The organism is Pseudomonas sp. NFR09 (assembly GCF_900111535.1).
GTDB classification, from domain to species: domain Bacteria; phylum Pseudomonadota; class Gammaproteobacteria; order Pseudomonadales; family Pseudomonadaceae; genus Aquipseudomonas; species Aquipseudomonas extremorientalis.
On the sequence record NZ_FOIH01000016.1, the window covers coordinates 56770 to 172112 of the forward strand.

Below are 115343 nucleotides of genomic sequence, written 5' to 3' on the forward strand. Positions count from 1 at the left end.
CGCGGGGGTCTTCTGCTCGTTACTGGCGGCGGGCCTGGTTTCGCTCACAGGGGCTGCCGCCAGCGCTGTGCCGACGTTGCACAGGCTTAACAGGCCAATTACCAGAACAGCGCGAAAAATACAGGTCATATCGCCTACAGCATTAACGGCAGAGGGCCATATGCTCGCTTGTTGTGCGCGGCATGACAAGCACGGTGATCAGCGCGCTATAGGATTTGTCCCCTTTCCGAGCGTCACAGTCCTGCTGCCGTTTCCTGGCATAACTGGCTGGCCAGCATCCCCAACGTCATCAGCGCCCGCTCTGCCTCGCGGTTCCACGGGGTGCCGCAGTTAAGGCGAATACAGTGATTGAACTGCTCCGTGTTACTGAAGATCAGCCCCGGCGCAATACTGATGCCCTGTTGCAGTGCGCGCACGTGCAGTTCCTGGGTATTGACCCTTCCAGGCAAACTGACCCACAGGATGAAGCCGCCCGTCGGACGGGTCATCTGAGTGCCTTCCGGGAAATACTGCTGCACGGCCAGTTGAAAGGCGCTGAGGTTCTTGCGGTACTCCTGGCGGATGTAACGCAGATGCCGGTCGTAGCCGCCATTTTCCAGGTAAGCCGCAACGCCCATCTGTGTGACACTGCACGCGGAGTGGGTGCTGAACATCTGCAGGCGCTGGATCTCCTGCTGGTACTTGCCGGCGATCATCCAGCCAATGCGCACACCGGGGGACAGCGTCTTGGAAAAGCTCGAACAATAGATGACCCGATCCAGGCGGTCATAGGCTTTCAGCGCCTTGGTGCGGCCCAGTTCGAACATCAGCTCGCCGTAGATATCGTCCTCGACAATCTGGATGTCGAAGTCCGAGGCCAGGCGCAGTAACTGTTTCTGTCGTTCCTCGGGCATCGTGCCGCCCAGCGGGTTGCTCAGGCGCGTGGTCAGCACCAGGGCCTTGATCGACCATTGGTTGGCCGCCAGCTGCAGGGCCTCCAGGCTCATGCCGGTGGACGGGTCGCTGGGAATCTCGATGACCTTGAGGCCCAACAGATCGGCCAGTTGCAGCAAACCGTAATAGGTCGGCGATTCAGCGGCTATCAGGTCGCCTGGCCGCGTCAGCACCCGCAGGGACATCTGCAACGCGTCGACACAACCGTGGGTGATCACCACTTCGGACGGGTCCACCACCACGCCCGCATCGCGCATGCGGATCGCCACTTGGCGGCGCAGCGGTTCGAAACCGGGGCTGAACATGTAGCTGAACGCCCGTGGGCTCTGGAAGCGCGTGACCTTGGCCAGTTGCTGGTGCAGCGCGCGTACAGGCAGGTAGTCCACGCTCGGCACCGCGGCGCCCAACGGAAACACTCCCTCGCGACGCGACTCGCCCAATACCTGTTGAATGATGCTGCTGCGGGTGACCAACCCAGGGCGCTCGACCCGTGCAATATCCGGCGTCGGCGCCGTGAGTGCTGGCGTCTGGTGCACGTAATAACCGGACTGTGGCCGCGCCCGGATCAGCCCCTGGTCTTCCAGGTTGGCATAGGCCTGCAACACCGTCGCGTGGCTGACATTCAACTGCGAACTCATCTTGCGCACCGAAGGCACGCGCTCGCCCGGTTGATAGACACCGCGCCGGATATCTTCAGCCAGTTGCTGGGCGATACGTTGGTAAAGCAACAGATTGGTCATGACGCAGCACTCGATTTCACGGGTATTTTATTTTTGTGTGAAACATACCGGCACAGTTTAGAAGTGTACGGGGACAGTTGCCACAATAGTCGAGCGCGCGTTGGAGTGACAGTAAAAACTGTGAGGGTGCACACCAAAAAATGTGGGAGGGGGCTTGCCCCCGATGACGGTGGGTCAGCGACAGATTTGCTGACTGATGCACCGCTATCGGGGGCAAGCCCCCTCCCACATTCAGAGCTGCTCCAGGCTACTACCGGGCAGCGCCCAGTTGGCCTTTTTCGTCAGAGAAGACGATTTCAACGCGACGGTTCTGCGCCCTGCCCCGCTCGGAGGCATTGGCCTCCACCGGGTACTGGTCGCCATACCCTTGCACCTGGATGCGTTTTTCGTCGATGCCCAGGTCGACCAGCACATCAGCCACCGACTGCGCGCGGTCGCGGGACAGTTTGAGGTTTTCCTGCTCGCCGCCGGTGTTATCGGCGTAGCCCTCGATACGCACCACACGCTTGGGGTTCAGTTGCAAGAACTGCACGATCTTGAGCACTGTACGGTTGGCCGAGTTCTTCAGCTCGGCATCACCGGTGTCGAACAGCACATCGCCCAGGGTCATTACCAGGCCACGATCGGTCTGGGTGGTGGTCAGGCTGGCGATCTGTTCTTCAAGCCATTTGCCCTGCTGCTGCACGCTGCTCAGCTTGCTTTCGCGCAAGGCCAGTTGCAGGCGCTGGCGCTCCAGTTCGAGCTTGGCGCCGCGCTCCTGGTTGAGCGCCTGTTCGGTGTGTTCGCGGGCAATGGCGCTATAGCGCTGGCTCAAATAGGCGTAATGCACCACGTCGGCACCGCTGCCCCAGTAGCTGGACAAGCGGTCGGCACGGGCCAGGGACTCACCGGCGCGGATCACGTCCTTGGGTGCAAAGCGCAACACATTGGCGTCTTCCTTGACCTTCTGGAAATCATTCCCGGCCTGTTGCAGGGCCTGTTCGCTGTCGGGATGGCTGGCACAACCGCCCAATACAGCAGTGCCCAACAGCAGCGCACAGCTCAAACCACGGATCATCGGGCTCATTGGGCGTCCCCCAACTGCAGTTGCTTGCGCAGGCGAGTGATGCGGGTGTTGAGCACGTTCAACTGCTCCTGGCTCTTGCGGGTCAACACTTTGGCTTCTGCCAGCCGCGCGTCCAACTCGGCTTGCTCAAAGCGCATGCGTGCATTTTTGTAGGACTGGTCAGCCATGCTCGACTTGGCCCGGGCGAATTTCTCTTCGGCCAGTTTCAGTTCGGGCGATTCATCAGGGTTGGCGCCAACGGCGCTGGCTTGCTCCAGGGCTTGCTGGGTGAGGCGAATTTGTTCATTCGGCGCAGGATCAGCTGCACATCCCGCCAGAGCGACAACGGCGAGGGCCGCGAAAAGAGGTCGAAGAGTCACTGAAAATCCCTACTTTATTGGGGTGCCGACGGGTTGTTGCAATTGCGCTTTCCAACGTTCCAGATTGCGCTGCAACGCGGCTTCCGTCACACCAGACTCGGGCAATTCTGTCATCTTTTTGGCGAGCTGTCCGCGCAACCACGGATCGTTGCAGGCCGAGTTGTGGGAAATCGCCAGGTACAGGCCCGGCTGATCGACGGGCACGTCACGGGCGATCAGGTCGTTGCTCATGCCCAGGGTCTGCGCCATCGCCATGCCGGAATAGCGTCCCGCGAGGACATAGTCGACCTCTCCCAGCAGCAGCTTCTGGAACGCCGGTGTCAGGGACGGCAGGCGTTGCAGGCTCAATTGCTGGCCGGCGAAGGTCTCGAAGGCGGCACTCAAGCGCGCACGTTCCGACACCGCGCCTTTGTGCCCGTGCAGGTCGGCCGCCGTGGTGTAGACCAGCGCTGAATCCTTGCGCGTCCACACCAGGTAGTCGAGCTGCACCAGGGCCGGGTGGATGTAGTCGAGGGTTTCCAGCTCGCCCAGGTTCAGCGGCGCATCGGCGAGGATATCCATGCGCCCGCTGCGCACCTCATCCAGGGCCTGCGGGCGTTTGCCGCCATAGAGCAGGTCGATTTTCAACCCGAGGTCCTTGCCCACCTGTTGCAGCACGTCGGCGGTGGCGCCGATCAGGTGCGTGGGGTCTTGCGGGTCACGCCAGAGCAGGGGCGGCGCGTCCGGGCTGCCGGTGATCACCAGGCGGTCGCATTTGCCGGCGGCCAGCGCCAGGCTCGGCAGCAGTGTGAGGCCCAGCAGTACAGCCCAGGGGCGCAATTCCATGGCGTGTGTCTCCAGCAAGTCAAAAAAAAGCCCGGTCACTAGGACCGGGCTCTTTATAAGTGAAGCGACTGGATTAGACCAGCTTCTCCAACTCAGGGACGGCTTCGAACAAGTCCGCCACCAGGCCGTAATCAGCCACCTGGAAGATCGGTGCTTCTTCGTCCTTGTTGATCGCAACGATCACTTTGGAGTCCTTCATACCGGCCAAGTGCTGGATCGCGCCAGAGATACCGACGGCGATGTACAGCTGTGGCGCAACGATCTTGCCGGTCTGGCCGACCTGCATGTCGTTGGGTACGAAACCTGCGTCGACGGCCGCGCGGGAAGCGCCGACCGCAGCGCCCAGCTTGTCGGCCAGGGCGTACAGGTGCTTGAAGTTGTCACCGTTCTGCATGCCACGGCCGCCGGAAACGACGATCTTGGCAGCGGTCAGCTCAGGACGGTCCGACTTGGCCAGCTCTTCGCCTACAAAGCTGGAGGTGCCAGCGTCGTGGGCAGCGGCGACGGCTTCAACGGCAGCCGAACCACCTTCAGCGGCAACCGGGTCGAAACCGGTGGCACGCACGGTGATGACTTTGACCGAAGCGTTGGACTGTACGGTAGCGATAGCGTTACCGGCATAGATCGGGCGCTTGAAGGTGTCGGCGCTTTCGACCGAGATGATCTCGGAGATCTGGTCAACGTCCAGCTGCGCGGCAACGCGTGGCAGGATGTTTTTGCCGTTGGAGGTGGCGGCAGCCAGGATGTGGCTGTAGCCAGCGCCAAGCTCTGCAACCAGGGGCGCAACGTTTTCCGGCAGTTGGTGAGCGTAGGCCGCGTTGTCGGCGACCAGTACTTTGCTCACGCCAGCGACTTTCGCAGCGGCTTCAGCCACCGCGCCAGCGCCCTGGCCCGCAACCAATACGTGGATATCACCACCGATTTTCGCAGCGGCAGCCACGGTGTTCAGGGTGGCCGGGGCCAGCACTTTGTTGTCGTGTTCTGCGATTACCAAGATAGTCATGGTTAGATTACCTTCGCTTCGTTTTTCAGTTTCTCGACCAGTTCAGCCACCGACTTGACCTTGATGCCCGCGCTGCGTGCAGCCGGTGCTTCAACTTTGACGGTCTTGTTGGTGGAAGCGGTGGAAACGCCCAAAGCTTCCGGAGTCAGCGACTCAAGCGGCTTCTTCTTGGCTTTCATGATGTTTGGCAGGGACGCGTAGCGCGGCTCGTTCAAACGCAGGTCGGTGGTGACGATGGCCGGCAGTTTCAAAGAAACGGTCTGCGCGCCGCCGTCGATTTCACGGGTGACAGCCACGCTGTCGCCGCTCACTTCGACTTTGGAGGCGAAGGTGCCCTGGCCGTAACCGGTCAGCGCAGCCAGCATCTGGCCAGTCTGGTTGTTGTCGCTGTCGATGGCCTGTTTGCCGAGGATAACCAGCTGAGGCTGTTCCTTGTCGACAACGGCTTTGAGCAGCTTGGCCACGGCGAGGGAGGTCAGCTCTTCAGCGGACTCGACCAGGATGGCTCGGTCGGCGCCCAGTGCCAGGGCGGTACGCAGCTGCTCTTGAGCAGTGGCAGGACCGATGGAAACCACGACGATTTCAGTCGCCACGCCTTTCTCTTTCAGGCGTACGGCTTCTTCCACGGCGATTTCGCAGAACGGGTTCATCGACATCTTGACGTTAGCGAGGTCGACGCCGGAATTGTCCGCCTTGACGCGAACTTTCACGTTGTAATCGACAACGCGTTTGACAGCTACAAGAACCTTCATGGATTCCTCGTTACTCTCCGGTGAAAAGAAAGTCGCCTAGGCGAACCTGGCGGTTGATGCTCATCGGCACACAAGGGCACCTCCAAAAACGCAGGCGGCGACCTTGCTCACGGGAAATGATGACCGTTCGTCAGGGGTGACTGAGAGGTCATTCTTTATCGCAGCGTGTAAACTGCGCGCCAATGGTTGGGCACGCGTCACCTGTCTTGCTTTTGGACGTGCTCTTGAAACCTGCTGTCTGCCTACGGTAAGCGCAAAACCGACCGTATATTGACCGGAACGCCTATTCTGGTCAATACGGCAAAATAGCCAGTCATAAGCCGCACCACTGTGATTTATCTAGCCTGCGGGCAATTCAAACAAACGTTTGTATTGGACGCTGCCAGTGGTGTAGATATAATGCGCCACCTAGAGAGAAAGGTGGGTCTTGCCGTTGCAGCAAGACAACACCGAACCTCCACCATTAGAAAAAAAAGCCTGTTGAGCCTTGAGTAGGAGATAGCCTGTGGAACGCGAATACATGGAATTCGACGTGGTCATCGTCGGCGCTGGCCCGGCGGGACTGTCTGCCGCCTGCCGCCTGAAGCAGAAGGCCGCCGAAGCCGGTAAGGAAATCAGCGTCTGCGTGGTCGAGAAAGGCTCCGAAGTCGGCGCGCATATCCTCTCCGGTGCCGTGTTCGAACCCCGCGCCCTGAACGAACTGTTCCCGGACTGGAAAGCACTCGGTGCGCCGCTCAACACTCCGGTGGTGCGCGATGACATCTATGTACTGCGCAGCCCCGAAGCCTCCACCAAGGTCCCTGACTTCTTTGTGCCCAAGACCATGCACAACGAAGGCAACTACATCATTTCCCTGGGCAACCTGTGCCGCTGGCTGGCCCAGCAGGCCGAGAACCTGGGCGTGGAAGTCTACCCAGGCTTCGCCGCCCAGGAAGCGCTGTTCGACGAAAACGGCGTGGTGCGCGGCATCATCACCGGTGACCTCGGCGTCGACCGCGAGGGCAACCCAAAGGAAGGCGTCTACACCCCAGGCATGGAGCTGCGTGGCAAGTACACGCTGTTCGCCGAAGGTTGCCGTGGCCACATCGGCAAGCAACTGATCCAGCGCTTCAACCTGGACAGCGACGCCGACGCCCAGCACTACGGCATCGGCCTCAAGGAAATCTGGGAAATCGACCCGGCCAGGCACCAGCCTGGCCTGGTGGTGCACACCGCCGGCTGGCCGCTGGACATCATGAGCGCCGAGAACACCGGCGGCTCGTTCCTCTATCACCTGGAAAACAACCAGGTGGTGGTCGGCCTGATCGTCGACCTGTCCTACAGCAACACCTTCCTGTCGCCGTTCGATGAGTTCCAGCGCCTCAAGCACCATCCGGTGCTGGCCCAGTACCTCGAAGGCGGCAAGCGCATCAGCTACGGCGCCCGTGCCATCTGCAAAGGCGGCCTGAACTCGCTGCCGAAGATGGTCTTCAAGGGCGGCGCGCTGATCGGTTGCGACCTCGGCACTCTGAACTTCGCCAAGATCAAGGGCAGCCACACCGCGATGAAGTCCGGCATGCTTGCCGCCGACGCCGTGGCCGACCGCCTGTTTGCCGAATCCGAAGGCGGTGATGAACTGACCGCTTACGTCGACAGCTTCAAGTCCAGCTGGCTCTACGAAGAACTGTTCGCCAGCCGCAACTTCGGCCCGGCGATGCACAAGTTCGGCCCGATCATCGGTGCCGGTTTCAACTGGTTCGACCAGAACATCCTGGGCGGCAAGATGCCGTTCACCCTGCACGACACCAAGCCGGACTACGCCTGCCTCAAGCTGGCCAAGGACAGCAAGAAGATCGACTACCCGAAACCCGACGGCAAGCTGAGCTTCGACAAGCTGAGCTCGGTGTTCATCTCCGGTACCAACCATGAAGAAGAACAGCCGTGCCACTTGAAGTTGAAAGACGCGAGCATCCCGATCGGCACCAACCTGCCGCTCTACGATGAACCGGCGCAGCGCTACTGCCCGGCCGGCGTGTATGAAGTGATCACCCAGGAAGACGGCGAGAAGCGCTTCCAGATCAACGCCCAGAACTGCGTGCACTGCAAGACCTGTGACATCAAGGACCCTTCGCAGAACATCACCTGGGTTACGCCGGAAGGCGCGGGTGGGCCGACTTACCCGAATATGTAAGCTCGCAGCTCGAACAAAAAGGCTCCCAAATGGGAGCCTTTTTTATGCTGCGCGCTCTTCGCCGGGATTACGCAGGAAATAGCGTTTATATTCCCGACTGAACTGCGACGTACTCTGATACCCCACGCTATGCGCCGCCTGCGCCACGCCCATGCCGTCCACCAGCAGCAACTGCTGGGCCTTGAGCAGACGCAAACGCTTCAGGTACTGCACCGGCGACAACAACGTGCAGCGCTTGAAGTGCTCATGAAAGGTCGACGCACTCATGTGCGCATACCCCGCCAGCGTCTCGATATTCAGCGGCTCGGCGTAATGGGCATGCAGGTGATTCAACGACGTGGCGATGCGCGAAAACTGCCCCTGCTGTTCCACCAGCGCCCGCAATACATCCGCTTGCGGACCTCGTAAAGCGGTGAACAACACTTCCCGGACCCGCGCCGGCCCCATGATCCGGCTTTCCAGCGGATCGTGCAGACACTCCAATAGCCGTTCGACGGCACCGCGCATCGCATCATCGAGCATCACCGAACTCATCGACTCCAGCGTCTGCGCCGTGGGCGGCGGCCCGGCCTGAATGCCCATGGCCATCACCAATTCGCCCAAGACCACGCGGTCAATGCCCACCGTGACGCCATACAACGGCGCATCGGAGCCCATGGCAAACGTCTCGCACTCGAACGGCACCGGCATGGCCTGGATCAGGTAATGCCCGGCGCCATACTCCAGCGTGCGCGGCCCCAGGTAGGCGACTTTGCTGCCTTGGGCCACGAACATCAGGCTTGGCTCATAGATCTGCGGCCCGCGTGCCACGTCACAACTGGCGCGCAGCACTTGCACACCGGGCAGGTGGGTCGGGGAGAAACCGTCGCAGGGCGTAAGCCCCTCAATCAAGGCAACCAAGGTGGCGTTGGCATCGAGATGGCGGGTCAACAACATGGCAAAAAACTTCGCGAATAAGGGATGAGAACATCATCGCAGGTCTGGCGGCCAATGGATCCAAACCAGGGGCACTCCCGGACGAATAGGCATGAGACTCGGAGCATTTGCCATGTTCGCTCCCAGGGTCGGCGCGCAGAATGCGCCACCTCTACAGTCCAGGCTTTTGCGAGGTTTCCCCATGTATACCGCCATCGGTTATGCCGCCCAGTCGGCCACCACTCCCCTCGCCCCCATGTCCTTCCAGCGCCGCAGCCCGCGCGCCGATGACGTGGCCATCGAGATCCTCTACTGCGGCGTCTGCCACTCCGACATCCACCAGGCTCGCAACGAATGGGGCATCGCCGTATACCCGCTGATGCCGGGCCACGAGATTGTCGGCAAGGTCACTGCCGTTGGTGCCAATGTCACCGCGCACCAAGTCGGCGACCTGGTCGGCGTCGGCTGCATGGTCGACTCGTGCCGTCACTGCGACGCCTGCAAATCGGACCTTGAGCAATACTGCCTCGAAGGCCCGACCATGACCTACGCCACCCCGGACCGCGTAGACGGCAGCAACACCATGGGCGGTTACTCGGACAGCATCGTGGTCAGCGAACACTTCGTGGTGAAGATCCCGGCCAAGCTCGACCTGGCCAGCGCGGCACCGATCCTGTGCGCCGGCATCACCACTTACTCGCCGCTCAAGCACTACGGCGTAAAGGCCGGCGATAAGGTCGGCGTGCTGGGCATGGGTGGCCTGGGCCATATGGGCATCAAGTTCGCCAAGGCGATGGGTGCGGAAGTGACATTGTTCACCCGCTCGGCGAGCAAGGCTGAGGAAGGTCGTCGCCAGGGGGCCGACCATGTGATCGTGTCCACCGATACCGAGCAGATGAACGCCGCCGCCGGCAGTTTCGACTTCCTGCTGGACACCATCCCGGTGCAGCACGACCTGAACCCTTACCTCGACGTGCTGCGCTTTGACGGCGTGCATATCCTGGTGGGTCTGATCGAACCGGTCGACCCGCCCGTCAACGCCGCCAAGCTGGTGCTGGGCCGTAAAGTGCTGGCCGGTTCCTTGATCGGTGGCATTGCCGAAACCCAGGAAGTCCTGGATTTCTGCGCCGAGCACAACATCACCTGCGACATCGAAATGCTCGACATCCGACATATCAACGAAGCCTACAGCCGCATGATCGCCGGCGATGTGAAGTACCGTTTTGTCATCGACATGGCGACCTTGAAGGCCTGATCAGGCCTTAGCGCCCAACTCCGCCGACAGCCGGGCTGCGACCTGTTTGACCACGGGGATCAGCTCGGCCATTTTCTCCAGCGGCATGTAGGGCACGGTACTGGCGATGCTGATGCCGGCGACGATGCGCCGGCTGGCATCGCGCACCGGTGCCGCTACGCAGCGGATCGACGGTTCGTTGTCTTCCAGGTCGAACGCATACCCACCCACCACGTATTCACGCATGCGCTGCTCGAACTGCGCCCAGGATTGTTCCGGGTGCTGCGGCCATTGCAGGCTTTTCCCACCCGCCGGCAGGCTGACGTCGTACAGGCGCTGCCACTCCTCCACCGTGTCATCCAGCAGCAATGCCTTGCCGATCCCGGTCCGCGCCAGCGGCATGCGGTGGCCGACCCGCGAGCGCATTTCCGGGCCATTGCGGCCGGGGTTCTTGTGCAGGTAGAGCACATCGTCGTATTCACGGATGGCCAGGTGGATGGTGTCACCGGTCAGCGCCGACAGCTCATCCAGATACGGAATGGCCAGGGTCACCAGTGGCAGCTCTTCGCGCGCCTGGAACCCCAGTTCGATCAACTTCGGCCCCAACAGGTAACCCACTTGCGGCACCACGCGCAGGTAACGCTCCTCCACCAGGCAACTGGCCAGGCGGTGAGTGGTGCTGCGAGTGGTGCCGATGCGCTTGGCGATCTCTTTCAGATCCCGCGCACCCGCCGCCACGGCCTGCACCACGCCCAGGCCGCGCAACAGGGTCTGGGTGCCAGTGGGGGCGGTATCTTTGACGGGGATGTGGGCGTTTTCCTGCATATCGGGCCTATTAGTGTGAAAGCGGGGGCATTATGGCAAATACCGACCCTCAATACAGTGGCGATCCTAATGTGGGAGGGGGCTTGCCTCCGATGGCGGCACATCAGAAAAACAGGTATCCACTGACCCACCGCTATCGGGGGCAAGCCCCCTCCCACATTCGAATCTTCATAGGGCTCGGGATCAACGCTGTTTCATGCGGTCGATGATGACCGCCAGCAACAGGATCGAACCACGGATGACGTACTGGTAGAAGGTGTCGATGTTCTTCAGGTTCATCGCATTCTCGATGATCGCCAAAATCAACACCCCGGCAATCACATGGCGGATCATGCCGATGCCGCCACTCAATGACACCCCGCCCAATACACACGCCGAGATCACGGTCAGCTCGAACCCTTGCCCAATCATCGGCTGGCCCGAGGTCATGCGCGAGGCGAGGATCACCCCGGCCAGGGCGCCGATCAACCCGTGCACGGCAAAGATGATGATCTTGGTGCGATCGACGTTCACCCCGGCCAGCAATGCCGCTTCCTGGTTACCACCGATGGCCATGGTGTTGCGCCCGTAGGTGGTGTAGTTGAGCAGCCAGCCGAAGAACACAAAGCACAGCACGGTGATGATGATCGGCACCGGCACGCCCATCAGCTGGCCGTTGCCGAACACGAAGAAGCCCTCATCCATCACCCCCACCGCTTTGCCGTTGGAGAAGATGTAGGCCAGGCCGCGCACGATCTGCATGGTCGCCAACGTCGCGATCAATGCATTAATGCGCAGCTTGGCGATGACGATGCCGTTGATCAGTCCCACCACCAGGCCCATGGCCAACGCTGCCGCGACACCGAGCACCACGCTGTCAGTGTCGCGGATCACGATGCCCGCGACCACGCCGGCACACGCAATCACCGAGCCCACCGACAAGTCGAAATGCCCGGAGGCCAGGCAGAACAACATGGTGCACGCGGCAATGCCTACGGTGGAAATCGCCAGGCCCAGCCCACGCATGTTCAGCGGTGAAAGGAAGTTGTCGATAAACAACGCGCTGAGCACAAAGATGCTCAACGCGGCGAGCAGCATCACCCAGTCATCGAGGAATTTGCGCTGGTTGAAACCCGGCCAGAAGCCCTTTGCAGTTTTTACCTCGGACATCATTCACCTCGAATTCTTCAAGCCCGCGAACGCGGGAGAGCCAGTTGCAACAGCCGTGCTTCATCCGCCTGGTCGCGGGTGAGTTCGCCGGTCAGGGCGCCTTCGCTCATCACCAGGATACGGTCGGAAATCCCCATCACTTCCATCAGGTCGCTGGACACCACAATCACCGCAATGCCGCTGGCCGCCAGGTTATGGATAATCTGGTAGATCTCCGACTTGGCGCCGATATCGATGCCTCGCGTTGGCTCATCCAGCAGCAGCACTTTCATCGGCATCGACAGCCATCGGCCGAGAATGGCCTTCTGCTGATTGCCACCGGACAGGTACATGATTTTCTGTTCGGCGTTCGGCGTCTTGACCTTCATGCTTTTGATTTGCCGGTCGGCGTTGGCCTTTTCCCAACCGTCGCGCAGCAGCCAGCCGAACGCAGAATGGGCGCCACGCGCACTGATATTGATGTTCTCGGCGACGCTGGATAGCGGAATGATGCCTTCCTTCTTGCGGTCCTCCGGGCACAGCAGCACCCCGGCGGCGATGGCATCGCGGGGTGAATGCAGCTGCAGTGGTTGCCCACAGAGTTCCAGGCGTCCTGCGGTGCTGCGGGTCAAACCACTCAGCAGCCGAAACAGCTCAGTGCGCCCTGCCCCGACCAGGCCGAACAGGCCGAGAATCTCGCCCTTGTGTACCTGAAGGCTGACCGGCTCACGCAGGCCCGGGCCAAGCAAGCCCTCGACCTTCAGCGCCACCTCGCCCTGTTCACGCGGGCGGTAGTCGTAAATGTCCTGGATATCGCGACCCACCATGCACGTCACCAATTGATCGTGGGTCAGCGTGCTCATGTCATCGAAAGTACGCACGTAGCGACCGTCCTTGAACACCGTGACGGCGTTGCAGATGCGGAACACTTCTTCCATGCGGTGGGACACGTAGAGCACCACTTTGCCTTCGTCACGCAGGCGCGTGATGATCGCCATCAGGCGGTCGATCTCCCGCGCCGACAGGCTGCTGGTGGGTTCGTCAAAGGCAATCACATGGGCGCCACGGGACAGCGCCTTGGCGATTTCCACCAGTTGGCGTTGCCCAAGGGAAAGCCGGCCGAGCTTCTCATCCGGATCGATTTCATCCGCCAGCCCCTTGAGGCAGGCCAACGCTTGCTTGCGCAACCGGCTGCGGTTGACCACCCCGAAGCGCGTCGGCAAATGCCCAAGGAACAGGTTCTCGGCCACCGTCATTTCCGGCACCAGGTGCAGCTCCTGGTGGATCACCGCCACGCCGCTGGCAATGCTGTCGGCGGCGTTTCGGAAGGCCATGGTCTGCGCGCCGATCTGCAGTGAGCCGCTGCTGGGCAGGTAGGCGCCGCCAAGGATTTTCAGCAGCGTCGACTTGCCCGCACCGTTCTCGCCCATCAACGCATGCACCTCGCGCGGCCGCGCTTCAAAGCTGATCTGCGCCAGGGCTTTCACACCGGGAAACTCCTTGCCGATGCCGTTGAAACGCAAGGCCGCGCCGGTCATTTCCACAGCCCGATCTTGGTCAGCTCTGCCTGGAAGTTGGCGCGGGTGATCAGCGTCACTTCGTCCATCGCCGTGTATTTCGCAGGCTCCTTGCCGGTGGTGACCCACTCGTACATCGCCAGCGCGGTGTTGTAACCCTCGATATGCGGGCTGGGCAGCATGGAGCCGAAGAAACCGCTTTCAGCCTTTTTCAACTCGCCGATGGCGTCGGTGCCATTGATGCCGATGCCGATCACGTTGGCCGCCTTGAAGCCGGCGCTTTCGGTGGCGCGTACGCCGCCCAGCACGGTGTTGTCGTTCATGCCGCCGATGATCAGGTTTTTCGCGCCTGCAGGCAGTTTGACCAAGGCCGAGTTGGTCGCGTCCATGCTGCCGGGAACGTCGAGGGTCTTGAGTGCGGCGGTCAGGATATGGTCTTTGGATAGGCCGGCGTCTTCCAGGGATTTGATCGAACCATCGGTGCGCTTCTTGCCGGTGTCGAGTTCGTTATAGGTGTTGATCACCGCGTAGGTGTCCTTCCAATCCCAGCCGCGTTTTTTCGCCTCCTCCGCCATCGCGGTGCCCTGCTTCTGGCCCACTTCAAAGGCCGCCATGCCCAGGTACGGCACGTCTTCCATGAAGTTGCCCTTGGCGTCGACAAAGCGGTCATCCACAGCCATGACTTTCAAGCCATTGACCTTGGCCTTGGCCACGATGGCCGGGCCGAGGGACACGTCCGGCGGACAGATCACAAAGCCCTTGGCACCGTTGGCGGCCAGGCTGTCGATGGCCGATAGGGTCTTCTCGCCATCGGGCACGGCGATCTTGATCACGGTAAAGCCGTGTTCTTTGCCGGCTTTTTCGGCGAAGGCCCATTCGGTCTGGAACCAGGGTTCTTCGGCCTGCTTGACCAGGAAGCCGATCTTCACTTCTTCGGCCGATGCAAAGCCACTGAAGGCAAGGGCGAGCGCGAGGGTGCCTAGAGTCTTCTTGAACATGAACCACCTCTTTCTTGTTATTGGAAAACGCGTTAGTCGTGGTACATCACAGACCGCCCGCCATCGATCATCAGGCAGGTGGCGTTGATAAAAGGCGCCTCGTCGGTCGCCAGAAACAGCGCAGTCATCGCCACCTCGATCGGCTGGCCGATGCGCTTGGGCGGGTGCAGGTCGAACGCACGCTGGCGCTCGGCGTGGGGGTCGGGGAAACCGTTCCAGTAGTCGACATTGAGTTGGGTTTCGATGTAGCCCGGCGCGATGGCATTCACACGGATGCCTTTGGGCGCGTATTCGATGCCGAGGGCGCGGGTCAGGCCAAGCAGGCCATGCTTGGCCACGGGATAGGGGAAGCAGCCGGGGATGATGTGGCTGGAATGGGTGGAGGCAATGTTGATGATGCTGCCGATGCCCTGCTCGATCATGTGCGGCAGCACCGTGCGGCAGCCGTACCAGGCGCCGTCGAGGTCGATGGCGAAGCAGCGGCGCCAGTCTTCATCGGTCATCTCCAGCGGGTCGCGGAACACATTGACCCCGGCGCAATTGACCAGCACATCCACCCGGCCGAAGCGCTCGATGGCCACATTGACCAGTGCCTGCCATTGCTCCCTGGACGTGATATCGACGGGTTGCGCGTAGATCTCGGCGCCACGTTCACGCCAGTGGGTCGCGACGTTCTCGACCTTTTCACCCTGGATATCGGCGATGACCAGCTTCGCCTGCTGCGCCTGGAAACACGCGACGATCGCCTCGCCAATGCCCTGGGCGGCACCGGTGATGATCACCACTTTGCCTTTGAGCCGCTCGCCGTAGATGGGCTCGGGCACGGCGGGGAGTGACAACGGTTGTGCCTGCATCGCTTCACCTGTTTTATTTTTGGTAGTGAGTGCTGATGCAGCCGACTATAAACCCATCTTTTGAAACATCTCAATATATAAATTTGCATCCCATATAGTGAGCAAAGCACAAAAAAATGTGGGAGTAGGCAAGCCCCTCCCACATTTTGATTTTCAGCTAGCCCAAGGCGAAATCACGCAGCGCATCGCCTTCCATTCGGTAACGCACCCACTCTTCCTGCGGCTGGGCGCCGATGGATTTATAGAAGGCAATCGCCGGTTCGTTCCAGTCCAGCACGCTCCACTCGAAGCGACCGCAACCGTTGTCGAACGCGATCTTCGCCAGGTGGCGCAAGAGCTTCTTGCCTGCGCCGCCACCGCGTTGCTCCGGGTTGATGTACAGGTCTTCCAGGTACAGGCAGTTGCTGCCCAGCCATGTGGAATAGCTGAAAAAGAACACCGCAAAACCAATCGGCAAGCCATCGCGCAAACAGATCAGGCCATGGGCGGTCGCCCCTTCGCTGAACAGGCTGCGCTCGATGTCCACCACACTGGCGATCACTTCATGCCGGGCCTTCTCATACTCGGCAAGCTCGGTGATGAAAGTCAGGATCTGCGCAGCATCGCTGGGCACGGCGGGGCGAATCTCGATGGTCATGGGTGAGCCTTGGCAATTTCAAAGCACACATACTAAGGCGCTTTCGTGACGAGTTGCAGCGCATTTTCGTGGTCACTGGCACACAAAATCTTACAGGTGACACAAGACCGTTCGTCGCCATCAAGGCACGAACGCAGAACACCGGCGGACCAATAGAGGGTAAGGACATTCATCATATGGAGACACCCTCATGAAGCATTCCAAGTTTGCTGCCCTCGCCCTGGCTGGCCTGTTGTCTTCGGTTTCGCTGAGCGGTTTTGCAGCCACCTCCTCTACCGGCCCGACCAATCCGGACGCCACCACCGAGTCCCAGAAATCCATGGGCACCGGCCTGGACACCAATGGCGGCGCAGTCATTGACAATACCAATGCCGCCGACCCGCACACCCAGGGTCATGACACTCAACGCCAGGCGCCAGCCGCCGTCGGCAACGGCAAAATGGGTCCATCGGTCAATGAACCCAAGATCAATAAGGGCGATGACTCGAACCTGCCCGGCGCTCCGAAACAACCTGCGCCCTGATCCAACCAACGCCTGACGAACACCCGATCATTTCCCAGTGAAGAGGTACGCATGAACGTCGACAAAGACCTTGAAAAAGAAGTCCTGACCCGCCTGCTGCACGCTCACCCTCAAGGGCTGGGCAAGGAGGTGTTGGATAACTACCGCGGAGAAAAAGTCGTCGCCAGTGCGTTGGCATTCCTGCAGGATCGCGGCCTGATCAAGGATGGGCATGTGACCACAGACGCCGCCGGTGAATATGCGTTGAACCTGCCGATCAAGCTGACGGCGTCGGGTGTGGATGAGGCGCGCAAGCTGGAGTCTGAAACGAGCCAGTAGCCTCAAATGTGGAGGGGGCTTGCCCCCTCCACATTTTTTGCCCCCCCTATTCCCGGAGCAAGGCGTCGACTTCTGCGCTGCCAGGCGATGTAGCCGGCCCCCAGCGTGTCACGGCCAGCGCTGCTGCTGCGTTCGCCCGGCGCGCTGCCTGGGCAGGTGCCAGGCCATCGGCCAACCCTGCAATAAACACCCCGGCGTGGGCATCACCTGCGCCATTGCTGTCCACCGCCGTCACCTTGAACCCCGGCACATGCTCCGGCTGGCCATTGCGGCTCACCCAGCAGCCATTCGGCCCATCCCGCACCACCAGTAAGGCGTCGCCGGGCAGATGACGATTCAGGTCGACCAGCGCCTCTGCAACCGTTTCCGCCCCGGTAAATGCCAGTGCTTCAGGGCCGTTACTGGTCCAGATATCGATACGCGGCAACAGCGCCACCATCAGCGCCGAATCCGGTGCCTTCACCAACGGCCCCGGGTCGAACACCACCTGGATATCACGAGGCAGGGCCAGTAACCAGTCGAGCAGAGCCTGAGCCTTGCCTTCCAGCAACAGGCTGTAGCCACTCACATACACATAATCGTCCGCCTGTGGAACCACCCGCGCCAAGTCGTCGGCGCTCAACTCGCCTTCAGCACCGATATGGGAAATGAACGTGCGCTCGGTGGTGGCCTCGGTCAGCGATACACACAAACCGGTATCTTTATCCGTGCTGGCCGCTTGGGCGATCTCGACACCTTCCGCCTGCATCGCCGCACGCGCCAGCTCGCCGAAACGCCCGTTGCCGTGACGGCCCAGGTAGACCACCGCCAACCCATTGCGCCGCGCAGCCGCCATCACATTGAAGCCACCGCCGGCTTCGAAACTGGCCGATTGCGCCAGCACGTCGCCGCCGGTTGCGGGCAAGGTATCGAGGGCCATGACCAGGTCGACGATGACCTGGCCGGTGTGCAGCAATCTAGACATTAGGGCTCTCGACTAAAGCCGGGCGACGGTCAGCCGCACCGCCCAGCACCGCATAAATCCCGCCGGCCACCAGGAAGGTGACGATCCAGCCCAGGCCGTTGTGGCCCAGCCAGGAGTCGGACAAAGGCCCGGCGAACCAGATGTTCTCGGCGGTGGTGCCGATGGTGGTGAAGCTGAAGCCCAGCACGATCGCCACGGCCCAGGCACCGAAGGCACGCCACTCCACACCGCCGCGATACCAGTAGGCGCTGCTTGGGCTCACGTCCAGCAGGTCCTTGGCGCTGTAGTAGTGACGGTGGATCAGGTCGACCACAAAGATGCCGACCCATGCCGTGATCGGCACCGCCAGCAAAGAGATGAACGTGATGAACGGGCCGTAGAAACTGTCGGCGATCAGCATGAAGTAGATGGAGCCGGCGAAGATCGCCACGATGTCGACGATCACCGCATGCACGCGCTTGACCTTCAAACCGAGGGTCAGCGTGGTGAGGCCCGCCGAGTACACCGACAGGTTGTTGGACAGCAGCAACCCACCGAACGCGGTGATCAGGTATGGCACGGCCATCCAGGTCGGCAGCATGTCGCGGATCGCGACGATCGGGTCGGTGGCCGAAGCCAGGTCGTTGTTGCCCACCGACAACAGGCCGCCGAGGGTGATCAACAGCACCAGCGGAATGCCCGCACCGAATGCTGCCGACGCCACCAGGCGCACCGCCTTGACGCTGCGGTGCTGGTAGCGCGACATGTCCGCGCCGGCGTTGGCCCAGCCGATACCCGTGCCGGCGGCCATGGTGCCGATGCCGATGATCATCGCGCTCAACGGTGCCGGGGTAGCGTTGAACACCGCGCTCCAGTCGATCGTGGCGCAGAGAAAGCCGCCGACCAGGATGTTCAACGCGCCGAACACGTAGGTGGCCCACTTCTGGATCACCAGCAAGGTGGCGTGGCCCAGCCCGGATACCGACAAGGTCAGCAGCACGAAGATGGCGATAAAGACCAGGGTGAGCACCGGTGCGCTTTTGGCTTCGACCGGCGAGCCGAACAGGATCGAGCACAACGACAGCAGCACAAAGGCCGCCGTGGTGGTGTTGACGGTTTCCCAGCCCAGGCGCGACATCAGCGACACCAGGGTCGGGCCGATATTGCCGCGCACACCGAAGATGGCGCGGGACAGCGTCAGGCTGGGCGCACGGCCGCGACGGCCGGCAATGGAGATGATGCCGACCACCGCAAAGGAGCCGGCGGCGCCGAGGATCGCCACGATGATGGCCTGCCAGATCGCCAGGCCGCGAAACGCGACCAGCGTGGCGCCGAGCGGCAAGCCGAGGATGCTGATATTGGCCGCGAACCACACCCAGAACAGTTGCAGCGGGTGGCCGTTGCACTCGCCTTCCGGGACCGGTTCGATGCCGCGTGTTTCCAATTGCCCGGCGCTTTGACCGGAAGATGTACTGCTCATGAGGGGGTGCTCCAGGTGCCTGTATTGTTGTGGTTGTGGCAGGTATACAAAGCGAATCTTCCGGTCGTCCTGACTCAGCGCATTTTCAACAGCTCTTGAACCAGCGATTGCAGATCCAGGCCATTGACCTGCTTGACCTGTTCGATCATCGCCTCGGGCCAGCACTGCATGCCCAGGCACGCACCGAGCATGGCGCCGAGAATCGCCGCGATGGTGTCAGTGTCGCCGCCAAGGCTGGCCGCCAGGCACAACGCCTCGAAGGCATTCATTTCGCCCACCGCCACTTGCTGGGCCAGGGCGAACGACACCACCACCGACTCCTGGGACGCGACGGAGGTGCCGATCAATTCGTACAACAGGTCGGCGAACAGGGCCTTGTCACCGCTGCCGACGCTCAAGGTCCGCGCCCAGCTGATGCGCGTGGAAATCCGCCCACCAGCGATCCAGTGACCATGGCCTTCGGCCTGCTGGGCAACCTGGGTGCCGATGTTCAACGCTTCGCCCAGGTCCACGCCGTTGATGCCGGCCGACACCACCGCCGCCACCGCCGCCGCGCTGGAAATACCCAGGGTGGTGTTGTGGGTGACCTGGCAGGCCTGGATCACCGCCTGGATAAACTGCGCCGGGTCGCTGACATCGGCGGCAATCCCCACTGGCGTGATGCGCATCGCGGCGCCGTTGGTGGTGCCGTAGCGGCCGGATTCTTCCGGGGTGTGGCCGGCGAGGATCATGTCGATCGCACGCTTGGTGGAGGGGCCGAGCAAATCCTGCGAGCCCTTGGCACGCATCACCGCTTCCCAGTCGATCAGGCGCTCGGCAAGCACAGTGGGTTCGATCTTGCCTCGGCCTTCCACCAGCAACTCGCCCACCAGGATGGCCTGTTCGGTGTCATCGGTGATGGAGCCGGCGGGCATGTTCGGTGCGATGGGCTGGTCGGCATCGGCGTTTTCCAGGCCGGTGATGGCACCGAAACGCGCACGCACCTGTTCGCGGCTCAAGGACTGGGTCGGCATGCCCAGGGCATCGCCCAAGGCCAGGCCGTAGAACGCGCCGAGGGCGCGATTGAGCGGGGTCATTTCGAGTTTCCAAATTGCAGGTGCAGGCGAAAGTGCAGAGGGTCGAGCAAGCTTTCGACATACTCCATGAAACGTTCGCGACGGTCGTAGGTGGTACGCGAAGCCTTGAGGAACACCGTGCCGGCTGGGCGGCCAAGCAACTCGGCATCTTCATCGCTGAGGGGCTCGGCACCGATCCATTGGTCCCCTTCGGCGCCGACATATCCGTAGGCGGCCAGGGTGATGGTCAGGGAATTATCGATCAGGCCTACTCTTGGCAGGCCCTCCAGGCCTCCGGAAGCGGGCATCAGCGAGCGTTCCAGGGACACGGCAGTGCCATCGGTAGTGCGACGGCGGCGGTCGAGGGCAATAAATTGGTCGCTGCCGAAACGGCTGAGCAGGTCCGGGCGGGTCACCGCTTCCAGGCGCAGGATATCGGTGTTGACCTTCGCACCGGTGTCCGCCAGGGCCTGGGCCCAGCCACTGCGCTGGTCGAGCACCATGCCGTCAAAGGTCACGATGGAGCCGACGCCGCTCTGGGTCGCGATGTAGTTGCGCCGCTTGAGTTCGGCCAGGGCCTCGCGCAGGGTGCCGCGGCTGACCGCGAACTCCTCGGCCAATTGGTGCTCGCCCGGCAGCAGGAAACCGTCGGCCATCACCCCACCCTCGATACGGCGGATGAGCTCGTCGACGACGCGTTTTTTCTTATCAAATCGAACATGTCTAATCATGTACAAATTGATAACGCAAAGCGCCCATGTGCAGCAAGCGAATTATTTCAGGGAGATGATAAAACCGGCTTCAGGGCTCCAGGCCAATAGGGAAAAACTCCCCTGCGCTCCAGACGCCCAGCCAGTTCTGACCGTTGATCGGACGGCTCACTGCCAACTCCACCAACTGGTAGAACGCATTGCGGTGCACCAGGGCTTCGAGGTTGCTGCGCACTCGCAGATAGGGTGCAGGCTCCTGGGTCACAGGATCGATCACCACCCGCAGCGGGTGTTCGAGGCCGGCTTCGACCTGGTCATCGACGTTGGTGGTGAAGCGAAGCACCTGGCTTTCGCCCTGCCCTTCGACTTCCAGGGTAATGGCGACAAACGGTGCATCATCGACGGTGATGCCGACTTTTTCCACGGGGGTAATCAGAAAGTAATCATCGCCATCACGACGGATGATGTTGGAGAACAGCTTGACCATCGGCTTGCGCCCGATCGGCGTACCTTGATAGAACCAGGTGCCATCACGGGCTATGCGCATGTCGATCTGGCCGCAGAAGTCCGGGTTCCACAGGTGCACCGGGGCCGGCCCCTTGCCCTTGGGCAACTGGGCCAACAGGTCGTTGGCCTTGGCGGAATCGGTCATGGGGTTCTCCTGGGTCTTATGGATTGCTCATCCCCAACAGGCCGCGGGCGTACTGCGCCAGGGGGCGGGCAATCAGATCTTCTGGCTTGTTGTCGTGAAACGTCAGTAAACCGCCACGACTGCGTATACGTGCAGTATCAATCAAATACTGGGTGCTGGTCTCGATCAACATGATCTGGATGACGCCGCTGTCCAGGCCGACGCGGTCGAGGGCTTCCTGGTCGGCCCATTCATCCGCGTTGCCGATGCGGTCATCCGCCTTAGCGAAACGGCAGTACAGCAGGTAGTGAGCCCCCGCCGCACGGGCTTCGGCCATGGCCTGCTCCAGGCCTTCAGGCTGACGGGCGCGGCGCACCATGGGGAAGTACTCGACAAAGCCATTGAAGGCTTCTTCGGCCACCACGTTCGGCCGCGGGTAGGCACTGCCCGGCGGCACAAAGGCGCCCTGGGCGATAAAGACAAAGGAGTCCGGCTGTATGCGTACCGAGGCGGTACGGCGGGTATCGCTGTGGTCCAGCAAACCGGCGTCGCTCATCTGATAGCGGGTGCCTTCGGCCATATCGCTGACGGTCATGCAGCCACTCAGCGTCAACGACGCCAGCAACAAAACCACACTACGCATCCTAATCCTCCAGAAGCCGGTGACGGAAAACCGGCGAATGGGCGTGTGATGCAGGTTTTGCGCCATTTGGCAGCAACCTATAACAAATGTGGGAGGAGCTTGCCCCTTCCCACAGTTGGTTGTGTGCTGGCTTGGCGGGTTGGTTAGCCGCCGATGATTTTCATGATGGTGGCGCCGCCAGAAAAAGCCACCTCCTGCTTGTCACCCAACGCCTTCATCAACAGCCCCTGCAAGGCCGGGAGTGCTTGATGGCGCGGCTTGTCCAGCAGGTCGCCGACGTAGTGACGGTTACTCGACGACAGGCAGCCATGCAACCAACCCGTGGACGACAAGCGCAACCGTGAGCAGGTGCGGCAGAACGGTACGCTTTCGTTGGCGATCACACCAAAGAAGCCTTTACCGGGGATTTCGTAGCGTACGGCAGTGGCATCCACAGGCGCATTGGCTTGCAGGTATTCATGCTGCTCACCGATCAAACCCAGCAGTTGTTGCAGGCTGACAAACTGCTGCAGGAACGCGTTGGAGTCCTTGGCCAGGTGGCCCATGCGCATCAACTCGATAAAGCGCAGCTCGTAGCCACGCTCCAGGCAATAGTCGAGCAGCGGCATGACCTGGTCGAGGTTCTGGCCGCGTAACGGCACCATATTGACCTTGATCTTGATGCCGGCAGCGCGGGCCTGGTCCATGCCGTCGAGCACAGTGGCCAGGTCGCCACCACGGGCAATGCTGCGGAAGGCATCTGCGTCGAGTGTATCGAGGGACACGTTGATGCGCTTGATCCCGGCTTCCACCAGCAACGGCAGCTTGCGCGCCAGCAATTGGCCGTTGGTCGTCAGGCTGATATCGCTGAGCCCCATCCCCCCCACGGCGCCCATGAACGCTTCCAGCTTGGGGCTGACCAGCGGCTCGCCGCCGGTGATGCGCAGGCGGTCGATGCCCGCCGCTTCGATCAGGTATTCCACACCACGGGCCATGGCCTCGGCGGAGAGTTCGTCCTGGGCAGCCACCAGCCGCTTGCCGTTAGGCACGCAGTAGGTACACGCGTAATTGCAGGCTGAGGTCAGGCTGATCCGCAAATTGCGAAAACGCCTGCCTTGACGATCAACGATCATGGATCACTCCGGCAGAGGATGATTCGGGCGCGCTAAAAGCTGACTGATAAATCAGCTTTTAGCAAGAGTCCATGCCTGAGTATATTCCTGGGGTACTACGCGTGGCAGCAAATCATTACGTGGCAGGCGTTTCTGCCGGTGGCTGCTCACTGCTGTGCTTGCGCTTGTTGCCCATGCGCACACCGATATCCATCAAAAACTGGAAGAAACCTTCCTGGTCTTCCAGTACGTTGCTCCAGAACGGCGAGTGGTACAGCGCCACGGCACCGTGGACCAAGGCCCAGGCGGCGCAGTAGTGGAAATACGGCGGCACATCTTCGAGCTTGCCTTCGCTGATGCGCCCCTTGATCAGCAGAGTCAGGCGCTCGAAGTTCGAGGCGCGGATCTTGTGCAGTTCCTCGACCATCTCCGGCACCTGGTGGCCCTTGACCACCTTCTCTTCCAGCCGGTCGAACAGGCGATAGCGCTGCGGGTCACGCATGCGGAACTCGAAGTAGGCACGGGACAGGGCTTCCTTGTCCTTGTCGACATCGGCCGAGTGCAGCAACTCGTTCAAGTCGCGCTCATAGTCGAGCATCAGGCGCAGGTAGATCTCGGCCTTGGACTTGAAGTGCTTGTAGATCGTGCCTTTGCCGATACCCACGGCATCCGCGATCATCTCGACGGTGACGCTGTCTTCACCTTGTTCAAGGAACAGCTTGAGTGCGGTGTCGAGAATTTCCTGCTCACGGCGGCGAAACTCACGGACCTTACGGGGTTCTTTGTGCATGAGGAAGAGGTCTGCAAAGGTCGGATTAGGGAGGGTTGCGCAGGGCCACGGATACGTGGCGATACGATTTACCCGGTGCGAGGGATTATCCCGACTGAACGGTCGTTGGGCAATGTCTATGTGAACCCGGAATGCACTTTACTTTCAGCACGCCAACGTTTTCATAGATATCAGTCAGAAATAATACGCAACAACTGCACCCGTGCACCGGCCTGATGAGAACTCAAGCGAAGCGCGCGTATTCCAAATCTGTTTAAAAAACGATCAGCCGCGACTGGACTGAATCGGATACTGATCAATACTTGAACTGTCGGCGTGACATCTCCCCCAAGTGAAGCGCCGACCTGGGTACCAACGGACCGCGTACCCTTGTTTTACTCCTAATGGTCTTAACCCGGATTCCCCCCCCAGAACCCGGGTTTTTTTTGCCTGCGATTTGGCCCTCGCGTTAAGAAGCGACGTGGGCCAGTGGGAAAAGGCGCTTGAAGTTTTCGGTAGTCTGCTCGGCAAAACGCTCGTAGGACTCACCGCGCAGCATCGCCAGGTAATCCGCCACGTCGCGCACATACTCCGGCAGGTTCGGCTTGCCGCGATGGGGGATGGGAGCCAGGTACGGGGAATCGGTTTCCACCAGCAGGCGGTCGGCGGGCACCTGGCGTGCGACATCACGCAGGGCGTCGGCGTTGCGGAAGGTGACGATACCCGACAGCGAAATATAGAACCCCAGGTCCAGCGCCGCCTTGGCCATGTCCCAGTCTTCGGTAAAGCAATGCAACACGCCAGCCTGGGGCAATGCCGCTTCGCGCAGCAGGGTCAGGGTGTCGGCACGGGCGCCACGGGTGTGGACGATCACCGGTTTGCCGGTCTGCCGGGCGGCTTGCAGGTGCAGGCGGAACGAAGCCTGCTGCAACTCGGCGGCTTCGGGTTCGTAGTGGTAATCCAGGCCGGTTTCGCCAATGGCCACCACGCGCGGGTGATTGAGTTCACCCAGCAGCCAGTCGAGTGCCGGGGCTTCACCGGGCTTGAGGTCCAGCGGGTGGATGCCCACCGAGCAATCCACATCGGCATAACGCTCGGCCAGGGATTTGACGTCCGCTGCATTCTCCGCGCTGACGCCGATGCACAGGAAGTGCCCTACCCCACGCTGGCGTGCGGCGTCGAGGGCAGCGTCAAGGGAACCGCCGTGCTGGGCCAGGTCGAGGCGGTCAAGGTGGCAGTGGGAATCTACAATCATAGGAATCTACAACTTCAGTCACGAAAAGTGTCTGGCCGACGATACACCCGCCGGCCACGGAAATTAACGGCGTCCGAGCAAACCGACCCATTGCACCAGCAACGCTTCAAGCAGCAGCACGCGGTTGAGGTTGGCCTTGCCGAGCACCTTCTGGCGCTGGGCGAGGATCCAGTCCTGGATCGCCAGCACCTTGTCCTGGGCACTTTTCTGCGCCAGGTACTGCACCACCTTGCGCATATCCGGCAGGCCCAGACCGTTTTCATCCTGGGTCAGCTGGTAGCGCAGGATCAGGCTTGACCAGTCGCAGAACCAGTCGAACAGCAACAGCAGGGGGATGTCCTTCCAGGCGTTTTCTGCCAGCTGGGTGGCGGACACTTCCTGCTTGATCAGTTTCTTGACCCCCTCCACCACCAGCGCCCGTTGTTCACGCACGCCCTGGACCTGCAGCTTCACCGCCGCCAACGGCGAACCGGCGGCCAGGGTCAGCAACTCGACCCGTTCGTCCTGGGAGCACTCCGGCAACGCCTGTGCCAGCCACGCAAGACTCATGGCCTCGCTTGGCAGCGGGCACGCCTGCTGCACGCAGCGGCTGCGGATGGTCGGCAGCAAACGGCTGGACTGGTGACTCACCAGCAACAACACCGTATCGCCGGACGGCTCCTCCAGGCTTTTGAGCAAGGCGTTGGCAGCATTGATGTTCATCGCCTCCACCGGCTCGATCAGCACCACCTTGCGTCCGCCCATCTGTGCGGTCTGCACCACGAAGCTGACCAGGTCGCGCACCTGGTCGACCTTGATTGCCTTGTCGGCTTCCTCGGGCTCCAGCAGGTAGTTATCCGGGTGGCTGCCAGCCTTGAGCAGCAGGCAGGATTTGCACTCGCCGCAGGCCTCAAGATTGATCGGGCGCTGGCACAGCAGGCTTGCCATCAGGCGCTCGGCCAACGCTCGCTTGCCGATCCCCACCGGCCCATGCAACAGGTAGGCGTGGGCGTGCTGGGCACGGCCGGCCAGTTGTTGCCACAGGCTGTCCTGCCACGGGTAGGCTTCAGCCACGGGCGCGCTCCAGCAGTTCGGGTAGCAGCGCGTCGATGGCCTGCTGCACCTGCGCCAGCGGCTGGGCTGCATCCAGCAGGGAGTACCGCGCGGGCTCCGCCTTGGCAAGTGTGAGGAATGCACTGCGTACCGCGTTGAAGAACCCATCGCCTTCCAGCTCGAAGCGGTCCAGGCGGCCACGGGCGCTGGCACGGGCCATGCCGACTTCCACCGGCAGATCGAACAGCAAGGTCAGGTCAGGGCGCAAGTCGCCTTGGACAAAGGTTTCCAGAGTGGTGATACGCTCCACGGACAAGCCCCGACCGCCGCCCTGGTAGGCGTAGGTGGAATCGGTGAAACGGTCACAAATCACCACGGCACCACGGGCAAGGGCCGGACGGATCACCTCGGCCAGGTGCTGGGCACGGGCGGCGAACACCAGCAGCAGCTCGGTGTCCGGGTTCATCTGCTCGTCACCCGGCGCCAGCAGCACATCGCGGATACGCTCGGCCAGCGGCGTGCCACCGGGCTCACGGGTCAACACCACCTCGATGCCTTCGCTGCGCAAGCGCTCGGCCAGGTAATCGCGGTTGGTGCTTTTGCCGGCGCCTTCGGGGCCTTCCAGGGTAATAAACAAGCCAGTCACAGGCAGTCCTTAGTCAGAATTATTGCGGGCTTTGCGGCGCGGTAGCGTCCGGAGCAGGGTCAGCCGGCTTTTCTACCGGCGCCTCGGCAGGCACATCCGCCGGTGGAGTTGCGTCTTCGGCAGGCTTCACTACCGGCGCCGGGCTGGAGCGGTAATCGGCGCGTCGCTTGAGTTGGAACTCACGCACGGCGGCATTATGCGCATCCAGGTTATCCGAGAAAATGTGGCTGCCATCGCCACGGGCAACGAAATACAGGCTGCTGCCCGGCACCGGGTTCAGCGCGGCATGGATCGCCTCGCGGCCGACCATGGCAATGGGCGTCGGCGGCAGGCCGGCGACCATGTAGGTGTTGTAGGGATTGGCTTCCTTGAGGTGCGCGCGGGTCAACTTGCCGTTGTAGCGTTCACCCAGGCCGTAGATCACCGTCGGGTCGGTCTGCAGCAGCATGCCGACCTTCAGGCGCCGCACAAATACCCCGGCAATCTGCCCACGCTCTTCAGGCACGCCCGTCTCTTTCTCCACCAGGGAGGCCATGATCAGCGCTTGGTAAGGGTCTGTGTAAGGCGCGTCGGCAGCGCGCTTGCTCCATTCCTGGGCGAGTACGTCGTCCAGGCGGTTGTAGGCTTTCTTCAGGAATTCGACGTCGGTCATGCCACGCACGAAACGGTAGGTATCGGGGAAGAACCGCCCTTCTGGAAACACGCCAGGGTGACCGAGCTTGTCCATGACGTCGCTGTCGCTCAGGCCCGAGAGGGTCTGCACGATCTTTTCATGCTTGGCCAGGGCCGAGCGTACCTGGCGGAAGTTCCAACCTTCGACCAGCGTCAGGCTGTATTGCACCACTTCGCCACGCTGCCACAATCCGATCAAGCCTTGCGCCGTCATGCCGGGCGTCATGCGGTATTCGCCGCTGTGCAATGGCTGGCCGTCCAGGTTGAAGCGCCAGTACAAACGCAACCAGAAGGCACCGTCCAGTACGCCGTCAGCTTCCAGGCGATTGAAGGTGCCGGTGGGGGTCGCCCCTGCCGGTACGTCGAGCAATTGCTCCTGGGTCAGCTTCAAGGGCTGCTTCAGGGCAGCGTCGTATTTCCAGGCGCCATAACCCAACAGCAAAGCCGCCGAGAACAGACCGATCAGCAGCAGTACAACCAGTTTTCGTATCAACTCAAATTTCCAATAGCGCGCGAACAATGCCCTGCAGTTTACGGGTGAGCGGGCCAACCGACCAGCTCATCGCAGCGCACTCGCGCACCGGCCAAATGCCATAAACGCTGTTACACACGAAGACTTCGTCGGCTTGCTGCAACTGCTCGACACTGATGTCGGCCACGGCCACCGGGATGCCCAGGGTCTGTGCCTGGGCCAGAATCTCGGCGCGCATCACCCCGGCCACGCCGCAACGTGTCAGATCAGCGGTTAGTAACAAGCCGTTGCACACCAGGAACAGGTTGCTGAACACGCCTTCGATCACACGACCGGACACATCCAGCATCAAGCCTTCAGCGTGCTTGGTGTCCTGCCACTCGGCGCGGGCGATCACCTGTTCCAGACGGTTGAGGTGCTTGAGACCAGCCAGCAACGGCTGTTCGGCCAAGCGCGTGGCACAGGGAAACAGGCGGATGCCATCGGTTCCATGAGCACTGGGATAAGTAGCAGGCGGGCTGCCCTGCAAGATACGGCGCACCGGTGCGCCAGGGTGGATGCCATAACCGCGCAGGCTGTCGCCACGGGTCAGGATCAATTTGAGGACACCCTCGCCAAGGGCGGTGGCGTAGGCCAGCACTTCGCTGCGGATCACCATCGGATCCGCAACCAAGGCGAGGCGCCTGCAACCCTCGTCGAGGCGTTGCAGGTGACGGTCGAGCAGCACCGGCTGTCCGGCCTTGACGGCGATGGTCTCGAACAGCCCATCGCCATACGCCAGGCCGCGATCTTTCAGGGGCACGCTGTCCGCTGGCTGACCGTCGACCCAGCTGTGCATCACTCGGCGAACCGGCGGAACACCAGGGAACCGTTGGTACCGCCAAACCCGAACGAGTTGGAGATCGCCACGTCGATCGGCATCGGCTGCGCTTCGTGAGGCACGAAGTTCAGGTCGCAGCCTTCGTCAGGCTCATCCAGGTTGATGGTCGGCGGCGCGACCTGATCCTTGATGGCCATCACACTGAAGATCGCCTCGACCGCGCCCGCCGCACCCAAGAGGTGACCGGTCATGGACTTGGTGGAGCTGACCGCCAGCTTATAGGCGTGCTCACCGAACACCGACTTGATGGCCTCGGCTTCCGCCAGGTCGCCCGTAGGAGTCGAAGTCCCGTGGGCGTTGATGTACTGCACCTGGTCCGCATTCACCTTGGCATCGCGCAGGGCGTTGGTGATGCAACGCGCGGCACCGGCACCGTCGGACGGTGGCGAGGTCATGTGGTAGGCGTCACCGCTCATGCCAAAGCCAATCAGCTCGGCGTAGATGGTGGCACCACGCGCCTTGGCGTGTTCCAACTCTTCCAGCACCAGGGCGCCGGCACCGTCGGACAGCACGAAGCCATCACGGCCTTTGTCCCATGGACGGCTGGCGCGGGTCGGCTCGTCGTTGCGCGTCGACAGCGCACGGGACGCGCCGAAGCCGCCCATGCCGAGGCCGCAGGCCGCCATTTCGGCGCCACCGGCGATCATCACGTCGGCTTCGTCATAGGCGATATTGCGCGCCGCCATGCCAATGCAGTGCGTGCCGGTGGTGCACGCCGTGGCGATGGCGTAGTTAGGTCCCTGTGCGCCCAGGTGGATGGACAGGAAACCGGAAATCATATTGATGATCGAGCCCGGGACGAAGAACGGCGAAATTCGACGAGGGCCGGAATCGTGCAACGTGCGGCTGGTTTCTTCGATATTGGTCAAACCGCCAATACCCGAACCCATGGCCACGCCGATGCGGTCACGGTTGGCGTCGGTGACTTCCAGACCGGCATTACGCACAGCCTGAAAACCGGCTGCCAGGCCGTATTGAATGAACAGGTCGAGTTTGCGGGATTCCTTGACCGAGAGATATTCCTCGACATTGAAACCCTTTACCGAGCCGCCAAAACGGGTGGAATAGGCAGAAAGGTCCGTGTGTTCGATCAGACCAATACCACTGCGGCCAGCCAGAATGCCCTGCCAACTGCTTGGCACATCCGTGCCCAGTGGCGACAACATACCCATACCGGTGACTACGACGCGTCTACGCGACACAGCACTCTCCTTTTTCTAATGACGACACTTTTGCTTCAGCGCGTACTTTTCATCAGGGCTAAAGAAAAAACCGCACGCCGTTACAGCAGTGCGGTTTTTCCCTGACAGCAAGCGACGACTACAAACTATTACGCCTGGTGGCTAGTAACGTAGTCGATAGCAGCTTGAACAGTAGTGATTTTTTCAGCTTCTTCGTCCGGGATTTCGGTCTCGAATTCCTCTTCCAGAGCCATCACCAGCTCAACGGTGTCAAGGGAATCGGCACCCAGGTCTTCTACGAAGGAAGCAGTGTTGACCACTTCTTCTTCTTTAACGCCCAGTTGCTCGGCGACGATTTTCTTGACGCGCTCTTCGATGGTGCTCATACCTTGTTTAACTCCTAATGGACAAATTCAGGCAGCTGGCCAGTGGGTAAGTGTATAGAAAGCCTTTTCAGCTTTTCAACTGAAAGCTTCATCCTGTACCCGGTCGGCCACCTGCCTATAAATTAAGTTGCAGCTTTATAACGGATTTTAGACAGCTCGTATGACATATTTTTGAAGCGATCCGTCACAATTTAACTCATGTACATCCCGCCGTTCACCGGGATTGTAGCCCCAGTCACGTATGCCGCACCGTCGGATGCCAGGAAAGTGACCACATTCGCGATCTCTTGAGCCTGGCCCAGACGGCCCAGCGGAATCTGCGTCAGCAACGCTTCACGCTGTGCTTCCGGCAGTTCGCGGGTCATATCGGTGTCGATGAACCCTGGAGCCACCGAGTTGACCGTAATCGACCGCGAGCCGACTTCACGCGCCAATGCACGGCTGAAACCTTCCAGACCGGCCTTGGCGGCTGCGTAGTTTACTTGGCCTGCGTTGCCCATGGCACCCACTACGGAGCCAATATTGATAATTCGGCCCCAACGCGCCTTGGTCATACCGCGCAAAACGCCCTTGGACAGGCGAAACAGACTGTTCAAGTTGGTGTCGACCACGTCGTACCACTCGTCGTCTTTCATGCGCATCATCAGGTTATCGCGGGTGATACCGGCGTTATTCACCAGAATCGCCGGCGCGCCGAACTGTGCGGTGATCTCGGCCAAAACGGCAGCCACGGATTCATCGCTGGTCACGTTCAGTTCCAGGCCGGTGCCTTGCACGCCGTTTTCCTTCAGGGTCGCGGCGATACGCTCGGCGCCCGAGGCGGAAGTAGCGGTGCCGATCACAACAGCGCCCTGACGGCCCAGCTCCAGGGCGATCGCCTGGCCAATGCCACGGCTTGCGCCGGTGACCAGTGCAACTTTACCTTGCAGACTCATGCAGGCTTCTCCTAAGTTCAGGGATTCAGGCCAGTGCCGCGCGAGCGGCAGCAAAGGCGTCAGGGGTATTGAGGTTGGCAGTCGACACGCCGTCGGCGCAGCGCTTGTTCAGGCCGGCCAGGACTTTACCCGGTCCACACTCAACCAGTTCAGTCGCACCATTGGCGGCCAGGGTCTGGACCGATTCAACCCAGCGTACCGGCTTGTAGAGCTGCTCCAGCAGATCGCGCTTGAGGGTTTCGAGGTCGGCAGCCACGGCGGCGCTGACGTTCTGCACCAGCGGGATCTGCGGCGCCTGCCAGTTGATGGCGGCGATGGACTCGGCAAAACGCTCGGCCGCCGGGCGCATCAGCTCGCAGTGCGACGGCACGCTCACCGGCAACGGCAACGCACGCTTGGCGCCACGGGCCTTGCAGCCTTCGATGGCACGCTCAACGGCAGCCTTGGCACCGGCGATCACCACCTGGCCCGGGGAATTGAAATTCACTGCACTGACGACTTCGCCCTGGGCCGCTTCGGCGCAGGCTTCGATCACCACGGCGTCGTCCAGGCCCAGGATCGCGGCCATGCCGCCCTGCCCGGCCGGAACGGCTTCTTGCATCAGCTGGCCACGACGCTCGACCAGCTTGACCGCCTCACCCAGGGTCATGCTGCCCGCTGCCACCAGGGCGCTGTATTCGCCCAGGCTGTGGCCGGCGACGAATGCAGGGCGTGCGCCGCCTTCTGCCAGCCACAGGCGCCACAGGGCGATCGAGGCGGTCAGGATGGCCGGCTGGGTTTTATCGGTTTGATTGAGTTGCTCTTCCGGCCCCTGCTGGGTCAGTGCCCACAGGTCGTAACCCAGGGCGTCGGAAGCTTCCTTGAAGGTGTCCAGGATCAGCGGGTATTGCGCGCCCAGCTCGGCCAACATGCCGAGGGACTGCGAACCCTGCCCTGGAAAGACGAATGCGAGGGATGTAGACATGTAACAAGCCCCTAATGATCTGGTCGTCAAAAATGCGCACTCCTACAGTGGGAGCGCACGAAACTGACAGATTGGATGGTCAATTGAACTGGCCGGTCACATTTAAGCACTCCCGGGCCGATTCGCCTAAGGCAACAGGTCCTCAAGACGGCCGTGCAAGCGTTGCGGCAGGTTTTCCTGGATCTCGATCACTGCCCGAGCGATCGCACTTTGAAAACCCTCGACACCGGCCGAGCCGTGGCTTTTCACCACAATGCCCTGCAACCCCAGAAAACTCGCGCCATTATGCCGCGCCGGAGCCAGGTCAGCCTGCAGGCGGCGCATCAACGGCAGCGCCAGGGCGCCGACAACGCGCGATGCCAGGCTCCGTTTGAACAGCGCCTCGATACGCGTGGCGATCATGGTCGCCAGGCCTTCGCTGGATTTGAGCAGGATATTGCCGACAAACCCGTCACACACCACCACGTCCGCTTCGCCACGGTACAAGCCGTCACCTTCGACAAACCCGACGTAATTCAAACCCCGCGCGGCCTGCAGCAACGTGGCGGCCAGCTTGACCTGCTGGTTGCCCTTGATGTCTTCGGTGCCGATATTCAGCAAGGCAACGCGCGGGCGGGCCACGCCAAGCGCCTCGGCGGCCACCGAGCCCATCACGGCGAACTGGAGCAGATGCTCGGCGCTGCAATCGACGTTTGCGCCCAGATCCAGCAACTGGCAATAGCCTTTTTGCGTCGGAATCGCCGCCACCATAGCCGGTCGATCAATGCCGGGCAGGGTCTTGAGCACAAACCGCGACAACGCCATCAGCGCCCCGGTATTACCGGCGCTGACACAGGCTTGCACCTTGCCATCACGCAGCAGTTCCAGGGCCACCCGCATTGAAGAGTCAGGCTTGCCACGCAGAGCTGCCGCAGGCTTTTCATCCATGGTGATGGTTTCGCTGGCTGGCGTAATCGTCAGGCGCGCGCGATCCACCGCCGGATGGCTGGCAATCAGTTCTTCAAGTAAGGAGGGTTGGCCGACGAGGGCCAGGTGCAGCGAGGGTGTTGCAGACAGGCTGGCAATGCAGGCCTGAACAATGCTGCGGGGACCGAAGTCCCCGCCCATTGCGTCTATCGCGATGACTAGAGCAGACAAGTGATTACTCGTCAGCGCCCTTGTCGATCACTTTACGGCCACGGTATACGCCTTCTGGCGATACGTGGTGACGCAGGTGAACTTCACCGGTGGTCTTTTCCACGGACAGGGTGCTAGCCTCGAGAGCGTCGTGCGAACGGCGCATGTCACGGGCGGAGCGGGATTTTTTGTTCTGCTGAACAGCCATAATTGATTAACTCCTAAACGTTTGGGTCACGCTTTAACTGCGCCAATACACTGAACGGGTTGGACCGCGTTACCTCGTCCTCGCTCGGTTCGGGCTCGTCATCGAGGCCCGCCGGCTGCTGGCATTCTTCCGGATGATGAGCAGGCACAATGGGCAAGGCGAGCAGAAGCTCCTCCTCGATCAGTGCATGCAGATCCAAAGGATCTTCGCCCAGTTCCAGCACGTCATAACCTTTCGGCAACGACTGGGTATTCGCACCCTCCTTCACCACAGCATAACTGCACTCGCTGTGGATCGGCAGGGTGACCAGCTCAAGACAACGCTGGCAAACCATTTTGACTTCGGTGTCGATAAAACTGTGGATTACCACAGATTTACGTTCATCTCGTTCAAAAACGAATTTGGCCTGCACCGTACCGACAGTGTCGGAAAGCGGGTCGCAGAGTCTCTCCAAATCGGCCAGCAGCAACTCACCTTGAAGGGAAGTGCCACGATCAGCCAATTTGCGCGGGTCAACGTGAGGTGGAATCGGGTCATTCAACATAGGCGCAGCATTATAGGGATGCACCCAGCCATGTCAAAGGAAATTCAGCCCTGTGCGTCAGCCGGTCGCCCCGCTAGAATCCGCTGCCGACCTGAGGAGACGCCCATGCTGCCTTTATTACTCGCATCCAGCTCGGTGTATCGCCGGGAATTGCTGAGCCGCCTGCACCTGCCGTTTATCTGCAGCTCACCGGATATCGATGAAAGTCACCACGAAAATGAATCCGCCGAGGAACTGGTCAAGCGCCTGGCCGAACAGAAAGCCCGCGCCCTTGCCGCCAGCCATCCGGGGTATTTGATTATCGGCTCCGACCAGGCGGCCGCACTCGATGGCCGGATCATCGGCAAGCCGCACACCTTCGAGAATGCCCGCGAGCAACTGCTGGCCGCCAGCGGCAAGCGCGTCAGCTTCCTCACTGGGCTGGCACTACTCAACAGCAAGACGGGGCACTGCCAGGTCGACTGCGTGCCTTTTACCGTACATATGCGCGAACTCGATGCAGAGCGCATCGAGCGCTATTTGCGAGTCGAGCAGCCGTATGACTGTGCGGGAAGCTTCAAGGCCGAGGAGTTGGGCGTGAGCCTGTTCCAAAGTACCGAAGGGTCGGACGCCACCAGCCTCATCGGCCTTCCCCTCATTCGCCTGGTGGATATGCTGCTGGCCGAAGGCGTGCAAATCCCCTGAGAACACCACAAGCAAATGTGGGAGGCGGCTTGCCCCCGATAGCAGAGGATCAGCCAACTAACCCGCAGTTGACCCACCGCAATCGGGGGCGAGCCCCCTCCCACATTTTGATCTATATGTAGCCTGGGGCTCAGCGCAGGCTTGGGCCTTGGAAGCCCATGTAAAAGGCCAGCTTCTCCGCCACACTGGCACCGAGCCGCTTGGAGAAACGATCAAACGGCGATTCCTCAACCGTAAAATCCACCAACTCCTTCTCGCCAATCACATCCCGCGCCACCGAACTGGCACTGCCCAGGCCGTCGATCAAGCCCAGCGGCAACGCCTGCTCGCCGGACCACACCAGGCCGGAGAACAGCTCCGGATGGTCTTTGTCCTTCAGACGATCACCACGCCCCTGTTTCACGCTCGCGATGAATTGGCGATGGGTGGTATCGAGCACACCCTGCCAGAACTGGGTCTCATCGGCCTTTTGCGGCTGGAAGGGATCGAGGAAAGATTTGTGTTCACCCGAAGTGTACGTGCGACGCTCCACCCCGAGCTTCTCCATGGTGCCGACGAAACCATAACCGGCCGCCGTCACGCCAATGGAACCCACCAGACTGGCCTTGTCGGCGTAGATCTGGTCAGCGGCACTGGCAATGTAATAGGCACCCGAGGCGCCCAGGTCGGAAATCACCGCATACAGCTTGGTATCCGGGTGCAGACCACGCAGACGACGGATCTCGTCATACACATAACCCGATTGCACCGGGCTGCCGCCCGGGCTGTTGATACGCAGGATCACACCTTTGACCTTAGGGTCTTCGAACGCGGCGCGCAGGCTGCTGACAATGTTGTCGGCACTGGCGGACTCCTTGTCGGCAATCACTCCGCGCACTTCGATCAGGGCAGTGTAATTGGCACCCCGGGTTGCGCTTTTTTCCATGTCCACCAGTGGACTGAACAGCGCCAGCATGCCGATGAGCCAGACAAAGGTCAGCAGCTTGAAGAAAATCCCCCAACGCCGCGCGCGACGCTGCTCCTGAACGCTGGCCAGAAGGGTTTTCTCCAGCAGCTTCCAGCTTTTGTCATCACTGCTTTCAGCCTTTTCGGGCGCTTTCCACTCATCACTCATGACATCAACCCCAGCAAAGACTTATTGGGCCCGGCTGAGCCAGGCCTGCAATTCGGAAAAATGATCAATCGTCAGACGCGGCTCATATTGCTGCAACGCCTCGGCAGCCTGGGCGCCATAGCTGACCGCCACACTGTCCATGCCCGCATTGCGCGCCATCATCAGGTCGAAGGAGGCATCGCCCACCATCAAGGCCTGGCGTGGCGACACGCCGCAATGGGCCAGGATCTGCTCCAGCATCAGAGGATGAGGCTTGCTGGCAGTTTCATCGGCGGCGCGGGTGATATCGAAATAATCTTCCCAATCGTGGGCTTTGAGCACCCGATCCAGGCCACGTCGTGCCTTGCCAGTGGCGACTGCCAGGTGATAGCCCTGGGCACGGAATGCCTCCAGGGCCTGCGCCACACCGTCGAACAGCGGCGAAGGGGTGGCCTCCAATGCGATGTAGTGATCGGCGTAATGCTCGCGAAACGCGACCAGTTCGGCGTCGCTGATCTCGGGGTACAAGGTGCGAATCGCCTCAGGCAAGCCGAGGCCGATAATGCCCTTGACCGCCAGATCACTGCACAGCGCATACCCCGAGCGGGTCGACGCAGCGTGCATCGACTCGACAATCCGGCCAATGGAGTCGGCCAGGGTGCCATCCCAATCGAATATCAGCAGTTTGTAGTCAAGGCGCGACACTCAAGCGCTCCACGGTCTTGGCCCACATCTCATCGACCGGTGCCTGCAGCTTCAACTCGCCACCATCTGGCAGCGGCACGGTGAGCATGTAGGCGTGCAGGAACAGGCGCTTGCCGCCCAGATCGCGGATTTCCCTGGAGAAATCTTCGTCGCCGTACTTGGTATCGCCCGCGATGCAGTGACCCGCGTGCAGGGTGTGCACACGAATCTGATGGGTGCGCCCGGTGACCGGCTTGGCCTCGACCATCGTGGCGAAGTCGCCGAAACGGCGCAGCACCTTGAACAGGGTCAGGGCTTCTTTGCCCTCCTCATCCACTTCGACCATGCGCTCGCCGGAGCGCAGGTTGCTCTTCTGCAACGGCGCACGGACGCTCTTGATGGAACTGGCCCAGTTGCCGCGCACCAGCGCCATGTAGCGCTTGTCCACGCCATCGCCGCGCAAGGCGGTGTGCAGGTGGCGCAACATGCTGCGTTTCTTGGCGATCATCAGCAGGCCGGACGTGTCGCGGTCCAGGCGGTGGACCAGTTCCAGCTCCTTGGCATCCGGGCGCAACTGACGAAAGGCTTCGATCACACCGAAATTCAGGCCGCTGCCACCATGCACCGCAATGCCGCAGGGCTTGTTGATCACAATCAGCTTGCTGTCTTCGAAGACAATCGAGGCTTCCAGGCGCTGCAACAAGCCCTGGGCCAACGGTACAGGCTCGTCACGCTCAGGCACGCGCACCGGTGGCACGCGTACGATATCGCCCGCCTGCAACTTGTACTCGGGCTTGATCCGGCCCTTGTTCACCCGCACTTCACCTTTACGCAAGATGCGGTAAATCAAGGTCTTGGGCACGCCTTTGAGCCTGGCCAGGAGAAAATTGTCGATGCGTTGGCCGGCATATTCCGGCGAGACCTCGAGCAGCTGGACGCTGGGGGTCTGGGGGGCGGTAGTCGTCATGGCGGCGATGATAACAATTTTTTATGGAATTGAAGCACTTAATCATTGCTGCTATAGTCGCGAACGCCGCCAAAAGCGGCCTGGACAGAGGACATGCGGCAAACTGCCGGCCCTGACCATCGCAATTCATCAGGACGCGAGGCCGTCCTACGGGGCTTTCGCCACCCTGGAAGGTTCAAGATTGTAACAAGCGCAGGTGACATGAGGCCTGAAGCGAGTGCAGAAAGCAGAGTGAATACTCGCGTTCTGCGCCGATATTTACGGCCAGTTCACAAAGTGCAGTCAGTCTTGGACCAGACCACGGCGAATGCTTCGGAAACAACGCCTGTTAAGAGCTGAGTGAGAGCGCAACCGCCCACACCTAGTCTTGTTTAGCCATGAGCGTGGACTCCCCATTGGAGAACACGGTAAATGCCAACCCGCTGCGGATTCTGCGCGCGGCAGCACCCGAATTATCAGGGATACGTGTAGGGTGGAGATGCACAACCGTCGGACCGTGTAGCACTAGGCTTATATTTAGACGCTTCATCTCGTCCACAGTCGCCGGTTGATTCCTCCTCCTGACCTTAGCTTTTGTTGAAGTGGTGCCTTTGTCACCACCGCTAACAAGCAGGACGCGTCCGTCGCGGTACCGGCCCAATTGGCCTGTTATTGCTGGACACTGGAGTGGCCAACCACTCTTGACGCACCTGACACCGACCGTGAGAAGTCGTGTGTGCCGAACGCCGTTTCCGGCAGCCCGGAAACCGACGGTACAACATGAAAAGAATGCTGATTAACGCAACTCAACCCGAAGAGTTGCGTGTTGCACTGGTAGATGGCCAACGCCTCTACGACCTGGACATCGAATCCGGTGCACGCGAGCAAAAGAAGGCCAACATCTATAAAGGCCGTATTACTCGCATCGAACCAAGCCTCGAGGCTGCCTTTGTCGATTTCGGCTCCGAGCGCCACGGCTTCCTGCCCCTCAAAGAAATCTCCCGCGAATACTTCAAGAAAGCCCCCGAAGGCCGCGTGAACATCAAGGACGTCCTGAGCGAAGGCCAGGAAGTCATCGTCCAGGTCGAAAAAGAAGAACGTGGCAACAAGGGCGCCGCCCTGACCACCTTCATCAGCCTGGCTGGCCGTTACCTGGTCCTGATGCCGAACAACCCGCGCGCCGGCGGCATTTCCCGTCGCATCGAAGGCGAAGAGCGCAACGAGCTGCGTGAAGCGCTGAACGGCCTGATCGCACCGGCCGACATGGGCCTGATCGTGCGCACTGCCGGCCTGGGCCGCAGCAGCGAAGAAATGCAGTGGGACCTCGACTACCTGCTGCAACTCTGGACCGCCATCAAGGAAGCCTCCCTGGATCGTTCCGCGCCGTTCCTGATCTACCAGGAAAGCAACGTGATCATCCGCGCCATCCGCGATTACCTGCGCCAGGACATCGGCGAAGTGCTGATCGACAGCGTTGAAGCCCAGGACGAAGCCCTGACCTTCATCCGCCAGGTGATGCCGCAGTACGCCAGCAAGATCAAGCTGTACGAAGACAGCGTTCCGCTGTTCAACCGTTTCCAGATCGAAAGCCAGATCGAAACCGCCTTCCAGCGCGTGGTCGAACTGCCTTCCGGTGGCTCCATCGTGATCGACCCGACCGAAGCCCTGGTGTCCATCGACATCAACTCGGCGCGTGCGACCAAAGGCAGCGACATCGAAGAAACCGCCCTGCAGACCAACCTGGAAGCGGCTGAAGAAATCGCCCGCCAGCTGCGCCTGCGTGACATCGGCGGCCTGATCGTGATCGACTTCATCGACATGACCCCAGCCAAGAACCAGCGCGCCGTGGAAGAGAAAGTCCGCGAATGCCTGGAAGCTGACCGTGCCCGCGTACAGGTCGGCCGCATCTCGCGCTTCGGCCTGCTGGAAATGTCCCGTCAGCGCCTGCGTCCGTCCCTGGGCGAGAGCAGCGGCATCGTTTGCCCGCGTTGCAACGGCACCGGCATCATCCGTGACGTTGAATCGCTGTCCCTGGCGATCCTGCGCCTGATCGAAGAAGAAGCCCTGAAAGACCGCACCGCCGAAGTCCGCGCACAAGTGCCGATTCCGGTTGCAGCCTTCCTGCTCAACGAAAAACGCAACTCGATCACCAAGATCGAACTGCGCACCCGTGCCCGTATCGTCATCCTGCCGAACGATCACCTCGAAACGCCGCACTTCGAAGTGCAGCGCCTGCGTGATGACAGCCCGGAAGCCCACAGCGGCCAGTCCAGCTACGAAATCGCCGCTGCAGCCGCCGAAGTCGAAGAAGTGCAGCCAGCCGCCGCGACCCGCACCCTGGTCCGCCAGGAAGCCGCCGTGAAAACCGCTCCGGCCCGTGCCAACGCACCGGTTCCGGTTGAAGCCGCCGCTCCGGTTGCCGCGCCAGCCGTAATGCCTGAGCCAAGCCTGTTCAAAGGCCTGGTGAAGTCGCTGGTAAGCCTGTTCGCCACCAAGGAAGAGCCTGCTGCACCGGTTGTGGTTGAGAAACCAGCGACCGAGCGCCCTGCACGCAACGAAGAGCGTCGCAACGGTCGCCAGCAGAGCCGTAACCGCAACGGCCGTCGTGACGAAGAGCGCAAGCCGCGCGAAGAGCGTGCGCCGCGTGAAGAACGCGCCCCACGTGAAGAGCGTGCGCCTCGCGAAGCCCGTGAAGAAACCCCGACCGTAGAACGGGCACCGCGTGAAGAGCGCGCACCGCGTACTCCACGCGCCCCACGCGAAGACCGCAAGCCACGTGGCGAGCGCGAAGAGCGTGTGCGCGAACTGCGCGAGCCGCTGGACGCTGCGCCAGCCGTTGCCGGTGCAGCTGTTGTTGCCGAAGAACGCCCGGCTCGCCAGCCGCGCGAAGAACGTGCGCCACGTGAAGAACGCCAGCCTCGCGCTCCGCGTGAAGAGCGTCAACCACGTGCCGAACAAGCGGCTGCCGCCAGCGAAGAAGAAGTGCTGACCGGCGAAGAGCAACTGCAGGAAGACGGTCAGGAAGGCGCCGAAGGCGATCGTCCACGCCGCCGCTCCCGTGGCCAGCGTCGTCGCAGCAACCGTCGTGAGCGTCAACGCGATGCCAACGGCAACGTGATCGAAGGCTCGGAAGAGACCGGCGAAAACGCAGAAGCCGCTACCAGCGAGCCGACTGGCGCCGAACTGGCTGCCGGCCTGGCCGTTACCGCTGCCGTTGCCAGCTCGGTCATCAGCGCTCCGGCTGAAGCCCAGGCGCACGAGCAGGCTGAGCGCGCTACCGCGACTGTTGAAGAAGCCGTCGTTGTGGAAGTGCCTGCCGCCGAGGCCCCAGTGGTTGAAGCGTCGGTCGTTGAAGCACCTGCTGCCGAAACCCCAGTCGTAGAAGCACCGGTTGTTGAAGCGACTACCCCAATCGAAGCACCGGTTGTTCCGGAAGTGGAAGTTGCTCCGGTTCAAGAAGCCCTGCCAGAAGTTGAAGCGGTGGCTGAACAAGTACCGGTAGTCGAGCCTCAACCTGTGGCTGAAGCAGTGATTGAAGCACCGGTTGTCGAAGCGGCCCCGGAAGTTCGTGAAGTTCGTGAAGAACAGACCGCCTTCCAATGGACTGCCGAGCCTGCCGCTCCGGTTGAAGCGCCAGCGCCAGCACCTGCCCCGGCGGTAGAAGAAGCGCCGGCACCGGTTGCCGAAGTTGTGGTTGCCGAGCCAGCCCCAGTGGTTGAGCCTGCTCCGGTCGTTGAACCAGCGCCAGTGGTTGAAGCGCCGGCGGCTGCCGAAGTGGCTGCCCCCGTGGTTGAGGCTGCACCGGTCAGCGCCCTGACCGAAAACGGCCGTGCGCCGAACGACCCACGTGAAGTGCGTCGTCGTCGCAAGGAAGCTGAAGCCGCTGCCGCTGCTGCTGCCGCGGCACAGGAAGCAGAACACGAGAGCAAGCCTCTCGCCTGATTCCCGCAGCCACTGAAAAGCCCCGCCTGAGTGATCAGGCGGGGCTTTTTTATGTTCGTCCGGTTAGAGGTAATGCAACAACGCAGGCACGTCCACATCCCATGACACACCTGGGTCATCTACCGCCACCTCACGCACCGCCGCCTGGGCAAACAACGGCTTGGCTCCACGGTCACCGGTCAAAGCCATCAACCCGGGCCCAAATGCCCGGCCAAATGCCACAGGATGCCCGTACTGCCCGTCCTGCACCGGCACACTGATGCCACCCTCCTCCAACCCCGCAATCACTCGCTCAATGCTCGATGACTGAATAAACGGCATATCCCCCAACACCACCAGCCAGCCATTCGCCGAAGCACTGGCTGCAACCGCAGCGGCAATACTGTCGCCCATGCCGGCCGAGCGCAGCAGCAACACCTTGCAACCGTAGATCTCTGCCAAGCGAATTACTTCGGGACGATCGGCTGAAGTCACCACCCAACGATCAGCCACGACACTCGGCAGATTCTTCAGCACCTGCTCGATCACTGGCCGAACTACGCCATCCAGGCCCACACAATCAGCCAGCAACTTGTCCTGGTCAGCCCCTGCCTCGGCGCGGAAACGGCTGCCCTGCCCCGCCGCCAGCACAATCGCGGTGATGCTCACTCAACCACCACCGGCAACGGCTTCTTCTGCATCGGCGCCACACCATTCTTGATCGCAACAATTTCCGCCATCAACGACAACGCGATTTCCGCCGGTGTATGACTGCCGATATGCAAACCGATCGGCCCATGCAGACGCGCAATCGCTTCCGTCGACAAGCCCAGCGCCGCGAGGTTTTCCCGGCGTTTCTGGCTGTTGACCCGTGAACCGAGGGCACCAATGTAGAACGCCGAGGAATTCAGTGCCGTCAGCAGCGCCATGTCATCCAGGCGCGGATCATGGGTGAGGCAGACGATGGCCGTGCGCTCGTCGGTCTGGATATTCAGCACCGCCTCATCGGGCATACCCGGCACGAAGCGACCGTGCTGGTCTTCCCAGCCATAGACAAACTCATCGCGCGGGTCGCAGATCAGTACTTCGAAATCCAGCAGGCGCGCCATTTCCGCCACATACCGCGACAACTGCCCGGCACCGATCAACAGCAGGCGCCAGCGTGGGCCATAGATGGCTCGCAGGCGTTCACCGTCGAAGGTGACGACATCGGTCTTGCTCGCGCCACTCAACGTCACCTTGCCAGTGGCCAGGTCCAACTCCCGGGCGACGATCTGATGAGCCTCGCACCGTGCCAACAGCTCAGCCACCCATTCCCACTCGTCTACCCGCTCCTCGGTCAGGCGCAAGGTGCCGCCGCACGGCAGGCCAAAACGCGCCGCTTCATCGCGGGTAACGCCATAGGTCACCAACTGCACCGGCGGCCCGTCTTCAGGCAGCCGGCCATCCTGCAGGCGTGCAATCAAGTCATCCTCGATGCACCCGCCCGATACCGAGCCGATCACCACCCCATCGCCCCGCAACGCCAGCATGGCGCCCGGCGGGCGCGGCGCGCTGCCCCAGGTCTGGACCACGCTGTACAACACCACTCGCTGTCCGGCACGGCGCCATTCGAGCACGCTGCGCAGGACATTCAGATCCACACTGTCCACATAACCTCCTGCAAGCGTTACAACCGAGTCATTCACTGTAAAACAAAAGTCGCCGAAGTGACGCGCCAGAAACGCAAACGCCCCGAACCAGTCGGGGCGTTTGTGCGTTGCTGTCGGCGTTAGTTCACGCCATCGGCGATTTACTTGACCACAGGTGCAGGGCCTTCGGCCACGCCCAGGTCATCCAGCTCACGGGTTTCCGAGATGCCAGTACCGCCGGACGCCAGCTCGCTTTGCAGCTTGTCGGTGTCCAGTTCCTTGACCCACTTGGCCACAACGATGGTGGCAACGGCGTTACCCACCAGGTTGGTCAGCGCACGGGCTTCGGACATGAAGCGGTCGATACCCAGGATCAGCGCCAGGCCGGCAACCGGCAGGTGACCTACGGCCGACAGGGTGGCCGCCAGTACGATGAAGCCCGAACCGGTCACGCCTGCAGCGCCTTTGGAGGACAGCAGCAGCACCAGCAGCAGGGTGATCTGGTGGGTGATGTCCATGTGAGTGTCAGTCGCCTGGGCGATGAACACGGCCGCCATGGTCAGGTAGATCGACGTACCGTCGAGGTTGAACGAGTAGCCAGTCGGGATGACCAGGCCTACTACGGACTTCTTGGCGCCCAGACGCTCCATCTTGATCAGCATGCGTGGCAGTGCGGACTCGGAAGACGAAGTACCCAGAACGATCAGCAGCTCTTCACGGATGTAGCGAACCAGTTTCAACACGCTGAAACCGTGAGCGCGGCAGATACCACCCAGCACCACCAGCACGAACAGCAGGCAGGTGATGTAGAAGCAGATCATCAACTGGCCCAGTTGCACCAGCGAACCCACACCGTAGGCACCGATGGTGAACGCCATGGCGCCCAGGGCACCGATTGGCGCGAGCTTCATGATCATGTTGATGATGTTGAACATCACGTGGGCGAAGCGATCGATGAAGTCCAGTACCGGCTTGCCGTAGGCACCCAGACGGTGCAGGGCGAAACCGAAGATCACCGAGAACATCAGCACTTGCAGGATGTCGCCATTGGCGAACGCGCCGACGATAGTGTTAGGGATCACATTGAGGATAAAGCCGACGATGCTCTGGTCCTTACCGGCAGTGACGTAGGCTGCCACTTTGGAGGCGTCCAGGGTGGCGACGTCGATGTGCATGCCGTTGCCAGGTTGCACCACGTTCACCACGATCAGGCCGATCAGCAGCGCGATGGTGGAAACGATCTCGAAGTACAGCAGTGCATAACCGCCGGTCTTGCCGACCGATTTCATGCTTTGCATGCCAGCGATGCCGCTGACAACGGTGCAGAAGATGATCGGGGCGATGACCATTTTGATCAGTTTGATGAACCCGTCACCCAGTGGCTTGAGGGCCACACCGGTCTGTGGGTAGAAGTGACCGAGCAAAATACCGATAACGATTGCAACGATCACCTGGAAGTACAGGGATTTGTAGATAGGCTGACGAGTCGTCATTGCAAAGTTCCTCAATCGTCCCGTGTGGCAAATATCCGCCATTGCCCACGACACTTGAATTGCGAACCCTCCTGCACTGGAGGGATTTGTTGTTTGCGAGGTCGGTAGGTCCAGCCTGCGCTGTCATCCTTACCGCAAACGCCGTGCCACTTTGCTGAAAAACCCTGAAGGCCTTTAGACATCAGGGTTTGTACTTTACAAGTGCCCTCCCAAGCACCGAATCGAGTGGCGGATTTCCGCCCATCAACCTGATCCCGTCCTACAATTTGGCGGATATCCGCCTTGTGACCCCATCCGAGGGTGGCTACCATCCGCCCGTCCATGGAAGAGGCCTTCGCATGCGTGAACGTACCATCGCCAGCCATTACGCCCGGGCAGCCCTCGGCGGTGCGCGTCGGGTCGGTTACGACTACTCGGGCCTGCTGCTGCAAGCAGGTATCACCCCGGAACTACTGACCGAACCTCGCGCCCGCATCGCGCCGGAACAATTTACCCGGTTGCTGCAAATGCTCTGGCTGGCGCTGGACGATGAATACCTGGGGTTTGCCGACGGCCCCAGCAAACGCGGCACCTTTGCCATGATGTGCCACGCATTGATCCACTGCCGCACCCTGGAGAAAGCCCTGGAACGCGGCTTATTGTTTTATAGCCTATTCCCGCAGGGGCCACGCTGGCAGCTGACACGTGAAGGCGAAATGGCCCGTTTGAGCCTGGACGACTCGCAATTGTGGGACCCGGATCACTTCCTCAGCGAATGCCTGCTGGTGATCTGGCATCGACTCGGCAGTTGGCTGATCGGCCAACGCATCCGCCTGCACCAGGCCACCTTCAGCTACCCGATGCCGGCTCACGCCAGCGAATACGACCTGCTGTTTCCCTGCACCCAGGTATTCGGCGCACCGAACAGCAGCCTGGTATTTCACGGCCGCTACCTGAGCCTGCCGCTGTTGCAGGACGAACGCACGCTCAAGCACTTCCTCGAGCGCTCCCCCGCCGACCTGTTGTCACGGCCGGATGAAGGCGACAGCTTGAGCAGCCAGCTCCGCCGCTTGCTCAGCGGCGACCGTACACCCTGGCCAGACCTGGAAGCCGTCGCCCAGCAGTTGCACATCAGCCCGCAGACCCTGCGCAGGCATTTGCGCGAAGAAGGCACCAGCTTTCAGGCACTCAAGGATGAGCTGCGGCGGGACATCGCCATCTATCATTTGGGGCGGGCGGATTTGTCGTTGCAGGAGATTGCCGAGCAGTTGGGGTTTTCCGAACCGTCGGCGTTTCATCGGGCGTTCAAGAAGTGGACGGGGTTGACGCCGGGGGCTTACCGAGCCCAAGAGAGCTAAAGATGTAGCGCCAATGTGGGAGGGGGCTTGCCCCCGATGAGGCCTGTACCCCCCTAAAGATCACAAAGCCGGGAAGTGAATCCTGAAAGCGGCGCCACCCAAAGGCGAATCGCCCAGGGTCAACCGCGCACCGTAGCTCTCGATGATGTCCTTGACCACCGCCAACCCAATCCCCTGCCCCGGGTGCTGACGGTCCAGCCGTTCACCCCGCTGCAGAATCCTGGCACGCTGATCCGGCGGCACGCCAGGCCCGTCATCCTCAATACACAGCTCGGTGCCTTCCAGGCTTTCCACCAGGCTGATGCGCACTTCGCTCACGCACAGGCGGTAGGCGTTTTCCAGCAGGTTGCCGAGCAGCTCCAACAAGGCGCCCTTCTCGATTGGCACATCACACTCTTCCGGCAGGTCAAAGGACACGCTGACGCGCTTGTCGCGATAGACCTTGCCCAGCGTATCGCACAGGCTTTGCAGCACCGGCTCCAGGCGCACCTGGTGGCGCACCAGGCCGCTTTTGCGCAGGCTGGCGCGCTGCAACTGGTAGCTGATCTGCTGGCTCATGCGCTCGATCTGCGATTGCAGCACCCGGGCCTGCTCGCGATCTTCCGGACGCTGGGCCATTTCTTCGCTCACTCCCTGCAACACCGCGAGCGGGGTTTTCAGGCTGTGGGCCAAATCGTCGAGGGAATCGCGGTAGCGCGCACGTTGCTCACGCTCGCTGTGCAGCAAGCGGTTGAGGGAGCCGGTCAGGCGCAGCAATTCGCGGGGGTGTTGTTCGGAGAGGCTCTCACGGGTGCCGCCTTCGATCTGGTCGAGCTCCTGACTCAGCCGGCGCAGGGCTTGCAGGCCCCAGGTCAGGCCAAGCCACAGTAAGGTCAACAACACCAGCAAGGCTGCGCCGAAGCCCAGGTAGAGATTTTCGCGCAGGCCTTCCAGGGTCAACTGGTATTCGCGCACCGGTTGCAGGGCCACGATACTGAAGGCGGCGCTCTTGCCGCCCAGCAGCCTGACCTCGACGTCATACACGAAGAATTCCTGGCCGTTGGCCTCGCGAATCCGCGCAAACTCGTTACCGCGCCCGTCGTAGCGCGGCTTGTAGTTGATGTTTTCTTCTTTGGTCGCCCGCGAACGCCACACCAGGTGGCCTTCGCGGTCGTAGATATAGCCGAGCAGGCGGCTGTCAGTGAGGTTGAAGCGTTCGTCGGGCAACTGCGCCGGCATCAGCAGACGGTTGTTTTCGACCCGCGCGGCAGAGATCAAGGTGGTGACGTCCGACGCCAGGCGCTGCTCGATGGAGTCCTGCAACGCCAGGCTGAACGCCCCTTGCATGGCCGGCAACAGGCCGAGCATGAACAGCACGGCCAGGGTGGCGGCCGCCAGCATCAAGCGTACGCGTAGCGAGCGAATCAACGGCAGCGCTCATTGAACAGATAGCCCAGGCCACGCACCGTGTCGATCGGCTTGAACCCGGCCGGGCCTTCCAGCTTGCGGCGCAGGCGCCCGACCAGCACCTCGATGACATTCGGATCACGCTCGTCATCGTCAGGGTAGAGCTGTTCCATCAAGCGGTCCTTGGCCACCACTTGTTGGTGATGGCGCATCAGGTATTCAAGGATCCGATATTCGTAGGCGGTCAACGCCAGCGGCTGCTCTTCGAGCGACGCCTGCTTGCGGTTGAGATCCAGCAGCAACGGCCCGGCCACAATGGTCGACTGGGTAAAGCCACTGGAGCGGCGCAGCAAGGCATTCATCCGCGCCTCCAGCTCTTCGAACTGGAACGGTTTGACCACGTAGTCGTCAGCGCCCGCGGCCAGGCCTTCGACCTTGTCCTGCCAATTACCGCGGGCGGTGAGGATCAGGATCGGAAAGGTCTTGGCCTGGGCACGCAGTTGGCGGATCAGGTCCAGGCCGCCCATGCCGGGCAGGCCCAGGTCGATGATCGCCAGGTCATGGTTGAACTGGCCAGTCTGGTACAGGGCTTCTTCGGCATTGGCCACGGCCTCGACCACATGCCCGCTGTCGGTCAGGCGGGTAAACAGGTGATGACGCAGCAGCGCCTCATCTTCCACCACCAGCAATTTCATAAGGCTCTCCAAAGCAATTCAACTGTCCGACAGAGGGATATCATAGCGGCCCTGCAGGTCTTGCGGGCGCAGTTTAATGCCATTGAACTGGCCGGTCAGGTGTTCATAGCCGGCGCGGTAGGCCGGCTGCGGTGTTGCAAGGCCCAGGGACTGGCCCCAGGGCGTGGGTTGGCTGCCCACTTCTTCGAAGCTGACACGCTGGATCAAGGTACTGGATTTCTTGGTTTTCTCACCGCCGAATGCGGCGAAGGCGCCATCGGATGCCTGGACCCCAGCGGTTGCACTGAGCATGGTTAACGCCAACATCAGCTGTTTGATCGCAGTCATGGTGTTACCTCTATGCGTTTGGCTGTATGCCCCAGACTACGCAGCCCCCCCTGAACTCCCCCTGAACAGGCTCTGAACCTCACCTGAACCGCAGTGGGCTATCCTCACGCCCCGCAACTCGGCAAAATACCGACCATGAATCCCTTGCCCGCTTGCTGCACCCCACTCGACGCCCATTGGCCGCTGCCCGAACCGTTGCCCGGCACGGTGTTTCTCAGCACGCGCTTTGACCCGGCCCTGCTCACGGCCGGCGATTTCCAGCGCTGTGCCGTGCCGCCACCGGCGAGCATCCAGCGCTCGGTAGCCAAGCGTCAGGCCGAGTTCCTCGCCGGCCGCTTGTGCGCCCGTGCCGCCCTGCAACAACTCGATCACCTCGACTGCATCCCGGCGATCGGCGAAGACCGCGCACCGGTGTGGCCCGCGCCTATCAGCGGTTCCATTACCCATAGCACCGGGCATGCCGCCGCGATTGTCGGGCACAAGGCGCAATGGCGCGGGCTGGGGATGGACTTGGAGAATGTGCTGAGCCTCGAGCGGGCCGAGCGCTTGGCGGGGGAAATCCTGACGGCTGATGAATTACTGCGCATGGCCGCCTTGCCAAGGGAAAGGATCGCCCTGTTGGTGACGCTGACGTTCTCCGCCAAGGAGAGCCTGTTCAAGGCGCTCTACCCCATTGTGCAGAAGCGTTTCTACTTTGAGCATGCCGAGTTGCTGGAATGGTCGGAGGGCGGGCATCTGCGGCTGAGACTGCTGACGGACCTGTCCGAAGAGTGGTGCCATGGCAAGGAATTGGTGGGCCAGTTTGCGGTGGATGATGGGCAGTTGTTGAGCCTGGTCGCAGTCAGCGCCTGATCCATCAGGGTTTATCCTGATCCCTGGGCCAACTCAAGCTGAAACACGCGCCGCCCAGATTATTGCTCTTGCTGATCAACGCCCGCCCGCCGTGCCAATAGATAATCCGCCGCACAATCGACAACCCCAGGCCATGCCCGCCCGAGGCACGGGTGCGACTGTCGTCCAGGCGCAGAAAGGGCGTGAAGATGCGCTCCCAGGCGCTTTCCGGCACGCCGGGGCCGTCGTCTTCCACGTCGATGCGGCAGCGCACCTGGCCCACCTGATAACTGATCAACACCTGGCCTTGGGCGTGGCGCATGGCATTGCTCACCAGGTTCTGCAGGGCACGGTGCAGGTAACGCGGTTCGGCGTCGACCCAGGCGTCGTCCCAATGCGCCGAAGACAAGCAAATCCCTCGGGCCACAGTCACTTGCGGACGCAGTGGCGATAATTCGCCGATCACCTGATCAAGCAGCGCATCAAGGTCGACCCGCTGGAAATTCAGCTCCGGCGAGCCTTGTTCCAGGCGCGCGTAAGTGAGCATTTCATCCACCAGGCCATCGAGGTCCTGGATGTCGCTGTCCATGCCTTCCAGGTATTTTCGCCGTGCCTCGACAGTAGCCGCGTCGCCGACCATTTCCAGGCCGAAACGCAGGCGTGCCACCGGCGTGCGCAACTCGTGGGACACAGCGCGCACCAACTCGCGCTGGATCGCCAGCAGTTGATGCAAATGCTCGGCCATGCCATTGAACGCTGCCGCCAGCCGCCCCACCGAATCGGCGCCACGGGCCGGCACGCGGACTTCCAGGTTGCCCTTGGCGATGCGGGTGGCGGCGGCCTCCAGGCCACGCAGCCGACGCTCAAGCTGGCGCACCAATAGATAGACGATCAGGCCGATCAGGGTCAGGCCGATCAAGGCGATCAGGATCAGCCATTGCGCCGGGTAAGGGTTCATCTGATACAACGGGCCGATCTCCAGCACCCACGGCGTACCGACCATACCGGCAAACACGCGGATCGAATCGCCGCCCTTGCCCAGGGCCATCACCGTGTCGCCTTCCGAAACCCGACGACGCTGGTCTTCATCCATATCGGCCTGGTCGAGGGTCATCAGGTGCATATCAAAGCCAAAGCCCTTGGCTTCCTTTATATCTGCCAGGCGCTGCGGCTGTTCGGCCACCGGGAAGCGCACCAGCTCATCGGCCAGCAGGTAGATGGTCGCGCGGGCCAGTTGTTCGCTGATCTGCTGAACCTCGCCTGTAAGAACAAGCTGCTCCTGTTCGCTGACCAAACGCAGCACCCGCGCGGCATGCGGCCCGGTCTGCTCCACCAGCACCTGGCCGCGTTGCAGGCGATTGCGCTGGCTCAAGTCCAGTTGCGCATCGGCCAGCGGGCGCAACTCCAGCGGGATCCCCAGCAAACGCTCCCACACCGCCAGGGCGCGCTGGCGCTCGATGGCGCTCATGGGTTGCAGGTTGTCACCCATCAAGGCGAAGGTGCCATGGGCCAGGCGCTCGCGGTACTGGCCGCTGCGCACCTCGTTGAGCAGGTGCAGGGCCAGCACGCCGAGCAGCGCCACCAGGATCAGCGCCGCGCACATGCCGCCGTATATGCGCAGGAAGATCGAGTTCACAGCGGCATGTCGGCGGCGGCTTCGGGGACGAACAGGTAGCCTTTGCTGCGAATGGTCTTGATCAGGCGCGGGTGGATCGGGTCGTCACCTATCTTGGGGCGTATGCGAGAGATACGCACGTCGATGGAGCGATCCTGACCGTCGTAGCCGATGCCGCGCAGGGCAATGAAGATTTCTTCGCGGGAAAGAATGCGCCCGGCATTCGCCACCAGCAGCCACAGCAGGTCGAACTCGGCGCTGGTCAGTTCGATGCCCTCATTATTCAGCCAGGCCTCGCGCAGTGCGTTGTCCACCACCAGAGGGCCGAATTGCAGGCGGCGCTGGATCTCCACAGCGGCTGGCTCCGTCGCTTCGCTGCGCCGCAGCAGGGCCTGGATGCGCGCCAGCAACAGGCGCGGGCGCACGGGCTTGCACACATAATCGTCGGCGCCCATGTCCAGGCCCAGCACCTGGTCCATATCGTCGGTGCGCGCGGTGAGCATCAGGATCACGCCGTCATAGCGCTCACGCACCTTGCGGCAGATGCTCAGGCCGTCTTCGCCGGGCAGCATCAGGTCGAGGATCACCAGGTCGGGCTGTTCGGCGATGATCCGCGCCGCCGCCAGGGCGCCATCGCCTTCCACCGAGACCCGCAGGCCGTTGCCCTCCAGGTACTCACGGGTCAATTCGGCCAGTCGCTGGTCATCTTCGACTATCAATACCTGCCAGGCTTCTTGCTCCACGGGTGACCTCAATGTCTGTCATAAAAGGCGGGCATGATGTGGGTCGCTTCTTAGCCCGAGGCAGGCGATTGTAGCCATGGGCCAGCCCTCAAACACAAGCCGGGAAATCCATTCGGTGATCAGGTTTTTTTGTGATAGGGTTCGCGCCCTTCGAAAATGGGCTGCTTGTTTTGAGGCCGAAACATTTAATGACAAACGGCGTAATCCAGCAGCAATGCGGCCTACACGGCTGTTCTACCTTTCTTACACATTTTACTCACAGCGTTATCCACAGGTTACTGCGTTGCTAACCCCTCGAAAACGCATTATCTTGTACCTCGGCACTACAGAAGACCCTACATGTGGGGTTTTCGAAGAAATCGCCCAACCACACAAGTGGCTCGAAATTCAAGCGTTTTATTGCTAGCGCAGCATGGAACCAACCGATTTTCAGTAGACCAAACCGCTCACGCGGATGGCAGCTGTTTCCCATCCCCGATATGGAAAACGGTACGGGTGTTGCAGGAAGAGCCTGGCACTCGCAATCAAATATAGAACGTGGAGACAACCCCCCATGCAAACCGACACAACTCGCGAGAACCCGCAAGGCTCCGTGCCGCAGGCCGCTGATTCGAACCTGGATCTGTCCGCCACCGCACCTGGCCAACTGCGTGTGATCAAGCGTAACGGCACTGTCGTTCCTTACACCGATGACAAAATCACCGTCGCCATCACCAAAGCGTTTCTTGCAGTTGAAGGCGGCACCGCTGCCGCTTCGTCGCGCATCCACGACACCGTTGCCCGCCTGACCGAACAGGTCACCGCGACCTTCAAGCGTCGCATGCCGTCGGGCGGCACCATCCACATCGAAGAAATCCAGGACCAGGTCGAACTGGCCCTGATGCGTGCCGGCGAGCAGAAAGTCGCCCGCGACTACGTGATCTACCGTGATTCGCGTGCCAAGGAACGTGCCGTACGCTCCCCGGCCGAAGAAGCCGCCGTGCAAGCGCATCCGTCGATCCGTATCACCCTGGCCGACGGCAGCTTTGCACCGCTGGACCTGGGCCGCCTGAACACCATCATCACCGAGGCCTGCGAAGGCCTGGAAGAAGTCGACGGTGACCTGATCCAGCGCGAAACCCTGAAGAACCTGTACGACGGCGTGGCCCTGACCGACGTCAACACCGCCCTGGTGATGACCGCCCGCACCCTGGTTGAACGTGAGCCGAACTACTCGTTCGTGACCGCGCGCCTGCTGATGGACACCCTGCGTGCCGAAGGCCTGGGCTTCCTGAAAGTCGCCGACAGCGCCACCCACCACGAGATGGCTGACCTGTACGCCAAGGCCCTGCCGGCCTACATCGCCAAGGGTATCGAATTCGAATTGCTGAACCCGGTCCTGGCTACCTTCGACCTGGAAAAACTCGGCAAGGCGATCAACCACGAGCGTGACCAGCAGTTCACGTACCTGGGCCTGCAGACCCTGTACGACCGTTACTTCATCCACAAGGACGGTATCCGCTTCGAACTGCCGCAAGTGTTCTTCATGCGCGTGGCCATGGGCCTGGCGATCGAAGAGAAGCAGAAAGAAGACCGTGCCATCGAGTTCTACAACCTGCTGTCGTCCTTCGACTACATGTCGTCGACCCCGACCCTGTTCAACGCCGGCACCCTGCGTCCACAGCTGTCCAGCTGCTACCTGACCACCGTGCCAGATGACCTGTCGGGCATCTACCATGCGATCCACGACAACGCCATGCTGTCCAAATTCGCCGGCGGCCTGGGCAACGACTGGACCCCGGTGCGTGCATTGGGTTCGTACATCAAGGGCACCAACGGCAAGTCCCAGGGCGTCGTGCCGTTCCTGAAAGTGGTGAACGACACCGCCGTCGCCGTAAACCAGGGTGGCAAGCGCAAAGGCGCGGTGTGTGCCTACCTGGAAACCTGGCACATGGACATTGAAGAGTTCATCGAGCTGCGCAAGAACACCGGTGATGATCGTCGTCGTACCCACGACATGAACACCGCCAACTGGATCCCTGACCTGTTCATGAAGCGTGTCTTCGATGACGGCAAGTGGACCCTGTTCTCGCCATCCGAAGTCCCGGACCTGCACGACCTGACCGGCAAAGCCTTCGAAGAGCGCTACGAGTACTACGAAGCCCTCACCGAGTACCCAGGCAAGGTCAAGCTGTTCAAGACCATCCAGGCCAAAGACCTGTGGCGCAAAATGCTGTCCATGCTGTTTGAAACCGGCCACCCATGGCTGACCTTCAAAGACCCGTGCAACCTGCGCAGCCCGCAGCAGCACGTGGGCGTGGTCCACAGCTCGAACCTGTGCACCGAGATCACCTTGAACACCAACAAGGACGAGATCGCCGTTTGCAACCTGGGCTCGATCAACCTGCCGAACCACATCGTCAACGGCAAGCTGGACACCGCCAAGCTGGAGCGCACCGTCAACACCGCCGTACGCATGCTCGACAACGTGATCGACATCAACTACTACTCGGTGCCACAGGCGCAAAACTCCAACTTCAAGCACCGTCCGGTGGGCCTCGGCATCATGGGCTTCCAGGACGCGCTGTACCTGCAGCACATCCCGTACGGTTCGGATGCAGCGGTCGAGTTCGCCGACAAGTCCATGGAAGCGGTCAGCTACTACGCGATCCAGGCTTCCTGCGACCTGGCCGACGAGCGCGGCGCCTACGAGACGTTCCAGGGTTCACTGTGGTCCAAGGGCATCCTGCCGCTGGATTCGCAACAGATCCTGATCGAAGCCCGTGGCCAGAAGTACATCGACGTCGACCTGAACGAATCCCTGGACTGGGCGCCTGTACGTGCCCGTGTACAGAAAGGCATTCGTAACTCCAACATCATGGCCATCGCACCGACTGCCACCATCGCCAACATCACTGGCGTGTCGCAGTCGATCGAACCGACCTACCAGAACCTGTATGTGAAATCGAACCTGTCGGGCGAGTTCACCGTGATCAACCCCTACCTTGTTCGCGACCTCAAGGCTCGCGGCCTGTGGGATTCGGTCATGATCAACGACCTGAAGTACTACGACGGTTCCGTGCAACAGATCGAGCGCATCCCGCAAGAACTCAAGGAGCTCTACGCGACCGCCTTCGAAGTAGACACCAAGTGGATCGTTGACGCCGCCAGCCGTCGCCAGAAGTGGATCGACCAGGCGCAGTCCCTGAACCTGTACATCGCCGGCGCTTCGGGCAAGAAGCTGGACGTGACCTACCGCATGGCCTGGTACCGTGGCCTGAAAACCACTTACTACCTCCGTGCCCTGGCCGCGACCAGCACCGAGAAGTCGACCATCAACACCGGTAAGCTGAACGCGGTTTCCAGCGGCGGCAACCACGGTGATGATTCGGTGCTTGCTGCGCCAGCCGGCCCGGCGCCAGTGCCAAAAGCCTGCGCGATTGACGAGCCGGATTGCGAAGCTTGCCAGTAAGCTGAGCCTGCCTTGGGTTTAACCCAAGGTTGAAAGCCCCCGATAGACCTTTGGTGTACCGGGGGCTTTCTTTTGCCCGGAAACAAAGCGTATTCGACCTAAAACAACACGGTCGCTATACCCGACCGAGGCGCGCCACCGCGCCGGCCCCACAACTCGACCCGGCCGTTGATCACCGCCATCGAATGGTTGCCGTACTCCACCGTCCCCACTTTGCTGCTTCTCAAATCAGCGTCTGTCGCCGGCCTGTAATGGCCTCTCAAGCCCAAACGGTCCAGCCCTTCACGCGCGAACTCACCATCATTGAGGCTGTTCATTGCCGCCTGGAAACTGCGCCCGGCCCAACCGTCGTTGTTTTCTATCTGCGCCCGCTTGGCACTCGCGGCATACATGAAATTGGCGTCCGTCATCATCGCCGGATCATCGCCCCTGAAGCGCGCGTGAGTAGCAGCCTGTCTCAACTCATCTTTGGTCAAGGAAAGCTTGAAACCGTCTCGCATCATCACTTCATAGCCGTTGCTCGTTTCCTTAACCTCCTTGAACACATCGGTAGGTTTCTGGCCGAACTGCATCATTGCGGCTTTTATCGCCGAAACGGTGATGCAGTTTCCATCCGGCCCCTGACTGAAGCCGCTCCAGATATTGTCCGGTTTTCTACCTGGGTCACTGTTGTCTGGTTTGTAATTGAAATAGTTAGCCCCCTCGGTAATGGGCTTGTTGCTCATGGCTTCGGAGGGGCCAAAGTCTTGCGGATTGACTCTAACGCCGCCTGTGCCGCGCGGAGAAGGTGCCTGCGAGGGAGGCGCGGGAGGACGCTCATCGGGAAACAGGCCCGGAAACATTGCCTTCAACCACTCCCACCAGGCGTCAGTCCTGCCTTTCTTCAGCTCCTCGAGGATCTCCTTGAATTTCTCATCGCCAAGTTCTTCTCGTATTTTATTGAGCTTGTCACGCAGATCCCGAACGGTCTGGTTCTTCGACGTTTTCTCGGCATCTTCAAGTTCCTTGAGCAACTGACTGATCGTTTGCTTATTGGAGCCTGTGTCTTGCGCTGCACTCTGCGAACGGTTCACATCTACCGGGTAATACCGATCCCAGGCCACACTATGACGCGCACCTCCAGCCTCTTGGGCAGATGCTGACGACCCCCACATACCTAGCGCTCCCCCTGTATGATCCAAAATGTCTTACGTCTGGATAAGTGGAAAGAACGGAGTGATCGGTTCCTGTTGGAAAGATCGGGATATAGAACTGCACGCAAAAAAAAGCCCCTCTCTCGAGGGGCTTTCCTGGGCTGGAACGTCAGGCCAACAGCATCACGTCATCTGAATGATGGTCTGCATGATGGTGCTCTGGGTGGAGATGGTCTTGGCGTTCGCCTGGTAGTTGCTCTGGGCCTTGATCAGGTCCACCAGCTCGTTGGTCAGGTTGACGTTGGAGTTCTCCAGGGAGTTGGCCACGATCGAACCCAGGGTACCGGCTTGCGGGGTGTCGTAACCCGGCTGGCCGGAGGCGAAGGTCTCTCTCCAGGTAGTACCGCCGGCTGGCTGCAGGCCCTGCTCGTTGTTGAAGCTGGCCAGGGAGATCTGGCCGATGGCCTTGCTCTGCTGGTTGCTGAACGTGGCGAACAACACGCCGCTGCCGTCGATTTTCAGCCCGGTGATCTGGCCGGTGGCGTAGCCATCGGTGACCGGTGGGTTGCGGTAGGTGGCCGAGTTGTACTGGGTGATGTTGGCCATGTTGACGGCGATACCTGTTGGGTTCGCATCCGCACCGTTGGCCTTCCACACACCATTGGTCACGGTGCCAGGAACCCAACCGGTAATGGTCAGGGTCTTATCGGAGACACCACCGGTGACCACACTGGTGAGCTTGCCGGCGCCGTCAAAGGTCAAGGTCGATGGCACAGGTGGGGTCGATGGGGTGCCGGTTGGCGCCGAACCATTAGGGTTGCGACCATCGATCAGGGTATAGGCATTCCACTTGTTACCGTCGGTTTTCACCAGGTATTGCACCATCGGGTGCGCGTTGCCCTGGGAGTCGTACAAGGTGGTGCTGTACTGGGTGGTAAAGGTGCTGGTGTCGTTCGGGTTGAACGGCTTGGCCACCTGGTCGATCACCGGCTCCGAGGAGTTCAGGTTACTGGTGGAATCCACTTTGGTGGAGGCCTTGGGCGGCAGGTTCGACAGGTTCAGTTGCAGGTCGGTCAGGCCGCCCTTGATGATCTTGCCATCCGCATCTGCCGCGTAGCCTTGCAGGCGCGAAGTGCCGGTGTTGTTGGTGATGTAGCCGTCTTTGTCGGCACGGAAGGCACCGCTGCGGGTGTACTCCAGCGAACCGTCGCTGCCCTTCTGCACGAAGAAGCCGCCCCCCTGGATCGCCATGTCCAGGATCCCGCCGCTGCCGTTGACGTCACCTTGGGTGAACTGCTGCGACACGGCCGCCAGGTTCACACCGTTGCCGATGCTGTTCTGGCCGGTGCCCAGCTTGGACGCGGCGTAGATGTCGGCGAATTCCGCACGGGACGACTTGAAGCCCGTGGTCGCGACGTTGGCGATGTTGTTGCCGGTCACGTCCAGTTGTTTGTTGGCCGCATAGAGGCCGCTAAGGCCGATGTTAAAAGACATGTTTCTCTCCCTCTGCCGTATTTAGCCGGCTCTATGTACCGATAGTCTGAATTTGCGACAGCTTGACGCTGCCCATGCCGCCCGCCAGGTTCAGCAGCATTTCGCCGCCGGTCTTGCTCAGGGTCACGCTCGTTACCGTCGCGGGCAGCGAAGTGGCCAGGGCCACGGAGTCGCCCTTGTCGTTCTTGGTGGTGGCGTTGAAGGTGTAGGTGCCCGCCGGGGCAACCTCGCCCTTGTCGTTCTTGCCATCCCAGATGAAGTTCTGGGTGCCGGCGCTCTGGGCCCCCATGTCGATGGTGCGCACCACGTTGCCGTCTTTGTCGGTGATCTTGACGGAGACGTTGCCCACCGCCGAGGTCACCGCCACCGAACCGGTCATGCTCTTGCTCGTATCCACCATGGCCTTGTCGGTCTGGATGATGATCGAGCGCCCGACCAGCGACGAAGCCTGCAACGCCTGCGACGAGCTGAAGTTGCTGGAGATCGCATTCACCGAGTCGTTCAGGGTGTTGATGCCTTCCAGGCTGCTGAACTGCGCCAGTTGCGCCACGAACGCGCCGTTGTCTTGCGGCGACAGCGGGTTCTGGTTTTTCAGCTGGGTTACCAGCAGTTGCAGGAACGCATCCTTGCCCAGTGATTGGTTGCCCGTCGCCGACTTGGCGGCGTCGCCAACGCTGCTGTTGTCTTGCGCGGTCTTGACCTTCGAATTGAAAAGGTCCTGGACCGGCGTGTTGTTTGATGTATCAACGATGGCCATTATTTGGCGCCCCTTATCACTGACCCAGGGTCAGGACCTTCTGCATCATGGTTTTGGCGGTGTTCATCATTTCCGCATTGGTCTGGAACGAGCGGCTGGCGGAAATCATGTCAGCCATTTCCTCGACCACGTTGACGTTGGGGTAGTAGACATAACCCTTTTCGTTCGCGGCGGGATGGTTGGGTTCGTAGCGCGCTTCAAGGTTGCTCTGATCTTCAACCACACCGAGCACCTGCACGCCGGAGCCGGCGGCACCCTGGTCCTGGAACAGCGAATCACTGCCACCGTTCTGGCCAGCCTGGAACATGGTGGCGAACACCGGGTGACGGGCGCGGTAGGTCTGGTCAATGCTCGAAGACACGGTCTCGGCGTTGGCGATGTTACTGGCGACGGTGTTCAAACGCGTGGTCTGCGCGCTCATGCCACTGCCGGCAATATTGAAAACACTGGACAGGGACATGGCTTACTCTCCACGCAGGGCTGACATCAGCCCTTTGAATTTGCTGTTGAGCAGGGTAAAGCTGGCTTGGAAGTTCACCGAGTTCTCGGCGTAGGCCGATTGCTCCAACTGGGCGTCGACGGTGTTCTGGTCGATCGACGGCTGCATCGGCGTGCGATACAGCAACGACTCGTCGCCATTGCTCAAGCCTTGCGCTTCGATATGACGGCTGTTGGTCATGTTCAAGGCGAAGGTGCCGTTCTTGGTCTTGTCTTGCTGTGCGGCGAGCACGGCGGAGAAGTCCAGGTCCCGAGCCTTGTAGTTCGGGGTGTCGGCGTTGGCAATGTTGTTGGCCAGGACTTCGGCACGCTGGGCGCGGAAGCCCAGGGCTTGTTCGTGGATACCGAGCGCTTTATCGAAGCTGATGCTCATGGCGGAAACCTTCAAGGGCTGACCTGCTTTTCGTTACCAGGGTTATAGCAAGGTGCATGCCAACCTTGCGAAGGCCCGTATATCAAGGGTTCTGGAGGAGGTTGCCAGCGGCAATGCCAGAAAAGCGGCAAGCGGTTTCCGCGTGGCGCCAGTAAAGCGGCAATGAGGGTTGCCGCTTTACTTGGGTTTGCCGCAAACAAATGTGGGAGGGGGCTTGCCCCGATGGCAGCGGTTCAGTTGATACATCGATCACTGACACACCGGCATCGGGGGCAAGCCCCCTCCCACATTTTTTTACCGCGTCAGCCTTACTTGGCCTGGTAGATGATCCCCGGGCTGCATTGCACCATCTGGAAATGGTCCGGCAGACCGTTCAGCGCCTCAGAAGCGCCAAGGAACAGATAACCACCGCGCTTGAGCGTGCCGTGGATGCGCAGCAGGATGTCTTTCTTCACTTCGGCCGAGAAGTAGATCAGCACGTTGCGGCAGAACACCATGTCGAACTTGCCCAGGCTGGCATAGCTGTCGAGCAGGTTGAAGGAGCGGAACTCCACACGGTTCTTGATCGGCGCCTTGACCGCCCAGCGTCCCGCCCCTTTCGGGTCGAAGTAACGCTGCAGGCGTTCCTGGGACAAACCACGCCCCAAGGCCAGGCTGTCGTACTCGCCGGTCTTGCAGTTGGTGAGCATGGTGCCGGACAGGTCGGTGGCCACGATTTGCGCCCCGGCCTTCAACTGGCCCATGTTGGTCCGCTCGAACTCATCGATGGACATCGAAATAGAGTACGGTTCCTGCCCCGAGGAACAGGCGGCCGACCAGATACGCAGGCGCTGGCCCGGGCTGGCCTTGATGGCCTCCGGCAGCACTTTGCTCTTGAGCACTTCAAACGGGTAGGTATCGCGAAACCACAGGGTTTCGTTGGTGGTCATGGCATCGACCACCATCTCCTTGAGCCCGCTGCGCGGCTGGCCCTGGATGCGCTGGACCAGCTCACCCAACGACTTGATACCCTGCTGCTCCATCAGTTTGTTGAGACGGCTGGATACCAGGTACTGCTTGTTTTCACCGAGCAATATGCCACAGGCTTTTTCCAGGAAGACCCGGAACTGTTCAAAATCCAAATTACCTGTAGACACTGATACCGCCTCTAAAATCGTATGACCGCCAAGGGAAACACCTTAGCTGTGATCTGCTGCCTTGATCCGGTCGACAACCCGGGATGCCAGGTCATCAGGACGGAATTTGGCCAAAAAGTCATCGGCACCGACCTTCTTGACCATCGCCTGGTTGAATACACCCGACAACGAAGTATGCAGGATGATATGCAATTTTTGCATGCGTGGATCGTTGCGGATCTCGGCCGTGAGGGTATAGCCGTCCATTTCCGGCATCTCGATGTCGGAGATCATCATCAAGAATTCTTCCTCCGGCTTCTTGCCGTCGTCCACCAGCTTGCGCAGGTAGTCCAACGCCTGGCGACCATCATTGAGGGCGACCACTTCAACCCCGACGGTTTGCAGGCAACGGGTCACCTGCTTGCGCGCCACGGACGAGTCGTCCACCGTGAGCACGCGCAGTGAGACTGCCTTGTGCGCGGTTTCGGCGTCCACCACACCCACGGAGATCGACTCAGAGGTAGGCGCCACTTCGGCGAGGATTTTCTCGACGTCGATGATTTCCACCAGCTGGTTGTCGACCCGCGTCACCGCCGTAAGGTAGTGATCGCGACCGGTGCCCTTGGGTGGCGGATGGATCTCTTCCCAGTTCATGTTGACGATGCGCTCCACCGAGCGCACCAGGAAACCCTGGGTCTTGGTGTTGTACTCGGTAATGATCACGAACGGGTTTTCGCGGTCCTGCAACCCGGCGGAACCGGTGGCCAGGGCCAGATCAAGAATCGGGATCGTCGCGCCACGTATGTTGGCAACGCCACACACCACCGGGCTGGACTTGGGCATGATCGTCAGCTTGGGGCATTGCAGCACTTCCCGCACCTTGAACACGTTGATGCCATACAACTGCTTGCCATCCAGGCGAAAAAGCAACAACTCCAGGCGATTCTGCCCCACCAGCTGTGTGCGCTGGTTTACTGAATCCATTACTCCTGCCATGCCTTGACTCCCACGCTAAAACCTTCGGCCATACCTATAAGGGCAGTGACGCGCACCCAACACTAAACGGCACGAGCTTTGCTATTTATTGGTCATGGATATTAAAACGACAGTTTCCCGACGCCTCCACCTGACACGGTATTGCAGACTGCTCTGCGCGCCGCTGGCACTGCTTGCCTTGGGCCTGGGCGCCACGGCCCGCGCAGATAACGTCACCTTGCCTGATCTACTTATCGGCGTCACCCAGGGCTTTCTTGAGTTCACTGTAGAAGATTATCTGGCGACCACACAGACGCCGGGGCGTTACGAAATCCAGGTCAACCAGTTGGACCCGCGCCTGCGCATGCCAATGTGCGACAAGGAATTGACAGCCACCCTGGAAAGCCCCGCCCAGCCCATCGGTCGTGTAACGGTCAAGGTGCGTTGCGACGGCGCCTCACCCTGGACGGTGTTCGTGCCCGCTCAGGTCAAATTATTCCGCGATGTGGTGGTGGTTGCCCGTCCACTTAAACGCACGGGCATTATCGGTTTCGAAGACGTGGTGTTGCGCGAGCGCGACATCAGCATGATCAGCCAGGGCTACCTGACCTCCCTCGACCAGGCCGTCGGGCAGAAACTGACCCGACCAGTGGTCACCGATCAGGTCATCACCCTGGTGCAGTTGGAGCAGGCCGAGGTGATTCGCAAAGGCGACCAGGTAGTGATTTCCGCCAGCAGTGGCGCGCTGCAGGTCAAAATGCCGGGGGAGGCCTTGTCCAACGGCGGCATGAGCGAACAGATCCGCGTGAAGAATCTCAACTCCAACCGGGTGATCAAGGCGCGGGTCACGGCCCCCGGCCAAGTGGAGGTGGCTTTATAGACCACTGGTATCAGACGCCAGCTTTTCCTACACTGTCGGTTGGATGCCGGCCTGTGCAGTTTATTGTCATTCGAGCCTAAAGTTTGTCCAGATATGGCCGAAAACATGGCAAGCGTCCAAATACCCAGAGGTTTTTTGATCATGGTCATCGATTTCAGCCGTTTGAATAACACCCCGACGACGTCGGCCCCTACGCGCACTGCCGGCACCAAGGACAGCGTAGAAGCCAAGGCCCAGCCAGTGCCCGTCAAGGCAGAACAGGCCAGCGCCAGCCAGAGCGGGGAATCCGTACACCTGAGCAATGAGGCTCAACAGTTGCAGAAGGTCACTGACTCGCTGCGCGATCAACCGGTGGTCAATAAAGCCCGTGTGGCCGAATTGAAACAGGCAATCGCCGATGGCAGCTATAAAGTCGACAGCAACCGTGTAGCCAGCAAGCTGCTTAATTTCGAAGCCGAGCGCTAGGCAAAGGCCTGCGCCGGGCTTTTGGACGCTTAAACCCCAAGGCCAGCCATGCATCACGACGAAACCCTGCTTCAACTGATCATTGATGATCTAGCACCGACGCAATTGCTGCTGGAGCTGCTCAGGGAAGAATCCCTGGCCCTTTACGGCCGGGACATGCCCCTGCTGGAAGAAATTCTGGCGCGCAAGCAATCGCTGATTGTCCTGCTGGAACAGCACGGCAAAAAACGCAGCGAGATCCTCGTCAGCCTGGGCCTGCCGGCCGACCATGATGGGCTCGCGCAGCTGGCCAGCCACTCCTCGGTCGGCGATCAACTACTGGCCCAGAGCAAAGCACTCAACCAATTGCTCACCCAGTGCCAGGAAGCCAACCAGCTCAACGGTCAGTCGATCCAGCTTCAGCAAGCCACGACCGCCAACCAGTTGCGTATACTTCACGGCGGAGAGCCTCCAGCGCTTTACAACGCTCAGGGTTCCACCTCGCGCCTGGTCAAGCCAAGCACCCGCAGCCAAGCCTGACGCCGGTTTACAGCGCGGCCTATCCAAGGCGCGCCACATACTGGCAGAATGCCTGCTCTTGCGTGTAGTCGTATTTTGTCTGGAGATGGAAGAACCGTGTTCAACGCCCTTAATGCGGAAGATGCCCCGCAGCCACCCAAGGTCCTCACCACGCCTCTGGAAATCGCCAGTACCTTGCGCATGCTGCAAGAAAGCCATGACCCGCTGATCATCACCTTCCATGAACGCAGCCAGCGCTTTCAGAGCTACCTGGTAGACGTCAATCGGGACAGCGGCACGTTGGCCCTGGATGAAATGATTCCTCGCGATGGCGAACGCCACCTTGAAAACGGCGAACCCTTCCGTATCGAAGGTTTCCACGACGGCGTGCGTGTCGCCTGGGAAAGCAATGGCAACCTGAGCATCAGCGAAAAGGACGGCCACCGCATCTACACCGGTAGCCTGCCCAGCGAAGTGGTCTACCACCAGCGTCGCAATGCCTTTCGCGCGGCATTGAAACTGGCGCAACTGGTGAACATCGAGCTGGGTGGCGAGAAGCTCAAGGCCCCGGCCAGCGGCAAGCTGCTGGATATTTCCGCCACAGGTTGCAAATTGCGCTTCGAAGGAGACATCTCCGAGCGCCTGCAACTGGGCCAGGTCTACGACCGCTTCATCGCCGCCCTGCCCTTTGGCAGCATGACCACTTCGGTCGAACTGCGTTACCTGCATTTCGAAGAAAAGATCAACACCACGTTTGCCGGCGTGCGCTTCCACAATATGAGTGGTTTGGTGCAGCGCCAGGTCGAGCGCTTTGTGTACCAACTGCAACGCGAAGCACGGCGTTTCGACAAAGACGACGATTTTTAAACTCAAAGATCGCAGCAAAAAAACGGGCAGCCCCTGATGGGATCTGCCCGTTTTTTTTGCATTCAGGGGCGCGCCCTGCTCAAGTCGTGAGGATGCTCGTCCGGGCCCGGTGGCTCAGGCGGCCCCTCAAAAAGCGGCTCGTCGACCGGCGTGACCGTTTCCGGCTCGGGTTCCGGCGTGGCGGTTTGCATCTGCTCCTGCACCACCGCCTCGTCCACCCGCGGATCGAGGCAGGCGACCAACGGCGAGCTGGACATGCTGTCGGGCATCGCCACGTGATGCAACGGCGCGTCATCCACCTGATGCAGGTTAGTCACGGCTTTCGGCCGAATCCGCCACACCAGGATCAGCGCACACAGGCTGAAAAACGCATACAGCATGTGACTGCCAAACATCTTCATCACCACACCGGCCAGCAACGGCCCGATGCTCGCGCCGACACCGTAGGTCACCAGCAGCATGGCGGTAAGCGAGACACGACGGTCGCCTTCCACATGATCGTTGGAGAACGCCACCGCCAGCGGGTACAAACAGAACTGCACCAGGGAACACAAGAAGCCCGCCACGAACAGCACTTCAAGTGGCACTTTGGTCAGTATCGCCAGCGGTAGCGCCGCCACCGCCAGGCACAGGGCAAAGCAACGAATCAGCAGCGCGCGATCATAGCGGTCCGACAACCAGCCCAACGGCCACTGCACCAACAGGCCGGCAAAAATACAGCTACCCATGAACAGACCCACCTGCTCGGTAGTCAGGCCTTGCTGGGAGGCATAAAGCGGCGCCAGGCCGTAGAACGAGCCCACGATCACCCCTGCGCCCAGCACGGTACTCAACGACTGCGGCACGCGCTTTATGAAGAAGCGTGGCTCCATCGGCGCCGGATGCAGGGGCGCAGGGTGAATACGGCGAGTCATGGCCACCGGCACCAGGCACAGCGCAAAGCACAGCGCGACCAGCATCAGCAATTCGAGGCCGAGCTGAGGGTGCATGACCAGGATCAACTGGCCGAGCACCAGCCCCAGGTAGGACGCGATCATATAGCCGCTGAACACCACGCCGCGCTGCTTGGCGTCGGCCTGTTCATTGAGCCAGCTCTCGATGACCATGTACTGGCACATCATCCCCAGGCCCACGATGATCCGCAGCACGATCCAGGCCGGCAGCCAGTCGACCAGGCCATGGCCCAGCACCGCCGCGCCGACAATGCCGGCGCAGGTTGCATAAGCACGTATATGCCCGACCCGGGCGATCAGGCGGTGGCCGATCTTGCCGCCCAGCACCAGGCCGAAATAGTTGGCCGCCATCAGCGCACCGACCCACAGGCTGTCCACCTGGTCGGCCGCCAGGCGCAAGGCCAGGTAGGTACTGAGCAGGCCGGAGCCGATCAGCATCATCAAGGAGGCGAAATAAAGGGCTCGAAAAGATTTCCAGATCTGGCGCATCGGCGTTCCGAGCGGCTCCTTGCAGTGAGAGACAGGGCTACCGGCATGATAGTCCGGGGTGGCCGGGTCCGGACAGGCGGTATGCGCTGTTTCCGGGGGATTATTTGCTACAAGACTCAGACGCAGTCCGGCTGCTCATGGGATACACGAATCGCTATAAATACACGATGCCAGTGGTGTGAACCTAGAACCCTGGCAAGGTTCGACCCATCTTCGGAAAACGCCCACAAAAAAGCCCCGCCAGACGAATCTGTACGAGGCCTCGAATCTGGTGTCCCAGGGCCGGTTCGAACGGCCAACCTTCCCCTTAGGAGGGTCATATCAAGCCCAACCACCATTGAGGCGGCCCAGTATTTATTGGCCTTAGCGTCCGGTTGTGTCCGTAAAAACGACCCCGTATAGTTCTTTTTGCACCCACCATGCACCCATGGGAACAAATTGAAAGAGAAGCTAACAGCCAAACTGCTGGGATCACTGCAGGTCACTGGCAACGAATACGAAGTTCACGATACCACCGTCGGCGGTCTATTCGTGCGTGTTACTGCCGCGGGTGCAAAGTCTTACGTCGTCTCCTGGGCCCGTGGCCGGAAGAAGACATTAGGCCGTGTCGGCATACTCACGCTTGATCAAGCGCGCACTGAGGCCACTCAGTACCTCGCAGAAGCCAGAGCACATGGAGAGCCTCTAGCGGTCACTCAAGGCCGAAGGGGCGCCACCCTGCCCTCCTTGCGCGACTTCATTGAAGACACCTATATGCCGTGGTTCAAGGCTCATCACAAAGGCCACGAGAAGACGCAGCATACCCTCAGTAATAACTTCGACCCAATCATGGCCCAGCGCCTGGACGCGATCACCGGACGAGACCTGGAGCAGATCCGCACCGGATGGATGCAGGCCGGCAACAAGGCCTCGACGGTGAATCGAAAAATGGGCTCGATCAGTGGTGTTTTCAGTCGCGCTGTTGAGTGGGAATACATCAACACACACCCGCTGGCCAAGCTGAAACAGCTCAAAGTCGATTCAAAGGGGGTGATTCGCTACCTGGCTGCTGACGAGACCAAGCGCCTGCGCGACGCCCTGGACGCTAGACAGGACGAAATGAGGGCCGAGCGTGAGAGTGCAAACACCTGGCGGACGGAGCGCCACAGAGAGCCGATGCCAAGCCTGCTGGAACTGCCCTTCACCGATCACCTGAAGCCAATGGTGTTGGTATCGTTGAATACAGGCATGAGGCGCGGAGAGCTATTTGACTTGAAATGGTCAGCGGTGAACTTCGACACGAAGACAATCACAGTCGCCGGGGCCACCACCAAGACAAGCGATACGCGCCACATCCCGATGAACAAGGAGACTATAGGTGTGCTGGAAGCCTGGAAGAAGCAGGTGAGCAAGTCGCCGTATGTCTTCCCAGGTCAGGGCGGCGGTCGCTTTGAGGACGTCAAAAGCGCCTGGCTCAAGTTACTTGAGCGGGCTCAGATCGACGGGTTCCGTTGGCACGATATGCGTCACGACTTCGCTTCACGCCTTGTAATGGCCGGCGTACCGCTCAACACGGTACGGGATCTGCTGGGGCACGCCGATATCAAGATGACTTTGCGCTACGCACACCTTGCGCCGGGGACAAAAGCCGCTGCAGTGGAGTTGATCTAGAAAGGGATTGGTTCAAAAAACTGTTTCACGTAGCTGCTAGTTTTGTTCTCTTCCACGTGTTGCATAAGTTCTTCCCAGTTCTCGCGAAGAAGTGGCACGTTCAGTTTATTCGGATAAAGGGCCGATCCTTCCTTTACACCCCAGAAATATCGAGAAACCTTGATCGTCTCCCAAATTCTGAGCTCGTCGTACGTCAAAGCTTGGGGCATCCGCTCAGCGAGGTTGACTAGCCGATTAATCTCGTCCGTGGACCAAATCTGATCTATCTCGCTTGATAGGTTTGTGTGCTGGTCAAGATATTCTCTTTCTAAGGTATTGAGGATCGCCCACTCAATCACCGCAGTCAGAGAGCGCTTTTGCAGGCGCCCCATAATATCGAGCGCGAACTTGATTTTCGGGTCAATCCGAATCCCAACGCTCACAGTAGTGCTCGTTTCGCCCGCGCGTTTGCTCGTCTTAGTAGCCATACCCTTCCATCTGCTCTGATGAGGTCAGCCTTACTGACCTGACATTCACAGCTTGCGTGACACGCAAACCGCTGTCAATCCGTGCGAGTACGAGCCTGTTTAGCATTTGCTTGCACTGATAGATTTATGCGTTGTAACCTAGCAACAGCCGACACCCGCTTCGGCGTCGGAATTTAGGGAGATAACCATGGAACAAGCTCAGCAACAAATGGCACCGCTATCGGTGGGAGTCGAAGAGTCTGCCCGCATCCTGGGTATCTCGCGCTCGGCCACTTACGAGCTAATCGCTCAAGGCGAAATCAAGACTTTCAAAATCGGCCGTCGGCGCCTGGCATTGGCATCCGAGCTGAAGGCCTTCATCGAGCGCGCAGCAAAGGTCGGCGCACGGTGAAGTGCGAAAAGAATAAGGATTGGGGGTTGCGCATGGCTGCGCGAGAGGTTGCCAAGGCGGTGCTCGAACACCGCCTTAGCGAAAACACACTGGATAGCACCAACGTGAAGGGCAAACTATGACACGTCATTCTTCAACTGAGCAAGACCGCAAGATGATGGAGGCCCTGCGAAACGGGCCGGTATCGACCATCGAAGCCGCCAAGGACCTGGACATCGTCCAGCCACCCAATACCATTCGGCGCCTTAGGAAAAAGGGGCACGAAATCCGCACCTACTGGACGCACCAGTCCACCGAGCCAGGCCGCCCACCTCACCGCGTCGCCAAGTACATCCTGATGCGCGAAGCGTCGTAATCCAAAGGTAGCGGGTGCCTCCATAACGGAGACACCCGTTCCGCCTGCCTGTGAGCCGCTAATGGCCAGAAAAAAATCCTACAAAGTCGATTTTGGCGGCGGCCGTGTTTTGGCGCTTCCCTATCGGCTCTTGGTCAGCGATGCCTTCGACAATCTGTCGACCAAGGCGGTAACGGTGCTGATCAAGTTGGCCAGGAACTACAACGGCCGCAATAACGGGGATCTTTCTTGCACTGCCTCAATGATGGCCAAGGGTAAGCCTATGGACGCGAAGACGCTTGCCTCAGCCCTCGCTGAGCTTATGGAGGCTGGGCTGATCGTTCGCACAAGGGAGAGCCGTAAGGGCGGCAGAGAGCAGGGAATGGCCCGTTGCGCGCTGTATGCGGTCACGTGGGCAGCAATTGACGACTGCCCGGGAAAGGAGCTCGAGATTTCCCCTGGGCCACCGCGCTTCAAGTTCATCTGATTTCGAGTTTTTCGGTGGGAATTTTTCCGCCTAGTACTCGGAATTTTTCCCAGTCATCACCCGCTCATTGTCCGGTTGCGTCCGGTTATTTTGCTGAAATGGTGCAGTACTGGGATTTTTTCCCAGTACCTTTCAATGAAATCGGGGCCTCCAGAGGAGTGTGTAAACGGAAAAAATCCCACCCTTTATAAATTACCACCACCAGGGGTTATTAAGATGGGACCAACGACCTACCAGCAGGCCCGCTGCACTCATGGTTATGCTGGGAAATGTAAGCGCATCGGAGGCTTCACTTTCCTTGTTCTCGACTGGCGACCTTGGACGATGCTTGGAATGTGCAGACCGTGCGCCGAGGAGGTGAGGAAAGACCTTATCTATCTCGCCGAGAAGGCACCAACGGCCAACAAATGAAAAAAGGGCACCACCCTGTTTCGGGGTAGTGCCCTTAATGCTGCGAAGGTTTCGTAGTTTGCCAGCCCTACTCCAACACCACCGCGCGGTATTGCTGATCGCCGCCAAGGTCATCCGAGCCGAACAGAGCCTGATTAACGGCCTTCCTACTCTCAAGCAGAAGGTCATGCTCATCATGAGTGCCGATGTCTGCCGCAACCCACTCAGGGAGCTCCTTACGCCGTCGCATCTCGTTGAGATGCGTCCACCACCGGGTAGCGTGGCGCCGCTCTGCAAGGATTAGCTCCACCACCATAGTTCGCTGGTTGTCGGTGAAGAGAGGCAGGTGTACGGCGCTAGAGTCACCCACCTCAGTGCCTACCGAGCCATCCCTTTCAAATTCGGACTTATCTTGGCCTTTCAGAGCGTTACTGATATTTTGGTAAAGTTGCATGACGTCTACCTTCAAGTTGTGTCTTGCGATAGCCGGCCCGGTGGTTGCACACCGGGTTGGCACCCTTTCAAATACTGGACGTTCCCGCCGCTTACCGAGCTGAAAACTCAGTCCGGGTCTTGCCTATTCTTTTCGTCAATCCAGCCCATGGCCCAGCTCAGTGGGTGCCGGGTGCTCATTGGCTCGCATGGCAGGCCATCCAGTGCTGCCTGCCTCCCTTGCGCCTCTGCTTCCTTGTGAACCCACACTGTCCGCTGAGCGAACCCTAAATCTCGCTGCCGCTCTCTGAATTGGCGCTGCCTTTCGGCTAGGCCTTTCGGTTTCTTCTCGTCTGTCATAGCCACCTCGTTACCCGTAACGGAAAGTGATCATGCCACTCCGTTACGGGTAACGCAACAAAGGCCGTAAAATAATTGCAGCTGCCAAAAAATGGGGTATATGGTCAGGCGAGATAAAACGAGGTTGCGTGGCATCTACCCGAATGCTGGGTAGTTTCGTGAGCATCTCGTAAAAGGCGTCTCGCTCCTGGAAACGGCATCCACCTGGATTTGAGCTATGGAGGGGCAGCCGTCACACAGAAACGGCCAAGGAGCGGGGAGTGACAACGCTTGCCGGGTGACGCACGACCTGGTCGACGCCAGGTAGATAATTCAGATGCACAACAAGCCAGACGAGCGCAGCTGCATAAATGCCTCACGCCAACTACGACGCCCATTCTTTACCAGAACCGTTCATTCGCACTCCCGATGTGCTCCAGCCCCCTCTTATAGACAAGCGCCGATACAGGTAAGCCGTCGGGGCGCGACCGGAAATTTATAAAATTTCTTTTATTAATCAATAAATTAAGGAGTAAGTCGCGAAAGCATAGGGCAGGAATCTGGCATTTTTAAGGGTGCTGAGGATTTTACAAGCCGAGCACCTACTGACGAACTGCCATCAAATACACATCACGTTTAATGCAGATTGCACTATGATGCCGAAATTAGCTTCGTCTAGCCTACTTACGTGGACGTGTGACGAGGCATGCTCAACATGGACGAGCGGGTAGTCATTCAGCGCAGTCCTATGACCTTTCAAGGATTTTTATGGGACCCAACGCTGTACTCAAGCCGCTGAGCAGAACGCTACAACTCAAGCCGATCAAATTTTCCGTCCAAAAACCGGGGGAGGAGCTGAATCTGGTAGATCTGATGGACGCATTACACGTCAATCTACCAACCGTTGGACAGCGTACCTGGACGATTGGAATGACGTTGGGAGACTCCACTTTTATTCCGCAACTATGTTACTTCTTCAATAACTATAAAAAACTAGATGAAAACACTTGTTTGTTTGAGGTGTGGTCATATGAGCCAGGCCTAATACCTTTAACCCTAACTCCGGACCCAAATTCACTTAACGCTATTATCGATGGTGAATTATTGGAAGATGAGGTCGACGATAATGAAAGCGATGAAAAAAAACGCTCTGAATTTATCGAAATCTCGCATGTTCTTGTTTTTGGTGGCGCCGCCATTATTGAAAGTACACGCAATACCGGCGGGGTGAATTATATCCAGCGTTACCTTAATAAAAAAGCAAAAGAAATAAATTTAGGCCGACGGTCGACGTTCTTCTTTACTGATGCAATATCCGGCGGACTTCAACAAGAAATTGATGCTGGCGGAGGTGCTGTAGGCTTCACTGTTGGCATGAGTCGTGCAGCGACTGATAGCGATAATGAATTACTGGGTGTGCTTTCACAGGTCAGAAGCTATATGCCTAGCTCTGGCATGCTAACGGTCGACTGGCGCTCGAAAGATAAGCTCCCAACTGCTAAAGTGATTGAGGCTTATTCTGAGGCGCAGGACCTAGAAGAAATCGAAAACGTGATCATTCATTTGAATAGTGGGTCGTCGATACGTAACGTTTCCCAGTATAAGATTAAGCGGACGATTCATGTTACTGATGCAGGTGGGAAAAATCCTGATAGAGGTGAACTATGTCGTAAAATGGTCCTCTACCTAGAAGAGCTTACCACTCTAGACGCAAAGGGTGAGAGGATACTTGATGACAACGGGGAGCTAGTGAATAATGAGATATTTATACCTAATTCCAGAAGAGTTAAGGAACGCAAAAAAAGTCAATGACGCTCTTGCGACTATTGCTAACACTTCAAAGAGCAACAGAGCCTACCTACTATGGAATTTTTCAATCTTTATAGTAGGCGCAGCTCTTGGCGGCTATTTTGCAAGATTTGTTGACGATGGGTTTCTGAACTCGATAATCACATTTGACGGTGTGATAATTGGTTTCGTTATTACTGCCATGCTTTTTTCGGGGCGGAGCCAGTTCGTCTCGAAAATGACTCTTGAGCAAACAAAAATATATGCTGCTAGAACTAAGTATATGCTTATGTCGCAAATTAATACTTTGTTTTCTTTTTTGTGCTGCTTGGGATTTTCGCTACTAGCTTTGCTTGCGGCTAAAACCGACTTGATGCTGGATCGGACTATTTTGGTTTCAATGGTCTCCGGTTATTTTATTTTAGGCTGTTACAGGATGATGCTACTGCCTTTTCAAATTTATGATATTCATGCTTTTGCTTTGGACAACCTCATCCATGATAGCGCTGTAGAGGCTCGCGCTAAAACCAAATCTGCAACGGAGAGCAGGTTGAAAATACTGGGCAAGTAAAGCACCGCCTTTTTTTTGTGTTTGTTTATTCCTTCGAAATACTTCCAAGTTCGTTAGGCAATTCGACGCCCATCTATTTCGTGCACAACTCAACAAGCATTGTAAAATTTTCATGACGCAGATGCTTCGAGATGACCGCGACGTTTCCTCAAGCAATTAGATACCAGCAAGCGTAAGTATATTGAGTCTGGGATGCGCGGCGCGGACGTATGCCCGAACGTCTATGGACTGCAGCCCACAGCCCCGCGCGACCTCGCTCCCACAGTGAAATATCTCGATGTGTGACGATTTGGTCTCACTGAGACGTTTTGGTCTCACTAGACTTGTGTTGATCTCTTCAGCAACCATTGACGCCCAATGCTGAAAGCTCGAAAGCAAGCCGGCCGGGCGTCAGCTATGCTCCCTCTCGCCCCCCATCCCTTAGAGGCATGCCCTAGCGTGCCAAGGATCACCACAGAGCTAAAGCTCAAGGAAGCGCTTGATGTACAACCTTTTGATGACGGCCGGTGAAGACGACTGGGATAGCCCTACATGGTCACTATCTACGGGCAGATACCTTGAGCACACAGTTCAGATACTGAGAAACAGGTTCGAGATTCTTTCCCCCGACACGCTACAGCAACTCAAACAAATGCCAGCCTTATTTGCATATGAGGACTTTCGCGATCAGCCTGCCACGGTAGGACGCATTACTGAAATACAACAGCTCCAACACGAGCTTCGGATCACTCTCGCCATAGATCCAGCAGTGACTCCGATACCACAAGCTGTATTAAGGACTCTCTACCAGGACCTTGACATCAACACTAGGAACTTGGAGCACTGCCGCACCCATTGGGCGGTAAAAGATATTGATCTCGTTGGCGTGTTGGTGAGAGCCAACCTTATAAATCTTCCCCTACTACCACCTCAGCCTAGGCCTCCCAAAGTTTTCATATCCTACTCGTGGGACTCGCCGGAACACCGGCAGTGGGTTGCCTTGCTGGCAGGGACACTGCGATCCAACGGAATCGATGCGACGTTAGATCAATGGCACGTTAGAGGAGGTGAAGATCTAGCGGGCTTTATGGAAAGGTCCATCCGCGAAGCAGACCGCGTTCTGGTAATTTGCACTGAAGCATATGTGGAGAAGGCAATTGGTAGGCAAGGCGGGGTGGGTTACGAGCACACGATGGTAACCGGCGAACTCATGAGAAACGTAGGAACCTCCAAGTTTATTCCAGTAGTTCGCCAGACCAGTCGACCGGCCACCCTGCCAACAGAACTGAACACTCGCCGATATTTCGACCTGAGCCCAGGTGCGGAATATCCAACACAGCTGCAAGAACTCATCAGAGACTTGCATAACGTGCAGACCCCCATTCCGCCACTGGGGCCAAATCCCTTTCAATGAAACAGACCAGATGAGCCGAATCGGCCCGTTTGGTCTGCTTGGCGCTAACTCCTCCTGACAGCAGGCTGGAACAGGTATTGCGATGAATGCTGCACCTGATCAAACTGACGAGGATTGCTCGGTAGTTACGCCGCGGCATCGGATATCCGCGCCACGTTTTCACATATCGCAAAACGTGGCGCGGAAACCTGACATACCGAAACGGTAGGTCGGCCCCCCGCTCCATCCTCAATCTGAGATCGGCCTGGGCCGAAAACCCGGCTGCGTATCACTTTGCCTATCCCCGACTTACTGCAACAAAAACGCCCTCTTCAATCCCGCCAAAACTAACTATTTCAGTCCCGTTTAATCCGGTTATGTGTATCACCTAGAGTGCACCTAAAAAGCACTGGATAAATGATCATATCATGCCTAATGTGAGTTTTTGAGCCACTCAAAACCCATTCGAGGCAGCATCTATGAACACAGCTAAGCCCGCCCGAGGACGCCAGCACAAACCAACTCGATCCGAAGTTGCCGCCGCCTGGGGCCGCCTTCGCGAAGCCGCAGCCGACGGAAGCGTTCAAGCATCCGCCCTTCTGATAGCTCTCGCTGAAAACAAACCGGTCATAGCCATGGAATCGCCCACCGCATGACTGATCGCGATAAAGCCGGCAAATGGAAGCCGGGGCAGTCAGGCAATCCAGGTGGCCGCTCTGGCCAGACGCAAGAGCTGCGCGCCCGACTCGCGGAAGGTGCAGACGCCGTGACAAAGAAGGTTCTGACAGCGGCCAAGAAGGGCGATATGCAGGCTTGCCGACTGATCCTTGAGCGTCTGGTACCACCAATCAAACCAACTGCCGAGACCGTGTGCTTCGACCTGGACGACACCGACCTGCCCAGCGCAGCCAAATCAATCCTTCGCGCAGTTGCCGCCGGCGAGCTACCGCCCGACCAGGGCAAGGCTTTGATCGAAGGGCTAGGCGCTGTTGCCCGGGTCATCGAGGTTGCCGAGCTACAGAAGGCCGTCGAAGAACTCCGCGAACAGATGGAGGGAATGCGGCAATGAGCATTAAGTGGATGCGCGCCGAGCTCAAGCGAATTGCAGAAAAGATCGGCGCCGAAGACGAAGAAACAGTGCTCGTTATGTTGACGGTGGTGGACTGCAGGGTTGACGCGGTTGAGGAGGAGATGGACTACCCCAAGACAGTGGGCCACTCCTTCAACTATCCCGTCCTCGGCGTACAGTCGGTCATGCACTTCCCACTGTGCACCATGAACAGCTATGACGCGGCCAATCTGGCAGAGGCGTTCATTCTCCACGTCCGAGCAATTGAAAGTCTCCGCCGTCCCGCTCCAGTAGGTGTGATGGATATGCGGCCATTCCCAAGCGCTGGCGCCTGGATCTTCCCTCCATTGGCTGACGGGCAAGACATCAAAAACCACGTCGCCGAACAGTACCGACTGATCATCGAGGCCCGCCATGAACATCCGTAGCCAGGTGGCCAAGCTGCGCCAGCAATCCGGGCTCACTCAGTTCAATCGTGACGTGCAAGAGATCAGCGCCCTTATGGACGAGTTGCACGTAGCAGCAGCCGGCGGTGGCACCCGAGACAACGTTTCCCTACTCGAGATCCTGAGCGAAGCCTCAGACCAAAACCGGCCGAACCATGGCCAGACAATCAAAAGGTAACCCAATGAAAATCGGCAAACGATCCGTCCTCAAAGTTGGCTTGGCCAACCTCCACTACTCCGAATACGAGCACTCCCAGGTAGAGGCAAGAACCTTCAATATTCAGCGCCCCGATGGCACGAAAGGCACCTGGCAGGCAGGTGGCTTGCTGAAGTCTGTTCGCCATTTGCAGGGTTTGTCGCTAGAGGCGTTCAAGGACCTCGGCGAAGAAATCCTCTCGATTCGCGAAAACAAGGACCTCAACGCCGCAGCCATTGAGCGCAAGGGCAAGGAGCAGATTGATGGAATCATCCCCGCCCTGATGCCTGCGATGGAGAAGGCGGCAAAAGATATGCTCACGCTGGCCCAAACAGTCGCCAGCGGGTTTGCAGCGGTCACGCCTCGCGCTAGCTCGGACGTTGTTGGTTTCCTGGCTGATCAGGAGCTGCGAGCCATCGTGCGAGGCCTCAAGCCGGAGGAGCGTCAGCGGCTAGTAGCTGAAGCCCGAACAGGTAGTCACCCCGACGTTGTAGAGGCCGTGCTTAGGGCAAACCCAATGCTATCCGGGCTATCGCCAGAGGCCGCTGACAGCCTTTCGCGCGCAGGCATTGCCGCGTCGCGCGCCGAAGACATTGAAGGGCTCAAGCAGATGCTAGCGATCTACGATGACGTGCTGGCCACAGCCTCCAATGCCGGTGTCGCACTGAGCGGCATGGTTGCCAATTCGAATGGGTACACCGGCCGATTTGAGAAGTGGCGATCGGGCTGCGAGGGCTCCGAAGCACTTCGCGAGTGGCTGGCGAAAATGCCCACTCGCACCTCTGCAAAAGCGACCCCTGATCAATCCGAAGCGGCCTAACTGACCATCCGTGCGCTACGCAAGTATTGGTAGCGCCCATCAGCCGGCTGATTCTCTGAGTAAGAAGACATGACGTTTCAAGAGCGCTTTACCGAGGCGTGCAAAACGCAGAAATTCAAACCCTACGAACTGATCCAGGGGCCGGACGCCGGTTACACGGTGTGGGAGGTCCAGCACGTCAGTGGTGGCCAACAGGTGACAGTCGACGGCCCCTTCTTCACCGAAGAAGAGGCCAGGGTTTCGGCCGACCTGCTGAGGGGTACATTTCGCGGCGCCCGGGCCAGCGAGACGATTTACAACCGGGTGTGGAACTACGACCCGCGCCAGGAGCAACTGACCATCGACCAGGCGCGTATGTCGCGCGCAGTGCTCGCCATTCGCCTTGGGCTGCCAGCCCCTTCGACCAATCCATAGGAGGCCCCATGGCCGCTACAGCATTCGATAACTCCCCTATGACTACCATCAAGCTCTACGGCCAGCTCCGACAGTTCGGCAGGTCCTACGACCTTGCAGTGCGGACACCGGCAGAAGCCTTGAAAGCACTGTGCGTGCAGATTCCCGGCTTGGAGCGCTTTATCTCAAACGCCAGGTCGCGCGGGTTGGTATTCGCCGTTTTTCGGGGCAAGAAAAACATTGGGGAGAGTGAGCTCAACTACCAGGGCCAGGGAGACATCATCATCGCTCCCGTGATCGTAGGCAGTAAGCGCGCAGGCATCTTGCAAACGATCATAGGGGCTGTACTGATCGTTATGAGCCCCTTCACAAATGGCGCAACTCTCGCGCCAGGCATTGCCTTGGCCGCCGGCGGCGTGATTCAGATGCTGAGCCCACAAGCCCAGGGCTTAAAGTCCAGCGCCGCGCCAGAGAACACACCTGGCTATGCTTTTGGTGGTGCGAAAAATACTGTGGCATCGGGCTTGCCCGTACCTCTCTGCATCGGCCACCGACGCTGGGGCGGCGCCATCATCAGCGCGGCTATTTACGCTGAGGATCGGGTATGACTGCCATCGAATATTCACCACGCACAACCATTCTGCTCAGTGGCTCACTGGCCAAAAAATATGGCCGTCGACACACCTATGCCCTGTCCACTCATGGCGATACCAGGGAGGCGCTGAGGGCAATCGATGTCAATCACCCGGGCTTCCTGAGCGATATCGCGCGAGCAAGGTCTATCGGCCTGGAGTTCGCAATTTTCCGTAACAGGAAGAACGTAGGCGAATCCGAGTTGACTCTCGGCGGAGCCAAGGAAATACGGGTGGTTCCAGTGATCACCGGGAGCAAGCGCGCCGGGATACTTCAGACCATCGTCGGCATTGTGCTGATTGTGGCCAGCGCATTTACCAACGGCGCAACGCTTGCCCCAGGGATTGCGCTCGTGGCCGGCGGCGTAATCCAAATGCTCAGCCCCCAGCCTGGCGGTCTAAAGACCAGCGCCGCGCCCGAAAACACACCTGGCTACGCTTTCGGCAGTGCCAAGAACACCACGGCATCCGGTAACCCGGTACCGCTCTGTTACGGCAAACGGCGGGTAGGAGGCGCGATCATCGGTGCCGCCATTTACGCAGAAGACCAGATGTAACTCGCCGAACCTACTCAATCGCGAGAATGTGAACGTCAAGTGGGTAGTTCAAAAGAATAATTCTGCGGAAGCCGCACGTAGCTAAGGAAGCAGTATGCGGGACAGTAAAGCGTCCCGCTTCGGTGGTTCTATCTATCACAAGCAAGAGATCCACGCTGTCTGCCTTCTTCCGGTACGCATTCAAGCAAAGGGCTTTTTTCTCGATAGCCAGCTCCACCGTTTCTATCCCAATTTCCCGCACAAACCCTGCGTCTGCTACCTGCCATCTCTCATATCGATGAAACTCTTTCTGATCAGATGGTAGCGGAAGCACCCACATCTTCACATTCTCGGAATTGATGATGACCTCAGTGAGGCCTAGTGCTGCAGCCTCACGCAGAAGACAGTCGGCAATGGTTTCAGGATCGGACAGATCACCTAATAAATTTACACGCACAGGACGTCCGCCACTGTCGTAGTACTTCCTAACAATCTCGCGCAAATTCCACTGCTGCCTACCTCGCGCCTCCATGAGCGATGAACCGCCACCATCAAGAGGGCTGTCGTTCAGCTCCGTAACCTCAAGTCCGAACGACGCGCCGCCGGCTGGATGAACGATGAAATCCAACGGTTCAGCGATATTTTCTAGGTGCCAAGCTTCGCCCAGCCCTTTTGAGGCGGCCTCAGCGAATGAACGCTCCCTATTTTTTTTGGACAGCCGAGTCATCTGTTTCGTCCATGAAGTAAAGCGTCAGATTACCGTATGGCCAAGCGGACCTATCTGTAGGAGCTAGATTCGTTCACCAATCCAATGCAAATGAAACAATCTCGAAAATCGAAAACACACAAAATAAATAAAGTCAACAACTAGCTTGACAATAATTTGAATATAGTGGATAATTCGTCACACAGGTTAGCAAGGATCGCTAAACGAATATGGTGGGGAAGGGTTCGACTCCCTTGGTGGCAATAACTGCATCTATGTTGCTGATTTCATTTGTTTTTTTTACCTTAGACAGTGTGAGAAGTGACGTAAAAAATAGTGTAGTACCTGACGAAACCAATAAAATGGAGGATAAACCTATGAGAAATATGCTTAGAAAAATTGTTAATAATGCCGTAAAAAGTGTTCTTTCAACCCTAAGCAACATAGGTGCAGGTATTGTCGCTGGCTTGTTACTCGTGGATTGTGACCTGCCACTGCATAACCGTTAACTTGAGTTAACAAAAAAAAACGGCCCTGAGCCGTTTTTTTTTGCCTACGCGAAAGACTATAAAAAATGGGTATGCCTATCCAGATACAGGCTTATTTTGCCTTTTTCGGGCTTTCCGCTTGATAAAGAACACCCAAAGTGCAACAGTATTAGTAGAACGCCCTAACTGATACAGGCACCCATCATGTTCATCCGCGCATACCTCCGAGCCTCCACCGAAGAACAAGACGCCGGCCGTGCCCACGCCTCGCTTGAGCAGTTCGCCAGCGACCATAACAAGGTCATCGCCAGCGTGTACCTTGAGAACGCCAGCGGCGCCACCGCAGATCGGCCTGAGCTGCTGCGCCTGCTCAAGGATGCCCGCAAGGGTGACGTGTTGCTGGTGGAGTCGATAGACCGACTATCCCGTTTGCCGGTGGAGGATTGGCAAAAGCTGAAGGCTGCGATCGACTCCAAGGGCCTGCGCATCGTCGCGCTTGACCTTCCGACCAGCCATCAGGGAATGAAGGACACCAAGGGCGACGAGTTCACCGGGCGGATGCTCGGGGCTATCAACTCAATGCTGGTGGAAATGATGGCCGCCATTGCGCGTAAAGATTACGAGCAGCGCCGCGAGCGCCAGGCCCAGGGGATCGAGAAAGCCAAAGCCGCCGGCAAATATCAGGGACGGCCGGTGGACGCCGATTTGCACAAGCGCGTGACTGAACTACTCAGCGCCGGCCTCGGAATCCGCGCAACAGCCAGACACGCCAGCTGTTCAACAACAACCGTGCTAAGGATTCGCGATCTGAAGACGTAAAAAAACCGGATCTCTCCGGTTTATTTCATATCGGCCCGGGTGGGCAAATTGAACGGGTCATGATGCCGATAATCGACGATGCGAATTCGATCTTTAGACGGGAAGTGCTGATAGTGGATAACCCAATCGGAGGTATAGGGATAACTGCTTCCATCCCTCGGCGGGGTCCACAATGGGTAGCCAATGTGGCTATGCCAGAGGTTAAATTCTTTCGCTAAAGCTATGCGCTCCTCCCGATCTGGATAATCGAGAGGTACCAATGCGCTCGACTTGGTAAGGCCTTTCCAGCCTTGCAAGCCATGATTTTCAACATGAGAGATGAATGCCGCGACTAAATTGAAATCTTTTTCCGGAAAGCCAAAATAGATTTTCCGAAAATATTCACTCAAGTCGACGGTATAGGTCATTTGCTCTCCATCTCTCGCAGCCACTTCCTCAACTGATCGGGGGTTAACCCGCGCGGAACTGTCACAGTCCCGCTTTGAAGGGAAGCGCGCATCTGCTGAATGTCAAAGCTTGTTACGGGCTCTTTTTCCCCGGTCGGCTTAACGTACACCAGATGGGTAATGGTCATTTTTTCTCCTCGGCCGAAGGTCAGTCGGCCAACGATTCGCTTTGGGCAGAAAAATCTGCACAAAGGCTTTATCGGCTTCATCTCAGATATCTGCAATCCGCCGTGGAGATGAAGATAGTTGACATATGCGTCAACGTCACGGGCCGGCGATCTTATATTTCTAAGACGTGTGAAGTCACGTGCTGGTTCAGGAATTCAGACGTACAGCACGCAGGGCACCGATGCTGATGCACCCGCCATGCACCCGCGAAGACTGAAACCTGATTAGAGTTTGGCGGAAAGCCCAATGAAATATGGTGTCCCAGGGCCGGTTCGAACGGCCAACCTTCCCCTTAGGAGGGGGATGCTCTATCCAATTGAGCTACTGGGACAAATGACAGGCGCCGCGCCTGGCAAGCGGCGACGGACGGCGTGCATGTTAACGGCCAGGTTAGGTTTTGTCATGTCGTCCGTAGGCTTTTTGAGTGTAGGCAGATACTTGCCGGGCGGACCGTGTCTTGACCCCGTCGATACAGGCGCAAGAACCGCATCGTGCAAAATGCACTCCCGCGAAATGCCATCATTGCAAATTGCAACCTGAAAGTCTCTCAAATCAGACTTAAGCCTCTGATTTTATTGAAATAATACATTGGCATGACACCTGCAATACTTCTCCTACAAACCCTAACAAACCACGGCGTTAAGCGGAGAACATAATCATGAACAGTGCCCTTCTGTTAGCCCTCAACACCGTAGCCCTGGCGGCACTGCTCATGTTCCATTTTCAATCGAGCAACAGTAACGACCCCGCGCAGATCACCCAGGCCGTCCCTCATCACTTGCAACAACGTCCGCAACTGGCGGTGATGGCACCGAACGTGCAATCGCCCATACGCCTGACCCAGGATACCCAAGTGGCACCTGCATCTGAACACTGGGTATTCTGAGGAAGCCCCTGATGACCAAATATGCCTGGCTATTCCTTTGCCTGACCGTTGTCACAGCGGTTCTAGGCTTGGGTGAAGACTCTCAAGACGGCGCCACCACCGCTTTCATCGCCTGTGGTGTATTCGCCACTCTCTTGTTGCTGACGCTCATCGTGGGTCGTCGTATCAAATTCGACCCCGTCCTGCGCTGATCCCCGCCACGCCCGACCTTATGTCGCCTGGTCCTCGCATATCGGCAAATTGCCACTAGTCTTAAAACCAAGGGCAAAAGGCCACTTTGGTATAGCATGTGCGGCCTGAAACCCTGTGGTGGCCTGGGCTTGCGGAAGTTCCCCCGTGGATTCACACGGTGAAAAATTTTCCAACCAGTCCGCAAAAATGTAAATGAGTGCTGGCATAAAGCCTTTAGGCAGTTCAATATTTGTCACAGAATTGACGCCAAGGAACTGTCAAATCTGAGGCATGATGCGGCCTCTTTGCAATTCAGGTTGAACTTTGGTCGTGAGCCTTGTCTTAACACTCATCTTGCGGCCAATTCCAAAAACCGCTCCCCTGAACTAACCGGTTAAATATATGCGCCCATTGAAACAGGCAATTTATTCCAGCCGTACGGCTGACAAGTTCGTCGTACGTCTGCCAGACGGAATGCGTGAACGCATTGCCGAGGTGGCTCGCAATCATCACCGCAGCATGAACTCCGAAATCATCGCTCGCCTGGAACAAAGCCTCATTCAGGAAGGTGCGCTGGGCGACGAGTTGAGCATGCGCCTGGACAGCCCAGAGCTGTCGTTGCACGAACGCGAACTGCTGCAGCGTTTTCGTCAACTCTCCCACCGCCAGCAAAATGCTCTCGTTTCGCTTATCGCGCACGACGTTGAGGCGGCCGCAGAAGCCAATTGATCCGCAACTGAAAGCCGAAGCCAGCCAAGTGCTGGCTTTTTTTTGCCTGGGATTTGGGAAGATAATGCAAAGCGGGGGCAGATGTGCCCCCGCAGGATGGAGTCAGAGCAGGAAAATCGTTGCCAAGCCCAGGAAGATGAAGAAACCGCCGCTGTCGGTCATGGCCGTGATCATCACGCTGGCACCCATGGCAGGGTCGCGCCCAAGGCGAGCCAGGGTCATCGGGATCAATACCCCCATCAACGCCGCCAGTAAGAGGTTGAGAGTCATCGCAGCCGTCATCACCACACCGAGCGACCAACTGCCATACAGCAAGTAAGCCACCACACCGATCACCCCACCCCACACCAGGCCATTGATCAGGCCCACCGCCAACTCTTTGCGCAGCAGGCGCGACGAGTTGGCCGTACTGACCTGATCCAGCGCCATGGCGCGCACAATCATGGTAATCGTCTGGTTACCCGAGTTTCCGCCGATCCCGGCCACAATCGGCATCAGCGCTGCAAGCGCCACCAACTTCTCGATCGACCCTTCGAACAAGCCGATAACCCGCGACGCGATAAAGGCTGTGATCAGGTTAATGGCCAACCACGCCCAACGGTTATGCAGCGAGCGCCAAACCGAGGCAAAGATGTCTTCCTCTTCACGCAGACCCGCCATGTTGAGGACTTCGGTCTCGCTTTCTTCACGAATCAAATCGACGATTTCATCGATGGTCAGACGACCGATCAGCTTGCCGTTCTTGTCGACGACCGGCGCCGAGATCAGGTCATAGCGCTCGAATGCCTGGGCTGCTTCATAGGCATCCTCGTCCGGATGAAAGCTCACGGTGTCACTGGCCATCAGGTCGGCAACTTTCTTCTCCGGATCATTCACCAGCAGGCGCTTGATCGGCAGCACACCCTTGAGAATGCCTTCGTAATCCACCACGAACAATTTGTCGGTGTGGCCTGGCAGCTCTTTGAGTCGGCGCAGGTAACGCAGGACCACTTCCAGGCTGACGTCTTCGCGGATGGTGACCATCTCGAAGTCCATCAGGGCGCCGACCTGGTCCTCGTCATAGGAAAGCGCGGAGCGCACACGCTCACGCTGCTGAGTGTCCAACGCTTCCATGAGCTCATGGACAACATCACGAGGCAGCTCAGGGGCAAGGTCAGCCAGTTCGTCGGCGTCCATCTCCTTGGCTGCAGCCAGGAGCTCATGATCGTCCATGTCGGCGATCAGGGTTTCACGAACCGAGTCAGATACTTCGAGGAGGATGTCGCCGTCGCGGTCGGCCTTGACCAACTGCCATAGGGTCAGTCGATCATCCAGCGGCAAGGCTTCGAGAATATAGGCGACGTCGGCGGAGTGCAGGTCGTCAAGCTTGCGCTGCAACTCGACGAGGTTTTGCCGGTGAACCAGGTTTTCAACCAGGTTGTTATTCGGGCCATCCTGGCGGTGCGTAAGGTCTTCGACCACGCGCTGGCGCTGCAGTAGCTCGATGACTTGAGCCAGGCGATCCTGCAGGCTTTCTTGCGTTTTCTTTACTTCTACTTCGGTCATAGGCGAACTCCACTCCCAGCAGCGGGGCACGCCGGAAGGATCAATCAGTCAATTCATGATTGGTAAAACGGGGTACTGAGTAACTACTGGGTAAGTCCATGGAGGTATTCCACAAGCCCCGGCGGGGCTGACGGGCGCAATGATACACCGCCCGGCCACTTTAAACGTCAAAAAACTGGAAAGAACAAGCGCTTGCGAGCCAAAGCTGAGCAAAGGCCGCATCTATGAACTGCGACGACGCAGCGGATGAGGAAAACACATGAAAGCGAGGGAAAAAGAAGAAATCCTACACAAACCCCAGACGGCAAAAAGCCCGCACTAGGCGGGCTTTTTGTTTGTATGGTGCACTCGACAGGATTCGAACCTGTGACCGCTCGGTTCGTAGCCGAGTACTCTATCCAGCTGAGCTACGAGTGCAGATTGTGTTTTTAGACCAGATCACAACTGGCTGTAACCGAATCACCTGCATGACTGCAACTGACTCTTAAATGGTGCACTCGACAGGATTCGAACCTGTGACCGCTCGGTTCGTAGCCGAGTACTCTATCCAGCTGAGCTACGAGTGCATTTGTTGCCGCGCATTATAGGCCGTTCAATCTCTATGTAAAGCTATTTTTTCGAGTAATTTCAACAACTTACCGAAAAAACCAGATTGCAACGTACTAAGCAAATAATGGCGGAGAACGGGGGATTCGAACCCCCGACACCCTTTTGAGGTGTACTCCCTTAGCAGGGGAGCGCCTTCGGCCACTCGGCCAGCTCTCCGCAACACGGGGCGTATATTAACCACGTTCATCCCCGTTTGCAAACATAAAAAACGATAAAAATTAAAGGCTTGGTTCTTCGTCCTTCTCTTTCTTGATCCGCAGGTAAATTTCCTCGCGGTGCACCGCTACCTCTTTCGGAGCGTTAACCCCGATACGTACTTGATTGCCTTTGACGCCGAGCACGGTCACGGTGATTTCGCCATCACCGATAATCAGGCTTTCTGCGCAACGACGAGTCAGAATCAGCATACCTTTCTCCTCACGCATTTCAGTTCAGGAACAACAGTCTGCAAAAAAAAGGCCTTCGACCTACAACCCAAAGGCCATAGCCCTACCGCCTAAGTATTGTCGAGCGCGCGCAAAAGAACATGCGCCCGACAAAAAAAGGAAAGGCGCGGTAAACCGCGCCTTCCAGGCACTGCGTCACTCGCCCTGTCGGGCCGGAGCGTCCAGCTCAAAAGCGGTATGCAGAGCGCGTACAGCCAGCTCCAGGTATTTCTCTTCGATCACCACCGAGACTTTGATTTCCGAGGTGGAGATCATCTGGATGTTGATGCTTTCCTTGGCCAGTGCCTCGAACATGCGGCTGGCAACGCCGGCATGGGAACGCATGCCCACGCCCACGATCGACACCTTGGCAATCTTGGTATCGCCGACCACTTCACGGGCGCCGATTTCCTTGGCAGTGTTCTGCAAGATCCGCTCGGCCGCATCGTACTCGTTGCGGTGCACAGTGAAGGTGAAGTCGGTGGTGTTATCGTGCGAAACGTTCTGCACGATCATGTCGACTTCGATGTTCGCACCGCTGATAGGACCCAGGATCTTGAACGCCACGCCCGGGGTATCCGGCACGCCACGGATAGTCAGCTTGGCTTCATCACGGTTGAAAGCGATACCGGAAATGATCGGCTGTTCCATGGATTCCTCTTCATCAATAGTAATGAGGGTGCCCGGACCCTCTTTGAAGCTGTGCAATACGCGCAGCGGAACGTTGTACTTGCCGGCGAATTCCACCGCACGGATCTGCAACACCTTGGAACCAAGGCTGGCCATTTCCAGCATCTCTTCAAAGGTGATCTTGTCCAGGCGCTGGGCCACGGACACCACACGCGGGTCGGTGGTGTAGACGCCATCCACATCGGTGTAGATCTGGCATTCATCAGCCTTGAGGGCCGCTGCCAGCGCCACGCCGGTGGTGTCCGAACCCCCACGCCCGAGGGTGGTGATGTTGCCCTGCTCGTCCACACCCTGGAAGCCTGCTACAACTACCACGCGCCCGGCTTTCAGGTCCGTACGGATTTTCTGATCGTCAATCTGCAGGATACGCGCCTTGGTATGCGCGCTGTCGGTGAGGATGCGCACCTGGCTGCCAGTGTAGGACACCGCCGGTACACCGCGCTTATTCAACGCCATGGCCAGCAACGCGATGGTCACCTGCTCGCCGGTGGACACGATCACATCCAGCTCACGCGGCAGCGGCTGTTGGTCACCGCTGACTGCCTTGGCCAGATCGATCAGGCGATTGGTCTCGCCGCTCATGGCCGACAGCACCACCACCAGGTCGTCGCCGGCATCGCGGAACTTCTTAACCTTGTCGGCCACCTGCTCGATTCTTTCGACAGAGCCGACCGAGGTGCCTCCAAATTTCTGTACGATCAAAGCCATTTCTAAGCCGCCTCAGCCCGTAAAGGGGCGCCTAATATCCAATCAACCAGCACCACACCGGCCCGTGACTAGACCACGGGCCAGTTAAAAGTGCCTTAAATACCTGCCTCGACAAACGGCACGGTCAGGGCCAGGGCCGCGTCCAGGGCACCGGCGTCTACACCACCGCCTTGCGCCATGTCCGGACGACCACCACCCTTCCCGCCCACTGCCGCGGCGGCTTGCTTCATCAAATCACCGGCTTTGAGTTGGCCAGTCAGGTCCTTGGTCACACCCGCAACCAGAACGACCTTTTCCTCATGGACACCGCCGAGCAGGATCACTGCGCGGCCGAGCTTGTTCTTCAACTGATCGACCAAGGCCAACAGCGCCTTGCCGTCCTGGCCGTCCAGGCGTGCAGCCAGGACTTTCACATCCTTGACGTCCACCGCCGAAGCCGACAGGTCGTCGCCAGCCGCACTGGCCGCCTTGGCCTGCAACTGCTCCAGCTGTTTCTCCAGGGCGCGGTTGCGCTCCAGCACAGCGGACAGCTTGTCGATCAGGTTGTCGCGGCTGCCCTTGACCAGGCTGGCCGCTTCCTTGAGTTGTTCTTCCGCCGCATTCAGGTAGGCCAGGGCCGCAGCGCCGGTCACCGCTTCGATACGACGCACGCCGGAGGCTACGCCGCCTTCGCTGATGATTTTCAGCAGGGCGATGTCACCGGTCCGGTTGGCGTGGATACCGCCACACAGTTCCACCGAGAAGTCGCCGCCCATGCTCAGTACGCGCACGCTGTCGCCGTACTTCTCGCCGAACAGCGCCATGGCGCCCTTGGCCTTGGCGGTCTCGATATCGGTTTCTTCGGTTTCTACCGCCGTGTTCTTGCGAATCTCGGCGTTGACGATGTCTTCCAGGGCCTTGATCTGCTCAGGCTTGATCGCTTCAAAGTGGCTGAAGTCGAAACGCAGGCGCTGGCTGTCCACCAACGACCCCTTCTGCTGCACGTGCTCGCCCAGAACCTGACGCAGCGCGGCGTGCAACAAGTGCGTGGCCGAGTGGTTCAGCGATGTGGCGTGGCGCACGTCGGCGTCCACCTGGGTTTCGACCGACGAACCGACAGTCAGGCTGCCCGACGCCAACACACCGTGGTGCAGGAACGCACCGCCGGTCTTGGTGGTATCACGCACATCAAAACGACCCGAAGTCGCCTTGAGGAAACCGCAGTCGCCAATCTGGCCACCGGATTCGGCGTAGAACGGGGTCTGGTCCAGAACCACAACACCGTCATCGCCTTCATTCAGTACATCAACCGACTGGCCGTCCTTATAAAGGGCAACCACTTTGGCCGAACCGCTGGTGGCCTTGTAGCCGGTGAATTCAGTGGCTACGTCAACCTTGACCAGGCTGTTGTAGTCCATGCCGAACGAGCTGGCCGACCGTGCGCGCACGCGCTGGGCTTCCATCTCACGCTCGAAACCTTCCTCGTCAAGGGTCAGGTTGCGCTCACGGGCGATGTCGCCGGTCAGGTCCATCGGGAAACCGTAGGTATCGTAGAGCTTGAACACCACGTCGCCCGGCACCACGGAGCCTTGCAGGTTGGCGAGGTCTTGCTCGAGGATCTTCAGGCCCTGCTCTAGGGTCTTGGCGAACTGCTCTTCTTCAGCCTTGAGCACGCGCTCGATATGCGCCTGGTTCTGCTTGAGTTCCGGGAAGGCTTCGCCCATCTCGGCGACCAGCGCCGCGACGATCTGATAGAAGAAACTGCCGTTGGCGCCCAGCTTGTTACCGTGACGGCAGGCACGACGGATGATGCGACGCAGCACGTAGCCACGGCCTTCGTTGGACGGCAGCACGCCGTCGGCAATCAGGAAGCCACAGGAACGGATGTGGTCAGCCACTACCTTGAGCGAGGCCTGGTCTTCATTGGTGCAACCAATGGCCTTGGCCGCAGCGGCCAGCAGGCTCTGGAACAGGTCGATCTCGTAGTTGGAGTGCACGTGCTGCATCACCGCACTGATCCGCTCCAGGCCCATGCCGGTATCCACCGACGGCGCTGGCAACGGATGCAACACGCCATCGGCGGTGCGGTTGAACTGCATGAACACGTTGTTCCAGATCTCGATGTAACGGTCGCCGTCTTCTTCCGGCGAGCCCGGTGGGCCGCCCCAGATGTCAGCGCCGTGGTCATAGAAGATCTCGGTGCAAGGGCCGCACGGGCCGGTATCGCCCATGGTCCAGAAGTTGTCGGACGCGTACGGCGCGCCTTTGTTGTCGCCGATGCGCACCATGCGCTCAGCCGGCACGCCGACTTCCTTGGTCCAGATGTCATACGCTTCGTCATCGCTGGCGTAGACGGTGACCCAGAGTTTTTCCTTCGGCAGCTTCAGCACGCCCGTCAGGAAGGTCCAGGCGAAGTTGATCGCGTCTTGCTTGAAATAATCGCCAAAGCTGAAGTTGCCGAGCATTTCGAAAAAGGTGTGGTGACGAGCGGTGTAGCCGACGTTTTCCAGGTCGTTGTGCTTGCCACCGGCGCGTACGCATTTCTGGCTGCTGACGGCGCGGGTGTAGGCGCGCTTTTCCTGGCCCAGGAAGCAGTCCTTGAACTGGTTCATCCCCGCGTTAGTGAACAGCAGGGTAGGGTCATTGCCTGGGATCAAGGAGCTGGAGGAGACACGGGTGTGACCTTGCTCTTCGAAGAAGCGAAGGAAGGCTTCACGGATTTCTGCGCTTTTCATTAGGTTCTTCCACGGAGGCTGCGGCCAAAGGCCAGTGCGCAACATCATCAGACGGAGCGACGGCAAAGGGCCGCATTATATCGGCCCTTTGCCGGTGGTACAGCGTGTTTATGCGATAGAGAGGCTCAATTAGACGGTCTGCACAGTCATTTGCGCGAAAATTCGACGAATGTCGCGAGCACTTGCTCGACCTGCGCCCGGCTCACATCCAAATGAGTGACCATGCGCAAGCGTGGTGCGGCGCTCAGCTTGATCCCGCGTTCGGCGGCAAACGCCTTCAAGGCCTGGGCCTGGTCGCCGATCTGCACATAGACCATGTTGGTCTGCACCGGCTCCACCTCGTAACCCGCCTTGCGCAACTCATCCCCCAGCCATTGCGCATTGGCATGGTCGTCGGCCAGGCGCTGCACCTGATGATCCAGAGCGTACAGCCCCGCTGCTGCCAGGGATCCGGCCTGACGCATGCCGCCGCCGACCATCTTGCGCAAACGCCGGGCCTTGGCGATCAGCGCCGTTGAACCGCACAGCACCGAGCCGATCGGCGCGCCGAGGCCCTTGGACAGGCACACCGACACAGAATCGAAATGCCGGGCAATCTCCCGTGCGTCCACCCCCAGCTTCACCGCTGCGTTGTAGAGCCGTGCGCCATCCAAATGCAGGGCCAGGCCATGCTCCCGGGTAAACGCGCGGGCTCTGGCCAGGTACTCCAGCGGCAACACCTTGCCCTGCATGGTGTTTTCCAGCGCCAACAGACGGGTACGGGCAAAGTGGAAGTCGTCAGGCTTGATTGCCGCCAGCACCTGGTCCAGGTCCAGCGAGCCGTCCGGCTGGACTTCCAGCGGCTGCGGCTGGATCGAACCGAGCACGGCTGCCCCGCCACCTTCGTATTTGTAGGTGTGGGCCTGTTGGCCGACGATGTATTCCTCGCCGCGCTCACAGTGGGCCATCAACGCCAGCAGATTGCTCATGGTGCCGGTGGGCACGAACAACGCGGCGGCGAAGCCCAGGCGCTTGGCCAGTTCCGCCTCCAGCCGGTTGACGCTGGGGTCTTCGCCATACACGTCGTCACCGCTGGCGGCAGTGGCCATCGCGTCGAGCATGCCGGGGGTGGGTTGGGTCACGGTGTCGCTGCGCAGGTCGATCACAGACATGAAACAAGCCTCTCTAGGGTTCAGTAAGGTCCTTTTGTGAGTGATTACTGCGGGCAACGCCACGCAATATCAAGCCCCAACTGCATTCAATCGAATACCAACCAAACAAACCGATATAGCTTATCGATATCGCGGTCGTGCAGTTTTCGAAAAACCGTGTTAAAAACTCTCCGCCGCCAGGGTTCTGGTGGCAACGTTCTCAGGGCGGGGTGCAATTCCCCACCGGCGGTAATTACACGCAATGTGTATAGCCCGCGAGCGCTTGGCGCCTCGAACTGCTCACGCAGGACGGCGACAAGGTCAGCAGACCCGGTGTGATCCCGGGGCCGACGGTCATAGTCCGGATGAAGAGAGAACGGGATTGGCACCTGAGGGCCGCGCACGATGTGTGCTTGCGTCCCCTTAAATCCCATTCGATTCATAACGCCCTGTTTTTTTCTTAAACAGGAGTCAGAACATGCAACCCACCGCAATCGACAGCAAAGCCAAGCACCATCACGGCGAACGTATCGCGTTTATCCAGGCTTGCTGGCACAAGGAAATTGTCGACCAGAGCCGTAAAGGCTTCCTCGCCGAGATCATCGCCCAGGGCTACCAGGAATCGGATATCGACTTCTTCGAAGTCGGCGGCGCCTTTGAAATGCCGCTGCACGCCAAGCTGCTGGCCAAGACCGGCCGTTACGCCGGTATCGTCGCCGCCGCGCTGGTGGTGGACGGTGGCATCTACCGCCACGAATTCGTCGCCCAATCGGTGGTCAGCGGCCTGATGCAGGTGCAGCTGGAAACCGAAGTGCCGGTGTTCTCGGTGTCCCTGACCCCGCATCACTTCCACGCCGGCAGCGAACACCAGACCTTCTTCTACGAGCACTTCGTGCACAAGGGCCAGGAAGCTGCACGTACGTGCGCCGACACGCTGAAGAAAGTCCGCGCGATCCGTCGCAGTGAAGAGCCGCAGAAACTGGCGGTCTGACGTTGTTCCAAACGCCCCGTTCTTTAGTGCGGGGCGTTTTGATCTAGATAAGTACCGCCCCGCGCCAGGGCACATGCGGTCTAGTGAGGCATCCCCTTACTAAAGAGCATTACCGCATGACCACGCATCCGTTCCATACCTTTGATACTGCTGGCTACGTCCGAATCAATGGCAGTACCCAGCCAAGCACGCCACATGAGTTAATCCATGACGGTGACGGCATCGAAATTTTCCGGCAATCGAACCATGCAACCCTGCGTGACCAACTCGTGTTCGTCATATCCGGACCGAGCAAAGTCGACGTATTCGTCGACGAGCACGACGCCGACGCCCAGGTAACGCAGACCCTGATCGTCAGAATCAACGATGAACAGGGCTTTATCGTCAAGCCCGCTTCAAACACTCAGGTAATGACGTTCCTTACCAGCGAGGGAAACGACGAGATAGGTCTCGGCCCACATATTGTGAACCCATGCGTCGTCCATGCCGGCGGCGGCCATGACGAGATCGACAGCTCTGCCCATCACGCGTCTATCTTCGGCGGTGAAGGGGATGATCATATTACCGTCATCGAAGGCAAGTGCTACGCCGACGGTGAAGAAGGCGACGACCATCTTTACTCAATGAACGACACCCCTGTCACCTTCCATGGCGGACCCGGCAACGACACGCTCGAAGGCAGCCGGCATACCGCTCTCTCGTTTATTGATGGCGGCGAGGGGGATGACGTGCTGATTGGCGGTGGCGGACCGAATGTACTGGTTGGCGGCCCGGGTGATGACCGGATCGAGGCAGGTGACGGCCACAACGTGATTTACACCGGTGATGGCTATAACCAAGTGGAAAAACTCAAACCCACCGACATCACTTACCACAATGTCAAAAGTGACCTGACGGTTGACCACACGAAGATAAGCTACGAAGAGCTGGATAAATTTCCACAGGGAGAGCTGGCATCCCGCGCTATCCATGTTGAACCGCGGCCGCTCAACCCGGCAGCCTTCACCTTCTCAGGCAGCACCGAATTTATTGAGCGCACCAAAGATGACATGCGGCTGCTGCTCGCCTCCCCCACTGGGCAAAGTTTACTGAATCAATTGGAAAATGCGGCATTGGCCAGCGGTAAACCCATCGAAATCAGTGAGCTACTTTCAGACACAGACGCGCACTTCATTCCAGGAGACGCCGCCGGTGCAGCCGGCGCGTACATCAACAACGGCCAGACCGGCACACCGTGCTACGGAGGCAGCATCAGCTACAGCCATCTGGATGTGGCAGGGGACACGCCAAGCGTCGTCACCCTGTTCCATGAACTGTGCCACGCCTATAACTACATGACCGGCACCTTGCTGCCGGGCACCAGCGCACAATTCATACCCGGCAGTCTGCTGCCCCCTACCCAAGTGCCGAACACCGAGCTGCAAGCAGTTGGTCTACCGACAACTGCAGCGCCGTTCGACTTCGACGGCGACCCAGGCACACCGCCCACCAGCACCAACCCGCAGGCGTTCAGCGAGAACGGCCTGCGCATCGAGCTGGGCCTGCCGCCACGCACCCGCTATTAAGCGAGGCCTTCCTCGCCACAGGGCACAATCAGAATCCCCGCCCGAAGACCATTCTTCACCTTCGGGTTGGGGAAGATAATGCGCGCGCCCTCCTCCTCGATCACCCAGCGGGTCTTGGCCACATCTTCGGCCAGCAGGTAGCCCTGGGCCAACGGCGAGAAGTTTTCCACGTCTGCCGGCAGGTGCAGCAGGAAGGCGTCGCTGTGCTTGATGACTTCGCGGGAGACGGCAAACAATTGCAGGCCGTCGAGGCTGTCAGTCGTCGGCTCGGTGCCTTCGATGATTTGCTTGAGGCGTGTTTCCAGGCGGGACACGTCCACGCCCTGGTTTTGCCCGAACGGCCGCGCCTTGCCCAATTCCAGGGTGAACGCCTCGGCATCGAGTTGTTCGTAGGTAAACGCGGTGAACGTGATTGAGGTCTTGTTCTGCAGCAGCACTGCTTGCATGCCGGCAGCGTTCAGGCGCGCCAGCTCATGGCGTGAATGCTGGCGACCTTCTTTCCACGGGTACAGGGCAAACTGCTCGATCTTCGAACCACGAATGGCCGTGTGCAGGTCGTAATGCAGGCGTGAGCGGCCCGGCAGGCTGAAAAAGCTGCGGGCCAGTTGCTCCAGCTCGGCGGCGCGCATGGCCTCCGGGCCGATGTTTTTTTCATGCCGGCCGTTGAACAGCCGGTTGACGTCCAGTTCGAGGTAACGCTCGCCGCGGCGCATGGCCTCGGGGTTGCCGAACAGGAACAGAATACGGGTACGGGGCTTGATCTCCCCACGGGCAATGCCATGCAACAGGCGGTCGAGCAGCTCGATCGGCGCGGTTTCGTTGCCATGGATGCCGGACGACAGCAGCAGGTCGCTGCCGTTGTCCTTCGCTTCAGGCGGGCGCACTTCGAGTGCGCCCTCGCTGAGCCAGCGCATCTGCACGCCGTCGACAGTCAGTTGAATTTTTTGCGCCGGTTCACGACCGGCGAGGGTCAGTTCAAGCAGTTTGCCAAGGGCGAGCATACGCAGCTTCCTTAGTGGTTGCAGCCTGGGCCATGGACGTGATCGTCGTCATCACCTTCAACATCGGCCGGTTCCATTTCCAGTTGCAGGCTCATCAGGTTGGTGGCCAATGGGCGCATCAGCAGGTTGGCGTATTCGGCGTCGCCCTCTTCCACGTCCACGCCGATCAGCAGTTGGCCACGGCCGTCGTGCTGGATCCAGATTTCCTTGCCCTGCCAGACCACGGCGACGCGGGTGCAGGAAGTTTCCAGCTGGGTGCCGTCGGTGTCTTCAAGAATCAGTTTCAGGGTGTCGGTGGTCATAATAGATAGTTCTCAGCCGTACGGCGTTAATTGATCTGGAAAGGATAAACCGCGCCCAGTTTAAGGATTTGCGTCAGTTCATCCAGTGCCGTCCGGCACTCAAGCAGCAATTGTGGATCAGCCAGGTCGCTTTCACGCAGGCTGTCACGGTAGTGCTTGCCGACCCACTGGGTCAGGGTGTCGTACAACGGCGCGGTCATGATAACGCCTGGATTCACCGCCGCCAGCTCCGTTTCGTTCAAGGCCACGCGCAACCGCAGGCACGCCGGGCCACCGCCGTTCTGCATGCTTTGCTTGAGGTCGAACACCTTCACTTCGCGGATCAGGCCGCCGGCAGCGGTCAGGTTTTGCAGGTACTGCCAGACGCGTTCGTTGGCGCGGCATTCTTCCGGCACGATCAGCAGCATCGAACCATCGGCGCGGCTCAGCAGCTGGCTGTTGAACAGGTAGGAACGCACCGCGTCCTCGACACTGACCTGGGCGCGGGGCACGCACACCGACTGGAAGTTGCCGCCCAGCCTGGCCAGTTTGCCTTGCAGCTCGCCGAGCATCTGATCGGTATGGAGGAACGCGTCCTCGTGGTAGAACAGCACTTCGCCGTTACCCACCGCGATCACGTCGTTGTGGAACACGCCGGCATCGATCACCGCCGGGTTCTGCTGGGCGTAGACCACGCCGTCATCCTTCAAACCGTGCAAGCGCGCGACGGCCTGGGAGGCTTCGAGGGTCTGGCGCGCCGGGTACTTCTGCGGCGCCGGGTAGCGGGGGTCGAACGCGCTGCGACCAAACACGAAAAACTCGACGCCCGCCTCTGCGTACTCACGGCAGAAACGCGTGTGGTTAGCCGCACCTTCATCGCCAAACTGCGCCACGGCGGGCAACGCGGCGTGGTGGGCGAAGTGCTTCTGATCGGCAAACATCGCCCCCAGCACACGACTGGTGGTCGGGTGTTCGATGCTGCGGTGGTACTTGCAATTGAGGTTGGCGGCAGTGAAATGCACACGACCATCCGCCGTATCGGCACTCGGGCTGACGGTGGCGGCGTTGGCCACCCACATGCTCGACGCGGAGCAACTCGCGACCAGCAACGGCATCGCGTCTTTGGCCGCCTGTTGGATCACTTGCGCGTCGGTGCCGCTGAAACCCAGGTTGCGCAAGGCGGCCACGTCAGGACGTTCCTGGGGCGCCAACACACCTTGTACAAAGCCCATGTCCATCAGGGCTTTCATTTTCTGCAGGCCCTGCAACGCAGCTTCCTTCGGGTTGGAATGCTGCTGGCTGTTGCTCTGGGACGCGACGTTGCCGAAGGACAAACCGCCGTAGTTATGGGTCGGCCCCACTAGACCGTCAAAATTGACTTCATAGGATTTCATCGGCGAGGCTCCACGAACATCTGTTTTTATAGGCAATCTTCAGTACTACAGAGATCCAAATGGGGGGCCAGCCCCCTGCCACATTCAGATCAGTGTGATGCCGGGGGTCAGCGTGGCAGGCACCACCAGGCTCGGGGTCTCAAGCGAGGCCACCGGGTACGCACAATAATCCGCAGCGTAGTAGGCACTGGCACGGTGGTTACCCGACGCCCCTACCCCACCAAACGGTGCCGTACTGGCGGCGCCGGTCAGCTGTTTGTTCCAATTGACGATACCGGCGCGGCTTTCCAGCCAGAACTGCTGGTAACGCGCTTCGGAATCCGACAACAAGCCCGCGGCCAGGCCGTATTGGGTGTTGTTGGCCTCGGCAATTGCCGCTTCGAAGTCAGCGTAGCGGATCACCTGCAACAAGGGGCCGAACAGCTCCTCGTCTTCGCGCTCGGTCACACCGGTCACGTCGATGATGCCCGGCGTGAGCAACGCTGCCTGGTCCTGTGGCTGGGTCATCTCCAGCAGCGCTACGGCGCCATTGGCCAACATCAACTCCTGGGCGTCCATCAAGGCTTTGGCGGCGCCAAGGGAAATCACCGAGCCCATGAACGGCGCCGGTTGCTGGTCGAACGCACCGACTTCGATCGTCGCGCTGACCGCCACCAGACGCGCCAGCAACGCATCGCCCCAGGCGCCTTCCGGCACCAACAGGCGACGGGCACAGGTGCAACGCTGGCCAGCCGAGATAAAGGCTGACTGGATGATGGTGTAGACCGCCGCATCCACGTCGGCCACCTCGTCGACCACCAACGGGTTATTGCCGCCCATTTCCAGGGCGAGGATCTTGTCCGGGCGGCCGGAGAACTGCTGGTGCAGATGATTGCCGGTGCGGCTGGAGCCGGTGAAGAACAACCCGTCGATGCCGGGGTTGGCCGCCAGGGCGATGCCGGTTTCCCGCGCGCCTTGCAGCAGGTTCAGCACGCCCGCCGGCAGGCCGGCTTCAATCCAGCACTGCACAGTCAGCTCAGCGACTTTAGGGGTCAGTTCGCTCGGTTTGAACAGCACGGTGTTACCCGCCAGCAAGGCCGGGACGATATGCCCGTTCGGCAGGTGACCAGGGAAGTTGTAAGGGCCGAACACAGCCACCACACCATGGGGTTTGTGACGCAATACGGCGGTGGCATCGCCCAGCGGGCCGCTCTTCTCGCCGGTCCGCTCGCGGTAGCTTTGTACCGAGATGGCGATCTTGTTGGCCATGCTGGTGACTTCGGTGGCCGACTCCCACAGTGGCTTGCCGGTTTCCTCGCCGATGCAGCGGGCGATTTCGTCGGCGCGGCGTTTCAGGGTGGCGGCGAAGGTTTCCAGCACGTGGATGCGCCCTTCCAGCGGGCGCCTGGCCCAGGCCGGGAATGCCTGGCGCGCGGCCTGCACGGCGGATTCGACCTGCTCGGCGGTGGCGCCATTGCCGGCCCACAGCACCTGCTGGGTCACCGGGTTGCGCGACTCAAACAGCTCACCCTGGCCAGCCAGCCAGCTACCTGCGATATACAGCGAATTCATTATTTCGACTCCCGAGCAGCGGACAACGGTACGGCACGCACTTGATCACCCACCACCAAGCGCAGACGCTTGGCGGTCTGTGGGTCGACCACCAGGGTTCCGGCTGCCAGGCGGGCCGGGGCAGCGGTGATGCGGCAATCTTCGCGTTTGCGGTTATGGATCAGGAACGGCGTAGCGTCGTCACCTGGGGTGCCGATCGCCAAGACCAGTGTTTCGCTGTCGCGAACGGCACGGATCTTCTGGGTCTCACACTCCACCGCAGGTCCCGCATCGAAGATGTCGACGTAGCCCTGGTAGCTGAAGCCTTCGCTCTTGAGCATGCTCAGCGCCGGTTCGGTGTCCGGGTGGACCTTGCCTATCACGTTGCGCGCATCTTCGGAGAGGAAGCAGCTGTACAGCGGAAACTTCGGCATCAGCTCAGCGATGAATGCCTTGTTGCCCACGCCGGTCAGGTAGTCGGCCTGGCTGAACTCCATCTTGAAGAAGTGGCGACCCAGGCTTTCCCAGAATGGCGAACGCCCGGCGTCGTTGGACACCCCGCGCATCTCGGCGATGATCTTGTTGCCGAACAGCTGCGGGAATTCCGCGATGAACAGCAGGCGCGCCTTGGCCAACATGCGACCGTTGAGGCCGCTGCGGTAATCGGCGTGCAGGAACAACGAGCACAGTTCGGAATTGCCGGTGAGGTCGTTGGCCAGGAACAGCGTCGGAATTTCGCGATAGATGTTCAGCTCCTGGGAAGCGCTGACGGTCAGCCCGACCCGGAAGTTGTACCAGGGCTCACGCAGGCCGACGGCACCGGCAATGGCGGAAATGCCCACCACACGGCCTTCGTCGTTTTCCAGCACGAACAGGTAGTCGGCATCGCCGCGCCCGGCGTCGCCGCGAAAGGTTTTTTCCGCCCAGCCCACGCGGTGGGTCAGGCGCTCTTCGTTGGCCGGCAAGGTGGTGAGGCCGGTGCCGGTGCTGCGCGCCAGATCAATCAGGGCCGGTAAATCGCTGCTGCGTACGGGACGAACGATCATGCTATCTCCTCGAACGGGCCGCTGTTGTCAGCCACCCGCGAAACTCTCTTTTTAAACCGCAACCAGGCGCACGCTCGCGCCTTCGCCAACACCCAGGGCTTCGGCCGCTGCCAGGTCCAACGTCACCGGTTTACCCGGCGCATAGTCCAGCTCCAGCATCACCGCACGGTAGTCCTGCAATTGCGCGTTGCTCACCAGGTACTGGCGGCCGACGCCCTTGGCCATCTCGCCGATCTTCACCGGCACCACGCGGCTCTGGGCAATCGAGCGAATGCCCGAGACCCGTGCGTGCAGCGTCGGGCCACCGTCGAAGATGTCGATGTAGTGGTCGGTCTCGAAGCCTTCGCGCATCAGGATGTCGAAGGTGATCTGCGCACGCGGGTGCACCTGGCCCATGGCTTCCTGGGCTTCGTCCGGCAGCAGTGGCACGTAGATCGGGTAATGCGGCATCAGCTCGGCGAGGAAGGTGCGGCTTTTCAGCCCGCACAGACGCTCGGCGGCGGCGTAGTTGAGGTCGAAGAAGTTGCGGCCGATGGCGTCCCAGAACGGCGAGTCACCGTTCTCGTCGCTGTAGCCGACGATCTCGGTCACCACCGAGTCGGCAAAGCGCTCGGGGTGGCTGGCGACGAACAGCAGGCGGCCACGGGAATTGAGTTCCGACCACGGCGAACCGACCAGCTCGGGCACCACGTAGAAACTGGTGAGCAGGCTGTTACCGGTGAGGTCGTGGCACTGGGAAAGCACGTGGATCTTGTTGTGGATCTTCAGCTCGCGGGAGGCGTGCACGAAGGTCTCGTTACGGAAGCTGTAGAACGGCTCGGAGTAACCGGCCGACGCGACAATGGCCGAGCAACCGGCGAGCTTGCCGGTCTCGGTGTCTTCGAGCACGAAGAAATAGCTTTCTTCACCGTTGAAGCTCACCTCGGCGGCGAAGGACGCTTCGCTCGCGGCGATCTTGTCGCTCAGGCGTTCCACATCGTCCGGCAAGGAGGTGACACCAATCGGGCTGTCCGCAGCCAGACGCTGTACCTCGCCCAGATCAGCCATTTGCGCGGGGCGCATCACCAGCATGGTGTCACTCCTTAACTCGAAAAACTCATAGGAAAAAATACCGGACAGTTGCTGATTCAACGCAGGTCAAATGTGGGAGGGGGCTCGCCCCCGATAGCAGTCTGTCAGTTGATAAATCAGGTGGCTGACCCATCGCTATCGGGGGCAAGCCCCCTCCCACATGACACGGTCCGGCAAATAAGTGTGTATCAGGCTTGCGTCAGCGTTTTCACTGCACGTTCAAAACGGTCCAGGCCTTCGTTGATGTCCGCCTCTTCCACCACCAGGCTCGGCGCAAAACGCACCACATCCGGGCCGGCTTGCAGGATCATCAGGTTCTCTTTCTCGGCCGCATTGAACACGTCCTTGGCCTTGCCTTTGAACGCATCGCTCAACACGCAACCGAGCAACAGGCCCATGCCGCGCACTTCGGTGAAGATCCCGTATTGCTTGCCGATCTGCTCCAGGCGCGCCTTGAACAGGTCGTGCTTGGCGTTCACGCCAGCCAGCACTTCGGGGGTGTTGATCACGTCGATCACCGCCTCGGCCACCGCGCACGCCAGCGGGTTGCCGCCGTAGGTGGTGCCGTGGGTGCCGACCACCAGGTGCTTGGCCAGGTCTTCACGGGTGAGCATGGCTGCAATCGGGAAACCGCCGCCCAGGCTCTTGGCGCTGGTGAGGATGTCCGGCGTCACGCCGTAGTGCTGGTAGGCGAACAGGTGACCGCTTCGGCCCATGCCGGTCTGTACTTCGTCAAATACCAGCAAGGCGTTATTCGCGTCGCACAGCTCGCGGGCGCCTTGCAGGTAGGCCAGTTCGGCCGGCAGTACGCCGCCTTCGCCCTGGATCGGCTCCAGCACCACAGCGCAGGTCTTGTCCGACACGGCGGCTTTCAGCGCAGCCAGGTCGTTATAAGGAACGTGGGTGATGCCGGTGATTTTAGGCCCGAAGCCATCGGAGTACTTGGACTGGCCACCGACGTTGACGGTGAACAGGGTGCGGCCGTGGAAGCTGTTCAGCGCGGCGATGATCTCGTACTTCTCGGTGCCGAAACGGTCGAACGCGACGCGACGGGCCAGCTTGAACGCGGCCTCGTTGGCTTCGGCGCCGGAGTTGCAGAAGAACACGCGCTCGGCAAAGGTGGCGTCGATCAGCTTGTGCGCCAGGCGCAGCGCCGGCTCATTGGTGAACACATTGGATACGTGCCACAGCTTGTTGGCCTGTTCGGTCAGCGCGCCAACCAGCGCCGGATGGGCATGGCCCAATACGTTGACCGCGATGCCGCCGGCAAAGTCGATCAGCTCACGACCGGCCTGGTCCCACACGCGGGAACCTGCGCCACGCACGGGGATGAAGGCGGCAGGTGCGTAGTTGGGAACCATGACCTGGTCGAAATCGGCACGTTGCACCGGGGCTTGCTCAACGGACATCGGAGTCTCCTGAAGAGGAACGCCTGCCTGGAACTGGCGGGCGATGCAGGGATTGTAAGGACAGTTTTCAGTAGGGCCTTGTCGCCAAGCGACAACTTCTTATAGCGCCAACCCGCGTTTTACGTGGGTTTACGCCAATGCGACAAATAGCATCGCAATGGCGCAGTTTAAACGCTGTCGCATAATTACGTGAGACCTGCGCGCACGCTCGGCATAACTATCTAAAGGCCGGTGCGCGCAGGTGACTGATTAACTCGTGGTTTTCAAGCCCTCCATGGATGTGAGCATGACGACCCCAACGCCCCCGGCACCCGCAATCACCCAAAGCAGCCATCCCGATCGCCACTACGAACCCTTGACCCGCGCACTGCCGGCCTGGCTCGGCAACGCGTCCGCCAGCAAGCGCTCCGCCCTCAAAAACGCCACGCCCCTGCCCCTGCCCGCCACCGACGCTGCGCAACAGGCAACCCTCAAGCAGCTCAATGGCGCCCACTGGCACGCCCAGAACCGCGTCGACCAGGCCCTCAAGGACCTCCAGGACGCCAGGACATACTCCATCCCCTTGCTCAAAGACGCCTTGAAACGTCAATCCGGCCTTGAACTGGATGTGGAAACCACGTTTATCCGCCTCTACATCCCCCAGACCATCCCCTGGTTTACGGTACGTTCCGGCGGGGCGCGCGCCTGGACCGTGTCCCTGCTGGACGCCGCGCTGCATAACTTCGAACACAAAGAGACCCTGGCGGATGCCTATGAGCCGGACTCCACCTACATCACTCAACCCGATGCCAACGGCCAGTTCGACACATTGCCCGCCATCAAGCGCCGCCTGCCCATCGCGGCGTTCGCCCAACTGTGTCGCGACCTCGACCTCGGCGCGCGCTATATGGGCTACCTGCGCGAGCAACTCGGCGTCGACCACCCGGTCGCCGGCGCGGTGCTGCAAGCCAAGGTCGACGCCAGCCAAAAAGCCGCTCTGCGTGCGGCGGTACAATTGGCGCGGATCCGGGGCGACATCCAGGAAGACTACGCACGGTTGATCGAAGGCCTGATCGACGGGCTTTCCGGCATGCGCCTTGGCTCAAGCGCCGTGCACATACATGACTTCAGCATGATGGAGGCCCCCCTCACCGGCATCCTGCTCTTCGCCCCGGACCTCGAAAACACCCGCACGGTGCAACGAATGGTGGCCTATGTGCCGGACGACCCGGAACATCCGCTCAAGGAGTACCCCTCCCCCCTGGCCTTCAAGCAGGAACTGACCCGACAACTGCGCGTCGCCGATTATCAGGTGTTTTTCAGCCGATTCGTCGCCCACGAGCACCGCGGCGCGTTTTTCGCCGACCTGGGCCAACGCCTGGAAAAAATCACCTGGCATCCCAGTGAATACGGCAGCGGCCTGGCGCCCTGGCGCGCCGACCCCACCGACGATCCGTCATTGCAGTTCACCGCCAGCCCGATTCTCATCGCCCCCTGGGACTACCTCTACCAGTCCAGGCTCAACCAGTTGCTCAACGACGCCCGCACCCTCGCCGTCGCCACCGCGACCGTGGATCGCAATGCGCGATGGGCCTTGTGGGACAGCTTCGTCAACGTCGCTTCATCCATCGTGAATGCAGCGTTGCTGGTGGTCGCACCGTTTATTCCGGGGCTGGGGGAATTGATGCTCGCGTACATGGCCTATCAACTGCTCGACGACGTGTTCGAAGGCATTGTCGACTGGGCCGAAGGACTTGACCGCGAGGCCTTCGCACACCTGATGAACCTGCTGGAGAGCGCGGTTCAACTGGGCTTGTTCACGGCGGGTGGGCAGATCGGCGTACCCGAGTTGCGCAAGCTGATGTCGCCGCAGACCCTGGCCTTCATCGATCGCTTCAAACCAGTCACCCTCGCCAGCGGTGCGCGCCGTTACTGGAAACCCGACCTGGCCCCCTATGCGCAAAACCTGCAGTTGCCGCCGAACCTGGGCATCGACGAACTGGGCCTGCATGCCGTGCGCAAGGAATCGATCCTGCCGCTGGAAGGCTCGTTGTACGCCGTGCAGAAGTCTCCTGGAGACGGACAGTACCGGCTCAAGCACCCGAGCCGGGCCGACGCCTATCAACCGCTGCTGATCCATAACCAGGCGGGCACCTGGCGTACCGAACTCGACCAGCCGTTGCAGTGGCAAGGCCCGGATTTGCTCGGCCGTCTCGGCCATCGTGCGCAAGGCCTCAGTGACGCCGACCGGCAACTGGCCATGACCCTGAGCGGTACCGACGAAGCCATCCTGCGCAAGATGCACCACAACAGCGAGCCGCTGCCGCCGCTGTTGGATGATGCCCTGGCGCGACTCAGGATCGAGCGGGAACTGGACACCTTGATCGAACGCCTGAGCAGCGATGACCCGGCACTCTACAACCGCATCGCCGCCCAGGACCTGCTGCAATTGCTCACCGGCAATGGCGCCTGGCCGCACACCCGGGGCTTGCGCTTTCTGGATGATCAGGGCCGCGTGGTCTGGACCTTTGGCGACCAGACCAAGCCGCTGGTACAAATACACGAAGCGCAACTGAGCAACGGCGATCTGCTCAAGACCGTGTTGCAGACACTGACCCCGGAAGAGATCCGTGCACAATTCGGCGAGCGTGCCAGCGACCCGCAACTGAGCCTGGAAACCCGCACACGCAACCTGAGAAAAACCCTTGCTGGGATCGCCCGCAAGCATCGCGTCGCACTTTTCGACTCACGCTACGGGCCCTTGCAGCACGCCGAACACCCCCAAGCCCGACAGTTGGCCGATGAAGCCCCCGGCTTGCCGGCCACCGTCGCCGAGCGATTGCTGAGCCAGGCCACCGGTGAAGAGCTGCTTGAGCTACAAGCCGAGCGCACACCGCCACGCCTGGCGCAGTTGGCCCAGGCGGCGCTCACCGAAGTCCGCCTGAACCGCGCCTACGAAGGACAGCACCTGGACTCACAGGTCAACCTCGACACCGACCTGCTGGCCTTGAGCGCATTGCGGGTGCTGCCAGGCTGGTCCACGGAGATCAACCTGCAAGCCCTGCACCAGTCCATCGACGGCGAGGCCTGGCACAGCGTCGGCCCTGACGACGCACCGATCCGCCGCAGCCTGGTGCGCCTGGACAGCGGTCGCTACGTGGCCTACGACGAAAAAGGCCCCCTGTGCGGCGAGACCGACCTGTACTCGGCCATTCTCCATGCCCTGCCTGACGCCCAGCGTGAGCAGCTGAACATCGACATTCATCAAGGCCACGAACTGCGCGAGCGCCTGCGCCAACGCCCGCCGCCGCGCGACGAAATGCGCGTGCTGCTGGGGGGCGACACTCCCGAACCGGCCACCGAGACCCTGCAACTGCTCGGTCACGATGCCGGCTACGCCCACCAACCCGCCATCGAGGGTGGTCCGGCGAGTCTGCATCAGCGCGCACGCAGCCTGTACCCAAGCCTGGACGACAGCCAGTTGCACGCGCTCATCCAAGACTGGCAGGCACACCCCGGCGGAGCGGCAGCCAAGCTCGCGCAACTGGCCGAGGAATATGCGCGACTGGACAGCGACTTGCAGGCCTGGCAAGCCGATGTCCCTCACCATCACCCGGTGACGGGACAAACCTTGTACCGGTGGGAGCGCCAGTTGGAAAAACAGAATCGCACCGCGATGGCCCATCGGCTCAAAGCGGCCTGGCGGCGTGAAACAGTGATCGACAACTACTACGAAGACCCGGCGCGGGACGGCCACACGCTCAAGCTCAATGGCAACATCCTGGGCGAGATGCCACGACTGCAAGCCAATTTCGATCATGTCTCTCTGCTGTCCCTCAACGGATCAGCCAACTTGCACGGGGTGTCCTCGTTCCTGGGCCACTTTCCCAAACTGCGCCAACTCAGTGTCATCAACACGCCTCTACGGGGCCTGCCTCAGGAGATCACGTCGATGCCGGACCTGAACGCCCTGCAACTGAACACCTGCCAGATCGCCCTCACCCCGCAAAGCCAGGCGCAGTTGGCCGCCATGCACCAGATGCGCTCGCTGGACCTGCACGGCAATCCGTTGGGTCTTGTCCCCAGCGTCGAAACAATGCCCGACCTGGTCGCCCTGGACTTGTCGCGCACCAATATCGACCGCCTGCCGGCCGGCGTGCTCAGCCATCCGGAGCTGCAAGTCGCCCTGTTGAGCAACAACCGGATCAATCACTTGCCAGATGGCATTTTCCAGCTTGCGCCTGAATCCAGCTTGCGCTTCGACCTCTCGCGCAACCCGCTGAACCGCGAAACCCTTGAAAGGATCAAGGCCTATCACCAGCGGCACGGCACCCGCTTCGAGGCCAGCGCCTTGCAGGCCGACCGGCGCGACGCCAAGCTATTGTTTCCGAAATTCAGCGAAGAGCAGATCAACCGATTCATCTTCAACCTGCCCGGCGATATCGAAGCGGGACGACGGGAGCTGGCACGGCTGGCAGGCGACTACCAGACGCTCACGGGCGAGTTGCAGGCCTGGGCCCAGGCACCGGCGCTTCCCGAGCTGGAAACGGCGCGCAGGGCGGCGCTCAAAGACCTGCTGGAACGAAGCTGGCGGCGCGAAACCCCGCAGCAGACCCAGGTAGGCTCCCTGGAAATTCCCGCCACCCTGGCAGGCGAACTGCCGCAACTGAGCATCACGTTCGACCACATCGGCGGGCTTCGCATACAAGGCAACCAACGGCCCCTGCACCTGGATCAGTTCCTGCGCAGCTTTCCCAATGTTCACGCGCTCTCCATACAGGACGCACCGCTGGGGGACCTGCCGGCCTCGTTGCTCAGCCTGCAACACCTGGAATTCCTGAGCCTGCCCGGATGTTCGATCATGTTGTCGGCCTCATCCGCGCAAGGCCTGGAAGGCATGAAGGGGCTGACGTTCCTGGACCTGAACCATAACCCCTTGGCGCACACACCCGACTTCAGCCAATTGCCCAGCCTGCGCCGGGTGCTGTTGCGCAATACCGGCCTGCGCGAGGTGCCGGCGGGTCTGCTGCGCAGCGATCAGCACGTCACGGTGGACCTGAGCAACAATGCGATCGAAAACCTGCCCCCGACCGCCTTCACATTGCCCAGCACTGCGGTGCGAGGCATTGATCTGTCGGGAAATCCGTTGTCCAAGCCGACGCTGGAACAGGTCAAGACCTATTGCCAACGCACCGGCGAGTTCTTCAAGGCAGAAGCCAACCCTGGCGAGCGCGAACGTATCCAACAGCTTTACCCCACCTTCGTCGACAGCGAAATCAATCGGTTCATCTTCAAACTGCCGGGCGACATGGACGCCGTTACCAACCAAATCAGCCTGCTCGAAGAGGAATACCGGCAATTGGGCACCGACCTCAACGAATGGGTGTTGGATGTCCCGACCCATCACCCGATTCTCGGCACGCTGATGGATGAACAGGCACGCGCCGAACAACAGTTGATCCGGCAGGATTTCAAGACCCTGCTCGAGCAAGCCTGGCGTTTCGAGAGCATCGAAGACGAAGAGAGCCTGGACGAAGAGGTGACCCACAGTTTGATACTCGATACCCCAATACTCGGGGCCCTGCCGCAACTGCGTGCGCGCTTTAATCACGTGTCCACTTTCGAACTGATCGGCGACGGCATCACGACCCAGGTCGATGGCACACTCGGCAGCTTCCCCCAACTGGAGACACTGACCCTCAACAAGTGCTCACTGCAAACCCTGCCCACCTCGATATTCAACATGCCCAAGCTGTCCTCCCTGGACCTGTCCGAATGCAACATTGCGCTTTCACCGCAAAGCGCCCGCGCACTCGGGGACTTGAAAGACATCGAGTTCATCGACCTGAGCAACAACCCCCTCGGCCACGCGCCGGATGTGAGCCAGCTCCATAAATTGAGCTCACTGCACCTGCGCGATGCTCAACTGCGTCACGTACCCGAAGGCGTGTTCCAGGAGTCGTCGGTGCTGCACACCCTGGACCTGAGTAACAACCACATCGAACAGTTGCCTGCGTCTCTCCTGGAAATTTCATACACCCTCGACAGCGATTCGGACCTGCGCGGCAACCCGTTGTCGCCACACAGCCTGGTGTTGCTCAGGGAGTACTACCGGCGTACAGGGTTTGCTTTCCATGTCGAAGCCGCCAGGCAAGACGCCGAGGGCAACCCGCTGATCCCACCCTTGGGTCGGGAAGAAGAGTAAAGCCTGTGTTCAGCCGCGTTCCGACGGCACCGACGACAGTTCGAACGGGCTGCTGCTGCGCCGCTGGTTGCGGTCTTCACGGGGGGTGGCGCCGAAGAAGTTGCGGTAGGCGCTGGAGAAATGCGGCCCCGAGGAGAAGCCGCACGACAGGCCGATCTGGATGATCGACTTGCTGGTTTGCATGAGCATCTGGCGGGCCTTGTTCAGGCGCAGTTCCAGGTAGTACTGGCTGGGGACGCGGTTGAGGTATTGCTTGAAGATGCGCTCGAGTTGTCGTCGCGACACGCACACGTGCTGGGCAATTTCGTCGGTGGTCAGCGGTTCCTCGATGTTGGCTTCCATCAGCAACACCGCCTGGGTCAGCTTCGGATGGCTGGAGCCCAGGCGGTTCTGCAGCGGGATGCGCTGGCGCTCGCCGCCTTCGCGGATGCGCTCCACCACCAGTTCTTCGGAGACCGCGCCGGCCAGTTCGGCGCCGTGGTCACGGGCCAGCACCGCCAGCAGCAGGTCGAGCACCGACATGCCCCCGCAGGCGGTGAGACGGTCGCGGTCCCAGTCGAACAGATGGCTGGTGGCGATGACCTTGGGGAAACGCTCGGCAAAATCATCCTGCCAACGCCAGTGCACGGCGGCGCGGTAGCCGTCGAGCAGGCCGAGCTGGGCAAGCGGATAGACACCGGCCGACAGACCACCGATCACACACCCGGCCCGCACCAACTGCTTGAGCGCCGTGCTCAGTTGCGAGGCAATGACGGTGGGTGGTTCATCCGCCAGCAGGAACAGCTTCTGGAAACCTTCGAGCTTGCCAGCCCACGGCTCGCCCGGCAGTTGCCAGGCATTGCCAGTGGGAGGTTCGGCCTGCAGGAACGACAGCTCGTAGACCACCTCCGGATGCACCCGCTGGGCAACGCGCAAGGCCTCCTCAGCCAGCGCAAGCGTCAGGGCTTTTGTGCTGGGCCAAATCAGGAAACCAATTTTGTGGGCGGTCATGGGAGTGCTATCCGAAGCCAGTAACAGTAATGAAGACAAGGGCCAATGCTAGCCCGTAATCGAGTACAAATCTCAAAAACGATGCATATCCAATGTGAGAGGGGGCTTGCCCCCGATGGCGGTGTGTCAGATAAACACGTCTAACTGATATACCGCTATCGGGGGCAAGCCCCCTCTCACAGGGGTTACCTATTCACAGGAGGTCATTATTTCAGGCTGCCGGACAGGAACTGTTGAAGGCGCTCGGACTGCGGGTTCACCAGCACTTCCCGCGGGTTGCCACGCTCTTCGACGATGCCTTTGTGCAAGAACACCAACTGGTTCGACACCTCACGGGCAAAGCCCATTTCGTGGGTCACCACCACCATGGTGCGGCCTTCCTGGGCCAGGTCCTGCATCACCTTGAGCACTTCACCGACCAGTTCCGGGTCCAGCGCCGAGGTGGGTTCGTCGAACAGCATCACCTCCGGCTCCATCGCCAGGGCGCGGGCGATGGCCACGCGTTGCTGCTCGCCGCCGGACATGTGGCCGGGGAACGCATCCTTGCGATGGCCCACGCCGACCTTGGCCAGGTAGTGTTCGGCTTTTTCACGGGCGTCTTTCTTCGACATGCCCAGCACGTGCACCGGCGCTTCCATCACGTTTTCAAGCGCGGTCATGTGCGACCACAGGTTGAAATGCTGGAACACCATGGACAGGCGCGAACGCATGCGCTGCAACTGTTTAGGATCGGCAGCCTTCATGGCGCCGTCCTTGTTGGCCACCAGCTTCAACTCTTCGTTGTTGAGCAGGATCTTGCCGGCGTGGGGTTGCTCCAGCAGGTTGATGCAGCGCAAAAAAGTACTTTTGCCCGAACCACTGGAACCGATGATGCTGATCACATCACCGGCCGCAGCGGCCAGGGACACTCCTTTGAGCACTTCATGACTGCCATAGCGTTTATGCAGGTCTTGGACTTCAAGTTTGTACATGCGGTCGGTTCTCACAAAAACAGGTGGTCAGTCGTTGAGCAAGCGCCCGTGACGCAGCGCTTCGCGCCCCGCCACCTTGGCCAGCCAGAAACCCGCTTGGGCATAACGTAGCCGTTCAACGGCAAACAGCACCCCCGAGGTGCCCGCGCAGATCGTGCTGACGCGGTCTTCCAGGGGGTCAATCACTTCAAAAATCGGCTCGCCTTTTTCGACCACATCACCGGCTTTACGCAGGTAACTGATCACCCCGGCATGGGGCGCGAACAACAATTCGGTGCCTTCAAACGGCAGGCCTTCACAGGGCTCGAACTGTGGCGCGGGCCACTCCCCCTTGATCAAGCCCTGCTCAGCGAGGAACGCGAGAATACCTTCGGCGTGAAAGATCGCCTCGTCACGCCCGGTATCGGCCTGACCGCCCAGCTCCAGCGTAGTCGCCAGGCAGGCCAACGGGATTTGCGACTCAGGAAACGCCTGAGACAAACGCAACCACGGCAGCGAACAGGCCTCATCGAACGAACTGCCGCCGGAGTCTTCCGCCAGCAGGCCGACCTTCACATTCAAATGCGCCGACAGCGAACGCCACTGCGGCCAGTGCTGCGGCAGTGCATACATGTGCAGTGCGGCTTCGGCATCGCAATGCAGATCCAGCACCACATCAGCGGTGCAGGCGTGGCTCAGCAAGATGCGCTGCATGCCTTGCAACTGGCTGCTTGGCTCGGGCAACGCGCGGAGTACATCGCTCATCGCTTGACGGATCAAAAGCACATTGGCGTGGGGGTCATCACCCAGCTTGCCTTCGAGCAACGCGGCAACCGGCTCGCTCAACTCGACAAAATCACGGTTGAAGTTCTTGCCACTGCCCACCTCGAAACGCCCCTGGTGGCTGCCTTGCAGCAGTTGGCCCAGGCCCATCGGGTTGGCGACTGGCACCAGCTCGATCACGCCATTGAGCGCACCTTGCTGTTCCAGTTCGACGAGGCGCTTTTTCAGCTCCCACGCGGCGCGCATGCCGGGCAATTCGTCGGCGTGCAGGCTGGCCTGGATATAGGCCTTGCGCTCGCCCTTGCCGAAACGGAACACGCTCAGTTGGCGCTCGCAGCCCAGGTGACCCCAGGGCAACCGGTGATCGATACGTTGCATATCAGTGCTTCCGTGGCGCCAGGTAGCTCAGCCAGCGGCGCTCGGCCAACTTGAACAGGCGCACCAGGATGAAGGTCAGGCACAGGTAGAACACGCCTGCGGTGATATAGGCCTCGAACGGCAAGTAGAACTGCGCGTTCACCGTGCGCGCTGCGCCGGTGATGTCGATCAGGGTGACGATGGAGGCCAGGCTGGTGGTCTGCAGCATCATGATCACTTCGTTGCTATACTGCGGCAGCGCACGGCGCAGGGCCGACGGCAGCAGGATGCGGCGGTACAGCTTGTAGCGCGACATGCCCATGGCCTTGGCCGCTTCGATTTCGCCATTGGGCGTGGCCTTGAGGCTGCCGGCAATGATCTCGGCGGTGTAGGCGCTGGTGTTGATCGCGAAGGCCAGGCACGCGCAGAAGGTGGCGCTGGACAGCAGCGGCCACAGGAAGCTTTCGCGCACGGCGTCAAACTGGGCCAGGCCGTAGTAGATCAAGAACAGCTGCACCAGCATCGGCGTGCCGCGAATCACGTAGGTATAGAGCCAGGCCGCACCATTGACGATCGGCTGCTTGGACACGCGCATCAGGCCCAGGGGCACGGCGGCGAGCAGGCCGAAGAACAGCGAGATGGCGAGCAGTTTGAGGGTGGTCACCAGGCCGCCGAGGTACAGCGGCATGGCCTCCCAGATGACGTTGTAGTCGAAGATCATAGATCAGCCGCCCTTACGCCTACCGAGTAGCGCTTCTCAAGATGACGCAGGGCCAGCAACGACACGCTGGTGATCACCAGGTACATCGCCGCCACCGCGAGGAAGAAGGTAAAAGGCTCGCGGGTGGCGTCTGCCGCCTGCTTGGCCTTGAACATCATGTCTTGCAGGCCCACCACCGAAATCAGCGCAGTGGCCTTGGTGAGAACCAGCCAGTTGTTGGTGAACCCGGGGATTGCCAGCCGGATCATCTGCGGCACCATCACCCGGAAGAACACCTGGAAGCTGCTCATGCCATACGCCAGGCCGGCCTCGGCCTGGCCCTTGGGAATGGCCATGAAGGCGCCACGGAAGGTTTCCGACAGGTAGGCGCCAAAGATGAAACCCAGGGTGCCGATACCGGCGGCCAAGGGGTTCAAGTCGATATAGTCGTCGTAGCCCAGCATCGGCGCGACGCGGTTGAGCAGGTCCTGACCGCCGTAGAAAATCAGCAGGATCAGCACCAGGTCGGGGATCCCACGGATCACCGTGGAGTACAAGTCACCCAGCCAAGCCAACCAGCGCACCGGCGACAGGCGTAACGCGACCCCGATCAGACCCAGAACAATGGCCAAGGCCATGGACGACAAGGCGAGCTGAAGCGTCAACCATGCGCCATCGAGGATGACGGCCCCGTAGCCTTTCAACATGATTCAGGTCCTCGAAAAGGGGGATGAAAAAATGGCGCAAACCGCAGGAATTCTGTTGCTTGCGCCATTTGGGACAGACCGCTGCGACAAGTTACTTGGCGTCAGCGCCGTAGATATCGAAGTCGAAGTACTTGTCCTGGATTTTCTTGTACTCACCGTTGGCACGGATCGCGGCAATAGCTGCGTTGATGCGGTCCAGGTTTTCCTTGTCGCCCTTGCGTACCGCGATACCGACGCCGTCGCCGAAGTACTTGACGTCGGTGAACGCCGGGCCCACGAACGCGTAGCCTTTGCCAGCAGGGGTTTTCAGGAAACCGTCCTGCAGCAGGGTAGCGTCAGCCACGGTGCCATCGAGGCGACCGGCTTCCACGTCCAGGTAGATTTCGTTCTGCGAGCTGTAAGGCACCACGGTGGCGCCTTTCGGAGCCAGGACTTCCTTGGCGAAACGATCGTGGATCGAACCGCGCTGCACACCGATTTTCTTGCCCTTCAATTCATCCAGGCTGTCGCTGACGGTAGTGCCTTCCTTCAACACCAGGCGCGCCGGGGTCAGGTAGTAGCGGGTGGTGAAGTCCACGGACTTCTTGCGGTCCTCAGTGATGGACATGGACGACAGGATCGCGTCGATCTTGCGCACTTTCAGCGCCGGGATCAGGCCGTCGAACTCCTGCTCGACCCAGGTGCACTTGACCTTCATCTCTGCGCACAGGGCGTTGCCGATGTCGTAGTCAAAACCGACGATGCTGCCATCCGGCGCCTTCGAGGCAAACGGAGGGTAAGCCGCTTCGATACCAATCTTCAGGGGCTTTTCATCAGCGAAAGCCTGCATGGACAGCACGGACAGCGCCAGGGCGCCCAACAGCACGAGTTTCTTCATCTTGGGACTCCATCGGTATAGGGCAAAACAGCAGTATGAGCCATGGCCCACGATGCGGCGTAAGGGAAACCGAATAGCGGTGCTGCGTCTTACACCGATTCAACACCGGAGACGACGAGCGAGTGATCGGCATTCTAACGACAGGCTGGAAGCCGATATTTCCTCAATGCGACAACAATTTACAGAAGCACCGAGAAAGCGGTTCCAGCTCATTGACAGCCTCTGGATTTTATGCAGAGACAAAAGACATTAAACCTGTAGACGCTGCAAATTGCGGGCCTATTATTCGCAAACCCTTCTGGCACGGCAAGTCTGGCGTTTAATCTTATTTCCAGGGGTGTCTGGAATGGGGTTTTTCGGGGCAGAGGCGTAGCGCATTGCCTCAGGTTTGGGCGCGAGGTTACACATTCAGGGCTCGCGGTAACATTCAGAAACGCCCTACACGAAAAACCGATATTTATTGATCTGCCGCAGATCCCATGTGGGAGGGGGCTTGCCACCGATAGCGGTGGATCAGCGCCAAATATGTCTACTGACACACTGCCATCGGGGGCAAGCCCCCTCCCACATTTGATCTCCATTGGTTTCAAGATCCCACAAAAAAGCCCCACCCGGCTTACACCGGGTGGGGCTTTATCCGACTATCCCGCCTTACGCGACGTTCATGGTCTTGTGGGTCTCGATCAGATGCGCCACCACACCCGGGTCCGCCAGCGTGGAGATATCCCCCAGCCCGTCGTACTCAGCCGTGGCAATCTTGCGCAGGATGCGCCGCATGATTTTCCCCGAACGGGTCTTCGGCAAGCCCGGCGCCCACTGGATCACGTCCGGCGAAGCAATCGGCCCGATTTCCTTGCGTACCCAGTTTTTCAGCTCCAGGCGCAGCGCTTCGTTCGGTTCTTCACCATTTTTGAGGGTGACATACACATAGATGCCCTGCCCCTTGATGTCGTGCGGCACACCCACCACCGCCGCTTCGGCGACTTTGGGGTGAGCAACCATGGCACTTTCGATCTCGGCAGTGCCCATGCGGTGGCCGGACACGTTCAACACGTCGTCCACACGGCCGGTAATCCAGTAGTAACCGTCCTCGTCACGGCGCGCACCGTCACCGGTGAAGTACATGCCACGGAAGGTCTTGAAATAGGTGTCGACAAAGCGGTCATGGTCGCCGTACAGGGTACGCGCCTGGCCTGGCCACGAATCGAGGATCACCAGGTTGCCTTCGGCCGCGCCTTCGATCAGGTTGCCGAGGTTGTCCACCAATGCCGGCACCACGCCGAAGAACGGCCGTGCCGCCGAACCCGGCTTGAGCGCATGGGCCCCCGGCAGCGGGCTCATCATGTTGCCGCCGGTTTCGGTCTGCCACCAGGTATCAACAATCGGGCAACGCGATTGGCCGACATTCTTGTAGTACCAGTCCCAGGCTTCCGGGTTGATCGGCTCGCCCACCGAACCGAGCAGGCGCAGGCTGCTGCCATCGGCGCCTTCACAGGCAGCGGTGCCGGAGGCCATCATGGCGCGGATCGCGGTTGGGGCGGTGTAGAGGATGTTGACCTTGTGCTTGTCGACGATCTTCGCCACCCGGGTGATGTCCGGGTAGTTCGGCACGCCCTCGAACAGCACGGTGGTCGCGCCGTTGGACAGCGGGCCGTAGACAATATAAGTGTGGCCGGTGACCCAGCCGACGTCGGCGGTGCACCAGTAGATTTCGCCCGGGCGGTAGTCGAACACGCGCTCGTGGGTCAGGCCGGCGTACAACAGGTAGCCGCCGGTGGTGTGCTGCACGCCCTTGGGCTTGCCGGTGGAACCGGAGGTGTAGAGGATGAACAGCGCTTCTTCGGCGCCCATCTCTTTGGGCGCACACACGGTGCCCGCCACTTTCATCAGGTCTTCGTACCAGATATCGCGATGCTGGTTCCACTTGATCTGGCCATTGGTGCGCTTGCACACGATGACCTTCTGGATGCTGCTGGTTTCCGGGTTGGTCAGGGCGTCGTCGACGTTGGCCTTCAGCGGAATCTTCTTACCGGCACGGATGCCCTCGTCAGCAGTGATCACCACCTTCGACTTACAGTCGATGATGCGACCGGCCAGGGCCTCCGGCGAGAAACCGCCAAACACCACGGAGTGAATCGCACCGATGCGGGTACAGGCCAGCATGGCCACCACGGCTTCGGGAATCATCGGCATATAGATAGTCACCACGTCGCCACGGTGCACATCCTGGCCACGCAGGGCGTTGGCGAACTTGCAGACTTCTTCGTGCAGCTCGCGGTAAGTGATGTTGCGGCTCTCGGCAGGGTCGTCGCCCTCCCAGATGATCGCGATCTGGTCGCCACGCTCGGCGAGGTGACGGTCCAGGCAGTTGTAGGAAACGTTCAGGGTGCCATCGGCGAACCACTTGATGTCGACGTGGTGATCGTCGAAAGAGGTCTGCTTCACCGTGGTGAAAGGCTTGATCCAGTCAAGACGCTTGGCTTGCTCGCGCCAGAAACCATCGGGGTTGACCACCGACTGCTGGTACATGGCCTTGTAGGTCGCCTCGTCGGTCAGCGTGTTGGCTGCTACTTCGGGGCGAACGGGGTACAGGGAAGCCGCACTCATCTTTCTTACCTCGGTGACATAGTTGTTTTTGTATGGCCCTGTTGTAGCCGGGGCAGCCCTATAGAACCATTCGACGATGGTAGTAACAAGCCCCTACAAATTGCCCTGATATCTCCGTTTGCGGCTCTGGCCCGCGGGCTGTGGCGCTTTGCGGCTTTGTGAAAAAAGCTTTACCACCGGATTGTTACAAAAACCGCCAATAGTGTTTATCAAAAGCACGGGTATATGAATATAACCCGGGAGCCTAAAATCACTTCCGCCAACACGGCACTTTAGTTAAATACAGCAGTGATTAACAACGCAACAGCCCCCACGAAGGCAACGTTAATCCGAACTTCCCAACTCTTGAGTTACACACGTGGCCTCACAAGGGCCCCGTGACCCCTTTCGTCCTGAAGAAGGTAAATAGAGAAATGAAAGCTTTAGTAGTTATGGCCCTCAGCAGCTTGTGCGCCACCGCCGCCCTGGCCGACGAAGCCCCGACTGACGTAGCTGGCAGCAACCCTCCGATCGTTGAAGACTACACTTACAGCACCCATCTGGACGTGGCAAAAGTACTGTCCATGAGCAGTATTCCGGAAGTGTGCGAAGTTGTACCGGTGAAGATGG

At 59.8% G+C, this 115343-nt stretch carries 112 protein-coding genes, 4 tRNA genes and 1 riboswitch (2 of these 117 only partly in view); of the genes, 35 read left to right on the top strand and 81 right to left on the bottom strand.

The genetic code is table 11. From position 1 onward, the window contains the following. The 7 genes from BMX59_RS27925 to BMX59_RS27955 form a co-directional block, all read right to left on the bottom strand. Positions 1-129, bottom strand: the start of a protein-coding gene (locus tag BMX59_RS27925) for a translation initiation factor 2 (protein WP_093128110.1). 357 nt of this gene lie to the left of the window's left edge; the window shows 129 of its 486 coding nt (coding positions 1-129); its start codon is at positions 127-129; the stop codon falls past the left edge of the window. Between the two features lie 104 nt (positions 130-233). Next, on the bottom strand, positions 234-1673 hold the full coding sequence (locus tag BMX59_RS27930) for an aminotransferase-like domain-containing protein (RefSeq protein ID WP_015885400.1): 1440 nt from the start codon (positions 1671-1673) through the stop codon (positions 234-236). Positions 1674-1923: 250 nt separating this feature from the next. Continuing rightward, on the bottom strand, positions 1924-2739 hold the full coding sequence (locus BMX59_RS27935) for an OmpA family protein (protein ID WP_092242597.1): 816 nt from the start codon (positions 2737-2739) through the stop codon (positions 1924-1926). After that, a complete protein-coding gene (locus BMX59_RS27940; RefSeq protein WP_092242594.1) occupies positions 2736-3098 on the bottom strand; it encodes a DUF4398 domain-containing protein in 363 nt (120 codons plus the stop codon). The genes BMX59_RS27935 and BMX59_RS27940 overlap by 4 nt, the downstream gene beginning before the upstream one ends. Before the next feature lie 9 nt (positions 3099-3107). Next, on the bottom strand, positions 3108-3923 hold the full coding sequence (locus BMX59_RS27945) for a substrate-binding periplasmic protein (protein ID WP_093128112.1): 816 nt from the start codon (positions 3921-3923) through the stop codon (positions 3108-3110). Between the two features lie 73 nt (positions 3924-3996). Next, positions 3997-4926: an electron transfer flavoprotein subunit alpha/FixB family protein gene (locus BMX59_RS27950; RefSeq protein WP_058427425.1), complete on the bottom strand. Its 930-nt coding sequence runs from the start codon at positions 4924-4926 to the stop codon at positions 3997-3999. A 2-nt stretch (positions 4927-4928) separates the two neighbouring features. After that, on the bottom strand, positions 4929-5678 hold the full coding sequence (locus BMX59_RS27955; protein ID WP_071491449.1) for an electron transfer flavoprotein subunit beta/FixA family protein: 750 nt from the start codon (positions 5676-5678) through the stop codon (positions 4929-4931). Positions 5679-6183: 505 nt separating this feature from the next. Between BMX59_RS27955 and BMX59_RS27960 the strand changes: the two genes are divergently transcribed. Beyond that, positions 6184-7848 (top strand): electron transfer flavoprotein-ubiquinone oxidoreductase, encoded by a 1665-nt coding sequence (locus tag BMX59_RS27960; RefSeq protein WP_071491450.1) that lies wholly within the window; start codon positions 6184-6186, stop codon positions 7846-7848. A gap of 42 nt (positions 7849-7890) precedes the next feature. On the opposite strand, the gene BMX59_RS27965 is transcribed toward BMX59_RS27960, so the two are convergent. Beyond that, positions 7891-8784: an AraC family transcriptional regulator gene (locus BMX59_RS27965; RefSeq protein ID WP_071491451.1), complete on the bottom strand. Its 894-nt coding sequence runs from the start codon at positions 8782-8784 to the stop codon at positions 7891-7893. Positions 8785-8965: 181 nt separating this feature from the next. On the opposite strand from BMX59_RS27965, the gene BMX59_RS27970 reads away from it, so the two are divergent. After that, entirely contained in the window at positions 8966-10018 is a 1053-nt protein-coding gene (locus tag BMX59_RS27970; protein WP_092242587.1) for an NAD(P)-dependent alcohol dehydrogenase, read from the top strand. Here the strand turns inward: BMX59_RS27970 and BMX59_RS27975 are convergent, their stop codons facing one another. The 6 genes from BMX59_RS27975 to BMX59_RS28000 all read right to left on the bottom strand — a co-directional run bounded on the left by BMX59_RS27975 (position 10019) and on the right by BMX59_RS28000 (position 15956). Beyond that, positions 10019-10822 (bottom strand): IclR family transcriptional regulator, encoded by an 804-nt coding sequence (locus BMX59_RS27975; protein ID WP_071491453.1) that lies wholly within the window; start codon positions 10820-10822, stop codon positions 10019-10021. Between the two features lie 183 nt (positions 10823-11005). After that, positions 11006-11971 (bottom strand): L-arabinose ABC transporter permease AraH, encoded by a 966-nt coding sequence (gene araH, locus BMX59_RS27980; RefSeq protein ID WP_093128222.1) that lies wholly within the window; start codon positions 11969-11971, stop codon positions 11006-11008. Between the two features lie 17 nt (positions 11972-11988). Continuing rightward, the gene (gene araG / locus BMX59_RS27985) at positions 11989-13488 is read right to left on the bottom strand and encodes an L-arabinose ABC transporter ATP-binding protein AraG (RefSeq protein WP_092242584.1); all 1500 of its coding nucleotides are present in this window, start codon (positions 13486-13488) and stop codon (positions 11989-11991) included. Continuing rightward, positions 13485-14465, bottom strand: a complete 981-nt coding sequence (locus BMX59_RS27990) for a substrate-binding domain-containing protein (RefSeq protein WP_093128115.1) — start codon at positions 14463-14465, stop codon at positions 13485-13487. The genes araG and BMX59_RS27990 overlap by 4 nt, the downstream gene beginning before the upstream one ends. A 32-nt stretch (positions 14466-14497) precedes the next feature. Further along, the gene (locus BMX59_RS27995; protein WP_093128117.1) at positions 14498-15319 is read right to left on the bottom strand and encodes an SDR family oxidoreductase; all 822 of its coding nucleotides are present in this window, start codon (positions 15317-15319) and stop codon (positions 14498-14500) included. Positions 15320-15476: 157 nt separating this feature from the next. Further along, positions 15477-15956, bottom strand: a complete 480-nt coding sequence (locus BMX59_RS28000) for a GNAT family N-acetyltransferase (protein ID WP_010208407.1) — start codon at positions 15954-15956, stop codon at positions 15477-15479. Between the two features lie 190 nt (positions 15957-16146). Between BMX59_RS28000 and BMX59_RS28005 the strand changes: the two genes are divergently transcribed. Continuing rightward, positions 16147-16479 (top strand): hypothetical protein, encoded by a 333-nt coding sequence (locus BMX59_RS28005; protein ID WP_058427434.1) that lies wholly within the window; start codon positions 16147-16149, stop codon positions 16477-16479. A 51-nt stretch (positions 16480-16530) separates the two neighbouring features. Then, positions 16531-16797, top strand: coding sequence for a hypothetical protein (locus tag BMX59_RS28010; protein WP_058427435.1), 267 nt, complete (start codon positions 16531-16533; stop codon positions 16795-16797). Between the two features lie 46 nt (positions 16798-16843). Here BMX59_RS28010 and BMX59_RS28015 read toward each other — a convergent pair whose 3' ends face one another. The 20 genes from BMX59_RS28015 to BMX59_RS28110 form a co-directional block, all read right to left on the bottom strand. Beyond that, positions 16844-17761, bottom strand: a complete 918-nt coding sequence (locus BMX59_RS28015) for a PfkB family carbohydrate kinase (protein ID WP_093128119.1) — start codon at positions 17759-17761, stop codon at positions 16844-16846. Beyond that, positions 17754-19220, bottom strand: coding sequence for a purine-cytosine permease family protein (locus tag BMX59_RS28020; protein WP_092242572.1), 1467 nt, complete (start codon positions 19218-19220; stop codon positions 17754-17756). The genes BMX59_RS28015 and BMX59_RS28020 overlap by 8 nt, the downstream gene beginning before the upstream one ends. Before the next feature lie 74 nt (positions 19221-19294). Beyond that, complete coding sequence (locus BMX59_RS28025; RefSeq protein WP_092242570.1) at positions 19295-20296, bottom strand: ADP-ribosylglycohydrolase family protein; 1002 nt, start codon at positions 20294-20296, stop codon at positions 19295-19297. Next, positions 20293-21006 (bottom strand): GntR family transcriptional regulator, encoded by a 714-nt coding sequence (locus BMX59_RS28030; RefSeq protein ID WP_092242568.1) that lies wholly within the window; start codon positions 21004-21006, stop codon positions 20293-20295. Before BMX59_RS28030 ends, BMX59_RS28025 begins: the two co-directional genes overlap by 4 nt. A gap of 70 nt (positions 21007-21076) precedes the next feature. Beyond that, on the bottom strand, positions 21077-21637 hold the full coding sequence (locus tag BMX59_RS28035; RefSeq protein ID WP_093128122.1) for a DUF1285 domain-containing protein: 561 nt from the start codon (positions 21635-21637) through the stop codon (positions 21077-21079). Positions 21638-21653: 16 nt separating this feature from the next. Next, positions 21654-22259 (bottom strand): DUF4823 domain-containing protein, encoded by a 606-nt coding sequence (locus BMX59_RS28040; RefSeq protein ID WP_071490494.1) that lies wholly within the window; start codon positions 22257-22259, stop codon positions 21654-21656. A gap of 143 nt (positions 22260-22402) precedes the next feature. Next, positions 22403-23371, bottom strand: a complete 969-nt coding sequence (locus tag BMX59_RS28045) for a GTP 3',8-cyclase MoaA (protein ID WP_071490495.1) — start codon at positions 23369-23371, stop codon at positions 22403-22405. Between the two features lie 115 nt (positions 23372-23486). Continuing rightward, entirely contained in the window at positions 23487-24140 is a 654-nt protein-coding gene (locus tag BMX59_RS28050; protein WP_071490496.1) for a TetR/AcrR family transcriptional regulator, read from the bottom strand. Positions 24141-24588: 448 nt separating this feature from the next. Further along, positions 24589-25374, bottom strand: a complete 786-nt coding sequence (locus tag BMX59_RS28055) for a TatD family hydrolase (RefSeq protein ID WP_092242558.1) — start codon at positions 25372-25374, stop codon at positions 24589-24591. 63 nt (positions 25375-25437) lie between these two features. Then, on the bottom strand, positions 25438-26427 hold the full coding sequence (locus tag BMX59_RS28060) for a DNA polymerase III subunit delta' (RefSeq protein ID WP_093128124.1): 990 nt from the start codon (positions 26425-26427) through the stop codon (positions 25438-25440). Continuing rightward, complete coding sequence (tmk, locus tag BMX59_RS28065; protein WP_093128127.1) at positions 26420-27052, bottom strand: dTMP kinase; 633 nt, start codon at positions 27050-27052, stop codon at positions 26420-26422. The genes BMX59_RS28060 and tmk overlap by 8 nt, the downstream gene beginning before the upstream one ends. 19 nt (positions 27053-27071) lie before the next feature. Continuing rightward, entirely contained in the window at positions 27072-28217 is a 1146-nt protein-coding gene (gene mltG / locus BMX59_RS28070; RefSeq protein WP_071490500.1) for an endolytic transglycosylase MltG, read from the bottom strand. A gap of 1 nt (position 28218) precedes the next feature. Continuing rightward, on the bottom strand, positions 28219-29034 hold the full coding sequence (gene pabC, locus BMX59_RS28075; protein WP_092242545.1) for an aminodeoxychorismate lyase: 816 nt from the start codon (positions 29032-29034) through the stop codon (positions 28219-28221). Beyond that, positions 29034-30278: a beta-ketoacyl-ACP synthase II gene (gene fabF / locus BMX59_RS28080; RefSeq protein WP_093128129.1), complete on the bottom strand. Its 1245-nt coding sequence runs from the start codon at positions 30276-30278 to the stop codon at positions 29034-29036. Before fabF ends, pabC begins: the two co-directional genes overlap by 1 nt. Positions 30279-30406: 128 nt before the next feature. After that, complete coding sequence (gene acpP, locus BMX59_RS28085) at positions 30407-30643, bottom strand: acyl carrier protein (RefSeq protein ID WP_003175607.1); 237 nt, start codon at positions 30641-30643, stop codon at positions 30407-30409. A gap of 191 nt (positions 30644-30834) precedes the next feature. After that, entirely contained in the window at positions 30835-31578 is a 744-nt protein-coding gene (gene fabG / locus BMX59_RS28090; RefSeq protein ID WP_015885432.1) for a 3-oxoacyl-ACP reductase FabG, read from the bottom strand. Positions 31579-31603: 25 nt separating this feature from the next. Further along, complete coding sequence (fabD, locus tag BMX59_RS28095) at positions 31604-32542, bottom strand: ACP S-malonyltransferase (RefSeq protein WP_092242539.1); 939 nt, start codon at positions 32540-32542, stop codon at positions 31604-31606. Positions 32543-32668: 126 nt separating this feature from the next. Further along, a complete protein-coding gene (plsX, locus tag BMX59_RS28100) occupies positions 32669-33679 on the bottom strand; it encodes a phosphate acyltransferase PlsX (protein WP_093128133.1) in 1011 nt (336 codons plus the stop codon). A 4-nt stretch (positions 33680-33683) separates the two neighbouring features. Then, entirely contained in the window at positions 33684-33866 is a 183-nt protein-coding gene (gene rpmF / locus BMX59_RS28105; RefSeq protein WP_003179396.1) for a 50S ribosomal protein L32, read from the bottom strand. A gap of 13 nt (positions 33867-33879) precedes the next feature. Beyond that, positions 33880-34410, bottom strand: a complete 531-nt coding sequence (locus BMX59_RS28110; protein ID WP_010566563.1) for a YceD family protein — start codon at positions 34408-34410, stop codon at positions 33880-33882. Positions 34411-34515: 105 nt separating this feature from the next. Here BMX59_RS28110 and BMX59_RS28115 point away from each other — a divergent pair, with 105 nt between their 5' ends. Further along, on the top strand, positions 34516-35094 hold the full coding sequence (locus tag BMX59_RS28115; RefSeq protein ID WP_093128134.1) for a Maf family protein: 579 nt from the start codon (positions 34516-34518) through the stop codon (positions 35092-35094). Between the two features lie 130 nt (positions 35095-35224). Here BMX59_RS28115 and BMX59_RS28120 read toward each other — a convergent pair whose 3' ends face one another. The 3 genes from BMX59_RS28120 to rluC are packed head-to-tail and all read right to left on the bottom strand — an operon-like array spanning position 35225 to position 37838. After that, positions 35225-36208: a S49 family peptidase gene (locus tag BMX59_RS28120; RefSeq protein WP_092242527.1), complete on the bottom strand. Its 984-nt coding sequence runs from the start codon at positions 36206-36208 to the stop codon at positions 35225-35227. Between the two features lie 21 nt (positions 36209-36229). After that, complete coding sequence (locus BMX59_RS28125; RefSeq protein WP_093128135.1) at positions 36230-36892, bottom strand: HAD-IA family hydrolase; 663 nt, start codon at positions 36890-36892, stop codon at positions 36230-36232. Further along, positions 36879-37838, bottom strand: coding sequence for a 23S rRNA pseudouridine(955/2504/2580) synthase RluC (gene rluC / locus BMX59_RS28130; RefSeq protein ID WP_071490507.1), 960 nt, complete (start codon positions 37836-37838; stop codon positions 36879-36881). The genes BMX59_RS28125 and rluC overlap by 14 nt, the downstream gene beginning before the upstream one ends. A 759-nt stretch (positions 37839-38597) precedes the next feature. Here rluC and rne point away from each other — a divergent pair. Beyond that, positions 38598-41759, top strand: a complete 3162-nt coding sequence (gene rne, locus BMX59_RS28135) for a ribonuclease E (RefSeq protein WP_218189813.1) — start codon at positions 38598-38600, stop codon at positions 41757-41759. A gap of 63 nt (positions 41760-41822) precedes the next feature. Here the strand turns inward: rne and BMX59_RS28140 are convergent, their stop codons facing one another. The 3 genes from BMX59_RS28140 to BMX59_RS28150 form a co-directional block, all read right to left on the bottom strand. Continuing rightward, complete coding sequence (locus BMX59_RS28140) at positions 41823-42407, bottom strand: nucleotidyltransferase family protein (protein WP_093128139.1); 585 nt, start codon at positions 42405-42407, stop codon at positions 41823-41825. Then, a complete protein-coding gene (locus BMX59_RS28145; protein WP_071490510.1) occupies positions 42404-43390 on the bottom strand; it encodes an XdhC family protein in 987 nt (328 codons plus the stop codon). Before BMX59_RS28145 ends, BMX59_RS28140 begins: the two co-directional genes overlap by 4 nt. 140 nt (positions 43391-43530) lie before the next feature. After that, a complete protein-coding gene (locus tag BMX59_RS28150) occupies positions 43531-44862 on the bottom strand; it encodes a dicarboxylate/amino acid:cation symporter (RefSeq protein ID WP_071490511.1) in 1332 nt (443 codons plus the stop codon). A 338-nt stretch (positions 44863-45200) separates the two neighbouring features. Here BMX59_RS28150 and BMX59_RS28155 point away from each other — a divergent pair, with 338 nt between their 5' ends. Next, the gene (locus BMX59_RS28155; RefSeq protein WP_071490512.1) at positions 45201-46199 is read left to right on the top strand and encodes an AraC family transcriptional regulator; all 999 of its coding nucleotides are present in this window, start codon (positions 45201-45203) and stop codon (positions 46197-46199) included. Positions 46200-46259: 60 nt separating this feature from the next. On the opposite strand, the gene BMX59_RS28160 is transcribed toward BMX59_RS28155, so the two are convergent. Genes BMX59_RS28160 through BMX59_RS28170 form a run of 3 tightly spaced genes read right to left on the bottom strand, consistent with a single transcriptional unit; the run spans position 46260 to position 48607 of the window. Continuing rightward, entirely contained in the window at positions 46260-47606 is a 1347-nt protein-coding gene (locus BMX59_RS28160) for an ATP-binding protein (protein WP_093128142.1), read from the bottom strand. Continuing rightward, positions 47603-48280, bottom strand: a complete 678-nt coding sequence (locus tag BMX59_RS28165; protein WP_092242509.1) for a response regulator — start codon at positions 48278-48280, stop codon at positions 47603-47605. Before BMX59_RS28165 ends, BMX59_RS28160 begins: the two co-directional genes overlap by 4 nt. Before the next feature lie 18 nt (positions 48281-48298). Then, positions 48299-48607 carry a hypothetical protein gene (locus tag BMX59_RS28170; protein WP_093128144.1) on the bottom strand — a complete coding sequence of 103 codons (309 nt, stop codon included), beginning with the start codon at positions 48605-48607 and terminating at the stop codon, positions 48299-48301. Positions 48608-48742: 135 nt separating this feature from the next. Here BMX59_RS28170 and BMX59_RS28175 point away from each other — a divergent pair, with 135 nt between their 5' ends. Beyond that, complete coding sequence (locus BMX59_RS28175; protein WP_093128146.1) at positions 48743-49459, top strand: 4'-phosphopantetheinyl transferase family protein; 717 nt, start codon at positions 48743-48745, stop codon at positions 49457-49459. 4 nt (positions 49460-49463) lie between these two features. Here BMX59_RS28175 and BMX59_RS28180 read toward each other — a convergent pair whose 3' ends face one another. Continuing rightward, the gene (locus BMX59_RS28180) at positions 49464-51074 is read right to left on the bottom strand and encodes an ATP-binding protein (RefSeq protein ID WP_093128148.1); all 1611 of its coding nucleotides are present in this window, start codon (positions 51072-51074) and stop codon (positions 49464-49466) included. Beyond that, positions 51071-51796 carry a response regulator gene (locus tag BMX59_RS28185; RefSeq protein WP_093128150.1) on the bottom strand — a complete coding sequence of 242 codons (726 nt, stop codon included), beginning with the start codon at positions 51794-51796 and terminating at the stop codon, positions 51071-51073. The genes BMX59_RS28180 and BMX59_RS28185 overlap by 4 nt, the downstream gene beginning before the upstream one ends. Before the next feature lie 553 nt (positions 51797-52349). On the opposite strand from BMX59_RS28185, the gene BMX59_RS28190 reads away from it, so the two are divergent. Further along, a complete protein-coding gene (locus BMX59_RS28190; protein WP_071490518.1) occupies positions 52350-55247 on the top strand; it encodes a ribonucleoside-diphosphate reductase subunit alpha in 2898 nt (965 codons plus the stop codon). Positions 55248-55345: 98 nt separating this feature from the next. Here the strand turns inward: BMX59_RS28190 and BMX59_RS28195 are convergent, their stop codons facing one another. The 7 genes from BMX59_RS28195 to BMX59_RS28225 all read right to left on the bottom strand — a co-directional run bounded on the left by BMX59_RS28195 (position 55346) and on the right by BMX59_RS28225 (position 61613). Continuing rightward, positions 55346-56401, bottom strand: coding sequence for a hypothetical protein (locus BMX59_RS28195; RefSeq protein ID WP_093128152.1), 1056 nt, complete (start codon positions 56399-56401; stop codon positions 55346-55348). 162 nt (positions 56402-56563) lie between these two features. Further along, complete coding sequence (flgE, locus tag BMX59_RS28200) at positions 56564-57874, bottom strand: flagellar hook protein FlgE (protein WP_093128154.1); 1311 nt, start codon at positions 57872-57874, stop codon at positions 56564-56566. A 31-nt stretch (positions 57875-57905) separates the two neighbouring features. Beyond that, positions 57906-58631 carry a flagellar hook assembly protein FlgD gene (flgD, locus tag BMX59_RS28205; RefSeq protein ID WP_093128156.1) on the bottom strand — a complete coding sequence of 242 codons (726 nt, stop codon included), beginning with the start codon at positions 58629-58631 and terminating at the stop codon, positions 57906-57908. 16 nt (positions 58632-58647) lie between these two features. Beyond that, positions 58648-59091, bottom strand: coding sequence for a flagellar basal body rod protein FlgC (flgC, locus tag BMX59_RS28210; protein WP_058427493.1), 444 nt, complete (start codon positions 59089-59091; stop codon positions 58648-58650). Between the two features lie 3 nt (positions 59092-59094). Further along, on the bottom strand, positions 59095-59502 hold the full coding sequence (gene flgB / locus BMX59_RS28215; RefSeq protein ID WP_010208346.1) for a flagellar basal body rod protein FlgB: 408 nt from the start codon (positions 59500-59502) through the stop codon (positions 59095-59097). A 308-nt stretch (positions 59503-59810) separates the two neighbouring features. After that, positions 59811-60638, bottom strand: a complete 828-nt coding sequence (gene cheR, locus BMX59_RS28220) for a protein-glutamate O-methyltransferase CheR (protein ID WP_027607785.1) — start codon at positions 60636-60638, stop codon at positions 59811-59813. Positions 60639-60680: 42 nt separating this feature from the next. Continuing rightward, entirely contained in the window at positions 60681-61613 is a 933-nt protein-coding gene (locus BMX59_RS28225) for a chemotaxis protein CheV (protein WP_071490521.1), read from the bottom strand. A 94-nt stretch (positions 61614-61707) separates the two neighbouring features. Here BMX59_RS28225 and flgA point away from each other — a divergent pair, with 94 nt between their 5' ends. The 4 genes from flgA (at position 61708) to BMX59_RS28245 (ending at position 64302) form a co-directional block, all read left to right on the top strand. After that, positions 61708-62472 (top strand): flagellar basal body P-ring formation chaperone FlgA, encoded by a 765-nt coding sequence (flgA, locus tag BMX59_RS28230; RefSeq protein ID WP_092242486.1) that lies wholly within the window; start codon positions 61708-61710, stop codon positions 62470-62472. Between the two features lie 141 nt (positions 62473-62613). Further along, positions 62614-62937, top strand: coding sequence for a flagellar biosynthesis anti-sigma factor FlgM (gene flgM / locus BMX59_RS28235; RefSeq protein WP_071490522.1), 324 nt, complete (start codon positions 62614-62616; stop codon positions 62935-62937). Positions 62938-62985: 48 nt separating this feature from the next. Next, positions 62986-63456, top strand: coding sequence for a flagella synthesis protein FlgN (locus tag BMX59_RS28240; protein ID WP_071490523.1), 471 nt, complete (start codon positions 62986-62988; stop codon positions 63454-63456). Positions 63457-63552: 96 nt separating this feature from the next. Next, on the top strand, positions 63553-64302 hold the full coding sequence (locus BMX59_RS28245) for a flagellar brake protein (RefSeq protein ID WP_093128159.1): 750 nt from the start codon (positions 63553-63555) through the stop codon (positions 64300-64302). 62 nt (positions 64303-64364) lie between these two features. Here the strand turns inward: BMX59_RS28245 and BMX59_RS28250 are convergent, their stop codons facing one another. After that, positions 64365-65744 (bottom strand): MFS transporter, encoded by a 1380-nt coding sequence (locus BMX59_RS28250; protein WP_071490525.1) that lies wholly within the window; start codon positions 65742-65744, stop codon positions 64365-64367. 438 nt (positions 65745-66182) lie between these two features. Between BMX59_RS28250 and BMX59_RS28255 the strand changes: the two genes are divergently transcribed. Continuing rightward, complete coding sequence (locus BMX59_RS28255; protein WP_093128161.1) at positions 66183-67394, top strand: site-specific integrase; 1212 nt, start codon at positions 66183-66185, stop codon at positions 67392-67394. Here BMX59_RS28255 and BMX59_RS28260 read toward each other — a convergent pair. Next, entirely contained in the window at positions 67391-67861 is a 471-nt protein-coding gene (locus BMX59_RS28260) for a hypothetical protein (RefSeq protein WP_093128163.1), read from the bottom strand. The two genes, BMX59_RS28255 and BMX59_RS28260, sit on opposite strands and share 4 nt — an antisense overlap. Before the next feature lie 187 nt (positions 67862-68048). Here BMX59_RS28260 and BMX59_RS28265 point away from each other — a divergent pair, with 187 nt between their 5' ends. The 3 genes from BMX59_RS28265 (at position 68049) to BMX59_RS28275 (ending at position 69073) form a co-directional block, all read left to right on the top strand. Further along, a complete protein-coding gene (locus tag BMX59_RS28265; protein WP_017138396.1) occupies positions 68049-68252 on the top strand; it encodes a helix-turn-helix domain-containing protein in 204 nt (67 codons plus the stop codon). Between the two features lie 118 nt (positions 68253-68370). Further along, on the top strand, positions 68371-68607 hold the full coding sequence (locus BMX59_RS28270) for a helix-turn-helix domain-containing protein (protein ID WP_026067396.1): 237 nt from the start codon (positions 68371-68373) through the stop codon (positions 68605-68607). Positions 68608-68668: 61 nt separating this feature from the next. Then, positions 68669-69073 carry a hypothetical protein gene (locus BMX59_RS28275; protein ID WP_093128165.1) on the top strand — a complete coding sequence of 135 codons (405 nt, stop codon included), beginning with the start codon at positions 68669-68671 and terminating at the stop codon, positions 69071-69073. 478 nt (positions 69074-69551) lie between these two features. On the opposite strand, the gene BMX59_RS28280 is transcribed toward BMX59_RS28275, so the two are convergent. Further along, positions 69552-69917, bottom strand: coding sequence for a hypothetical protein (locus tag BMX59_RS28280; RefSeq protein ID WP_256573008.1), 366 nt, complete (start codon positions 69915-69917; stop codon positions 69552-69554). A 1085-nt stretch (positions 69918-71002) separates the two neighbouring features. Between BMX59_RS28280 and BMX59_RS28290 the strand changes: the two genes are divergently transcribed. The 10 genes from BMX59_RS28290 to BMX59_RS28335 all read left to right on the top strand — a co-directional run bounded on the left by BMX59_RS28290 (position 71003) and on the right by BMX59_RS28335 (position 78078). Beyond that, complete coding sequence (locus tag BMX59_RS28290) at positions 71003-72046, top strand: hypothetical protein (RefSeq protein ID WP_093128169.1); 1044 nt, start codon at positions 71003-71005, stop codon at positions 72044-72046. Next, positions 71991-72593 carry a hypothetical protein gene (locus BMX59_RS30350; protein ID WP_139212939.1) on the top strand — a complete coding sequence of 201 codons (603 nt, stop codon included), beginning with the start codon at positions 71991-71993 and terminating at the stop codon, positions 72591-72593. Before BMX59_RS28290 ends, BMX59_RS30350 begins: the two co-directional genes overlap by 56 nt. 481 nt (positions 72594-73074) lie before the next feature. Beyond that, complete coding sequence (locus tag BMX59_RS28300; protein ID WP_093128173.1) at positions 73075-73986, top strand: toll/interleukin-1 receptor domain-containing protein; 912 nt, start codon at positions 73075-73077, stop codon at positions 73984-73986. A gap of 631 nt (positions 73987-74617) precedes the next feature. Then, the gene (locus BMX59_RS28305; protein WP_017529439.1) at positions 74618-75034 is read left to right on the top strand and encodes a DUF5681 domain-containing protein; all 417 of its coding nucleotides are present in this window, start codon (positions 74618-74620) and stop codon (positions 75032-75034) included. Then, on the top strand, positions 75031-75462 hold the full coding sequence (locus BMX59_RS28310) for a hypothetical protein (protein ID WP_093128175.1): 432 nt from the start codon (positions 75031-75033) through the stop codon (positions 75460-75462). The genes BMX59_RS28305 and BMX59_RS28310 overlap by 4 nt, the downstream gene beginning before the upstream one ends. Beyond that, positions 75449-75658, top strand: a complete 210-nt coding sequence (locus tag BMX59_RS28315) for a hypothetical protein (RefSeq protein ID WP_139212940.1) — start codon at positions 75449-75451, stop codon at positions 75656-75658. The genes BMX59_RS28310 and BMX59_RS28315 overlap by 14 nt, the downstream gene beginning before the upstream one ends. Before the next feature lie 4 nt (positions 75659-75662). Beyond that, the gene (locus BMX59_RS28320) at positions 75663-76496 is read left to right on the top strand and encodes a hypothetical protein (protein ID WP_093128177.1); all 834 of its coding nucleotides are present in this window, start codon (positions 75663-75665) and stop codon (positions 76494-76496) included. A 69-nt stretch (positions 76497-76565) separates the two neighbouring features. After that, positions 76566-76910: a hypothetical protein gene (locus BMX59_RS28325; RefSeq protein ID WP_093128179.1), complete on the top strand. Its 345-nt coding sequence runs from the start codon at positions 76566-76568 to the stop codon at positions 76908-76910. 8 nt (positions 76911-76918) lie between these two features. Next, positions 76919-77497, top strand: a complete 579-nt coding sequence (locus BMX59_RS28330) for a tail assembly protein (RefSeq protein ID WP_093128181.1) — start codon at positions 76919-76921, stop codon at positions 77495-77497. Further along, positions 77494-78078, top strand: coding sequence for a tail assembly protein (locus tag BMX59_RS28335; protein WP_093128184.1), 585 nt, complete (start codon positions 77494-77496; stop codon positions 78076-78078). The genes BMX59_RS28330 and BMX59_RS28335 overlap by 4 nt, the downstream gene beginning before the upstream one ends. A gap of 10 nt (positions 78079-78088) precedes the next feature. Here the strand turns inward: BMX59_RS28335 and BMX59_RS28340 are convergent, their stop codons facing one another. Continuing rightward, positions 78089-78784, bottom strand: coding sequence for a hypothetical protein (locus BMX59_RS28340; protein ID WP_093128186.1), 696 nt, complete (start codon positions 78782-78784; stop codon positions 78089-78091). A 671-nt stretch (positions 78785-79455) separates the two neighbouring features. On the opposite strand from BMX59_RS28340, the gene BMX59_RS28345 reads away from it, so the two are divergent. Beyond that, positions 79456-80070 carry a recombinase family protein gene (locus BMX59_RS28345; protein WP_093128188.1) on the top strand — a complete coding sequence of 205 codons (615 nt, stop codon included), beginning with the start codon at positions 79456-79458 and terminating at the stop codon, positions 80068-80070. Between the two features lie 20 nt (positions 80071-80090). Here BMX59_RS28345 and BMX59_RS28350 read toward each other — a convergent pair whose 3' ends face one another. From BMX59_RS28350 to BMX59_RS28355, 3 genes are all read right to left on the bottom strand, one after another. Continuing rightward, a complete protein-coding gene (locus BMX59_RS28350) occupies positions 80091-80477 on the bottom strand; it encodes a hypothetical protein (protein WP_093128190.1) in 387 nt (128 codons plus the stop codon). Continuing rightward, entirely contained in the window at positions 80474-80644 is a 171-nt protein-coding gene (locus tag BMX59_RS30600; RefSeq protein WP_175486723.1) for a hypothetical protein, read from the bottom strand. The genes BMX59_RS28350 and BMX59_RS30600 overlap by 4 nt, the downstream gene beginning before the upstream one ends. A gap of 294 nt (positions 80645-80938) precedes the next feature. Beyond that, positions 80939-81015 (bottom strand) — tRNA-Arg (locus tag BMX59_RS28355). Positions 81016-81342: 327 nt separating this feature from the next. Between BMX59_RS28355 and BMX59_RS28360 the strand changes: the two genes are divergently transcribed. The 3 genes from BMX59_RS28360 to BMX59_RS28375 all read left to right on the top strand — a co-directional run bounded on the left by BMX59_RS28360 (position 81343) and on the right by BMX59_RS28375 (position 82470). Further along, positions 81343-81570 (top strand): hypothetical protein, encoded by a 228-nt coding sequence (locus tag BMX59_RS28360; protein ID WP_093128192.1) that lies wholly within the window; start codon positions 81343-81345, stop codon positions 81568-81570. Positions 81571-81581: 11 nt separating this feature from the next. Further along, on the top strand, positions 81582-81761 hold the full coding sequence (locus tag BMX59_RS28365) for a PA3371 family protein (RefSeq protein ID WP_093128194.1): 180 nt from the start codon (positions 81582-81584) through the stop codon (positions 81759-81761). Between the two features lie 382 nt (positions 81762-82143). Next, a complete protein-coding gene (locus tag BMX59_RS28375; protein WP_003175643.1) occupies positions 82144-82470 on the top strand; it encodes an Arc family DNA-binding protein in 327 nt (108 codons plus the stop codon). Positions 82471-82572: 102 nt separating this feature from the next. Here the strand turns inward: BMX59_RS28375 and mgtE are convergent, their stop codons facing one another. The 8 genes from mgtE to ltaE form a co-directional block, all read right to left on the bottom strand. Next, complete coding sequence (gene mgtE, locus BMX59_RS28380; protein ID WP_092242473.1) at positions 82573-84015, bottom strand: magnesium transporter; 1443 nt, start codon at positions 84013-84015, stop codon at positions 82573-82575. 340 nt (positions 84016-84355) lie between these two features. Next, a tRNA-Arg gene (locus tag BMX59_RS28385) sits at positions 84356-84432 on the bottom strand. 72 nt (positions 84433-84504) lie between these two features. Continuing rightward, positions 84505-84581 (bottom strand) — tRNA-Arg (locus tag BMX59_RS28390). A gap of 108 nt (positions 84582-84689) precedes the next feature. After that, a tRNA-Ser gene (locus tag BMX59_RS28395) sits at positions 84690-84780 on the bottom strand. A gap of 62 nt (positions 84781-84842) precedes the next feature. After that, positions 84843-85031 carry a carbon storage regulator CsrA gene (gene csrA, locus BMX59_RS28400; RefSeq protein ID WP_003175645.1) on the bottom strand — a complete coding sequence of 63 codons (189 nt, stop codon included), beginning with the start codon at positions 85029-85031 and terminating at the stop codon, positions 84843-84845. Between the two features lie 174 nt (positions 85032-85205). Beyond that, on the bottom strand, positions 85206-86447 hold the full coding sequence (locus BMX59_RS28405) for an aspartate kinase (RefSeq protein WP_092242470.1): 1242 nt from the start codon (positions 86445-86447) through the stop codon (positions 85206-85208). 95 nt (positions 86448-86542) lie between these two features. Then, positions 86543-89161, bottom strand: coding sequence for an alanine--tRNA ligase (gene alaS, locus BMX59_RS28410; RefSeq protein ID WP_093128197.1), 2619 nt, complete (start codon positions 89159-89161; stop codon positions 86543-86545). Between the two features lie 146 nt (positions 89162-89307). Next, complete coding sequence (gene ltaE / locus BMX59_RS28415; protein ID WP_093128199.1) at positions 89308-90312, bottom strand: low-specificity L-threonine aldolase; 1005 nt, start codon at positions 90310-90312, stop codon at positions 89308-89310. 191 nt (positions 90313-90503) lie between these two features. Next, positions 90504-90673: riboswitch (FMN riboswitch) on the top strand. Positions 90674-90769: 96 nt separating this feature from the next. Here ltaE and BMX59_RS28420 point away from each other — a divergent pair. Both BMX59_RS28420 and BMX59_RS28425 read left to right on the top strand, forming a co-directional pair. After that, positions 90770-91282, top strand: a complete 513-nt coding sequence (locus tag BMX59_RS28420) for a 6,7-dimethyl-8-ribityllumazine synthase (protein WP_092242461.1) — start codon at positions 90770-90772, stop codon at positions 91280-91282. A 116-nt stretch (positions 91283-91398) separates the two neighbouring features. Then, complete coding sequence (locus BMX59_RS28425; RefSeq protein ID WP_093128202.1) at positions 91399-92847, top strand: M91 family zinc metallopeptidase; 1449 nt, start codon at positions 91399-91401, stop codon at positions 92845-92847. Here the strand turns inward: BMX59_RS28425 and astE are convergent. The 7 genes from astE to BMX59_RS28460 all read right to left on the bottom strand — a co-directional run bounded on the left by astE (position 92844) and on the right by BMX59_RS28460 (position 100579). Next, positions 92844-93848, bottom strand: coding sequence for a succinylglutamate desuccinylase (astE, locus tag BMX59_RS28430; protein WP_092242455.1), 1005 nt, complete (start codon positions 93846-93848; stop codon positions 92844-92846). The two genes, BMX59_RS28425 and astE, sit on opposite strands and share 4 nt — an antisense overlap. An 11-nt stretch (positions 93849-93859) precedes the next feature. After that, positions 93860-94150, bottom strand: a complete 291-nt coding sequence (locus BMX59_RS28435; RefSeq protein ID WP_003214319.1) for a hypothetical protein — start codon at positions 94148-94150, stop codon at positions 93860-93862. A gap of 26 nt (positions 94151-94176) precedes the next feature. Beyond that, positions 94177-95523, bottom strand: coding sequence for an N-succinylarginine dihydrolase (astB, locus tag BMX59_RS28440; protein ID WP_093128204.1), 1347 nt, complete (start codon positions 95521-95523; stop codon positions 94177-94179). 84 nt (positions 95524-95607) lie between these two features. Next, a complete protein-coding gene (gene astD / locus BMX59_RS28445) occupies positions 95608-97077 on the bottom strand; it encodes a succinylglutamate-semialdehyde dehydrogenase (RefSeq protein ID WP_175486725.1) in 1470 nt (489 codons plus the stop codon). Further along, positions 97074-98099: an arginine N-succinyltransferase gene (gene astA / locus BMX59_RS28450; protein WP_092242443.1), complete on the bottom strand. Its 1026-nt coding sequence runs from the start codon at positions 98097-98099 to the stop codon at positions 97074-97076. The genes astD and astA overlap by 4 nt, the downstream gene beginning before the upstream one ends. A gap of 51 nt (positions 98100-98150) precedes the next feature. Further along, a complete protein-coding gene (aruF, locus tag BMX59_RS28455) occupies positions 98151-99170 on the bottom strand; it encodes an arginine/ornithine succinyltransferase subunit alpha (RefSeq protein ID WP_027607766.1) in 1020 nt (339 codons plus the stop codon). A 188-nt stretch (positions 99171-99358) separates the two neighbouring features. Beyond that, complete coding sequence (locus BMX59_RS28460) at positions 99359-100579, bottom strand: aspartate aminotransferase family protein (protein WP_092242440.1); 1221 nt, start codon at positions 100577-100579, stop codon at positions 99359-99361. Positions 100580-100865: 286 nt separating this feature from the next. On the opposite strand from BMX59_RS28460, the gene BMX59_RS28465 reads away from it, so the two are divergent. Further along, the gene (locus BMX59_RS28465; RefSeq protein WP_093128209.1) at positions 100866-106763 is read left to right on the top strand and encodes a dermonecrotic toxin domain-containing protein; all 5898 of its coding nucleotides are present in this window, start codon (positions 100866-100868) and stop codon (positions 106761-106763) included. A gap of 9 nt (positions 106764-106772) precedes the next feature. Here the strand turns inward: BMX59_RS28465 and BMX59_RS28470 are convergent, their stop codons facing one another. The 7 genes from BMX59_RS28470 to acs form a co-directional block, all read right to left on the bottom strand. Then, complete coding sequence (locus tag BMX59_RS28470) at positions 106773-107753, bottom strand: GlxA family transcriptional regulator (protein ID WP_092242435.1); 981 nt, start codon at positions 107751-107753, stop codon at positions 106773-106775. Between the two features lie 206 nt (positions 107754-107959). Next, positions 107960-108724, bottom strand: a complete 765-nt coding sequence (locus tag BMX59_RS28475; RefSeq protein ID WP_003214336.1) for an ABC transporter ATP-binding protein — start codon at positions 108722-108724, stop codon at positions 107960-107962. 27 nt (positions 108725-108751) lie between these two features. After that, positions 108752-109864 carry a succinylglutamate desuccinylase/aspartoacylase family protein gene (locus BMX59_RS28480; RefSeq protein ID WP_093128212.1) on the bottom strand — a complete coding sequence of 371 codons (1113 nt, stop codon included), beginning with the start codon at positions 109862-109864 and terminating at the stop codon, positions 108752-108754. Between the two features lies 1 nt (position 109865). Next, a complete protein-coding gene (locus tag BMX59_RS28485; RefSeq protein ID WP_092242429.1) occupies positions 109866-110564 on the bottom strand; it encodes an ABC transporter permease in 699 nt (232 codons plus the stop codon). Then, a complete protein-coding gene (locus BMX59_RS28490) occupies positions 110561-111250 on the bottom strand; it encodes an ABC transporter permease (protein WP_010208305.1) in 690 nt (229 codons plus the stop codon). Before BMX59_RS28490 ends, BMX59_RS28485 begins: the two co-directional genes overlap by 4 nt. 91 nt (positions 111251-111341) lie before the next feature. Then, positions 111342-112127, bottom strand: a complete 786-nt coding sequence (locus tag BMX59_RS28495) for an ABC transporter substrate-binding protein (protein WP_092242426.1) — start codon at positions 112125-112127, stop codon at positions 111342-111344. Between the two features lie 651 nt (positions 112128-112778). Next, on the bottom strand, positions 112779-114734 hold the full coding sequence (gene acs, locus BMX59_RS28500) for an acetate--CoA ligase (RefSeq protein WP_078049889.1): 1956 nt from the start codon (positions 114732-114734) through the stop codon (positions 112779-112781). 413 nt (positions 114735-115147) lie between these two features. Here acs and BMX59_RS28505 point away from each other — a divergent pair, with 413 nt between their 5' ends. After that, positions 115148-115343 carry the 5' portion of a DUF2790 domain-containing protein gene (locus BMX59_RS28505; protein WP_092242420.1) on the top strand. It continues 74 nt past the right edge of the window, so the window shows 196 of its 270 coding nt (coding positions 1-196); its start codon is at positions 115148-115150; its stop codon lies off the right edge, out of view.

Coding starts and splice junctions, on each gene's coding strand:
- BMX59_RS27930 (WP_015885400.1), bottom strand. CDS start 1,673: ATGACCAATCTGTTGCTTTACCAACGTATCGCCCAGCAACTGGCTGAA.
- BMX59_RS27935 (WP_092242597.1), bottom strand. CDS start 2,739: ATGAGCCCGATGATCCGTGGTTTGAGCTGTGCGCTGCTGTTGGGCACT.
- BMX59_RS27945 (WP_093128112.1), bottom strand. CDS start 3,923: ATGGAATTGCGCCCCTGGGCTGTACTGCTGGGCCTCACACTGCTGCCG.
- BMX59_RS27950 (WP_058427425.1), bottom strand. CDS start 4,926: ATGACTATCTTGGTAATCGCAGAACACGACAACAAAGTGCTGGCCCCG.
- BMX59_RS27955 (WP_071491449.1), bottom strand. CDS start 5,678: ATGAAGGTTCTTGTAGCTGTCAAACGCGTTGTCGATTACAACGTGAAA.
- BMX59_RS27965 (WP_071491451.1), bottom strand. CDS start 8,784: ATGTTGTTGACCCGCCATCTCGATGCCAACGCCACCTTGGTTGCCTTG.
- BMX59_RS27970 (WP_092242587.1), top strand. CDS start 8,966: ATGTATACCGCCATCGGTTATGCCGCCCAGTCGGCCACCACTCCCCTC.
- BMX59_RS27975 (WP_071491453.1), bottom strand. CDS start 10,822: ATGCAGGAAAACGCCCACATCCCCGTCAAAGATACCGCCCCCACTGGC.
- araH (WP_093128222.1), bottom strand. CDS start 11,971: ATGTCCGAGGTAAAAACTGCAAAGGGCTTCTGGCCGGGTTTCAACCAG.
- araG (WP_092242584.1), bottom strand. CDS start 13,488: ATGACCGGCGCGGCCTTGCGTTTCAACGGCATCGGCAAGGAGTTTCCC.
- BMX59_RS27990 (WP_093128115.1), bottom strand. CDS start 14,465: ATGTTCAAGAAGACTCTAGGCACCCTCGCGCTCGCCCTTGCCTTCAGT.
- BMX59_RS27995 (WP_093128117.1), bottom strand. CDS start 15,319: ATGCAGGCACAACCGTTGTCACTCCCCGCCGTGCCCGAGCCCATCTAC.
- BMX59_RS28000 (WP_010208407.1), bottom strand. CDS start 15,956: ATGACCATCGAGATTCGCCCCGCCGTGCCCAGCGATGCTGCGCAGATC.
- BMX59_RS28005 (WP_058427434.1), top strand. CDS start 16,147: ATGAAGCATTCCAAGTTTGCTGCCCTCGCCCTGGCTGGCCTGTTGTCT.
- BMX59_RS28010 (WP_058427435.1), top strand. CDS start 16,531: ATGAACGTCGACAAAGACCTTGAAAAAGAAGTCCTGACCCGCCTGCTG.
- BMX59_RS28015 (WP_093128119.1), bottom strand. CDS start 17,761: ATGTCTAGATTGCTGCACACCGGCCAGGTCATCGTCGACCTGGTCATG.
- BMX59_RS28020 (WP_092242572.1), bottom strand. CDS start 19,220: ATGAGCAGTACATCTTCCGGTCAAAGCGCCGGGCAATTGGAAACACGC.
- BMX59_RS28025 (WP_092242570.1), bottom strand. CDS start 20,296: ATGACCCCGCTCAATCGCGCCCTCGGCGCGTTCTACGGCCTGGCCTTG.
- BMX59_RS28030 (WP_092242568.1), bottom strand. CDS start 21,006: ATGATTAGACATGTTCGATTTGATAAGAAAAAACGCGTCGTCGACGAG.
- BMX59_RS28035 (WP_093128122.1), bottom strand. CDS start 21,637: ATGACCGATTCCGCCAAGGCCAACGACCTGTTGGCCCAGTTGCCCAAG.
- BMX59_RS28040 (WP_071490494.1), bottom strand. CDS start 22,259: ATGCGTAGTGTGGTTTTGTTGCTGGCGTCGTTGACGCTGAGTGGCTGC.
- BMX59_RS28045 (WP_071490495.1), bottom strand. CDS start 23,371: ATGATCGTTGATCGTCAAGGCAGGCGTTTTCGCAATTTGCGGATCAGC.
- BMX59_RS28050 (WP_071490496.1), bottom strand. CDS start 24,140: ATGCACAAAGAACCCCGTAAGGTCCGTGAGTTTCGCCGCCGTGAGCAG.
- BMX59_RS28055 (WP_092242558.1), bottom strand. CDS start 25,374: ATGATTGTAGATTCCCACTGCCACCTTGACCGCCTCGACCTGGCCCAG.
- pabC (WP_092242545.1), bottom strand. CDS start 29,034: ATGCACAGCTGGGTCGACGGTCAGCCAGCGGACAGCGTGCCCCTGAAA.
- acpP (WP_003175607.1), bottom strand. CDS start 30,643: ATGAGCACCATCGAAGAGCGCGTCAAGAAAATCGTCGCCGAGCAACTG.
- fabG (WP_015885432.1), bottom strand. CDS start 31,578: ATGAGTCTGCAAGGTAAAGTTGCACTGGTCACCGGCGCAAGCCGTGGC.
- fabD (WP_092242539.1), bottom strand. CDS start 32,542: ATGTCTACATCCCTCGCATTCGTCTTTCCAGGGCAGGGTTCGCAGTCC.
- rpmF (WP_003179396.1), bottom strand. CDS start 33,866: ATGGCTGTTCAGCAGAACAAAAAATCCCGCTCCGCCCGTGACATGCGC.
- BMX59_RS28110 (WP_010566563.1), bottom strand. CDS start 34,410: ATGTTGAATGACCCGATTCCACCTCACGTTGACCCGCGCAAATTGGCT.
- BMX59_RS28115 (WP_093128134.1), top strand. CDS start 34,516: ATGCTGCCTTTATTACTCGCATCCAGCTCGGTGTATCGCCGGGAATTG.
- BMX59_RS28120 (WP_092242527.1), bottom strand. CDS start 36,208: ATGAGTGATGAGTGGAAAGCGCCCGAAAAGGCTGAAAGCAGTGATGAC.
- rluC (WP_071490507.1), bottom strand. CDS start 37,838: ATGACGACTACCGCCCCCCAGACCCCCAGCGTCCAGCTGCTCGAGGTC.
- rne (WP_218189813.1), top strand. CDS start 38,598: ATGAAAAGAATGCTGATTAACGCAACTCAACCCGAAGAGTTGCGTGTT.
- BMX59_RS28150 (WP_071490511.1), bottom strand. CDS start 44,862: ATGACGACTCGTCAGCCTATCTACAAATCCCTGTACTTCCAGGTGATC.
- BMX59_RS28155 (WP_071490512.1), top strand. CDS start 45,201: ATGCGTGAACGTACCATCGCCAGCCATTACGCCCGGGCAGCCCTCGGC.
- BMX59_RS28165 (WP_092242509.1), bottom strand. CDS start 48,280: ATGAAATTGCTGGTGGTGGAAGATGAGGCGCTGCTGCGTCATCACCTG.
- BMX59_RS28170 (WP_093128144.1), bottom strand. CDS start 48,607: ATGACTGCGATCAAACAGCTGATGTTGGCGTTAACCATGCTCAGTGCA.
- BMX59_RS28175 (WP_093128146.1), top strand. CDS start 48,743: ATGAATCCCTTGCCCGCTTGCTGCACCCCACTCGACGCCCATTGGCCG.
- BMX59_RS28190 (WP_071490518.1), top strand. CDS start 52,350: ATGCAAACCGACACAACTCGCGAGAACCCGCAAGGCTCCGTGCCGCAG.
- BMX59_RS28195 (WP_093128152.1), bottom strand. CDS start 56,401: ATGTGGGGGTCGTCAGCATCTGCCCAAGAGGCTGGAGGTGCGCGTCAT.
- flgE (WP_093128154.1), bottom strand. CDS start 57,874: ATGTCTTTTAACATCGGCCTTAGCGGCCTCTATGCGGCCAACAAACAA.
- flgD (WP_093128156.1), bottom strand. CDS start 58,631: ATGGCCATCGTTGATACATCAAACAACACGCCGGTCCAGGACCTTTTC.
- flgC (WP_058427493.1), bottom strand. CDS start 59,091: ATGTCCCTGTCCAGTGTTTTCAATATTGCCGGCAGTGGCATGAGCGCG.
- flgB (WP_010208346.1), bottom strand. CDS start 59,502: ATGAGCATCAGCTTCGATAAAGCGCTCGGTATCCACGAACAAGCCCTG.
- BMX59_RS28225 (WP_071490521.1), bottom strand. CDS start 61,613: ATGGCAGGAGTAATGGATTCAGTAAACCAGCGCACACAGCTGGTGGGG.
- flgA (WP_092242486.1), top strand. CDS start 61,708: ATGGATATTAAAACGACAGTTTCCCGACGCCTCCACCTGACACGGTAT.
- flgM (WP_071490522.1), top strand. CDS start 62,614: ATGGTCATCGATTTCAGCCGTTTGAATAACACCCCGACGACGTCGGCC.
- BMX59_RS28240 (WP_071490523.1), top strand. CDS start 62,986: ATGCATCACGACGAAACCCTGCTTCAACTGATCATTGATGATCTAGCA.
- BMX59_RS28250 (WP_071490525.1), bottom strand. CDS start 65,744: ATGCGCCAGATCTGGAAATCTTTTCGAGCCCTTTATTTCGCCTCCTTG.
- BMX59_RS28260 (WP_093128163.1), bottom strand. CDS start 67,861: ATGGCTACTAAGACGAGCAAACGCGCGGGCGAAACGAGCACTACTGTG.
- BMX59_RS28265 (WP_017138396.1), top strand. CDS start 68,049: ATGGAACAAGCTCAGCAACAAATGGCACCGCTATCGGTGGGAGTCGAA.
- BMX59_RS28270 (WP_026067396.1), top strand. CDS start 68,371: ATGACACGTCATTCTTCAACTGAGCAAGACCGCAAGATGATGGAGGCC.
- BMX59_RS28275 (WP_093128165.1), top strand. CDS start 68,669: ATGGCCAGAAAAAAATCCTACAAAGTCGATTTTGGCGGCGGCCGTGTT.
- BMX59_RS28280 (WP_256573008.1), bottom strand. CDS start 69,917: ATGCAACTTTACCAAAATATCAGTAACGCTCTGAAAGGCCAAGATAAG.
- BMX59_RS28290 (WP_093128169.1), top strand. CDS start 71,003: ATGGGACCCAACGCTGTACTCAAGCCGCTGAGCAGAACGCTACAACTC.
- BMX59_RS30350 (WP_139212939.1), top strand. CDS start 71,991: ATGAGATATTTATACCTAATTCCAGAAGAGTTAAGGAACGCAAAAAAA.
- BMX59_RS28300 (WP_093128173.1), top strand. CDS start 73,075: ATGTACAACCTTTTGATGACGGCCGGTGAAGACGACTGGGATAGCCCT.
- BMX59_RS28305 (WP_017529439.1), top strand. CDS start 74,618: ATGACTGATCGCGATAAAGCCGGCAAATGGAAGCCGGGGCAGTCAGGC.
- BMX59_RS28310 (WP_093128175.1), top strand. CDS start 75,031: ATGAGCATTAAGTGGATGCGCGCCGAGCTCAAGCGAATTGCAGAAAAG.
- BMX59_RS28315 (WP_139212940.1), top strand. CDS start 75,449: ATGAACATCCGTAGCCAGGTGGCCAAGCTGCGCCAGCAATCCGGGCTC.
- BMX59_RS28320 (WP_093128177.1), top strand. CDS start 75,663: ATGAAAATCGGCAAACGATCCGTCCTCAAAGTTGGCTTGGCCAACCTC.
- BMX59_RS28325 (WP_093128179.1), top strand. CDS start 76,566: ATGACGTTTCAAGAGCGCTTTACCGAGGCGTGCAAAACGCAGAAATTC.
- BMX59_RS28330 (WP_093128181.1), top strand. CDS start 76,919: ATGGCCGCTACAGCATTCGATAACTCCCCTATGACTACCATCAAGCTC.
- BMX59_RS28335 (WP_093128184.1), top strand. CDS start 77,494: ATGACTGCCATCGAATATTCACCACGCACAACCATTCTGCTCAGTGGC.
- BMX59_RS28340 (WP_093128186.1), bottom strand. CDS start 78,784: ATGACTCGGCTGTCCAAAAAAAATAGGGAGCGTTCATTCGCTGAGGCC.
- BMX59_RS28345 (WP_093128188.1), top strand. CDS start 79,456: ATGTTCATCCGCGCATACCTCCGAGCCTCCACCGAAGAACAAGACGCC.
- BMX59_RS28350 (WP_093128190.1), bottom strand. CDS start 80,477: ATGACCTATACCGTCGACTTGAGTGAATATTTTCGGAAAATCTATTTT.
- BMX59_RS30600 (WP_175486723.1), bottom strand. CDS start 80,644: ATGACCATTACCCATCTGGTGTACGTTAAGCCGACCGGGGAAAAAGAG.
- BMX59_RS28360 (WP_093128192.1), top strand. CDS start 81,343: ATGAACAGTGCCCTTCTGTTAGCCCTCAACACCGTAGCCCTGGCGGCA.
- BMX59_RS28365 (WP_093128194.1), top strand. CDS start 81,582: ATGACCAAATATGCCTGGCTATTCCTTTGCCTGACCGTTGTCACAGCG.
- BMX59_RS28375 (WP_003175643.1), top strand. CDS start 82,144: ATGCGCCCATTGAAACAGGCAATTTATTCCAGCCGTACGGCTGACAAG.
- mgtE (WP_092242473.1), bottom strand. CDS start 84,015: ATGACCGAAGTAGAAGTAAAGAAAACGCAAGAAAGCCTGCAGGATCGC.
- csrA (WP_003175645.1), bottom strand. CDS start 85,031: ATGCTGATTCTGACTCGTCGTTGCGCAGAAAGCCTGATTATCGGTGAT.
- BMX59_RS28405 (WP_092242470.1), bottom strand. CDS start 86,447: ATGGCTTTGATCGTACAGAAATTTGGAGGCACCTCGGTCGGCTCTGTC.
- alaS (WP_093128197.1), bottom strand. CDS start 89,161: ATGAAAAGCGCAGAAATCCGTGAAGCCTTCCTTCGCTTCTTCGAAGAG.
- ltaE (WP_093128199.1), bottom strand. CDS start 90,312: ATGTCTGTGATCGACCTGCGCAGCGACACCGTGACCCAACCCACCCCC.
- BMX59_RS28420 (WP_092242461.1), top strand. CDS start 90,770: ATGCAACCCACCGCAATCGACAGCAAAGCCAAGCACCATCACGGCGAA.
- BMX59_RS28425 (WP_093128202.1), top strand. CDS start 91,399: ATGACCACGCATCCGTTCCATACCTTTGATACTGCTGGCTACGTCCGA.
- astE (WP_092242455.1), bottom strand. CDS start 93,848: ATGCTCGCCCTTGGCAAACTGCTTGAACTGACCCTCGCCGGTCGTGAA.
- BMX59_RS28435 (WP_003214319.1), bottom strand. CDS start 94,150: ATGACCACCGACACCCTGAAACTGATTCTTGAAGACACCGACGGCACC.
- astB (WP_093128204.1), bottom strand. CDS start 95,523: ATGAAATCCTATGAAGTCAATTTTGACGGTCTAGTGGGGCCGACCCAT.
- astA (WP_092242443.1), bottom strand. CDS start 98,099: ATGATCGTTCGTCCCGTACGCAGCAGCGATTTACCGGCCCTGATTGAT.
- aruF (WP_027607766.1), bottom strand. CDS start 99,170: ATGCTGGTGATGCGCCCCGCGCAAATGGCTGATCTGGGCGAGGTACAG.
- BMX59_RS28460 (WP_092242440.1), bottom strand. CDS start 100,579: ATGTCCGTTGAGCAAGCCCCGGTGCAACGTGCCGATTTCGACCAGGTC.
- BMX59_RS28465 (WP_093128209.1), top strand. CDS start 100,866: ATGACGACCCCAACGCCCCCGGCACCCGCAATCACCCAAAGCAGCCAT.
- BMX59_RS28470 (WP_092242435.1), bottom strand. CDS start 107,753: ATGACCGCCCACAAAATTGGTTTCCTGATTTGGCCCAGCACAAAAGCC.
- BMX59_RS28475 (WP_003214336.1), bottom strand. CDS start 108,724: ATGTACAAACTTGAAGTCCAAGACCTGCATAAACGCTATGGCAGTCAT.
- BMX59_RS28480 (WP_093128212.1), bottom strand. CDS start 109,864: ATGCAACGTATCGATCACCGGTTGCCCTGGGGTCACCTGGGCTGCGAG.
- BMX59_RS28485 (WP_092242429.1), bottom strand. CDS start 110,564: ATGATCTTCGACTACAACGTCATCTGGGAGGCCATGCCGCTGTACCTC.
- BMX59_RS28490 (WP_010208305.1), bottom strand. CDS start 111,250: ATGTTGAAAGGCTACGGGGCCGTCATCCTCGATGGCGCATGGTTGACG.
- BMX59_RS28495 (WP_092242426.1), bottom strand. CDS start 112,127: ATGAAGAAACTCGTGCTGTTGGGCGCCCTGGCGCTGTCCGTGCTGTCC.
- acs (WP_078049889.1), bottom strand. CDS start 114,734: ATGAGTGCGGCTTCCCTGTACCCCGTTCGCCCCGAAGTAGCAGCCAAC.